This is a genomic window from Amycolatopsis sp. NPDC004378, from assembly GCF_053602455.1.
The window spans coordinates 56,817-171,170 of record NZ_JBSGDR010000009.1 but is presented as its reverse complement, the minus strand read 5'-3'; the positions used below and the strand labels follow the sequence as shown (position 1 = coordinate 171,170).

Here is a 114,354-nt window from a genome sequence, read left to right as displayed (position 1 = left end):
GCAGGTCCAGGCCGCCGTCGCGGCCGGCGAGGTCGACGTCCTGCTGGTGAGCCCCGAACGGCTGAACAACCCGGACTTCCGCGACAACGTGCTGCCGAAGCTGACCGCGAGCACCGGGCTGCTGGTGGTCGACGAGGCGCACTGCATCTCCGACTGGGGGCACGACTTCCGGCCGGACTACCGGCGCCTGCGCACGCTGCTGGGCGAGCTGCCCGACGGCGTCCCGGTGCTGGCGACCACCGCGACGGCGAACGACCGCGTGGTCACCGACGTCGCCGAGCAGCTCGGCCTCGGCACCGGCGGCGACACGCTGGTGCTGCGCGGCACCCTCGACCGGGAAAGCCTGCGGCTGTCGGTGTGCCGGCTGCCGACGTCGCAGGCCCGGCTCGCGTGGCTGGCGGAGCACCTGGCCGAGCTGCCCGGGTCCGGGATCATCTACTGCCTGACGGTCGCGGCGGCGCACGACGTCGCGGCGCTGCTCAAGGACCGCGGCTACCCGGTGGCGGCCTACACCGGCAAGACCGACCCGGCCGACCGGCAGGCGGCCGAGGACGACCTGCTCGGCAACCGGGTCAAGGCGCTGGTCGCGACGTCCGCGCTGGGCATGGGGTTCGACAAGCCGGACCTCGGGTTCGTCGTGCACCTCGGGGCACCGTCGTCGCCGATCGCGTACTACCAGCAGGTCGGCCGCGCCGGGCGCGGCGTGGAACGCGCCGAGGTCGTGCTGCTGCCCGGCGAAGAGGACCGGGCGATCTGGGCGTACTTCGGCTCGCTCGCCTTCCCCGACGAGCTGCGGGTGACGCAGGTGCTGAACACGCTCGCCTACGCCGACCGTCCACTGTCGACGGCCGCGCTCGAGCCGTCGGTGGAGCTTTCCCGGTCACGGCTGGAAATGGTGCTCAAGGTGCTGGACGTCGACGGCGCGGTGCGGCGCGTCAAGGGCGGCTGGACGAGCACGGGCGAGAACTGGGAGTACGACCGCGGGCGGTACAAGCGGGTCGCCGAAGCCCGCGACCGCGAGCAGGAAGCGATGCTCGGCTACCTGGCGGCCGACGGCTGCCGGATGGAATACCTGCGGCGCCAGCTGGACGACCCCGAGGCCGCGCCGTGCGGGCGGTGCGACAACTGCACCGGGAACCACTGGGACACCACGGTGGCCGAAGACGTCGCCGAGGCGACCCGCGAACGGCTGCAGCGGCCCGGCGTCGAGGTCGCGCCGCGGAAGCAGTGGCCCACGGGGATGTCCTCTTTGGACGTTCCGGTCTCGGGCCGGATCGGCGCGGACGACCAGGCCGAGCCGGGCCAGGTGCTCGGCCGGCTCACCGACGTCGGCTGGGGCAACCGGCTGCGCGAGCTGGTGGGTCCCCAGGCCCAGGACACCGAGGTGCCCGATTCCGTGTTCAAGGCCTGCGTCCAGGTGCTGGCCGGGTGGCAGTGGTCCGAACGGCCGGTCGCGGTGGTGGCGGTGCCGTCGGAGACGCGGCCGCAGCTCGTGTACAGCCTCGCGACCCGGCTGGCCGAGGTCGGCAGGCTGGACTTCCTGGGCGCGCTCGACGCCGAGGGCCCGCCGCCGCGTCAGGCGAACAGCGCGCAGCGGCTGGCCGACCTGTGGCGGCGGATGAGCATGCCGGCCGACCTGGCGGCGAGCCTGCCGGGCGGACCGATCCTCCTGGTCGACGACGTCATCGACACGGGCTGGACCATGACACTGGCGACGCGCTTGCTGCGGAAGGCCGGGGCACCGGCGGTCCTGCCGTTCGCGTTGGCGAGCACGGCTTAGGAGACGGTAAAAAAACGGGGATCCGGACGAGTGAGAACCTTTCGCACAGCGAAGCACTGTGGCAAAGTCCCGTGACACCTTCGGGTGACGTGGAGGCCGCCATGACCGAGTCCACCGTGCAGGCGTCGCAGCGGCACAAGCTGCCGGTGCGCAAGCTGTTCGCGGCGAGCGCGGGCAACGCGCTGGAATGGTTCGACTGGACGATCTACGCGACGTTCAGCATCTACTTCGCCAATGCGTTCTTCCCACCGGGGAACGACACCCTGGCCCTGATCAACACGTTCGCCACCTACGCGCTCGCGTTCTTCTTCCGCCCGCTCGGCGGGGTGCTGCTCGGGCGGTTCGCGGACACGCGCGGCCGGAAGCCGGCGATGATCCTGACCATCCTGCTGATGGCGGGCGGGTCGGTCGCGATCGGGCTGCTGCCGACGTTCTCGCTGGTCGGCTGGCTGGCGCCGATCCTGCTGCTGCTCGCCCGCGTCGCGCAGGGGCTGTCGCTCGGCGGGGAGGTGTCGAACGCGTCGGCGTACCTCGGCGAGATCGCGCCGCGCGAGCGTCGCGGCCGGTACTCGGCGTTCTTCTACATCTCGACCGGGTCGGCCGTGCTGGTCGCGACCGTGCTCGGGTTCGTCCTGGCCCGGGCGCTGGACAAGGCGCAGCTCGCGTCCTGGGGCTGGCGGCTGCCGTTCCTGCTCGGCGGCGTCTTCGGCCTGATCGGGCTGTGGCTGCGCCGGAGCATCGCCGAGACCGAACTGTTCGAGCAGACGAAGACCAAGGCGCGGAAGCTCGAGCGGCCGCTGCTGACGACGTTGACGCACCACCCGAAGGCCGTCGGCCGGCTCGTCGGCTTCACGATGCTCTCGACCCTCTGCTACTACACGTTCTTCAGCGCGCTCACGTCGTTCGCGGTGAAGAGCCGGCACGCCGACGCCGACGCCGTCTTCCTCGCGCTTTCGGTCGGCACGGCCCTGTTCATCGCGTTGCAGTACCCGCTCGGCGCGCTGGCGGACCGGGTCGGGCGGAAGCCGCAGCTGCTCGTCTGGTCGGGCGCGACCGCCGTGGTCATCGTGCCGCTGTCCACTTTGATCGGCCCGAACATCGGCGGCCTGCTCGTCGTGTTCTGCGTCGGGCTGGGGCTGTACAGCGCGATGACGTCGATCGCGCCGGCCATCATGAGCGAGCTCTTCCCCACCGAGCTGCGCGGGCTGGGCATCGGTGCCTGGTACAACCTGACCGTCGCGATCTTCGGTGGCACCGCACCCCTGCTGATCACGCTCTTCGGCGCTGTCTCGCCGACGCTCTACTTCTGGTACGTGGCCGTCGGCGCCGCGATCGCGTTCGCCGTGATCCTCACGCTGCCGGAAACCAAGGGCAGCGAGCTGCGGTAAACCCTTCGTCACCGGCCGGTCACGCTCGCTACGCTGCGGGCTCCGTGACCGAGCCGAAGGAGGGACACCGTGCCGCAGACCGCCGACGTTACCGAGGAGCTGGCGCGCCGCGTGGTGGCCGCCGCCGGCCGGGCACTCGACGTCGGCCTGACGCCGGAGCAGGCGCTGATCCAGGCGTCGCCGCGCGAAGGCGTCGACTACCAGGGCAACCTCGCGATGAGCCTGGGCAAGCGGCTCGGGCGCCCACCTCGTGAAGTAGCCGAGGCGATCGCCGGGGCCCTGGAGCTCGACGGCATCGCCGGGCCGCCCGAAATCGCCGGGCCGGGCTTCCTCAACTTCGTGCTGCGCGGGGAATGGCTCGAAGAGCGCACTGCCGGGCTGCTCGCCGATCCCCGCCTCGGCGTGCCGGAAACCGCGGCGCCCCGGCGGATCGCGCTGGACTACAGCAGCCCGAACGTCGCGAAGGAGATGCACGTCGGGCACCTGCGCACGACGGTGATCGGCGACGCGCTGGCGCGTCTGCTGCGCTTCGCGGGGCACGAAGTGCTGCCGCACAACCACCTCGGCGACTGGGGCACGCCGTTCGGGATGCTCATCGAGCACCTCCTCGACGTCTCGGCCGGGCAGAGCGGGATCGCCGACCTCGACGCGTTCTACCGCGAAGCACGGCAGAAGTTCGACAACGACGAGGCCTTTGCGATGCGGGCGCGCGAGCGGGTCGTGCTGTTGCAAGGCGGGGACGAAGAGACGCTCGCCGTCTGGCGGGAGCTGATCGCCGAGTCGACCCGGCACTTCCACGAGGTTTACGCACTGCTCGGCATTTCCTTGACGGACAAGGACATCTACGGCGAGAGCTTCTACAACCCGTACCTCGCTGCCGTGGTCGAGGACCTCGAGAAGGCCGGGCTGACCGAAGTCAGCGACGGCGCGATCTGCGTGTTCCCCGACGGGTTCCGCAACCGCGAAGGCGACCGGCTGCCGCTGATCGTCCGCAAGCGCGACGGCGGCTTCGGCTACGCGGCCACCGACCTGGCCACGGTCCGGTACTGGACGGCCGAACGCGGCGCGACCGACCTGCTCTACGTCGTCGGAGCGCCTCAGGCCCAGCACTTCGCGATGCTGTTCGCCGTCTGCCGCGAGGCGGGCTGGTTGCCCGCGCACGCCGAGCACATCGGGTTCGGCACGGTGCTGGGCGCGGACGGCAAGACCATGCGGACCCGCGCCGGCGGCACGGTGAAGCTGGCCGACCTGCTCGCCGAAGCCGTGACGCAGGCCGCCGCGGTCGTCGCCGAACGCAGTGAGCTCGACGCGGCGGGCCAGGCCGAGGTCGCCCGCGCGGTGGGCATCGGTGCGGTCAAGTACGCGGACCTGTCGGGTGACCGCGAGCGTGACTACGTCTTCGCCTGGGACCGGATGCTCGCCAAGGAGGGCAACACCTCGGTGTACCTCCAGTACGCGCACGCGCGGACGCAGTCGATCCTGCGCAAGGCCGGCGGCGTGCCGGACGGACGGGAAATCACGCTCGAAGGGGCGGCGGAGCGGGCTCTGGCGCTGAAGCTGCTTAGGTTCGGCGAAGCACTGAAGGCCGCGACAGACGGCTACGCGCCACACAAGCTCTGTACGTACCTGTACGAGACGGCGGTCGCGTTCTCCCGGTTCTTCGAGGAATGTCCGGTCCTGAAGGCGTCTTCGCCGTCGCTGCGCGCTTCGCGGCTCAGGTTGACTACGCTGACGTCGACCACGCTCGCGCTCGGGCTCTCCCTGCTCGGCATCGAAGCGCCCGACCGGCTCTAGCGGGAGACCACTGTGGAACTGCCCGGCGACCTGCTCGCGTTGCTCCGCGAGCCCAGCCTCTGCTTCCTGTCGACGGTGATGCCGGACGGCTCGCCGCAGCTCACCCAGACCTGGGTGGACACCGACGGCACGCACATCCTCGTCAACACCGTGCTGGGCCACCAGAAGCAGCGCAACATCGAGCGTGACCCGCGAGTGGCGCTCAACGTCGCCGACCGCGACCGGCCGTCGCGGTACTACGCGATCCGCGGGCAAGTTCTGGAGATGACCGAGGACGGCGCCGTCGACCACATCGAAAAGCTGTCGCAGCGCTACCTCGGCGGCCCGTACCCGTGGTGGGGCGGGCGCGACCAGACGCGGCTGCTGCTCACGATCAAGCCGGACCGGATCAACCCGACGTGATCATCATCGCCGGCTGGCTCGCGGTCGCCCCCGAAACCCGCGACACATACCTCGAAAGCTGCGTCGAAGCGATCCGGCTGGCACGGGAGGCGCCCGGCTGCCTGGACTACGCGCTGGGCGCCGACCTGCTCGACCCCGGCCGGATCACGGTGTACGAGCGCTGGGAGTCCGATGAGGACCTCGAGCGCTTCCGCGGGTCCGGGCCGTCGGACGAGCAGACGGCGCAGATCCTCGACGCCTCCGTCGCGCGCTACCGGATTTCCGCGGTCGAAGCGCCGTGATCGGCCAGTAGCGCCACCAGTTCGTCGGCCAGGCCGCGGCCGACCGGCTCCCGCGTCGCGAGGAGCCGGTACCAGAGCGTGCCGAACACGACGTCGACGACCGTGCCCGGCCGGACACCCGCGGGCAGTTCGCCGCGCTCGCGGGCGCGGTCGACGATCACGCCGAGCGCCTCGCGGCGGCGGTTGAGGAAGTCCTCGCGGAACCTTTTGCCGAATTCCGGGTCGATCTGCGCCTGCGCCATCAGCGCGCGCAGGGTGTCCGCGACCTGCGCTTTGTCGCCGAGCTCGAACGTACTGCCCAGGAAGTGCGCGAGGTCGGCGCGGAACGTCCCCTCGTCGGGGATGGGCACGTACAGGTCCGCCTTCGTCGCGAGTGCGTCGAGCAGGACGTCGGCCTTCGAGGGCCACCAGCGGTAGATCGTCTGCTTGCCGACGCCGGAGCGCGCGGCGATGCCTTCGACGGTCAGTGCGCCGTAACCCGCCTCCGCGACCAGGTCGAGCGTGGCGGCGAGGATCGCCAGCCGGCTCTGTTCGCTGCGCCTGCGTCCGGGACGGGACTGGTCGGTCATGGGATCCGATGGTAGCGTCGAATTCGAAACGAGACGTACCGGTTCGAAATGGGGAACAAGCATGAGCATCGCTCTCGTCGCCGGCGGCACTTCGGGCATCGGCCTGGCGACCGCGCGCCGGCTACGCGAGCAGGGTTACGACGTCCACGTGACCGGGCGCGGCAAGGAGCGCCTCGACGACGTCGCTTCGAGTGATCCGGAGCTGACCGGCCACCAAGCGGACGGCGGCGACGCCACGGCGATGGGTGCCCTGGCGGCGTCGCTCGGGACGGTCGACGTGCTGGTGGTGAGCCTGTCCGGGGCAGAAGGCATGGGGCCGGTCGACGCGCTGGACCTCGAGATGCTGCGGCGGGCGTTCGACGCGAAGTTCTGGGCGCACCTGACGACGATCCAGGCGGTGCTGCCGCACCTGGCGTCGGACGGGTCGATCACGCTGCTGGGCGCGATCAGCGCGCGGGCGGCCATGCCGGGGACGGCGGGGATCGCCGCGCTCAACGCGGCGGTGGAAGCGCTGGTCAAGCCGCTGGCCGTCGAGCTGGCGCCGCGGCGGGTGAACGCGGTCTCGCCGGGCGTCGTCGACACGGCCTGGTGGAGCGGCTTCCCGGCGGAGATGCGGGAGGGGTTCTTCGCGCAGACGGCGGCTTCGATCCCTTCCCGCCGCGTGGCGACGGCGGACGACGTCGCGGAGGTGGTGGCCTTGGCGGCCACGAACCGCAACCTGACCGGCACGGTCCTGGAGGCCGACGGCGGCGCCCGCCTGGTCTCCCTCGGCTGACGACCGCCACTTTCCCGTGAAGCGACGGCCGGACACCGTGATTGAGCGGGCATCACGCGTGATTGAAGGGGCGACACGCGTGATTGGAGAGGCATCACGCGTGATTGGAGGGACGACGCGGGTGATGCCCTGCGGGGCACGGGGGTTAGCGGCGGAGGGGGACCAGGTCGTCGGCGTGGACTACTTCGCGGCGTTGTTCCGGGGGGAGTTCGTGCGTTGAGCGGCCGATGAGGTCCGGGAGTTCCGGTGCGTCGAACGCCACTACGCCGCGGGCTACCGCGCGGTCCTTCGCGTCGACCAGGTCGACCACGTCGCCGGCCTGGAACTCGCCCTCGACGCCCGTGATGCCTGCCGCCAAGAGGGAGCGGCGGCGGCGGACCACCGCCGTCACCGCGCCGTCGTCGAGACGGAGCTTGCCCGTCGAGTCCGCCGCGTAGCCCAGCCAGAAGCGGCGGGCCGACAGGCGGGTGTCCGCCGGGGCGAATGCCGTGCCCGGAGACGCCGTGGTCAGTGCGGCGGAGGCTTCCGACGCCGCGGCCAGCAGGACCGGGATGCCCGCGCCCGCCGCCGTGCGGGCGGCCGCCAGCTTCGAGACCATGCCGCCCGTGCCGAGGCCGGAGCTCGACATGCCGACCGAGATCCCGTCCACGTCGGACTCCGAGAGGACCTCGGTCAGCTTGCGGGTCGCGCCGTCGCGGGGGTCGCCGTCGTAGAGACCGTCCACATCGGACAGCAGCACCAGTGCGTCGGCACCGATCAGGTGGGCCACCAGCGCCGCCAGGCGGTCGTTGTCGCCGAAGCGGATTTCCTCCGTGGCCACCGTGTCGTTCTCGTTGACCACCGGGACCGCGCCGAGCGCCAGCAGCCGCGAGAACGTCCGCTGCGCGTTCCGGTAGTGCGAACGGCGGACGACGTCGTCGGAGGTCATGAGCACCTGGCCGACCGTCAGCGAGTACCGCCCGAACGACTCGGCGTACGCGTGCGCGAGCGCCAGCTGGCCGACGCTCGCCGCCGCCTGCTGGGTCGCGAGGTCGCGCGGGCGCTTGCCCAGCGAGAGCGGCGCGAGACCCGCGCCGATCGCCCCGGACGAGACCAGCACGATCTGCGTCTCCCGCGCGACGCGGTCCGCGATCGCGTCGACCAGCGCGTCCAGGCGCGCCGCGTCGAGCCCGCTGCCCGCCGTCGTCAGGGCCGATGAGCCGACCTTGACCACCAGGCGACGCGCGGAAGCGATGGCTTCCCGGGTGCCGCTCACGCGTCCAGGTCCAGGTCGTCGTCCTCGTCCGTCCCGTCGCGCCGGATCCGCCGGGCTTCCTTGCGCTCGGCCGCGCCGACGCGCTCGGTGCGCTCCAGCCGGACGTCCGTACCGCGCCCGGACAGGTGCACCGCCACCGAAGGCGTCGACGGCTCCCACTCGAACTGGACGTCGCCGATCGTGACCGGGCTGCCCGGCGTCGCGCCGAGCTTCGCCAGCTGGTCCTCGACGCCCAGGCGGTTCAGCCGGTCGGCCAGGTAGCCGACGGCCTCGTCGTTGCCGAAGTTCGTCTGGCGGATCCACCGCTCGGGGCGGGCGCCGCGCACGATGAACGCGCCCTCCTCCTCGGGGTCGACCTCGACCGTGAACCCGCTGTCGTCGACCGCGAGCGGCCGCAGCACGATCTTCTCCGGCTCCAGCACCGGCTGCGCCTCGCGGTACTCCTCGACGACCGCCGCGAGCGCGTACGTGAGCTCCCGCAGGCCCTTGCGGGACGCCGTCGAGACCTCGAACACGCGCAGGCCACGGGCTTCCAGCTCGGGCCGGACGAACTCGGCGAGCTCGGCCGCCTCCGGGATGTCGATCTTGTTGAGCACGACCACGCGCGGCCGTTCCTCGAGCTTGCCGCCGAGACCCGGCGTGTACTTGGAAAGTTCCTCTTCGAGTGCGTCCACATCGGACAGCGGGTCGCGGCCCGGCTCCAGCGTGGCGCAGTCGACGACGTGGACCAGCACCGCGCACCGCTCGATGTGGCGCAGGAAGTCCAGGCCCAGGCCCTTGCCCTCGGACGCGCCGGGGATCAGGCCGGGCACGTCGGCCATCGTGAACACCGTCTCGCCGCCGGTGATGACGCCGAGGTTCGGCACCAGCGTGGTGAACGGGTAGTCGGCGATCTTCGGCTTGGCCGCGGACAGCACCGAGATCAGCGACGACTTGCCGGCGGACGGGAAGCCGAGCAGGCCGACGTCGGCGACCGAGCGCAGCTCCAGCGTCAGGTCGCGGCTCTCCCCCGGCTCGCCGAGCAGCGCGAACCCGGGCGCCTTGCGGGCCTTCGACGCCAGCGCGGCGTTGCCGAGGCCGCCGCGGCCGCCCTGCGCCGCGACGAACGTGGTGCCGGGGCCGATCAGGTCGGCGACCAGCTCGCCGTCCTCGGTGAAGACGACGGTGCCCGACGGCACCTTCATCACCAGGGTCTCCCCCGCCGCGCCCGCGCGGTTGCCGCCCTGGCCCATCTTGCCGCTGCCGGCCTTGGCGTGCGGGCGGAAGTGGAAGTCGAGCAGGGTGTGCACGTTCGGGTCGACGACCAGCAGGACGTCGCCGCCGTTGCCGCCGTTGCCGCCGTCCGGGCCGCCGAGCGGCTTGAACTTCTCGCGGTGCACCGAGGCGCAGCCGTTGCCACCGTCACCGGCCGTCAGGTGGATCACCGCGCGGTCCACGAACCGGGACGCCATGACTTGCCTCTTTCACTCGCGAGAAGGGGATATACAAAACAAACGAGGGGTGGCACCGGATATTCCGGTCCCACCCCTCGTCAGAGGTCTAACGACGACCGAAGGCTCAGGCCTCGGCCGGCACGATGTTGACCGTCTTGCGGCCACGCTTCTCGCCGAACTGGACCGCACCGGCGGCCAGGGCGAACAGCGTGTCGTCGCCGCCACGGCCGACGTTCACGCCGGGGTGGAACTTGGTGCCGCGCTGACGGATCAGGATCTCGCCGGCGTTGACTTCCTGGCCGCCGAAGCGCTTGACGCCGAGGCGCTGCGCGTTCGAGTCACGACCGTTGCGGGAGCTGGACGCACCCTTCTTGTGAGCCATAGCTCAGTCCTCTTTCAGTCTTCGAAGATCCGGAGAAAGTTCTTACTTGGAGATGGCGGTGACCTCGACGCGGGTCAGCTTCTGCCGGTGACCCTGGCGCTTGTGGTAGCCCGTCTTGTTCTTGAACTTGTGGATCCGGATCTTCGGACCCTTGGTCTGCTCGACGACCTTGCCGGTGACCGAGACCTTCGCCAACGCGTCGGCGTCCGTGGTGACCTCGCCACCGTCCACGAACAGCACGGCGGGGAGGATGTGCTCGGTGCCCGGCTCGCCCTCGAGCTTCTCGACCTCGACGACGTCGCCGACGGCCACCTTGTACTGCTTGCCGCCGGTCTTGACGATCGCGTACGCCGACACGGAAGTCTCCTGCATTACTCGACAATGGGTGGGGGCCCGCGCGATCGGCCCGCCTCCGGGAAGGCGGTCCTGTTCTCGCGCAGCGACCTACTCTGGTGGCAGGCCGTACTACAGGTTACGTGGGGTGCCCCGGTGCGTTACCACCGGGGTCCCCAAGTCGTTCAGTTGCTCTGGTCCGAGGCGTGCACCGGCGGGCCCGCCGGGCGCGACGCGGCCCGGCGCGGACGGCGCCGGGTGGAGCGCACGGCCGGTTCGGGCACGCTGACCTCGGGTTCCTCGACCGGCTGAGCCGGTTCCGGCGCCTCGGTCACGGACGCTTCCGCCTCCGGAGCCGCCGACTGCTCGACGGCGGGCTCCTCCTGCGGCACCGGGGCCTCGTCCGCCTCGGTCGTCACCGGGACACCGGCGACCTCCTGGGCGGGCTCGGCGGGCGGCTCGGCCGCCACCGGCGTCTCGTCGGCCTCGGTGGTCGCCGGGATGTCCGCGACCTCCTTGCCCGGCTCCGGGGCGGGCCCGTTGCCGTTCAGGGCGCCGTGGTCGTGCTCCTTGGCGGCCTTCGAGGCGTTCGCCATCGCCGCCACCGCGGACGCGATCGACTCGCGCTGCTCCGGCGTCGGGACGGCGTGGACCTCGGCCTTGGCGGCTTCGGGCTCCTTGGCGGGCTCCTCGCCCTTGCCGCGGCCCCGCGACCGGCGGGAACTCTTCTCCCCGCCGCCGCCGTTGTTGCCGCCGCCGTTGCCGTTCCCGCCGTGGGTGTGCCCACCGCCGCCACCCGAGCGCTGCGGCTCGGTCGAGACGATCACGCCCCGGCCCTTGCAGTGCTCGCACGGCGTCGAGAACGCCTCCAGCAGGCCGGTGCCGATCTTCTTGCGCGTCATCTGCACCAGGCCCAGCGACGTGACCTCGGCGACCTGGTGGCGCGTGCGGTCGCGGCCGAGGCACTCGGTGAGGCGGCGCAGCACCAGCTCGCGGTTGGACTCGAGCACCATGTCGATGAAGTCGATCACGATGATGCCGCCGATGTCCCGCAGCCGGAGCTGGCGGACGATCTCCTCCGCCGACTCCAGGTTGTTGCGGGTCACCGTCTCCTCGAGGTTGCCGCCCGATCCGGTGAACTTGCCGGTGTTGACGTCGATGACCGTCATCGCCTCGGTGCGGTCGATGACCAGGTACCCGCCGCTGGGCAGCCAGACCTTGCGGTCGAGGGCCTTGGTGATCTGCTCGTCGATCCGGTGGTCGGCGAACGCGTCGCCGGTGCCGGTGTAGCGCTTGAGCCGCTCGGTCAGCTCCGGCGCGACGTGCCGGACGTAGTCGTTGATGGTCTCCCAGGACCGGTTGCCCTGGATCTCCAGCTTGCTGAAGTCCTCGGTGAAGAGGTCACGCACGACCTTGACCAGCAGGTCCGGCTCTTCGTAGAGCATGGTCGGCGCGCCGCCCTTCTTGCCGGAACCGGCGGCGGCCTTCTCCTTGATGACGTCCCACTGCGCCTTCAGGCGGTCGACGTCGCGGCCCAGCTCCTCCTCGCCGATGCCCTCGGAGGCGGTGCGGATGATGACGCCCGCGTCCTCCGGGACGATCCGCTTGAGGATGTCCTTGAGCCGGCGGCGCTCGTTCTCCGGCAGCTTGCGGGAGATGCCGGTGGCGCCGCCCGCGGGCACGTAGACGAGGAAGCGGCCGGGCAGGGAGATCTGCGTGGTCAGCCGGGCGCCCTTGTGCCCGACCGGGTCCTTGGTGACCTGGACCAGCACGGAGTCGCCGGTGGACAGCGCTTGCTCGATCTTGCGGGCCTTGCCCTCCAGGCCGGCGGCGTCCCAGTCGACCTCGCCGGCGTAGAGCACGGCGTTGCGGCCGCGGCCGATGTCGATGAACGCGGCCTCCATGGAGGGCAGCACGTTCTGGACGCGGCCGAGGTAGACGTTGCCGACGATCGAGCCGGAGCCCGACTGCGTCACGAAGTGCTCGACCAGCACGCCGTCCTCGAGCACCGCGATCTGCGTGGAGTCGCCGTGCTCGGCGACGACCATCGTGCGCTCGACCGACTCGCGGCGGGCGAGGAACTCGGCCTCGGACAGGATCGGGGCGCGGCGGCGGCCCGCCTCACGGCCGTCGCGGCGGCGCTGGCGCTTGGCCTCCAGGCGCGTCGAGCCGCGGACGCTGCGGACCTCGTCACGCGCCGGGCGCTCGGCCTGCTCGGCCTTGGCCTGGCGGACGTGCGTGACGGTGTTGGGCGGGTCGTCGGTGCCTTCGGCGTCGTCGCCGTCCGAGCCCTTGCGGCGACGGCGGCGGCGACGGCGCTTGCTGCCGCCTTCGCCCTCGTCGGAGTCGTTTTCGGCCTCTGACGACGCACTGGCCTCTTCGGTCTCTTCGGCGTCCGCTTCGGGCTTTTCGTCCCCGTTGGCGCGGGACCTGCGGCGCGGCTCTTCGGCCTGGCCGTCCTCGTTCTCGGTGGACTCGTCGGCGCCGTCGGCGCCCTTGCCCCGGCCCCGGCCGCGACGGCCGCGGCGGCGCCGGCGGCGGCTGCCGCCGTCCTCGCCGTCGTCATCGCCGGTGTCGGCGGCCGCGGTGGTGTCCTCGGCCTCCTCTTCGGCCTCGGGCTCCGGGCGGGCCTTCGTCTCCGGGCGGGGCTCCGGCTCCGCGAACGGGTCGACCGGCTTGCGGGCCGGGCGCGCCGCGGGTTCGGCCGGCTCCGGCGGCAGGAAGACCGGCGACGGCGCGGCGAACACCGGCAGGTGCGCGCGGGTCTTCTGCCGCGGACGCGGCTTCTCGGCCGGAGCCTCGGCGGCCGGCTGCGCGGCCTCGGCGGGGGCAGCCTGAGCTGCGGCTTCCCGGCCGGAAGCCTGAGCAGCCGCTGCCTCACCGGAAGGCTGAGCAGAGGCTGTCTGGTCAGCAGCCTGAGCAGCCGCTGCACCTTCGGACGGCACCTCAGCTGCACCTTCGGACGGCACCTCAGTCCCGCCCCCGGACAGCACCTCGGCGACCTTCAGCGCCACTTCCCTGGTCACGCTCGACTGCGCGCTGCGCACGCTTTCGCCCAGCTCTTCGAGCTTCGCGAGGACGTCCCGGCTGTGCGACTCGAGCAGCTTGGCCAGCGCGTGCACCCGGATCCGGGCGGGCAGGTCGGCCAGCGGGCCGCTCGTGGGTGTGGCGGGGTTCCCGCCGCTGTGCTCGGCGGGTGTTTCCGCGTTCGACATGTGTCTCCTCCGCCCCCGGGCGCGTCTGCCGGTTCGCACCGGCAGGGACGCGGCCGCGCAGGGGCCCCTTTCTGTTCGTTCCGCCGTGGTGGTCACCAGCGACGGGAATCCTTGCCCGACGACCGGGCGCCGCACCCCCGGTTCCCGGAAGCGCGCAACCCCGTCAAAGGTCTGCTCGGCGACGTGCGTGACGCACTCGCGGCCCCCGGGCCGCCCGCCACGTCGTCCAGCCGCCCGGTTTCCTGGGCGGCGACGCGCGTCGCGGGAGTTCATGCACTCCGCCGGGCCGCAACACCGCAGGCAGCACCTCTCACGTGCGCCCCGCGACCCAGCGGCCACCCCGAGTATCCCACACCGGGTGACCGCACACGCGTACTCGGTACCTCCGCCCACGCCGCCGGGCGCGCCGGGCCACCCCTCCGGGGCCCACCGGCCGGGCGAACTTGGCCGTACCGCTTGTCCGCCGGGCACGGGGTGGCTACCGTGCGGCTCGGGGTGACCGGGTTCTCGCGCGCCGGCACCCGCGGTTCCTGCATCCGGTGGGAGGTCCGGTGTCCCTGCTGGCGCGGCCCCTGCGGGCGGCCGTGTGCACCGTCCTGGTGCTTTCGGGATGCGTCACCGCCGGTCCTGCGGCGGCCGACGCGCCCGCCTGCGGCCACGCCCGGAACCTGCGTTACGTCGTCACCTTCGACCGGGGCACCCCCGACGCGGCGGCCCGTGCCCAGATCACCGGGGCGTGCGGCGCCACCACTGTCTACTACCCGCAGATCGCCGTCGCGGTCGCCACCTCCGCCGACCCGGACTTCGGCGGGCGGATGGGGCTCGACCGGGCGTTCAGCGCGCAGGCCGAGCGGCTGGCCGCCCAGCGCGTCACCGAACCGGTGAAACCGCAGCCCGCACGGGCGACGCTGCCCGCGACCGACCCGGCGCGCGTTCCCACGGCGGACCTGACCGACCGGCAGTGGGACATGAAGATGATCAACGCGGGCGGGGCGCGCGGCGGCCAGGAAGGCAGCCGTGACGTCGTCGTCGGCGTGCTCGACTCCGGGATCGACCCCGACCACCCCGACCTCGGCGCCGCCCTCGACCGCGACGACTCCGCCGGCTGCCTGTCCGGCGCGCCGGACCAGTCCGAATCGGCCTGGAAGCCGACGACGTCGGTGCACGGCACGCACGTGGCGGGGATCATCGCGGCGGCCGACGACGGGCGGGGCGTGACGGGTGTGGCGCCTGGGGTGCGCGTGGCGTCGGTGAAGGTGATCGACGACCGTGGCTACGCCGACCCGGAGGCCGCGGTGTGCGGGCTGATGTGGGCCGCGTCACGGCACATGCGGCTGACGAACAGCAGCTACTTCGTGAACCCGTGGACGCTCTCGTGCATCCGCGGCAACGACCGCGGCGTGGTGCACGAGGCGCTGGCGCGCGCGGTGGAATACAGCACGTCGGCGGGCACGCTGAACGTCGCGGCGGCGACCAACGAGGCCGTCGACCTGACACCGTCGGCGCGGTCGGGTTCGCCCGCGGCGGGGTCCGGCTGCGAAGCCCTCCCGGCGGCGCTGCGGGACGTCGTCGCGGTGTCGGCCGTGGGCCCGGACCGGGTGAAGGCGGGCTACAGCTCGTACGGCCTGGGCGTGATCGACGTCACGGCGCCGGGCGGCGAGACCGGCGAGTGCGTGCTCTCGACCGTGCCCGGCGGGTACGCGCCGCTGTGCGGGACGTCGATGGCGGCGCCGCACGCGACCGGCGTGCTGGCGCTGCTGGCGTCCGCGAACCGCTCGGCCGGGCCGCGGCAGCTGCGGCGGACCCTCGACGCCGAGGCGACGCCGATGGCCTGCCCGGCCGACTACGACCTCACCGGCGACGGCACCCAGGACGCCTACTGCGCCGGGTACGAGGGCTACAACGGGTTCTACGGCCACGGGATGGTGGACGCGCTGGCCGCCGTCGCGCCGACGGGACGGCCCGACCCGGCCCGGTGACCGCTCACGTCAGCAGGAGCTTGGCGATCCTCCTCGTCGACGCCCAGAGGCCGACGCCGCCCAGCACCAGCAGGTAAGCCAGGTTGACCAGCATGCTGCCCGACAGGACGCCCGTCGCGAGGCCGCGCATCAGCTCGATCGCGTGGTAGAGCGGGAGGCAGCGGACCACCCACTGCAGCGGCTCCGAGTACACCGACAGCGGGAAGAACGTCGTCGCGAACAGGAACATCGGGGTCAGCACGAGCTGGATGTAGTCGAACTGGGCGGTCGAGCGCAGGAACGTCACCAGCGCCATGCTGATCGCCGAAAACGCCAGCCCGACCAGGAGCGCCGCCGGGACCATCAGCAGCGCCCACCACGACGCCAGCAGGCCCATCGCCGCCGCGATCGCCAGGAACGCCACCGCGTAGACCCCGCCGCGCGTGATCGCCCAGCCGATTTCGCCCAGTGCCACGTCCAGCGGGCCGATGGGTGTCGCCAGCATCGCGTCGTACAGCTTCGCGTAGCGCAGCTTGAAGAACAGGTTGTACGTGGATTCGAACACCGCGCCGTTCATCGCCGACGTGGCCAGCAGGGCCGGCGCCACGAACGCGACGTAGCTCATCGGCCGGCCGTCGGGCCCGGTCACCTCGGTGACCAGCTTGCCGAAGCCCAGCTGGAACGCCAGCAGGTAGAGGAACGGCTCGACCGCGCCGGAGAGGAAGATCAGCCAGCTGTTCCGGTACACCATGGCCGCGCGCTCGACGAGCATGCGCGCGCGGCCCGCGTACAGCCCGGGCGGGAGGATCCGCAGCAGCAGCCCGCGCCGCCGCGGCGGGGCCTGGACGCTCACCATCAGACCACCAGCCTCCGGTAGAAGGCCCGGTGCGCCACGGCCCACCCGGCCGCGAACAACGCCGCGAGCACGGCGAAGTGACCGAGCACCGCCCAGCCGCCGACCCCGCCGATGCTGACGCCGCGGGCCAGCTGCGTGCCGTGCCACAGCGGGGAAAGCCAGGCCAGCCAGCGGATCGCGCCCGGCAGCTGCGAGATCGGGAAGAACGTGCCGGAGAACAACGTCATCGGGATCACGACGAACCGGAAGATGACGCCGAACCGCTGCCCTTCGTCGAAGGTGTGCGCCGCCAGCGCGGCGACCGGTGTGGTGCAGGCGAGCCCGGTGACCGTGCCGGCGAGGATGACCAGCAGCACCCCGGGCCCGGTCCAGGCGCCGAAGAACAGCGCGACGAAGGCGTAGATCGCGCCGGCGAGGGTCAGGCGCAGGGCCGACCAGATCAGGTGGCCGCCGAAGACCTGGCCCGGGGAGACGGGCGTGGCCGTGACCGCCAGGTAGTCCTTCTGCCACTTGAAGCCGGAAAGCACGGGGTAGCTGGACTCGCCGACGGCCTGCTGCGCGGCCCCGGCGGCGAGCAGCGCGGGCGCGATGTACTGCAGGTAGGAGAGCCCGCCGGTGACGGCGCCGGGCCGCACCTGCGAGCCGAAACCGAGCCCCATGGCGGCGAGGAAGAGCACCGGCTGCAGCCCGGTGGAGTACAAAGTGGACAGCCAGTGGCGGCGGTACCAGGTCCAGTACCCCTCGACGCGCAGCCAGGCGCCGTGCCACTTGCCGACCACCCGGCCGGTGGGCTCGATGGTGGTCATGGCCGCCTCCGCTCGCGGTGGGTGGCTGCCGGTGGAAAACCGCCGCGAACGGCCGGGCAGGCGGCCGCGGACGGCCACGAGAGGTGGCCCAGGGCAGCCCGGCCAGTGGCCGCGGGCGGGAAACCGCCGCAGGTGGCCGCAGACGGCCCCAAAAGGCCACCCAACGCAGCCCGGCCAGTACCCGCGGCCAGGAAACCGCCGCAGGTGGCCGCAGACGGCCCCGAAAGGCCGCCCACGGCAGCCCGGCCGATACCCGCGGCCGGGAAACCGCCACACGCAGCCGCAGACGACCCCAAAAGGCCGCCCAACGCAGCCCGGCCGGTACCCGCGGCCGGGCGAGCAGGTGGGCGCGGGCTGTTGTCTGGGCGAGCCGCCGCGGACCGGGGCCGCGGGCAAGCCAGACCGCCCGTCGCAGGCGGAGGCGGAGAGGTGCGGAGACCGGCGGCGAAGCGAATACCCATCAGTCCACCAGCGTCCGGCCGGTCAGCCTCAAGAACACGTCCTCCAGGGAACTCCGGCGCACCAGACTCGACAGGGGGCGCACTCCGCGCTGGTGCGCGTGCTCCAGCGTCGTCTCGCCGTCGTCGCTGTAGAGCAGCACCCGGTCCGGGAGCACCTCGACGCGCTCGGCCAGCCCCTCCACCTGCTGGGCCGCCGCGACCTGCTGGCCCGTCGGGAAGCGCAGCTCGACCACCTCGCGCGTCGAGTACTTCCTGATCAGCTCCGACGGCGAGCCCTCGGCCGCGATCCGGCCGTGGTCCATCACCACCAGGCGGTCGCACAGCTGCTCCGCCTCGTCCATGTAGTGCGTCGTGACGATCAGCGTCGTTCCCTGCTCCTTGAGCCGGAACAGGCGGTCCCACAGCAGGTGGCGGGCCTGCGGGTCGAGGCCCGTCGTCGGCTCGTCGAGCAGGAGCAGCTCCGGGTCGTTGACCAGGGACCGCGCGATCGTCAGCCGGCGTTTCATGCCGCCCGAGAGCGGGTCGACCTTGTCGTCGGCCCGGTCGCCCAGCTGCGCGAACTCCAGCAGCTCCCCCGCCTTGCGCCGGGCCGCCGCCCGGGACAGGCCGAAGTAGCGGCCGTAGATCAGCAGGTTCTCCCGGACCGTCAGCTCGACGTCCAGGTTGTCCAGCTGCGGCACCACGCCGAGGCGCGCGCGGATCCGCGGCCCGGCGAGCTCCGGGTCCAGCCCGAGCACGCGAAGATCGCCGTCGGTGCGCGGCGACACGCACGCGATCATGCGCATCGTCGACGACTTGCCCGCGCCGTTCGGGCCGAGGAAGCCGAACGCCTCCCCGCGCCGCACCTCGACGTCGATCCCGCGCACGGCCTCGAACTCGCCGAAGCGCTTCACCAGGGCCTTGGCCTGCACCAGGGCCGGTTCCCGGTCCTCCACATCGTCCACACCCCGACCATACGAGCGGGCACCGACAAAAACCGAACGGTTTAGCCGCGCACGGTCACGACCAGCGACTGCGTCACCCCGTTGACCGTGACCGACACCCGCGCGACACCCGGCCGCAGCGCCGTCAGGACCCCGGACGCGGGGTCGAACGCGACGACGCCGCCCCAGGAGGTCGTCCAGTCCGCGCTCACCGGGTACGTCACCGGCACGTCCCGGGTGCCCTGCCGGACCGTGGCCCGGACGACCGCGCGTTCGCCGCGCGCCAGGGAGGACGGCCCGGCCAGGGAAAGCGAGTCGACGTTCGGCCGCGTCTCGAACCGCACCGGCTGGGCGCGGTCGGCCGGGTCGGCGCGCAGCAGCGTCCAGCCGACGAACCCGCCGTCGCCGGGTGCGGCCGCGGGTGCCTTGCCGGAGTTGCCGTTGACCAGGTAGGGCACACCGTCCACCCGGGACAGCGAGAACACCCCGGCGTGCGAAGCCACCGAAGCGGCCGGTTTGCCGGACGCCTGCTCGAACCCGGTGAGCCACCGGGTCAGGAGCGTGGCTTCCTTCCGGTCCCCCAGCTGGGAGTTCCCGGTCGGGCTCGGGTCCTTCACCGGGTGGTGCATCGCGACGACGACCCCGCGGATCGACCGGTCGGCGGCCGCGGAATCCAGTGCCCCGCGCAGCATCCGGATCTGGTCGAACCCGCCCGCCCGCAGCGATCCGCGCGAGGAGTCCATCAGCACCAGGCGGATGCCGTGCACGTCGACGACCTGGTGCGTGACGCCGAAGGCGGCCTGGAAGTTTGCGAGCCCGTTGCCGCCCTCGGCCTCGTGGTTGCCCGGCACGTAGTACCAGGGCACCTTGCCGTCCAGCTCTTCGGTGATGACCTGGCGAGCGAGCACGAAGTCGGGTGCCGTGCCGCGGTCGACGAAGTCGCCGTTGATCAGCACCAGGTCCGGTTTCGCCGCGACGGCTTCGCGGAGGGCCCGCCGGGCCTGCGCCACGAGCGGTCCGGCCGGGTCGTCCGCGGTGAACTGCGCGTCGCTGACGACCGCGACGCGCAGGCCGCCGGTGAGCGTGCCGTCGGTGACCAGCGCCGGGTCGTGCGGCTGCGGGTCGGCGGGCACGGTCGCGGTCGGCGCCACCTCGAACGTCAGGTCGTCGAACACCAGCCGGCCTTCGTACTGCTGGTCCGGCACGTTCTCGACGGCGTAGAAGCGCGCCAGGCGCTGGCCGTCGGGCAGCCCCGCCGGGACCGCGGCGGTGACGTACCGCCAGCCGGTCCAGTCGACGCTCAGCGAAAGGTCCACAATGGACGCGACGTTCGCGGCGTCGCGGAGTTCCGCCCGCAGCCACGCGCCCTTCCCGTCGCCGTTCACCCACAGCCCGATCTTCTGGGTGCCGGACGGCACGGGCAGCGGCGAGGACGGCGTCACGTAGGCGGCGCGCGTCGCGGTCGTGCCGGTCAGCCGGTAGTCGAGCGCGAGGCCCTGGCCGCCGTCCCGCCCGGGGGCCGCGGACAGCGCCGCGCCCACGACTGCCGGGTACACCGTCGCCGTCCAGCCGGCCGGACCGTCCAACGGGGACGCGACCTGCGGCACCGTGCCCACGGACGCGGCCAGGTGGGTGGTCAGCCCGGCGGCCGACGCGGTGATCGCGGAAGCGCCGGACGCCGTCAGCGCAGTCACCCGGTAGCCGTCACCGGACGGCTCGACCCGCACGACGGCGTGGTCGTAGTCCAGCTTGACGTCGTCGGGCTCCAGCCAGGTGCCGTAGCCGTCCGCGTCGTAGCCGTAGACCTTGAACGTGCTCGTGGCGCCCGCGCCGGACAGCGCGACCTGCTCGGTGCTCGTGCCGAGCCGGACCGGCTTGCCCAGCACCGAAAGCGTCGTCTTCCCCGTCGCGCGGCCCGAGCGCGCGAGGACGTCGACGTCTCCCACGCCGTGCCCGGTGACGACCCCGCGGGTCGCGGTGGCCCGCCGGAGGTCGGACGTCGTCCAACGCGGGTCGGCGGCGACCGCGGCGCCGGTCTCGTCGTGGCCGTCGGCGACCAGGTGGCGGGTCAGGCCGGTCAGCACCCGCTTCGCGTCGTCGGTCGCCACGGCGGGCGCCGGCGCGAAGCCGGTGAGCTTGCCGCTGCCCGGCACCGTCGCGAAGCCGATCCCGTTGGGCACCAGGCGTTCCCCGCCGTCGGACGGCGAGTTCCGGACGCTCGGCGCCGCTTCGCCCTCGTTGCGTGCGAGCAGCGTCGAGGAACCGCCGCCGTCGAGGTTGATCGCGTCGTCGGCGCCCAGGCTCTTCATGTGCCGGGCCAGCTCCAGCTCGGTCATCCCGCGGCTGTCGGCCTGGCGGCCGTCCACCGTGGCCAGCCACATCTTCCGGCCGTCGGCGGAGAAGCCGACCGCGGTCCGCGGGTGCATGGCCACGTTGTCGACGGGCTGCACGACGCCGTCGTGGAGCAGGACTTCGTTGCCGCCCACGGCGACCGCGATCTTGCCCGCGTCCGTGCGCGGCGCGTACGTGACACCCACCGGGTCGCCGGGCTTCAGCGCGGCGAGCGCGTCCGCCCCGGCTTCGCGAGCCAGCAGGAGCGTCGTGCCGGCCGCGATCGGACCGGCCGCGGGCTGGTCGCGCACCGCGGTCACGACGCCGTCGCGGAGCTCGACTTCGCGCACCCGGGACGCGCCGGCCACCGAGGTCGCGCGACCCGAGGCACCCCACAACGGCGTGTAGACGCCGATCGCGTTCGCGTCGAGGACCGGGCTGTTGAAGTTCGTCGCCTCCACCGCGCCACCGGGGAGCGTCACGGTGGCTTCGAGGAAGATCGACGCGAGCCGCGCCTTGCCTTCGTCGGTGATCGCGGCCGTGTAGTTGTGGCCGGCGGCGGGCGCGGTCTGCAGCTGCCCGCCGTCGATGCCGACGCCGATCGGCGCGCCGGTGGCGTTGATGTCGAAGAAGTCGCCGTTCACGCCGGCGACCGCGCCCGTGCGCGCGACCTGCTGCGAAAGCGGCGAGCGCGCGGAAACCGTGCCGGGGCTGAGGTAGGTCGGCTTCAGGACCTTGCTGCCGAGGTCGACGGCGAGGGTGTCGCCGCGGATCCAGCCGGCCGGGTCGAAGCGGTCGAACTGGGTGAGGTCCAGGCCGGGCGCGACCTCGGTGGTCGCACTGCCGGTGACGAGCCCGCCGTCGGGGTCCGCGGCGGCGAAGGCGGACGGGCCCTCGTGGGCGGACGACGCGGCGGGCGCGGCCTCGACCGGCGCGGTGCCGAGCGGCGCCGCGAGCGGGTCGGCGTGGGCCGGAACGACGAACACCGTCGCGAACAAAGCGGCAAGCGGCAGCGCTGCGCTGTGACGACCGGGGCTTCGCCCCGAGCCGGGGGCCCCGCCACCCGGACCCCCAAACAGAAAAGGTGACTTCTTCACCAGATACCCCAGGAGCTAGTGAGAGTGAGCCGGACCAGCACAGCGCAGTGGCACGGCCGGGGGAAGACTTCCCGGTGAACCCCGCCTGAATGGTCTAGAACACCCTCAGGGCGTCAGCGGCGATCGGAGCAACGCGGCCGCGGCCGCGCCTTCGGCGCGCGGGGCCGGGCCGGTGCGCTTCCACAGCCGCAGCAGCAGATCGCGGGCCGGCGCTTCGACGGTCGCGCCGTCGGCGGCCGGGCCGAGCGCGGGCGGCTCACCGGGGTGGACCGTCCAGACGTCGCCGGTGTCGGTGGCCCGCAGGGAAACCGGCCCGGGCAGTTCGGGGACGGCGTGCCAGCGCGTCACGCGCGGCAGGAGGGTGCCGAGGACCTCGTCGACGCCGTCGGCGGCCACGGCCGCGTCGAGCACGTGGTCGCTGCCCGAATCGGCGAGGTGGACGGCCGTTTCGTGGACCTGGCGGCGGAACCAGAACGCCTTGGTCTTCTCGGTGCCGCCGAAGTGCCAGCACCGGTCTTCGGGGGTGGCCGCTTCGAGCGCGTCGATCAGCAGCCCGGCGCTTTCGGCGTACCAGGACGCCAGGTCGGCGCCGGGACCCTGCGCGAAGTCCTGCTTCTGGACTTCGCCGGTGGCGACGACCGCGGCGGCCCAGCGGTGGACGTTCCCGAGGTGCGTGCCGAGGTCGGCCAGGGTCCAGTCGCCGCAGTCGGGGACCTTCGCGGCCGGGTCGGCCGTCCGCAGCTGCCGGGCGAAGGCACCGGTCAGCTCACGCAGGACCGGCAGGTATTCGCGGGCCGGGAACGGCATCGTCGTCACGGGTGCTCCTGGGGAGAACCGGGGCCACGCGCGGGCGCGGCCCCGGCGCCGGTCACAGGTCGGGGAACCAGAGCTTCAGCTCGCGCTCGGCCGACTCCGGCGAGTCCGAGCCGTGGACCAGGTTGTACTGGGTCTCCAGCGCGAAGTCGCCGCGGATGGTGCCCGGGGTGGCCTTCTCGACCGGGTCGGTGCCGCCGGCGAGCTGGCGGAACGCGGCGATGGCGCGCGGTCCCTCGACGGCGAGCGCGACCAGCGGGCCCGACGTGATGAACTCCAGCAGGTCGCCGAAGAACGAACGCTCCTTGTGCTCGGCGTAGTGCTCCTCGGCCAGCGCCTGCGGAACGGTCCGCAGCTCGAGGGCGGCGAGCTTCAGGCCCTTGCGCTCGATGCGCGAGACGACCTCGCCGACGAGGCCGCGCGCGACGCCATCGGGCTTGACGAGGACCAGCGTGCGTTCAGTCACGACGGTGTTTCTCCTTGGTGCGGTTCGGGGTCGGTGCGCGTGAGCGTAGCCGACCGTGTTCAGCGGGCGTGCGGGTGCAGGTTCTTCGACCACAGGGACGTCCCCGCGGGGCGTGCACGAACACCGCCTTCGGGCCGGCGACTCCGCCGTCACGCGGCAGTGGTACTCGGTGCCGGACGGGAGACGGGCGACGCCCACCTGGCCGGTCCCCCGGCGGCCGGGCCGGCGAGCGGGCCCGGAACGACGGGTCGGCGGGAGTGGGGGGCGGTCCGGTCATGTCCGGTTCCTCTCCCGCCGCGGCCAACGCCGGAGTGCGCGAGACGGACGAATCCCCGGGTTTTCCCCCATGCCCGCGCGCTGTCGCCATCGGTAGCGTGGCGATCACGACCAGGGGGGGTCAGATGAGACGATTCACAAAGTCCCTCGCCGTCTTCACGGCGGCGCTCTCGATCACCACGCTGGGGGCCGGCATCGCGGAAGCCGGCGACCCGAAGGCCGTGCTCCGGTACACCGAACACGGCGTCCCGCACATCGTCGCGAAGGACTTCGCCGGGCTCGGCTACGGGTACGGCTACGCCGCGGCGACCGACAACATCTGCGAGCTCGCGAACATCTACCTCACGGTGAGCGCGCAGCGGGCGGAGTACCTCGGCCCGGACGGCGGCGGCTACCCGTCGCTTTCGGAGGCCGGGAGCAACCTCCACAGCGACCTGTTCTTCCAGCGGATCAACGACTCGGGCGTCGTCGACCGGCTCGCCGCGCAGCCCGCGCCGCAGGGCCCGCGGGCCGAGGTCCGGCAGATCGTTTCGGGCTACGTCAAGGGGTTCAACGCCTACCTGGCCCGCACCGGCCGGTCCGGGATCTCCGACCCGGCCTGCCGCGGCGCCGCCTGGGTCCGGCCGATCACCGAGCAGGACTTCTACCGCCACTTCTACGCCATCGCGATCACCGGCGGCCAGGGCTTGGTGGCCGAAAGCCTGTTCGCCGCGCCGCCGTCCGGCGCGACGCCGGCGCCCGGGACGGCCGGGCAGCTCTCCGGCAAGGTCCGGCAGGCCCTCGGCGGGAGCGGGCTGGGCAGCAACGGCCTCGCGATCGGCGCCGACGGGACCGCGGCGGGTCAGGGCAGCGTGCTGCTCGGCAACCCGCACTACCCGTGGCAGGCCGGGCGCCGGTTCTGGCAGAGCCAGCTGACCATCCCCGGCCGGTTCGACGTCGCGGGCGCGAGCCTGCTCGGGATGCCGTTCGTCCAGATCGGGCACACCGCCGACGCCGCCTGGACGCACACGGTGTCCACACCGGTCACCTTCGGCCTCTTCGAGGTGCCGCTGAAGCCCGGCGACCCGACGACCTACCTGGTCGACGGCAAGCCCGAGAAGATGACCCGGGCCGACGTCACGGTCCGGGTGCGCCAGGCCGACGGCTCGCTGAAGCCGGTCCGCCAGACGTTCTGGTCGACGCGGTACGGCTCGGTGCTCGGCGACTTCCAGGGCATTCCGCTGCCGTGGACGGCGAAATCGGCGTACGCGGTGCGGGACGCCAACGCGACGAACCTGCGCGGGCTGAACACGTGGTTCGAGCTCGACCAGGCGCACAGCACGGGTGACGTCGTCCGCGCGCTGAGCCGCACCCAGGGCGTGCCGTGGGTCAACACGATCGCGACCGACCGCGCCGGCAACGCGCTCTACGCCGACATCCAGGTCGTCCCGAACGTCACCGACGAGCACGCGAAGGCCTGCAGCACTCCCTTGGGACAGCAGACGTTCGCCGTGGTCGGACTGGCCATTTTGGACGGATCGAAGTCGTCGTGCCAGTGGGGTTCCGACCCGGGCGCGCTCGAGCCCGGCATCTTCGCGCCGTCGCGGCTGCCGCGGCAGCAACGCCGGGACTACGAGCTGAACACCAACGACAGCGCCTGGCTGGCGAACGCGAAGGCGCCGATCACGGGGTACCCGCACATCGTCGGCGACCTCGGCACCGAACGCTCGCCGCGCACGCGGGAAGCGTTGCTCACGGCCGAAAAGGGCGGGTTCACCCCGGACTCGATGAAGAAGATGCTGTTCGCCGACCACAGCCTGTTCGCCGATCTGACGGCGGCGGACCTGGCGAAGCTGTGCGCGTCGTTCCCGGGCGGGCAGGCGCCGTCGTCGTCCGGGCCGGTGCCGGTCGGGGCCGCGTGCGCCGCGCTCGCGAGCTGGGACCACACGTACTCCCTCGACACGCGGGGATCGCTGTTGTTCCAGCGGTTCGCCGCGCGGCTGGGCACCGTCGACCGCTTCACGGTGCCGTTCGACCCGAAGGCGCCGCTGACCACGCCGAACACGCTCAACGTGGCGAACCCGGACGTCCGGAAGGCGTTCGGGGACGCGCTGGCCGAACTGCGGACGGCCGGGCTGCCGCCGGACGCTCGCCTGCGGGACGGCCAAGCCGTCACGCGCAACGGCGAGCGCATTCCCATCCACGGCGGGCAGGGCTTCCTCGGCGTGCTCGACGTGGTGACGCCGGAGTGGGACCCGGCGCGCGGGAACGTCGAGGTCGTGCACGGGTCCAGCTACGTCCAGGTGGTCGGGTTCCGCGGCAGCGCCTGCCCGGACGTCTCGACGGTGCTGACCTACTCGCAGTCGGCGAACCCGGAGTCGCCGTACTTCAGCGACCAGACGAAGCTCTACAGCCGCGGTGAATGGGTGCAGGGCCGCTTCTGCGAAGCCGACATCCTGCGCTCCCCCGCGCTGCGGATCGTCGTGCTGCGCTGAGGTTCCCGGCGGAGGCGGGCGCTCAGCCGCCCGTCTCCGCCGACAGCCCGCGCAGGTCGGCGAAGGCTTCGTCGAGGTGCTCGTCCAGGCTGCGCGCGGACTCCTCGATCCACGCTCCGGCGGCGTGGTGGAAGGTGAGCCAGCCGATGTGGGCGGCCAGCGCGGCGAGCCGGACCGGGACCCCGCGCTCGCGCAGCGCCGCCGCCAGGGCGTCGGCCATGGCGGCGGCCTTGGCCAGGTCGCGTTCCCGCAGCGCCGGGGTCGCGGCGATGACCGCCAGCCGCGGCTCGGCGAACGACCGGTTGCCTTCGAGGATCCGCCCGGACTTCCGGAAGGCGCCGAGCAGGACCGCGAGCGGCGGCTCACCGGCGGGCGCGCCGGCCACCGACTTCACCAGCTCCGCGCGCAGGGTGGCTTCGCCGTCGAAGAGCACTTCGCGCTTGTCCGGGAAGTGCCGGAAGAAGGTGCGCTCGGTGACGCCGGCCCGCGCGGCGATCTCGGCCGTGGTGGTCCGGTCGAAGCCACGTTCCTGGTACAGCTCCAAGGCCGCCTGCTGGAGGCGGCGGCGGGCTTCATCTCCGCTGCGGGGCACCCGGTCAGCCTACCCGTAGCGACAGTTACTGACACTACGAGGTACAGTTTGTAGCGTCAGTCACTGTCGCTACGCGGAAGAGGGTCCCATGCACGTCTTCGTCACCGGCGGTTCCGGCCTGACCGGCCCCGCCGTCGTCACCGAGCTGATCGCGGGCGGCCACACCGTCACCGGCCTGGCCCGCTCGGACGCCTCCGCAGCCGAGCTCGAGTCCTTGGGCGCCACGCCGCACCGCGGCTCCCTGGCCGACCTCGACAGCCTGCGCCGCGGCGCCGAAGCCGCCGACGGCGTCCTGCACATGGCCTTCGGGGGCGACTTCGCCGACCCCGACGACATGATGCGGCGCGACACGGCCGCGATCGAGGCGCTCGGGCGGGCCCTGGAAAACACCGGGAAGCCGTTCGTCAGCACGTCGGGCACGCTGGTCATGCCCACCGGCCGGGAAAGCACCGAACAGGACGAACCCGACACCGCCGGGTTGGCCCCGTTCCGGATCGCCGGGGAACGCGCCTGCCTGGGGTTCGCCGGCCGCGGTGTGCGCGCGAGTGTCGTCCGGCTCGCCCCGACCGTCCACGGCCCGGGCGACTACGGCTTCATCGCGATGCTCGTCGACACCGCGCGCAAGACCGGGCAGTCGGCCTACGTCGGCGACGGCGGTAACCGCTGGCCCGCGGTGCACCGGCTCGACGCGGCCGTCCTGTTCCGGCTGGCCCTGGAGAAGGCGCCCGCGGGCACCGTGGTCCACGGCGCCGCGGAAAACGTCGTCTTCCGGGACATCGCCGAGACGATCGCCCGCGGCCTCGGCCTGCCCGCGGTCTCCCTGACGCCGGAGGACGCCGCCGGGCACTACGCCAGCCCGTTCTTCGCGACGGCCTACGGCTTCGACGCGCCCGTCTCCAGCGCCTTCACGCGGGAGCTGCTCGGCTGGTCACCGGTGCACCCGGGCCTGCTCGACGACGTCGCCGAGGGCGACTACCTCTGAAGTTCAGGGCTGCGGCTGCTGGCTCGCGAGGGTGCCGGCCGCCATCCGGCGGGCGACGTCCTTGCGCAGCCACAGCAGCCACAGCCACAGGGCCAGGAACAGCACACCCAGGACGGCCATCGCGGGCAGCCAGAACACCATCGCGATCAGCACCACCTGGAGGCCCAGGATCAGCGGCACCGCCCACGGCCGCTTGACGAACCCGCAGGTCACGAGCAGGACGGCGGCGATCCCGATGCACGTCCAGCCGGTGACCGTGCTGATCCCGCCGCCCAGCTTGTTCACGACCGGAAGCGCGAGCGCGACCGTGATCGCCTCCATGATCAGCGTTCCCGACATCACGCCGCGGAAACCCTTCATCGGGTCCTTGGGCTTGGGCTTCTCCGGGGTCTCGCTCACGCCGGCTCCTTCCCGAACAGCGTGCGCGCCTCGCCCGCGGTGACGACCGAGCCGGTGACGAGCACGCCACCGCCGGACAGCGGCTCCTCCGGGTCGTCGCTGGTCTCGACCAGCGCGATCGCCGTCTCGATCGCCGTCTCCAGGTCCGTCTCCGCGACCACGCGTTCCTCGCCGAACACCGAGATGGCCAGCTGGTTCAGCTCGTCGAGCGGCATCGAGCGCGGCGACGAGTTCCGCGTGACGACGACGTCCGAAACCACCGGCTCGAGCGCCTCGAGGATGCCGAGCGCGTCCTTTTCGGCCATCACACCGACCACCGCGACCAGGCGGCGGAAGGCGAACTCCTCGGCCACGGTCGCCGCGAGCGCGCGGGCGCCGTGCGGGTTGTGGGCCGCGTCGAGCATGACCGCCGGTGCCGCGCGGACCCGCTCCAGGCGGCCGGGCGTCTCGACCTCGGCGAACGCCTCGCGCACGGCCTCGACCACCAGCTGCTTGTCCTTGCCCGCGCCGAAGAACGCCTCCACCGCGGCCAGCGCGAGCGCGGCGTTCGCGGCCTGGTGGGCACCGTGCAGCGGCAGGAAGATGTCGTCGTAGACGCCGCCGAGGCCCTGCAGCTTGAGCAGCTGCCCGCCGACGGCGACCTCCTTCTCGAGCACGCCGAACTCGCTGCCCGCGCGCGCGACCGCGGCGTCGACCTCGACGGCGCGTTCCAGCAGGACCTTCAGCACCTCGGGGTCCTGCTCGCCGATGACCGCGACCGAGCCGGGCTTGATGATGCCCGCCTTTTCGCGCGCCGCGCCGAGGATGTCCGGGCCGAGGTACTCGACGTGGTCGAGGCCGATCGGGGTGATGACCGCGACGTCGGCGTCCGCGACGTTCGTCGCGTCCCAGGCACCGCCCAGGCCCGCTTCGAGCACGGCGGCTTCGACCGGCGCGTCCGCGAACGCGGCGAACGCCATCCCGGTGAGGATCTCGAACTTGCTCATCGCGACGCCGTCCGCGGCGGCACCGTCCACCATGGACACGTACGGCGCGATGTCGTGCCACAGCTCGGCGTAGCGCGCGGCGGAGATCGGGTGACCGTCGAGCGCGATCCGCTCGGTCACCAGCTGCAGGTGCGGGCTGGTGTAGCGGCCGACGCGCAGGCCCATCCGGGTCAGCAGCGCGTCGATCATCCGGGCCGTGGAGCCCTTGCCGTTCGTGCCGGCGACGTGCAGCACCGGGTAGCCCTTGTTCGGCTCGCCCAGCAGCTGCGTCAGCGCCGAAATGCGGGTCAGCGACGGCTCGATCTTCGTCTCCGGCCAGCGCTGGTTCAGCTCGGCCTCGACGGCCATCAGCTCGTGGCGCGCTTCCGGGCCGTCCGGGTCGCCGAACTCCGCCTGCGGGCCCTGGTCGTCGAGCTCATGCAGCTCGGCGTCCTCGGCGGTGACCAGGTCGGGCACCGGGCCGGTGGCGAGGTTGTCGCCCAGCTGCCCGACACCCCCGATCCCGCCGCGGCTGCCGCCGCCCGCCTCGAACGCCGTGTCGCGGACGTCCAGCTCCGGGTCGTGGTCGTCGGACTCCTCGTAGCCCGACGTCCCCAGTTCGTCGACGCCCGCGAAGCTGTCCAGATCCGACAGGTCCGGCTCGCGACCTGTCTCATCCTGCGGCACTGACTCTCCTCCGGCCTGGGGTTTCGCACTTGCCTTCCGAGTCTACGTGCGTGATGAGTGGCACTCTCGACGCATGCCGTTCAACCACAACGACCACTACCACCCGCTGGTGCTGGACCTGCTCCCGCCGGGCCCGGGGATCGCGCTGGACGTCGGCTGCGGCACCGGCCGGTTCGCGCGCCGGCTGGCCGCGACCGGCATGACGGTGGAGGCGGTCGACGTCTCGGCGGCGATGATCGAGGCGGCGTCGGGGCTCGGTTCGCCGGGGCCGGGCAAGATCGTCTACCGGCAGGCCGACGTCGTCACCGACCCGCTGCCCGAGGCGCACTACGACTTCATCTCGTGCCTGGCGTCCCTGCACCACATGCCGTTCGAGACGGTCACCAAGCTGCGCCGCGCGCTGGTGCCGGGCGGGGTGCTCGCGGTGCTCGGGCCGGCCCGGCCGAGCACCCCCGGGGACTGGGCGCGGGCTGTCGCGGCGGTGCCGGTCAACGCGCTCGCGCGGCTGGTCGTCTACGCCGGCGAGCGGCTGAACGGCGGCCCGGAGGACGGCCCGAAGGCACCGGTCTTCGACGACTACCCGACGCTGGCGGAGATCCGCCGCGAGTCGGCGCGGCTGCTGCCCGGCAGCACGGTCCGGCCGTTGCTGTTCTGGCGCACCCTGATCACTTACCGTGAGCACGGCGACGGTGACCCGACTGGCGGGTGAAGACCGTCCCCTCGGTGTCCGGGGCTCGCTAGATGTGGAAGGAGCGTTTCCGGAAACCAGAACGGGGTCTTCATGCGCATCGCCCGGCTGCTCATCGCCGTCGTCTCGGCAGCCACTCTGCTCACCACCACCGCGGCCGCCGCTTCGGCGACGACCATCGGCAGCTACGTCGCCCTCGGCGACTCCTACACCTCCGGGCCGTTCATCCCGGTCCAGCGGCTCGACCCGCTGGGCTGCGGGCGGTCCACCGCGAACTACCCGTCGGTGCTGGCGGCGGCCCTGCACACCGGCCGGTTCACCGACGTCAGCTGCGCGGGCGCCGACACGGGGTCGATGACGCGGCCGCAGAGCGTGCCCTTCAACGGCACGAACGCCCCGCAGCTGGGCGCCCTGCGGATCGACACCGACCTGGTGACGCTCGGCATCGGCGGCAACGACTACGACGTGTTCGGCAGCCTGACCTCGACGTGCCCGGGCCTACGCGCGAGCGACCCGACGGGCAACCCGTGCGAGGAGCACTTCGGCGGTTCCGTGCTGTCGGTGATCGACAACATCGGCCCCCGGGTCGAGACGGTGCTCGCGGCGATCCACGAACGGTCACCGAGCGCGCGGGTGCTGGTGGTCGGCTACCCGCGGATCGCCCCGGCATCCGGCTACTGCCCGGACGTCCTCCCCTTCGCCGACGGCGACTACGCGTGGCTGAACAGCATCGAGGAGGCGCTGAACAAGACCCTGGCCGACGCGGCGGACGCGGACGGCAAAGCGGAGTACGTCGACACGTACGGCCCCTCCCGCGGCCACGACGCCTGCGCCCGCGGCGGCGCGGCGTGGATCAACGGCAAGGACCAGAACGTCTTCGAGGCCGCCGCCTACCACCCGCTGAAGACCGGGATGGCGGGCATCGCGGCGGTGGTGTTGAAGGCACTGCGCTGAGAGACGGCGAAGCCCGGCACTTTCACGTGAAAGTGCCGGGCTTCGCCGTCAAGCCTCAGGAAGCGGGCAACGCAGCCAAGCGGGCCGTGATGCGGTCGATGTCCGCCACCGCGGTTTCCTTGCGCACCTTGATCTTCTCGACCACGTGCTCCGGGGCCTTCGCGATGAACGCCTCGTTGCCCAGCTTGGCTTCGGTCTGGGACAGCTCCTTCTCGGCCGCCGTCAGGTCCTTCTGCAGGCGCTTGCGCTCGGCTGCCACGTCGACCGTGCCCGAGAGGTCCAGCTCCACCGTCACCACGCCGTCGGCCAGGGCCACCTCGAGGGACGCGCTGGCGGCGAAGTCTTCGGCCGCGGGGGTCAGGCGGACCAGGGAACGGATCGCCTCCTCGTGGCCGCCCGCGTAGCCCGCGAGCCGGGCCGCCACCTTCTGGCCCGGCTTCAGGCCCTGGTCGGCGCGGAAGCGGCGGATCTCCGTCACCAGCTTCTGGACGTCCGCGATCCGGGCGTCCGCGACCGGGTCGGCGTACGACGTGGAAGCCGCCGGCCAGGCCGCGATCACCAGCGACTCGCCGCCGGTCAGGGCCGTCCACAGCTTCTCCGTGATGAACGGGATGAACGGGTGCAGCAGCCGCAGCACCGTGTCCAGCACGTGGCCCAGGACCGCGCGCGTGGCGGCGACCCGCGCGGTGTCTCCTTGGTACAGCTGGACCTTCGCCAGCTCCAGGTACCAGTCGCACAGCTCGTTCCAGGTGAACTGGTAGAGCGCGCCCGCCACCTTCGCGAACTGGAAGTCCTCGAACAGGCCGTCCACTTCGGACACCAGCGCGCCGAGACGGCCGAGGATCCAGCGGTCGGATTCCGTCAAGTCAGCGGCAGCGGGCAACGGCGAAGCGACCGAGGCGCCGTTCATCATCGCGAACTTCGTCGCGTTCCACAGCTTCGTGCAGAAGTTGCGGGAGCCGGCCGCCCACTCGTCGGCCAGGGCCATGTCCGCGCCCGGGTTCGCGCCGCGGGCCAGGGTGAAGCGGGTGGCGTCCGCGCCGTAGGCGTCCATCCACTCCAGCGGGTCGATCACGTTGCCGCGCGACTTCGACATCTTCTTGCCCTGGGCGTCGCGGATCAGGCCGTGCAGGTACACGTGGTCGAACGGCTGCTTGCCGTCCATCTGGTGCACGCCGAACATCATCATCCGGACGACCCAGAAGAACAGGATGTCGTAGCCGGTCGACAGCACGCTGGTCGGGTAGAACTTGGCCAGGTCCTCGGAGCCGGACGGCCAGCCCAGCGTCGACATCGGCCACAGGCCCGACGAGAACCACGTGTCCAGCACGTCCGGGTCCTGCGTCCAGCCCTCACCCGACGGCGGCTGCTCGTCCGGGCCGACGCACACGACTTCGCCGTCCGGGCCGTAGTAGACCGGGATGCGGTGGCCCCACCACAGCTGGCGCGAGATCGTCCAGTCGTGCATGTTGTCGACCCAGTCGAAGTACCGCTTGCCCAGCTCCGCGGGGTGGATCTTGGTGCGGCCGTCGCGGACCGCGTCGCCGGCCAGCTTGGCCAGTTCCTCGACCTTGACCCACCACTGCAGCGACAGCCGCGGCTCGACGACCGTGTCGCAGCGCGAGCAGTGCCCGACCGCGTGCACGTACGGCCGCTTCTCGGCCACGATCCGGCCGGCCTCGCGCAGCGCCGCGACGACCGCCGGGCGAGCCTCGAACCGGTCCAGGCCCTCGAACGGCCCCGGCGCGGTGATTTCGGCGCGCTCGTTCATGATCGTCAGCATCGGCAGGTCGTGCCGGCGGCCGATCTCGAAGTCGTTCGGGTCGTGCGCCGGGGTCACCTTGACCGCGCCGGTGCCGAACTCGGGGTCGACGTGCTTGTCGGCCACGATCGGGATGCGGCGGCCGGTCAGCGGCAGCTCGACCTCGGTGCCGACCAGGTGCGCGTACCGCTCGTCGTCCGGGTGGACGGCGACCGCGGTGTCGCCCAGCATCGTCTCCGCGCGGGTGGTGGCCACGACGATCGCGTTGGCACCGTCGCCGTAGCGGATCGAGACGAGCTCGCCGTCGTCGTCGTTGTGGTCGACCTCGATGTCCGACAGCGCCGTCTGGCAGCGCGGGCACCAGTTGATGATCCGCTCGGCGCGGTAGATCAGGCCCTGGTCGTAGAAGTTCTTGAACACCGTCTGGACGGCCTTGGACAGGTTCTCGTCCATGGTGAAGCGCTCACGCGACCAGTCGACGCCGTCGCCGAGGCGCTTCATCTGGCCGAGGATCCGGCCGCCGTACTCGGCCTTCCACTCCCAGACCCGCTCGACGAACTTCTCCCGGCCCAGGTCGTGGCGCGAAAGGCCCTCGCCGGCCAGCTGGCGCTCGACGACGTTCTGCGTCGCGATGCCCGCGTGGTCCATGCCCGGCAGCCACAGCACCTCGTAGCCCTGCATGCGACGGCGGCGGCTCATCGCGTCCATCAGGGTGTGGTTGAGCGCGTGGCCCATGTGCAGCGAACCGGTGACGTTCGGCGGCGGCAGTACGATCGAGAACGGCGGCTTCCCCGACGAGGCGTCGGCCGTGAAGTACCCGGCCGCTACCCAGCGGTCGTACATCGGTGCTTCCTCGGCGGCCGGGTCCCAGGCACCCGGAAGGTCGGTGGTCTGCTGCGGAGCGTTCTCGGTCACAATGGACAAGTCTACGAACCCGTCACGGCGGGTCACCCAGGGGGAAGGCACTCGGGATGGCACAGCCTCAGCAGCCACAGGATCCGGACGACCGGCGCCTGGAGACGCACCCGGACCTGATGAACCCCGACTGGCAGAAGTACGCCGAGCGGGACGCCTGGCTGGGCGCCAAGAAGGACCTCAAGAAGCGCCGCAAGCGCGAGCGCCGCGCGGGCGGGGTGCAGCGGCCCGGGCAGAGCCGCTGGCCCGGTGTTCTGGCGCTGCTGCTGGTCGCCGCCCTGGTCGCCGCGGCGATCATCGTGCACCAGGTCCAGGGCGTCGGCGTCAACGAGGCCTCGCTGCTGTTCTTCGGTCAGTAACGCTCGTCCGCCCCTGTCGATGATCTGTCGTCGACCTTGGGGGAAAGCACGTGGACGAGGACAACCTGCTCGAATCGCACCCGGACCTGGCGGACCCGGAGTGGCGCAAGCACGCGCGGACGGACGCCTGGCTGGGTTCGAAGAAGGACCGCAAGCAGTTCCGCAAGCAGCAGCGACGCGCCTCGCGGGGCCCGCGGCGCCGCTGGTGGATCTTCGCCGTGCTCGTGGCGATCCTCGCCGTGACGACGGCCGCGATCGTGTACGTCGGCCGCCGGCCCGCGCCGGTGGCCGGGCCGCCGAACCCGACGTCGGTGCCGGAGGTCGCCCCGGTCGACCTGGCCCGGCCGTACGCGCGCACCCCCGCCGACGTCTGGCCGAAGGGCATCGGCGGCATCACCTCGCCCGCCGCCGCCCCGGTGGGCAAGTTCACGGCCGAAGCGGTCGCGGACGCCTACGCGAAGTCACGGCAGGCCATCACCGCCGCCCACCTCGACCCGGCGGTGCTGTCCGCGCACGACCCGAAGGCCTACCTCGCGCTCTTCGCCCCGGACCAGCGCGAGCAGATGACGCCGTGGCTGACCGCGAAACCGGCGAAGGACAAGCCCGGCTTGGACTCCTACCTGACCGAGATCGCCGACGGCTACCACCTCCTCGACGCGGGACCGCGCACGTTCGGCACGCTCACCGCGCGGGCCGGCGACAAGCCCGGCGAACTGGCCGTGGACGCCAAGTACGTCGTCGCGTACGCCTTCGACAACGTCCACCCGGAGACGCTGACCAGCCCGAACGAGATCGTCAGCTTCCTGCGCGTCGACGAGACCTACGTCGTCGCCACGAGCGCCGGCCTGGCGAAGAACAGCCGGGGGCTGTGGCTCGACGGCGGGCGGAGCGCGGTCTCGTCGGTCGGCTGCGCGGCGGCGCGGGAGGGCTTCCTGGCCCCCGGCTACGCGAACCCGCCGGCGGCCGCGCCGCCCACGGGTGACCGGGAGGCGCCCGGCTACTACGACCCGAAGTACCCCGTGCCGACCCTCGACGACTGCGACGGCTAGGAGTTCGTCACATCGAGATGCACAGGCTGGACTGTACAGTTAACCTGTGTGCATGGGCGAAGTACCAGCGCACGTCGCCGAGAGCGCCGGGTGGATCCGGGCCGTCGTGGGGCAGCTGCACCGCAGGCTGCGCCAGGTCGACAACGCCGGGATCCTGACGCCGTCGCAGTCCGCCGTGCTCAACCGGCTCCACCGCGAAGGCCCCGCCACGCAGGGCGAGCTGGCCGCCGCCGAGCACGTCCGGCAGCAGTCGATGGCCGCCACCCTCGGCGTGCTCGACGAGCTCGGCTACCTCGCCCGCACCCCCGACCCGGCCGACCGGCGCCGCGTGGTGATCAGCCTGTCCGAGGCCGGCACCGACACCGTGCGCGGCATCCAGCAGCACCGCGACGAGTGGCTGGCCCAGGCGCTGGCGGACGAGCTGTCCCCCGCCGAGCTCGACGCCGTCACCCTTGCCCTGCCGCTGCTGCAGCGCGTTGCGCAACACTGAAGGAGTTCTCACGAGCACCGTCACCGCTCCCGCGAAGTTCGGCGCGCGCCTGGTCACCCCGCTGGTGGCCGGCGCCGTGCTCAACCCGATCAACTCCACGCTCATCGCCGTCGCGCTCGTGCCGATCGGGCAGAGCTTCGGTGCCGGACCCGGCCAGACGGCCTGGCTGATCTCCGCGCTCTACCTGGCCACCGCGGTCGGGCAGCCGGTGGTCGGCCTGCTGGTCGACCGCTACGGCGCCCGGCGCGTCCTGCTCGGCGGCGCCACCCTCGTGATCATCGCCGGGGTCGCCGGGATGATCCCGCTGTCGGTCGGCTGGCTGACCGGCGTGCGGGTCGTGCTCGGCCTCGGCACGTGCGCCGGCTTCCCGGCCGCGATGGCCGTGCTGCGCCACCACGCCGAGGCCACCGGCCAGGGCGTGCCCGCCCGTGTGCTGTCCGTGCTGTCGATGTCCGCGCAGACCGTCATGGTGATCGGCCCGACGCTCGGCGGTGTCCTGATCGGCCTCTTCGGCTGGCCGGCGATCTTCGCCGTGAACATCCCGCTCGCCGGTCTGTCGCTGGTGCTGGCGCTGCTGTGGGTGCCGAGGGACGACCGCGGCGCCCGCACCGCCACCCCGATCGACGTCGTGGGCATCGCGTTGTTCTCGGCGACCCTGCTCGCGCTGCTGTTCTTCCTGATGGACCCGGGTGCCGACGCCTGGCTGCTCGCCGTCGTCGCCGCCCTCGGTGCCGCGTTCACGCTGGTCGAGCTGCGCCGCGCGCACCCGTTCCTCGACCTGCGGATGCTCGCGGCCAACCGCGCGATCCTGCGCACCTACCTGCGGCAGGCGCTGAGCTTCATGGCCATCTACGCGATCATGTTCGGCTACGTCCAGTGGCTGGAGACGACGCGGCAGCTGTCCGAAGAGGCCGCCGGGCTGATGCTGCTGCCGATGTCGGGCACGGCGGTGTGTGCCGCGGCGTTTTCGGGGCGCGCGTCGGGCATCAAGGCGCGGCTGGTCACCGTCGCGGTGGCACTGCTCGGCGGTTCGGCGCTGCTGCTGCTCGTCCACGACGGCACGTGGGCCGGCGCGCTGCTCGCGCTGGCCGCGTTGTTCGGCCTGGCGCAGGGCCTGACGAGCGTCGCGAACCAGACGACGCTCTACCGCGAGGCCCCGGCCGAGCAGATGGGCACGGCGAGCGGCCTGTTCCGCACCGCCCAGTACCTCGGCGCGATCGTGGCCTCGACGCTCATTGCGCTTTGTTATGGCCCGCACGCGGATTCGGCGGGCCTGCACCGGCTGGCGATCGCGTTGCTGGTGATCAGCGGGGTGCTGCTCGTCGTCACCGTCGTGGACCGGGGGCTGCGCACCGCGGAGGTGTGACGCACCCCCTGTTCGCGCGGACGATCACCAGGGCGCACGATGAACGCATGACCCGTGAAGCGCCGGCGCAGGACGTTGACGAGACCCGCCTCGAGGTGGGCAAGCCGAAGGGCTGGGCCGCCGGGATACCCGGCGTGGCCGTGTCACTGATGCGCAGCGTCGAGCAGATGGGCACCGGGCGGACGGTCAAGGCGCTGCGGCTGCTGAACCAGCGCGCGGGGTTCGACTGCCCCGGCTGCGCGTGGCCGGAGCCCCGCGAGGTCGACGGCGAGAAGCGCAAGCTGGCCGAGTTCTGCGAAAACGGCGCCAAGGCCGTCGCCGAGGAGGCCACCAAGCGCCGGGTGGACCGGGAGTTCTTCGCGAAGCACCCGATCGAGGACCTCCGCACCAAGACCGACTACTGGCTCGGCCAGCAGGGGCGGATCACCGAGCCGTTCGTGCTGCGCGAGGGCGCGACGCACTACGAGCCGATCACCTGGGACGACGCGTTCGAGCTCGTCGCGGGCGAGCTCAAGGCGCTGACCGACCCGAACGAGGCGATCTTCTACACCTCCGGCCGCACCAGCAACGAGGCCGCGTTCCTCTACCAGCTGCTCGTGCGTTCCTTCGGCACCAACAACCTGCCGGACTGCTCCAACATGTGCCACGAGTCCTCCGGCGCGGCCCTGCAGGCGACCACCGGCATCGGCAAGGGCTCGGTGAGCCTGGCCGACATCCACCAGGCCGACCTGATCGTCGTCGTCGGGCAGAACCCGGGCACCAACCACCCGCGGATGCTTTCGGCGCTCGAGGAGGCAAAGAACCACGGCGCGAAGGTCATCGCCGTGAACCCGCTGCCCGAGGCCGGGCTGATGCGGTTCAAGAACCCGCAGAACGTCCGCGGTGTCGTCGGCAAGGGCACGCCGCTGGCCGACGAGTTCGCCCAGATCCGCCTCGGCGGCGACCTCGCGCTGTTCCAGGCCGTCGGGCACCTGCTGCTGGCCTGGGACGAGGAGGCGCCCGGCGCGATCGTCGACCGCGAGTTCGTCGAGGCGGCCACCGAAGGCTTCGAGGACTACGCGAAGCACCTGCGGGAGATCGACTGGCCGGAGGTCGAGCTCGCGACCGGCCTGCCCCGCGAGCAGATCGAGCGCGTCGCGCGGATGATCGCGTCGTCGGACCGCACGATCTACTGCTGGGCGATGGGCCTGACGCAGCACAAGCACGCCGTCCCGACGATCTCCGAGATCGCCAACCTCGCCCTGATGCGCGGGATGATCGGCAAGCCGGGCGCGGGCCTGTGCCCGGTGCGCGGGCACTCGAACGTCCAGGGCGACCGGACCATGGGCATCTGGGAGAAGATGCCGGAGTCCTTCATGGACGCGCTCGACGCCGAGTTCGGCATCGAGGTCCCGCGCGAGCACGGCCTGGACACCGTCGACGCGATCCGGGCGATGCGCGACGGCCGCGGCAAGGTCTTCTTCGCCGTCGGCGGCAACTTCGCGTCGGCGACGCCGGACACGGAGCTGACCGAGAAGGCGCTGCGCTCGTGCGCCCTGACCGTGCACGTCTCGACGAAGCTCAACCGGTCGCACGTCGTGCACGGCCGCACCGCCCTGATCCTGCCGACGCTCGGCCGCACCGAGCGCGACGTGCAGGCGAGCGGCGAGCAGTTCGTCACGGTCGAGGACTCGATGTCGCAGGTGCACCCGTCCCGCGGCCGCCTGAAGCCGGCGAGCGAGCACCTGCTGTCCGAGGTCGCGATCGTCTGCCGGCTGGCCGAAACGCTGTTCGGCGCGGCGCACGCCGTGCCGTGGCGGACGTTCGAGGCCGACTACGACCTGGTCCGCGACCGCATCTCCCGCGTCGTGCCGGGCTGCCAGGACTACAACCGCCGCGTCCGCGAGCCGGACGGGTTCGTGCTGCCGCACGCGCCGCGCGACTCCCGCCAGTTCAGCGGCACCACGAACGGCAAGGGCAACTTCACGGTGTCGGGCCTGGAGTACCCGAAGGCGCCCGAAGGCCGGCTGCTGCTGCAGACGATGCGCAGCCACGACCAGTACAACACCACGATCTACGGGCTCTCCGACCGCTACCGCGGGATCGAGAACGCCCGCCGGGTCGTGCTGGTCAACCCGGCCGACCTCGCGGAGCTGGGCCTGGCCGACGGGGCGATGGTGGACCTCGTCTCGGAGTGGCGGGACGGCGACCGCCGGGCGCCGTCGTTCCGTGTGGTCGCCTACCCGACGGCCCGCGGCTGCGCGGCGGCGTACTTCCCGGAGGCCAACGCGCTCGTGCCGCTGGACTCGGTCGCGGAGAAGTCGAACACGCCGGTGTCGAAGGCGATCGTGGTGCGGCTCGAGGCGCTCGATCAGCCCTTGTAGTCGCGCTGCAGGGTGTTCGTCATGTCGGTGACCACGGCCTGGACGCTGTCGAGGGTCGCCGGCGGGATCAGCGCGGCCTCCGTGCCCCCGTCGGCGATCGCCAGGCCGAGCACGACGTTCCCGCTGCGGACCGCGGCCCACTGCTCGGAAAAGCCGGCCTCGTCGCCGATTCCGGTGGCGAGGCGGACGCCCGAGTGGTCGGCGAGCGCGTCGGTGAGCAACTGGCTCGCTTTGCCCGCGCCCTGTTCGGCGTCGGAGTCGGTGAACCGCACGACGGCGATCGTCACCACCCGGTAGTCCTGCATGTTGGGCTTCCCGCCGCCGAGGTCGCGGGCGAACAGGCGCTTGCAGGTGGTGAGGTCGTTGCCCTCGGCGGAGCGGTCCTGCGGCACGACCGGGGTGTCGGCCGTCTTCACCGCGCCGGAAGGCACTTCGACGGTCCCGGGAGCGAGCTTGTCACGCGTGTTCGCGCCGGGCAGCTTGCAGGCGTCGATCGACTCGGAGTAGTGCGCCGCGGCGGACGAAGATTGGCAGGCCGTGCAGAGAACGGCCGAAGCGAGCACCGGAAGGAGCCACCCTCCGCGGGCAACGCTGCTACGCATAGGTTCCGGACTTTCCGTATTTCTCGAAATTGTTTTTCCGGCTCCCCACCGGTCCGGTGATCTTTTCCGGTCCCGCCGCGCGTACTGCCGCCCGACGGTTCCCGCACACTGCCTCACCAGGGAGGCAGCGTCAAGACCAGTCACCCGCGTGGTCCGCCGTGGTCCGGTCGGCGGAAACGTTCTTGCGGGACTTTGCGGAAATTACTGGCGCAATTCTGTGGAAACCGGCGAAACAGCGCTTCGCCACGGCCGGTCAGTTCACGCAGGCGACCCCGCCGGAGGTGATCGGCTCGTCGCCGGCCGCCGGGGCGCCCCCGCCGCCGTTCGCGCCCGGGCCGGAGTACACCGTGCCGAGCACGACCTCGATGTGGCCGGCCGGCACGGCCGGGGACTCCTGCGTCGTCAGCCCGCCGAGCAGCTTCGCGACCTCGGCGCCGCGCTCGGCGAGGCCGGGCCCGAAGCGCACCAGGGACGTCCGGCGCGCGTCGGTGCTCCCGCTCGTGCCCTCGGGGAAGCCGTGCTCGCCGAGGAACCCCGCCACACGCGCGGCGAGGCCGCTCTTCGGGCTCGCGTTGGAGACGTCGACGGTGACCGGCGCGGCATCCCGCGACGCGGGCGTCGCCGGCGCGACCGGGCCGACCAGGCCGGCCGCGAACTTCTTCACGGCTGCCGGGTCGACCTGCACGGCCGTGGCACGTGGGTTGGCCGGGTCGTACCGGTAGTCGCGGTTGACGACCGGGATCGTTTCGAACTGGATCCCGCCGCCGGTGACGCCGCGCATCTGCGCCACGAAGTCGAGCAGGTTCCACGAGCTGTCGAGCACGACCGAGTGCTTGACGGCGTCGATCAGGTCGCCCAGTTTCCCGGGGTCGGCCAGCGTCCCGGCCGAGAGCACCTGCCGCGCGAGACTGGCGAGGAACACCTGCTGGCGCCGCACCCGGTCGAAGTCGCCGCCGACGAGGTTGTCGCGCTGGCGGACGAAGGCCAGCGCGTCCGCGCCGGAGATCCGCTGCGGGCCGGCCGGGAAGTCCGCGCCGGAGTTGCGGTCCTGGGTGGCCTGCTTGAGGCAGACGTCGACGCCGCCGACGGCTTGGCTGATCTCGTAGAAGCTCAGCAGGTTGACCTCGGCGAAGTGGTCGATCTTGACGCCGGTGAGGTCTTCGACGGCCTGCCGCGTCGCGCGCCGCCCGGCGGTGAGGGCGGCTTGGTCGATCTTCGCCTTGTCGGTCTCCCCGGCGTCGCGGCGCCGCTTGGCTTCGGCGGCCTTGGCGCGGCCGAACGCGGCGTTGATCTTGCCCTTCCCGCCGGGCATCGACACGTAGCTGTCGCGCGGGATGGAAAACGCTTTCACCGCCTTCGTGCCGTTCGGGATCCGCAGCACGATGAGGGTGTCGGTGAGGTCGTCGCCGTTGGCGCCGGCGCGCAGCTCGCGCAGGACGTCGGCGGAAAGCGGGTTCCCCTGGTCGTCGGTGCGCGAGTCCCGGCCGACGAACAGGATGTCGAGCGAGCCGTCGGCCGGCTGCTCACCCGGCGGGGTGCCACCGTCCGCGTCGATCACGCTGTCGCGCGTCACCTCGTCGAGCGAGCGGAGGTTCGAGTAGCCGTAGGCGGTCCCGCACAGGACGACGAAGGCGAGCCCGGCGACGGCGATCTTCCCCAGTAGGTGCACGTCCTACCGACGCCGCCGGGCCCGCCTCCGCTGCACGGGTGACTCAGGTTACAGCGCTATCCGAAGAGCTGCACCAGCTTCAGGAACAGCTGGTACACGCCGTAGGCGAAGGGCAGCACGACCCACGCCCAGGCCAGCACGATCAGCGGGACCCGGTTCGTCGTCCCGGCTTCGCGGGGTTGCTCGCTCATCACGCCTCACTCCTCGCCGCCGCGGCGACCGGCTCGTGGAACTTCTCCTTCACCGGCCGCACCAGCTCGTTGGCCACGAACCCGACGACCAGCAGGCCGATCATGATGTAGAAGGACAGCTGGTAGAGCGCCGGCCCGGACTTGCCCGCCGACTTCTCGCTGTCCGCGATCCGGTTGACGATCAGCGGGCCGAGCACGCCGGCCACCGACCACGCGGTGAGCAGCCGGCCGTGGATCGCCCCGACCTGGTAGGTGCCGAACAGGTCCTTCAGGTACGCCGGGACCGTCGCGAACCCGCCGCCGTAGAACGACAGGATCACCATCGCGCACAGGATGAACACGAGCTTCGACGAGTTCTGCGTCAGCGCGATCACCAGGTACAGCACGGCTCCGACACCGAGGTAGGTGCGGTAGATGTTCTTGCGCCCCACCAGGTCCGAAGTGGACGACCAGACGAACCGGCCGAGCATGTTGCACAGCGACAGCAGCGCCACGAACCCGGCCGCCGCGGCCGTGCCGACCGGGGTCGAGGTGTTCTTGAAGAAGTCCACGATCATCGGGGAGGCCTTCTCCAGGATCCCGATGCCCGCTGTGACGTTGAAGCACAGCACGACCCACAGGCACCAGAACTGCGGCGTCTTGATGGCGTTGGCCGCCGAGACGTTCGCCGTCGTGATCATCGCGGCGCCGTGGTCGGTCTTGGGCTCCCAGCCGGCCGGCTTCCAGTCGTCGGCGGGCACCCGGACCAGCAGCCAGCCCATGGACATGAACACCGCGTAGACGATGCCGTGCACGAGGAACGCCGTCGCGATCGTGCCGGCGGTCGGCGCGGTGCCGAGCATCGACGACGACCACGGCGACGCGATCAGCGCGCCGCCGCCGAAGCCCATGATCGCGATCCCGGTGGCCATGCCCGGCCGGTCCGGGAACCACTTGATGAGCGTCGACACCGGCGAGATGTAGCCGATGCCGAGCCCGACGCCGCCGATCCCGCCGTAGCCGAGCACGACCAGCCAGAACTGCCCGGTCGCCACGCCCAGCGCGGAAACGAGGAATCCGCTGGCGAAACAGCACATCGACACGAACATCGCCCAGCGCGGGCCGTTGCGCTCGACCAGCGTGCCGCCGAACGCGGCGGACAGGCCGAGCATCACGATGCCGAGCTGGAACGGCAGCGAGCTCTGCGTGCCGTTGAGGTCCATCGTCTTCTCGAGCGGGGTCTTGAAGACGCTCCACGCGTACGCCTGCCCGATGGACAGGTGTACCGAAAGGGCCGCCGGCGGCACCAGCCAGCGCGTCCAGCCGGGCGGTGCCACGATCCGGGAACGGTCCAGGAAGCCGAGAGCCATCCGGTTCCCTCCGTACTCTGGGGGATGATGGAGGGAATGTATTACTAAATACCCGGTGTTGCACCATGCGGGTGTCAAACTTACCGGTGCGGCCAAAAGGAGGCCGGTCCCTCGAGCGGTGGGCGACCGTTGCCGGGGAGCCGTCCGGCCGTGACTGTGGCCGCATCGGTAACGACCGGCACAGCCGGGCAGCGAAAGGTGTGGAGGATGGGCAGGGTGACCGTGCGCAGGCCGGTGCGGAAGATCTCCGCGGCCGGCGACCGGCGCCGGCCGGACGCGTTGGCCGCCGAAGAGCCGCTCGAGCTGCGGGTCGGCGGCAAGGCGCTGGCGGTCACCATGCGGACGCCCGGGCACGACGTCGAGCTGGCCCACGGCTTCCTGCTGTCCGAAGGCGTGATCGGCGGCCGCGAGGACGTCGCGGTCGCCCGCTACTGCGACGGCGTCGACGACCAGGGCCGCAACACCTACAACGTCCTGGACGTCGCCCTGGCCGACGGCGTCCCGCCCCCCGAGACCGGCGTCGAGCGCAACTTCTACACGACGTCGTCCTGCGGTGTCTGCGGCAAGGCCGCGCTCGACGCGGTCAAGCTCCGCACCCGGTTTTCGCCGGCCGGCGCGGCGTTCGCGGTGAAGAGCCGGACGCTCGCCACGCTGCCGGACGCGTTGCGCGAGCGGCAGAAGGTGTTCTCCAGCACGGGCGGCCTGCACGCGGCGGCCCTGTTCACACCCGATGGCGGGCTGGCCGTCGTCCGCGAAGACGTCGGCCGGCACAACGCGGTCGACAAGGTGCTGGGCTGGGCCGTCCTCGAGAACCGGATCCCGGCGCCCGGCCACGGCCTGCTGGTGTCCGGGCGCGCGTCGTTCGAACTGGTCCAGAAGGCGGCGATGGCCGGGATCGGCCTGCTGGCCGCGGTGTCGGCCCCGTCGTCACTGGCGGTGGAGCTGGCGGAAGAGAACGGGATGACCCTGATCGGCTTCCTGCGCGGCGACTCGATGAACCTCTACACCGGCGACCACCGGGTGCTCACCTAGGCCGACTCGACCCAGTTGCCGTGGAAGCCGTGGGGGACGCGGTCGGGCAGGTGGATCGCCGCGACCGTCTCCAGCGTGCCCGCGTCCAGCAGGGTCAGGTCGCTGCGCCGGGTCGACGGGTCGAAGACGAAGCCCATCAGCACGCCGTCGTCCTCCGCCGCGTCCTCGTGGCACGGCACGAAGACGAACTCGCCCGGCTGCCGCCCGCCGCCGAACGCGCGCTCCTCCCGTGAGCCGGTGTGGAGGTCGTGCTTGAACAGCGAACCGCCCGGTTCCGCGCCGCCCTCGGCCGACATCGCGTAGCCGTAGCGGTGCCTGCGGCCGACCAGGCGCTCGTCGACGCGCGGGAACTCCTGGGCGCGGTCGTCCAGCCGCTCCTCCAGGACCTTGCCCGCGGTGAGGTCGACCGTCCAGCGGTCCAGCGTCGGGCCGCCCTCGTCCGGGCCGTGCAGCTCGCGGTCGAACATCTTCGGGTGGCGCACGACGTCCAGCACGATGCTGTCGCCGTCGTCGTAGGCGTTGAGCGGGTGGAAGACGTAGCACGGCTCGACCTCGAACCACTGGACGTCGCCGTTGCCGCCCTCGCGCGGCATGACGCCGATGCGCGCCGGGTACTTCTCGTCCCAGCGGTAGGGCAGGCCGCCGTTCGCGCCGATCTTGCGCGCCATCATCGCGGTGACCGGGTCCGGCACGCGGACCTTGCCGACCATCGCCGACAGGACCAGCTTCGCGGGCGTCCGCAGCGCGCCCGGCACGGTGGCCGCCACCGCCATCTCGGCGTTGAACGTCACCGGCAGGTCGTAGAACACGACGTGCCGTTCGGTCAGCGAGAAGTCGTGCATCATCGGCGACCCGGTCACCTCGACGTCCACCGTGCGGCGCGCGCGGCCCGCCGCGTCGATCACCGAGTACTGGACCTTGTTGCCGTTGCCGAAGAAGTACGAAACGGCGTGCAGTTCGCCGGTGCGCGGGTCGCGCTTGGGGTGGGCGGTGTAGCCGCCGGGGAGGGTGCCGTCGAAGTCGCACCGGCCGACGGTGTCGAGCTCGTCGGTCAGCTCGTAGATCGGCGCGCCCGCCTCGACCAGGGCGAAGGTCCGGCCGGCGTGGCCGATGACGTTGGTGTTGGCGCCCAGCGCGTCCAGCCCGCAGAAGGGGCTCGCGTCCTCGCCGTTCAAGGTCGCCGTGACGGCCGGGTTGCGCACCCAGCGGTTGCGGTACCACTCGGCCTTCCCGTCGCGCAGGCGCACGCCGTGCACCATGCCGTCGCCCATGAACCAGTGGTAGGCCGCCGGGTCCACTTCGGACAGCGGGTTCGGCCCGTTGCGCAGGTAGCGGCCATCGAGGAAGTCGGGGATCCGCCCCGTGACGGCCAGCTCGGTGATCGTGTGCTCCCGGCTCACCGGGGCGAAGTTGCCTTCGAGGAACTTGTTGCCCATGCCCGACCCCTCTCATCGTGTCATAACGTGGTTATGACACCTTTTATAACAGGGTTATGAGACACTGGCAAGCATGAGCCCGAAGCCCCGCGCGAACGACGTCAAGGACCGGCTCGTCGAGGCCGCCATCCGGCTGCTCGACGACGGCGGACCGGAATCGCTGCAAGCCCGCAAGCTGGCCGCGGAGGTCGGCGTCTCGACGATGGCCGTGTACACCCACTTCGGGGGCATGGCCGCACTGGTCGACGAGGTGGCGCGGGCCGGGTTCCGCAAGCTCAGCGCGTGGCTGGCCGGGGTTGGCGAGACCGGCGACCCGGTGGCGGACATCTTCAGCATGGCCCGCACCTACCGGCAGGCCGTCGCCGAGCAGCCACAGCTGTTCGCGGTGACCTTCGGCCAGTCGGCCCCCGGCGGCAAGCGCGCGACGCTGTCGGACCTGACCACCGAAGAGGGCCGCGAAACCGCGCAGGAGGGCCTGGAGGCCTTCGAGCACATCGTCCGGGCGACCGAGCGGGCCATCGAGGCCGGCCGGTTCCGGCCCGCGGACAAGTACCAGGCCGCCGCGCAGCTGTGGAGCGCCCTGCACGGCTTCGTCACCCTGGAGGCGTCCGGCCACTTCGGGCCCGACGAACAGGGCATCGACCACATTTTGATACCCCTGGGGATCACCCTCGCGGTGGGTCTCGGGGACACTGTGGACAGGGCGGAACGCTCGACGGAGGCCGCGAAGGCCACTTGGCGAGCGAGAACCCGAAACGCCGGGCAGGGTGGGAACGACTAACCCGGCGGAGAGGGACGTGAGGGGAACGCGGAGCGGGTGCGCGGCGTCCTTTGAGAGTGGCAGGCGGGGGACGGAGACAGGTGAACGAGCAAGACGGGGACCGCGAGGAGGTCCGGCCACCGGGGCCGGGCGAGCCCTTGATCCCGGAGACGGTCGGGGCGGCCAAGGTCCGGGACGCGCGGCGCTGGCTGTCGCGCCGGTCCGTGCTGGTCGCGGGCGCCTCCGGGCTGGCCGTGACCGGCCTGGCCGTCGGCACGGCCACCGGCAAGCTGCCCTTCAGCCAGGCCCTGCAGCGCACGCTGGGCGTGACGTCGTCGAACCCGACGACGCAGCTCGGCAGCACCCGCGTCGAGCGCGTGTACTCCCAGGCCCGCGGCCGGATGGTCGACCTGGTGTTCATCCTGCCGTCGAAGACCCCGCCCAAGGGGCTCCCGATGTCGCTGATGCTGCACGGCCTGCACGGCAACGCCCGCAACGCGGCCCCGACCGGCACGCTCAAGCAGCTCGCCAGCGACGTCGCCCGCAAGGCGGTCCCGGCGTACGGCCTGGTGGCCGTCGACGGCGGTGACAACTACTGGCACGAGGTCCACCGGGGCGACGACCCGATGGCGATGCTGCTGGAAGAGGTCCCCCAGTGGCTGAAGGCCCGCGGGTTCGCCGGCGACACCGGGCAGCCGTTCGCCTGCACGGGCGTGTCGATGGGCGGGTTCGGGGCGCTGGTGTACACGCGCCGCCGGGTGGAGCGCCGCCAGCCGCCGGCCGCGGTCGCGACCCTGGCCCCGGCGCTGATCCTGTCCTGGCAGGAGATGGCCAAGCGGCACATCTTCACCGGCCTGAACGACTGGACGGCGCTGGACCCGCTGCGCCACATCGACGAGACGAAGAGCGTGGCCAACGCGATCTACTGCGGCACGGAGGACCCGTTCATCACGGGCGTCCGCCGCTACATCGACGCCGCGCACCCGGCGGTCGCCCACACCGCGCACGGCAAGCACGGCGACCCGTTCAACCGGACGGTGGTGCCGAGCCTGGTCAGCTTCCTGGGCAAGCACGTGCCCCGCAAGGACTGACGAGGTCCGGCGCGGCTCAGCGGCTGAAGTGGACCCGGGTCGTGGTGCGGCCCGGGACCCAGTACGTGCGCACCAGGTCCGCCAGCCGGTTCACCAGCAGCAGCCCGCGGCCGCCGAGGGTGGCCGCCGACGGCGGGATCCGGCCGGCCAGCGGCTCCGAGATCGTGCCCGCGTCCGTCACCTCGCCGACCACCTGCCGGTCGTCGGCCCACAGCCGGAGCACGCCGGTGCCGCCGCCGTAGAGCACGCTGTTCGTCGTCAGCTCGGCGATCGCCAGCGCGAAGTCGTCACGCCGGGGGCGGCGCAGGCCGTGGCGGGCGGCCCAGATCTCCGCGAACCCGCGCAGCGACGCCAGCTGCGCGATGTCGAACCCCCGCTCGACCGCGGCCGGTGGCGGCACCAGCGGCCGCGTGACGTCCGCGCGGGCGCCTTCCGGGTCGAAGCGGGGGCTGACGAACGGCCCGGCCGGGCCCCACACCTCGGGATGGGTGCGCTCGGCGTCGGCCAGCACGTCCGGGGCGAGCACCGCGACGTCGTAGGGGCAGAGCACCGTCAGGTCGCGGCCCGCGAAAGCGGCGTTGACGAGGGCCTCGTGCAGCACGCACGCCGGGTACTCGGCCTCACTGCGGCCCGCCCAGACCGGCTGGACCACGACCCGCACCGGGCCCTCGTGCTCGCCGGCGAACGCGAACACCGCCGACGGCAGGATCGCTCCGGGGTTGCGGCCCACGCGGGCCATGTCGAACAGCCGGACTTCGCCGACCCGGTCTTCAAGGGCCTTCTCGACGAGCCGCAGGTCCCGCCCGGGGACGCCGACCGCCACGGGCTGGCCCAGGTCGAGGCCGGCCAGGATGAACGGAATGACACCGTCGAGATACTCGGAGTCACCGCAGTAGAACAACGCGGGATGCCGGAACGGACCGAGGGCATTCACCACGGGGTTCTCTTACCCAGGGGCGTCCACGCGCAAACAGGCCGAACGGCGGGTGCTACTCCACCCAGCGCCCGACGACGGAGATCAGCCAGAAGCCGACCATCGTCGCGATGGCGAACAGCAGCACCCAGTTGAACAGCGGCCGCCGCTCGGAGACACCGCGGGCCCGCCACAAGGAGTAGCCCGCGAGGAGGAACAGGGGCACCGGGATCAGCGGCAACGGCGACAGCCGGGCCACGACGGCCACGACGCACGTCCCGGTGCACACCGCCAGCACGCCCATCAGCACCCGGTTCAGCCACGGGTACCGGTCGAACACGGACGCGATGACGCGTTCGCTCAGCTCGCGGAACCCGAGGACCGGGCCGACCTGCACCAGCGCCGGTTCCGGTGGCGGCGGAGCCTGCACGCCACCGGCGGGGGCGGCGCCCCCGGAACCCGGGATAGAGTCAGCAGTCATTCAGCTTTCCTGTCGGGTCTCCGGGCCCGGGGTGGCCCGGAGACGACCCGGATCAGGCCGACTTCTCGCCGCGCTCGCTGCGCGTGCGCCGCGTCGGCTGCCGGGCGACGATCGTCGGGTTCACGTTCTCCCGGACCGTCTGCTCGGTGATGACGACCTTCGCCACGTCGTCGCGGCTCGGGATGTCGTACATCACCGGCTGGAGCACTTCTTCCATGATGGCGCGCAGCCCGCGAGCGCCGGTGCCGCGCAGGACCGCCTGGTCCGCGATGGCCTCGAGCGCGGTCTTGGTGAACTCGAGCTCGACGTTGTCCATCTCGAAGAGCTTCTTGTACTGCTTCACCAGGGCGTTGCGGGGCTGGGTCAGGATGTTGACCAGCGAGTCCTTGTCCAGGTGGTTCACCGTCGCCACGACCGGGAGCCGGCCGATGAACTCCGGGATCAGCCCGAACTTGATCAGGTCCTCGGGCATGGTGTCGGAGAAGACGTCGCTCTCCTCGATCTCGGACTTCGTGCGGATCTCCGCGCCGAAGCCGAGGCCGCGCTTGCCGACCCGCTCGTTGATGATCTTCTCCAGCCCGGCGAACGCGCCGGCCACGATGAACAGCACGTTCGTCGTGTCGATCTGGATGAACTCCTGGTGCGGGTGCTTGCGGCCGCCCTGCGGCGGGACCGAAGCGGTGGTGCCCTCGAGGATCTTCAGCAGCGCCTGCTGCACGCCCTCACCCGACACGTCGCGGGTGATCGACGGGTTCTCACTCTTCCGGGCGATCTTGTCGACCTCGTCGATGTAGATGATCCCGGTCTCGGCCCGCTTGACGTCGTAGTCCGCCGCCTGGATGAGCTTGAGCAGGATGTTCTCGACGTCTTCGCCGACGTACCCGGCCTCGGTCAGCGCCGTGGCGTCCGCGATCGCGAAGGGGACGTTCAGCAGCTTCGCCAGCGTCTGCGCGAGGTAGGTCTTGCCGCACCCGGTGGGGCCGAGCATCAGGATGTTCGACTTGGCGAGCTCGACCGACTCCTCCTTGGAGTCCTTCGGCCCGGCCTTGTCGTCCGCCTGGATCCGCTTGTAGTGGTTGTAGACCGCTACCGCGAGGGTCCGCTTGGCGTCGTCCTGGCCGATGATGTACTGCTCGAGGAACTCGTGGATGTCGGCGGGCTTGGGCAGCTCGTCGAGCTTGACGTCGCCGGCCTCGGCCAGCTCCTCCTCGATGATCTCATTGCAGAGGTCGATGCACTCATCGCAGATGTAGACCCCGGGGCCGGCAATGAGCTTCTTCACCTGCTTCTGGCTCTTCCCGCAGAAAGAACACTTCAGCAGGTCTCCGCCGTCACCGATCCGTGCCATGGCCGTTGACCTCGTCCCCTCCGGCGCGGGTTTTCCGCGCCTGACGTGTGTTGCGACGGTGCGACCCCCGGCCGCGGACGGCCGAGCGGAGCCTCACACATTGCCACTGACGGTACCCGTCCGATGCCGTGGGCGGGAACACCCACAGGCGCCGGGAGCACGTCAGAGGACGACCCTAAACCAGAGTGCCGGTGTATGTCGTCTCCTCGACACACACCGGCCTGGCGGATCTAAAGAGCCGATGCCTTCCGGTAGGGCAGCACCTCGTCGATGATGCCGTACGCCTTGGCCTCCTCGGCGGTCAGGATCTTGTCCCGCTCGATGTCGGCCCGGATCTGGTCGGGGTCCTTGTTCGTGTGCTTGGCCAGGATGACCTCCATCTGGCGCCGCACCCGCTGGATCTCGTTGGCCTGGATCTCCAGGTCGGAGACCTGGCCGTAGGTGCCCTCGGTGGCGGGCTGGTGGATCAGCACGCGCGAGTTGGGCAGCGCGTAGCGCTTGCCCGGCGTGCCGGCCGACAGCAGCACCGCGGCGGCCGAGGCGGCCTGGCCGAGGCAGTACGTCTGGATGTCCGGGCGGACGAACTGCATGGTGTCGTAGATCGCCATCAGCGAGGTGAACGAGCCGCCCGGCGAGTTGATGTAGACCAGGATGTCGCGGTCCGGGTCCTCGTGCTCGAGGTGCAGCAGCTGGGCCATCACGTCGTTGGCCGACGCGTCGTCCACCTGCACGCCGAGGAAGATGACCCGCTCTTCGTACAGCTTGTTGTACGGGTTCGACTCCTTGACGCCGTAGCTGGTCCGCTCCACGTACGACGGCAGGATGTACCGCGACTGGGGGGTGCTCGGGGCCTGGAAGTCACCCGGGAGCCTGAAGTTGCTCATGATCGAGTCTCCTGTGTGCTTCGCGCTCAGTTCGAGCCCGGACGGGCGATGTCGGCGGTGAGGACGTGGTCGACGAACCCGTAGTCCTTCGCTTCCTGAGCGGTGAACCAGCGGTCGCGGTCGCCGTCCTTGATGATCTGCTCGACCGTCTGGCCGGTCTGGTCCGCGGTGATCCGGGCCAGCTCCTGCTTCCACTTGTTGAACAGGTCCGCCTGGATCGCGATGTCCGACGCCGTGCCGCCGACACCGGCCGACGGCTGGTGCATCAGGATGCGCGCGTGCGGCAGCGCGTAGCGCTTGCCCGGCGTGCCCGAGGAGAGCAGGAACTGCCCCATCGAGGCCGCCATGCCCATCGCGTAGGTCGCGACGTCCGGGCGGATCAGCTGCATGGTGTCGTAGATCGCGAACCCGGCGGTGACCGAGCCACCCGGCGAGTTGATGTAGAAGCGGATGTCGGACTCGGCGTCGTCCGCGTCGAGCAGCAACAGCTGCGCGGTGATCCGGTTGGCGACCTCGTCGTTGACCTCGGAACCGAGGACGACGATGCGCTCCTGGAGCAACCGCTCGAACACCGAGTCGGTGAGGTTGAGCCCTGCGGTGCCGGTCCGCGCCTCGGGCGTGTGCTGCGTCACGTCTGCCTGCCTTTTCGCCGGCGGCGACCCGGTGCTGACGGCCGCCGCTGTCGTTTCAGATGCTTGAGATCTTGTATCCGACCCTAACGAACTCGGGCGGTGCGGAATGCCCGACACCGCCCAAGTTCGCTCACAGCTTCACTCCGCCGGAGTCTTCGCCGTCTCGTCGGTGACCTGCGTCTCCTGGGTTGCGTCGTCGCCGGCCGGCTCGTCGCCGCCGAAGAGCTCGGAGAGGTCGACCTCGGCACCCGAGCCGTCGGTGACGGTGGCCTTGCGGACCACGGAGGCGAGCGCCTTGCCGCGGCGCACGTCGGCGTAGATCGCGGTCAGCTGGCCGGACTGCTGGGCGCGCTGGACGTACTCGTCCGGGCTGATCCCGAAGCGCTGGGCCTGGTAGATGATCCGCTCGGTCAGCTCGCCGTCGTTGACCGACACCTCTTCCTTGTCGGCGATGGTGTCCAGCAGCAGCTGCGTGCGGACGGCCTTCTCCGACTCGGTGCGGGTCTCGGCGTCGAACTCCTCGACCGTGCGGCCTTCGGCCTCGAGGGCCTGCGCGAACTGGGCCTCGTCGTGGTCGAACGGGTGGATCGCGTCGTGCTTGCGGTTCTCGATCTCGGCGTCGAGGACCTTCTCCGGGATCGGCACCTCGGTGCGCTCCAGGAGCTCGTCGAGCACCTTGTCGCGGGCCTGGACGCCCTGCTGCATCTTCTTGACGCGGCCGAGGCGCTCGCGAAGGTCGCCCTTCAGCTCTTCGATCGTGTCGAACTCGCTCGCCATCTGGGCGAACTCGTCGTCCGCCTCGGGCAGCTCGCGCTGCTTGACCGACTGGACGGTCACCGTCACCTCGGCGTCCTTGCCGGCGTGCTCACCGGCGACGAGCTGGGTGGTGAACGTCTTGGTCTCGCCCGCGTTCGCGCCGACGATCGCCTCGTCGATGCCGTCGACGAGCTGGCCGGAGCCGATCTCGTAGGACAGCCCGGTGGTGCTCGCCTCCTCGACGGCCTCGCCGTCGACGGTGGCCGAGAGGTCGATCGAGACGAAGTCGCCGGTCTCGGCCGGGCGCTCGACGCCGGTCAGCGTGCCGAACCGGGCGCGCAGCTCGTCGAGCTGCTCGTCGACCTCGGCGTCGGTCAGCTCGACGTCGTCGACCGTGACCGTGAAGCCGTCCAGGTCGGGCAGCTCGATCTCCGGGCGCACGTCCACCTCGGCGGTGAACTCGAGGACGTCGCGGTCTTCGAGCTTCGTGACGTCGAACTCCGGGTTGCCGAGGGTGCGGACCTCGTTCTCGCGGACCGCCTCGATGTACTTGGCCGGGATGGCCTCGTTGACGACCTCGTCGAGCACCGGGCCGCGGCCGATGCGGCTTTCCAGGACGCGAGCGGGCGCCTTGCCGGGCCGGAAGCCCGGGATGCGCACCTGCTGGGCGATCTTGCGGTAGGCGCGGTCGAAGTTCGGCTTGAGCTCGTCGAACGGCACCTCGACATTGATCTTGACTCGCGTCGGGCTCAGCTGCTCGACGGTGCTCTTCAAGGTCTTCTCCTCGAGCGGTAACGATTGTGTAGGACAATCCTGCGGAAATTACCCCTGGTCACCTGCAGACCGGGACGTCCGAGTCTAGGCCAGTGGCCTCCGCCGCCGGGGCGGGGGCCACCTGCGGCGTCACGACCCGAGCATCCGGCCGATCACCCAGCGCATCTGGCCGCTCGCGTGCTCGGCCGAGCCGCTGGGCTGCACCAGGTGCGAGAGCAGCAGGCGCACCCACGCCTCGACCGCCACGGCCCACTCCGACGGGGTCAGCGGGACGGCGGGGTAGCTGCGCGCGAACACCGCCGCGACGGCCTCGACGGCCCGGCCGAGCACGGCTTCGGGCTGCGAGGTCAGCAGCGGGAGGAAGTCCTCGCGGCCGCCCTGCGCACCGCCGAGCGCGAGCTCGACCAGCGGGTTGGCGTGCGCGGCTTCGAGGGTGTGCCGGAACGCGGCGGTGACGCCGTCGACGGGGCTGCCGGGGTGCGCCGCGACGTCCGCGCTCACCCGCTCGACGAAGCGGTCGGTCTCGCGCAGCATCAGGGCCTTGGCCAGCGCGGCCTTGGAGCCCAGTTCGTTGTAGACGGTCTGCCTGCTCACGCCGACCTGCGCGGCCAGCTTGCCCATCGTCACGGCGGCCCAGCCGTCCGCCTGGATGACGTCGGCCGCCGCGGCCAGCAGCTTCTCCCGGGTCCGCGCCGGGACCGGGTGGGTGACGGCCTTCACACCGCGAGCTTACCCGCGGGTTCTGTTCCGCTGGCCGACACCTTTTTTCGAAGCCTGCCGTAACGTTTACAAACCCCGCTGAGTTGTCTACGGTGACTCCCGCTTGGCCAGGAGCTTCTCGACCGAGGAGACCGCTCGATGCCCGTCGTCGATACCCCGCCGCGCGGCTCCGGGAACGCCCCGACGCCCGCGACCGGCGTGCCGACCTCCCGTCCGGTGCCCTCGCCCCGCATCCCGCTCCCCCGCGCGTCGGTGCCGACGCTGCTGCTGTTCACGGGCGGCGTCGCGGTGTGGGGCACCGCGACCTGGCTGCTGCTGGCCGGGATCGCGTCGCCGGTGTTCACCGTGCCGCTGCACGCGCTCGTCACGTTCACGATGTTCACGGTCGTGCACGAATCGGTGCACCACGCCGCCGGGAAGCTCACCTGGGTCAACGAGGTGCTCGGCCGGCTGGCGATGCCGTTCGTTGCCGCCTACGCGTCCTTCCCGCTGCTGCGGTTCGTCCACAGCGAACACCACCGCCACACCAACGCCGACTCGCACACCGACCCGGACGCCTGGACGTCGCAGGGGTCGTGGTGGCAGCTGCCGTTCCGCTGGCTGACCATCGACTTCTGGTACGCGCGGTTCTACACCGCGCACGTCCGCGGCCGGCCGCCGCAGGAGCGCGCGGAGACGATCCTGGCGCTGTCGCTGGCGTTCGCCGCGGCCGCCGCGCTCGTCGCGAGCGGCCACGGGTGGGAGCTGCTGGTCGGGTACGTGCTCCCGCAGCGGCTCGGGCTGGCCCTGCTGGCCTGGTGGTTCGACTGGCTGCCGCACCACGACCTGCCGGCCGCGCAGCCGCGCGACAAGTACGGCACCACGCGGGTGCGCGTGGGGCTGGAGTGGCTGATGACGCCGATCATGCTGTTCCAGAACTACCACCTGGTCCACCACCTCCACCCCGCCGTGCCGTTCTACCGCTACCTGCGCGCGTGGAAGGACAACCGCGAGGCCTACCTCGCCCGAGACGTCCCGATCATCACGGCGTGGGGCCGCGAGCTGACGGCGAGCGAGTACCGCGCGTGGCGGCGGCTGGCCGACGACCTCGGCGACGCCGAGCCCGCGCCCGAGCCGCCCCCGCTCGGGCCGAGCCGGTTCCACCGCCTGCGGGTGCGGGAGATCCGGCCACTGACCGCGGACGCCGTCGCGATCACCTTCTACGTCCCGCCGCAGCTGACGGCGGAGTTCCGGTTCACGCCGGGCCAGCACGTGGCGGTCCGCGCGGTGCTCGACGGGCAGCCGGTGCGCCGCACGTACTCGATCTGCGCGCCGGCGGACGCGGGCGACCTGCGGATCGCGGTGAAGCGACGGCCGGGCGGCGCGTTCTCCGGCTTCGCGACCACGACGCTGGCCGAAGGCGACTTCCTCGACGTGCTCCCGCCCTCCGGGGGGTTCACGCTCACACCGGACCCGGCGCGGACGGCCCACTACGTCGCGCTCGCCGCCGGCAGCGGCATCACGCCGGTGCTGTCCATCCTGGTCAGCGCGCTGGACGCGGAACCGCACAGCCGGGCGACGCTGTTGTACGTGAACACCTCCGGCGCGACGACGTTGTTCGCGCGCGAGCTGAGCGCGCTGGCCGAACGGTTCGGCGGCCGGCTGCACGTCGTCCACTACCGGACCGACGAGCGCGACCCGGACCTGCACACCCACCGGCCCCGGCAGTTCGACACGCTCGGCGAGGCGCTCGCGATCTCCCACGAGCGGTACCAGCGCGGCCGGCTCGACGGGACGCGGCTGCGCGCCCTGCTGCAGAACCGCCTGCACCCGGCGAAGGTCGACGAGTGGTTCCTGTGCGGGCCGCGCGGCCTGATGGACCTGGTCCGCCGCACCCTGGCCGACGCGGACGTCCCGGAGGAGAACGTCCACTTCGAACTCTTCCGTGGCGCGGCACCCCTGCGCGACCCGGCGGGCCTGCCGGCGCGGCTGGCCGTGACGCTCGGCGGGACGACGTCGGGCCTGGCGGCGCGGGCGGGCGAGACGGTGCTGGACGCGGCCCTGCGCGCGGGACTCGAGGTGCCCTACTCCTGCACGGGCGGCGCGTGCGGCACCTGCCGGGCGACGCTGCTGCACGGCCAGGTCGACATGGACGTCCGGTACGCGCTCACCGAGGACGACGTGGCGGCGTGCCGCATCCTGACGTGCCGCGCCCGCGCGACGACCCCGGAGGTCGCGGTCGACTACGACCGCCGTTGACCTCCAGGACCGCGCCGGGGTCAGCCGGTCTGGGCGGGCGCACCCGGCGGCCTGCCCTGTCCCGCGCCGGCTTCGCCGTCCGTCACGGAGGTCGCCGTCGCCGTGGCGTCCGACTCCGTCGCCACCACCGTGACCGTGTCGCCCGTGGCCAGGCCGGTGGCCTGCGCCGAGGTGATCGTGTACGTCTTCGAGAAGCCGTCGTCGCTCTTCGCGGTCAGCGACGTCGCGCTCAGGGCCGTGACCTGGCCCGTCTGCATGATCTTCGTGACGTAGCCGCCGTTCCCGTCGGAGGACACGTACTCGCCGTGCAACGCGGAGGCCGGCGCCGCGCCGCCCTGCCCGCCCGGGCCGCCCTGCATGCCACCCGGCCCGGCCTGGGCACCGGTCGAAGACGAGGACGACGAAGCGGCCCAGACCGCCGCGCCCCCACCGGCCACGATCACCAGCGCGACGGCGCCGGCCGCGATCTTCTTGCCCGGCGACCGGGCCGGCCGCGGCGGCGTGCCCGGGGCGGGCGCCGCACCCCACGTCTGGTCCGGAGTGGACGGTGCCTGCGGTGTGGTCATGGTGGTGCTCCTTAACGAGGTCCTTCGGTGGGATCCACCGTGGAGCCGCCGACTGTGCGCGGACTGTGCCTGCCGTCAGCCGTTCCTGTGACCCGGAGGAACCGGACATCAGGCGACGGGCCGGTCACCGCACAGCCGCCTCACAGGCAGCACACAACCCGCACACACGGCCGGCACGGACGCTTTGGTCATGGCCGCGCGAACCGTTGCACCGCACCCCCGCCGGGGGCGCCTTTCGCTGCGCGCGAAGCTGACCGGCTCGATGGTCGTCCTGCTCACCGTGGTGTGCCTGATCGTCGGGGTGGTCAGCGAGTTCGCGCTCGATCTGTTCCTCACCCGCCAGGTCGACCAGCAGCTGTCCGCGGCGGCGAGCCGCTCCCAGGCCTTCGCGAGCAACGCCGGCCAGCAGCGCGGCCCGCAGCCGCAACCGGACGGCCAGGCGGGCGAGCACCCGCTCGGGCAGAACGTCGGCACGGTGAGCGGCACCTTCGACGGGCCGGACCTCGTCCACGACGACAGCATCTCCGAGCACGGCGAACGCCTGCAGCTCACCGCGGCCCAGCAGGCCGTCATGCTCTCGGTGCCGGCCGACGGCAAGCCGCACACCGTTTCGTTCGCCGACCTCGGCGAATACCGGCTGATGGCGCTGCCGGTCACCGGGTCGTCCGACGTCGTCGTCACCGGCCTGCCGATGAAGCCGGTCAACGACACCCTCCTCACCGTCGGGCTGATCCTCTTCGGCGTGGCCGCCACGGGCGTGCTCGGCACCGCGTTCCTCGGCGCGTTCGCGGTCCGCCGGACGCTGCGGCCGCTCGACCGCGTCGCGGCCACCGCCGGGCGCGTCACCGAACTGCCGCTCGACCGCGGCCAGGTGGCGCTGTCGATCCGCGTCCCGGAGTCCGACACGGACCCGCGGACCGAGGTCGGCCAGGTCGGCTCGGCCCTGAACCTGATGCTCGGGCACGTCGCGAAGGCGCTGGCCGCGCGGCACGAGAGCGAACTGCGCGTCCGCCAGTTCGTCGCGGACGCCAGCCACGAGCTGCGGACCCCCCTGGCCGCGATCCGCGGGTACGCCGAGCTGGCCGCCCGCGGCAGCGCCCTGGTGCCGCCGGACGTCGCGCACTCGATGGGCCGGATCCAGTCCGAGGCCGTCCGGATGAGCGCGCTCGTCGAAGACCTCCTGCTCCTCGCCCGGCTCGACGCGGGCCGTCCGCTGGACGTGCGCGAAGTCGACCTGACCCGGCTGGTCGCCGACGCCGTCGGCGACGCCCAGGTCGCCGGGCGCGAGCACCGGTGGCTCCTGGAACTGCCCCCGGAACCGGTGCTGGTGCTCGGCGACGTCCAGCGGCTGCACCAGGTGCTGGCGAACCTGCTGGCCAACGCCCGCACGCACACGCCGCCGGGCACCGCGGTGGTGACGTCGCTGGCCCGGTCGGCCGACGGCAGCGCCGTGCTCACGGTGACGGACAACGGCCCCGGCATCGCCCCCGACCTGCTGCCGGACGTCTTCGAACGGTTCGCCCGCGGCGACTCGTCCCGCTCCCGCACGGCGGGCAGCACCGGGCTCGGGCTGGCGATCGCGTGCGCGGTCGTCGTCGCCCACCACGGCACGATCGAGGTGCACAGCCGACCCGGCCGCACGGAGTTCGCGGTGCGCCTGCCCGTGGCCGTGCCCGCACAGCGCGTGCACAGCATCGGCACAACCCGGCCCCAGCTCGGCACCGGAAGCTGAGCACATGACCGCTCTCGCGTCCCGCGAAACCGTTGCTCCTCCCGCAGTTCCCGCCCGCCGCACCTGGCACGGTCCCGCGCTCGCCGTCCTGCTGCTCGGGACCGCCGTCCTCTACCTGGGGGACCTCGGCGCGTCCGGCTGGGCGAACGCGTTCTACTCCGCGGCCGCGCAGGCGGGTTCGGAAAGCTGGAAGGCGCTGTTCTTCGGCTCGAGCGACGCGGCCAACGCGATCACAGTGGACAAGACCCCGGCGGCGCTGTGGGTGATGAGCCTTTCGGCGCGGCTGTTCGGCGTCAACGCGTGGAGCATCCTGGTCCCGCAGGCGCTGATGGGCGTCGGCTCGGTGTGGTTGCTGCACGCGACGGTCAAGCGGACGTCCGGCCCGGCCGCCGGGCTCGTCGCGGGCCTGGTGCTGGCCCTGACGCCCGCCGCGGCCCTGATGTTCCGGTTCAACAACCCGGACGCGCTGCTCGTGCTGCTGCTGGTCGCCGGTGCGTACTGCGTGGTCCGGTCGCTGGAGAAGGCGAGCCCGCGCTGGCTCGCGCTGGCCGGCGTCGCCGTCGGGTTCGGCTTCCTGGCCAAGATGCTGCAGGCCTTCCTCGTGCTGCCCGCGTTCGCGCTCGCCTACCTGGTCGCCGCGCCGGTGTCGCTCGGCAAGCGGCTGCTGCACCTGCTCGGCGCGTTGGCGGCGACGGTCGTCGCCGCGGGCTGGTACCTCGTGGTCGTCGCGCTGTGGCCGGTGGCTTCACGCCCCTACATCGGCGGGTCGCAGACGAACTCGTTGTGGGAGCTGGTGTTCGGCTACAACGGCTTCGGCCGCATCACCGGCGACGAGGTCGGCAGCGTGGGCGGCGGCGGTGGCCGCGGCTGGGGTTCGACGGGTCTCACGCGGTTGTTCGGCAGCGAGATGGCGGGCGGCATCGCCTGGCTGCTGCCCGCGGCGTTCCTCGCGCTCTGCGCGGGCCTCTGGTTCACCCGCCGCGCACCGCGCACGGACCGCTCCCGCGCGGCGCTGCTCCTGTGGGGCGGGTGGCTGCTGGTGACGGCGCTGGTGTTCAGCTACATGGGCGGCATCATCCACCCGTACTACACGGTCGCCCTCGCACCGGCAGTAGGTGCGCTGGTCGGCACGGCGGCGGTCCAGCTGTGGCGCCTGCGTTCGCGCCCCTCGGCGTCCGGCTTGCTGAGCGGTGGCGTCGCCCTCACGGCACTGACGACGTACCTGGTGCTCTCGGGCTCGACGTGGCAGCCGTGGCTGGCCCCGACGGTCCTCATCGGCGGCCTCATGGCGGCGGTGGGCCTGTTCTTCGCGTCGCACCTGACCCGCTGGGCGGCCACTTCGATCGCGGCCTTGGCCCTGGTCGCCCTGCTGACGGGCACGGGCGCGTACACCCTGGCCACGGCGGCAACGACCCACGAGGGCGCGATCCCGTCGGCGGGGCCCACATCGGGCTTCGGCGGCGGCCGTTTCGGCGGCGGCTTCGGCGGCCGTGGCGGCCCGGGTTCACTGCTTTCGACGACCCTGCCGGGCGCCCAGCTCACTTCGCTGCTTTCACAAGACGCGTCCAAGTACACGTGGACGGCGGCAACGGTCCTGTCGAACGCGGCAGCGGGCTACCAGCTGGCAAGCGGCGCCCCGGTGATGGCGGTGGGCGGCTTCAACGGCACGGACCCGTACCCGACGCTGGAGCAGTTCCAGCAGTACGTGGCGGCCGGCAAGATCCACTACTTCCTCGGCGACGGCATGACGATGCAGGGCAGCACGGGCTCGGACGCGGCCCAGCAGATCGCCGACTGGGTGGCGTCGCACCACCGGTCGTCCACAGTGGACGGTGTGACGGTCTACGACCTCACCGCGGCAGCTTGACGCACGCCCGACGAAAGGCGGGAGCGGGCCTGGTTGCCTGGTCAGGCCCGCTCGCCTCAGGCACACTGGAGGTGCCCGCGGCGAACAGGAGTTTCTGCAGATGACCGAGCCAGATGTCCGGCCGGCCCGCTCCGCAGATTTGAAATCGTTCGCCGGAACGCTCGGTGACCACGGTTTCCTCGCCGACCGCCACGCCCGCCAGCTGGATGGCCGCGGTGTGCTGTTCCTGGCCTGGCTGGGCTACCGCCCGGCGGGCGACGTCTACCTGTGGCTCGAAGACGCCGAAGAACGGCCGATCCGCCGTCACCTGCCCGGAGTAGCCCTGATCACCCATCTGGAAGTGGACCGCGACCTGCGGAACCAGGGCATCGGCCAGGCCCTGGTCGACGCGGCCGAGCAGTACCTGGCCGAAGAGGGCCACGACCGCGTCGCATTGGCGGTCCGCACGGACAACACGGACGCGGCCCGGCTGTACCGGCGTCTCGGCTACCGGGACTGGGGCCACGGCGACGTCACCTGCTACGCACAGCGAACCCTCCCGGACGGCAGCGTCCTGGAAGAACCGGAACGCTGTCACGTCCTGGTCAAGACCTTGACGCCGACCCCACCTTCACCTCGCGACGAGGCGAGACCGGTCGAGGCCGCGAATTCGTCTTGATGCCGATCCCCGGCTGCGCCAGGTGCTCGATGCCCAGCGTGGTGAGCGCACCGTCGATGCCCAGCCGGCCGCGGTGCTCACGGCGCAGTTCACGGATGTGCTCGCGCCAGACCACGCAGTCGTCCTGCCAGGCCCGCAGGTAGCGGACGCACAGGTCCGGCGCGATGTGGTGGCTGCGCCCGATGGACGCCTTGAGCGCGGCGACCATCCTGGCCCGCAGCGCCGGCTCGCTCACCGACTTCTCCACCTTGGCGATGGTGTCCCGGATGATGTCCCGGCGCGAACGCAGGAAGTCGTGCCAGTACCGTTCGTCGGCGTCCGCCAGGCCCTTGCCGTTGTCCAGCAGGCCGAAGACCCCCTCGGCCAGGGTGTCCCCCAGCTCTTCGCCCCGCGCGCGCCGCGGATCGTTGTACGGGTCGTAGTCGTACTGGAACGCGGTCCCCGTGACGGCTGACGGCCGCAGCCGCAGGCCGTCGAGGAGGAAGAACCAGTCCTCGTTGTAGATGTTGGGGAAGAACGAGCCGAACGCGGCGTCGCCGACCACCAGCGCGCCGCCGCCGATGAACACGTCCTGGGCGGCGCCGACGTCGCGCAGCGCGTGGCAGACGACCGAGTTGTCCGGCATCCCCGCGTTCGCTAGCCCCACTACCGAGTGCCCGGCGAGCATGCCCGCCGCCGCGGAGAGGTCCTCCGGGCACGGCAACCCGATGTCGTCGTCGAGGAAGACGATCCGCTTCCAGCCCGCGAGACTCGCGGCCAGGAGGCCGAGATTCCGTTTGAGACTCGTGTCGACGTTCCGGCGGAACCGGGTGAACCGCAGCAGGTTGTCCGTGGCGAACTCCGGCACGACCCGCTCGGGCAAGTCATCCACGTCGATGGCCGTCACGCGGACGCCGGCCTGCTTCGCCGCGAGAGACGCACTCGAAGCCGTGGCCCGCTTGCTGCACAACAGCAGCAAGTGGGCGTCTAGCCGCTTCGCCGCCGAGATGGCCTGCGCCAGGTAAGCCGCCGGGCGCCCGTTGGGCACGATGATCGCGTCCAGGGGCGCCCGGGGGGCCGCTTCGGCGGGGACGTGGGTCAGCAGGTCCTGGTGGGACTCGTGCTGCCGCGCGCTCACGCGGCGGCCTCGGGCCACTCGTGCAACCGGTTCTCCTCGAGCGTCCAGTCGGGGGTCAGTGGCTGTCCACCGACGACAGGCACCCGGCTGATGATGCTGAAGGATTCCACGTCGCCGAACCGCTCCCGGAGGTACTCCCCGTTGCGGTCCAGGAAGCGGGGGTCTGTCAGCGCCCTGACCGCGCCGAGCGTTCCTCGTCCGTACATACCAATGCATACGGTCACAGTGCGTTTTCGGTTGAACGGAGATACCCCGCGGTAGAAGTGCGCGACGTCTTCGACCAGGCGACCGTCTGCGTCGAGTTGCGGCTCGATCAGCTTCGACCGGCCGTCGTTCTGGACCCGGAACCCGCCGTGCTCGACCTCGTCATCCCGCCCCACCTGCGTCACCGGCAGGTCGACGCGCTCGATGACATCCCTCGTCACCGTGTTCCAGTCGACGCCGCCCAGCAAGACCAGATGGCTCGTGTAGTCGTTCGTGGTCAGCTCCTCACTCGTGTGGAAGCTGACCTTGTTGTCCGGGTTGCGCGCACGGATGTGCCCGAACAGCTCGATCAGCGCGTCCGGGTCGGCGTAGGTGTACAGCGAGACGAAGTCGGGGCTTTCCGGGTCCGCGTAGCTCAGGTGCTCCCGGAGGTACTCGGGGAGCTCTGCGCAGACGATGGTGACATCCTGGCCACGAGGAAATGTCCAGATGTCGTCGATCGCGGCCGGTGCCCGCGTGAGCGCCTTGCCTTCGCGCAGCCACAGCAGCTCGTCCAGCAGCTCCTTGCGGTTGTGCCGCTCCTCGTCCGTCAGTTCCTCGACGGGGAGGACATTGAGGACATCGCCGTCGAGGGAACGGCGGGTGGCGAACAGCGTCGCGTAGGCCTCCAGCCGCTTGACCGGCGGCCGGACCGGCTTGTCGATGTTCTCCCAAGACGAGATCAGCGAGATGCTGACCCCGCCGAACGCCTCGGCGAGCTGCGCCTGAGTGAGCCCGGCTTCGGGCCAGAGGCCCTCCCGCAACATCTTGAGACGGCGGGCGAGCGCAGGTCTCGGCGTGACTGGGGGCACGACTCCGACCTTTCAGTAAATTTCAGTACCCGGGTCGAGGGCTCCGATACTACTCCACGTGACTGAAGCCGTAACGGGCGACCCGCCGAAGTCAGGACTGAAACGTTACGTCTGGTCGAACTTCCTCGCACCAAACAGGTAACGCCGATTCATCTCTGTTGTTCCAGGGTACTCCAAGTCATACAGTCAACTTGACTGAACTTCAGTTCAAACCTGAAGGCAGGAGCAGGCCATGGACACCACAGCTGACATACCACGGCACCGGGCCATCGTGGCGGTCGACATCGAGGACTCGACCAGCCGGACGAACTCGGTGCGCTCCCAGCTCCGGACCGTCCTCTTCGAGCTGCTCGACGAAGCCCTGGGCGCCGGCGGGATCGGCAAGAAGCACCGCGACCCGTTCGTCGACCGCGGCGACGGGGCGCTGTGCCTGATCCGGCCGCACGACCAGCTCCCCAAGACGCTCCTGCTGACCACCGTCATCCCCAAGATGGCCGACCTGCTCGTCAAGCACGCCGAGAGCCGGCCCGAGCTGGCCTTCCGGCTGCGCGTCGCCGTGCACGCCGGCGAGGTGCACCGCGACTCCCGCGCCTCCTACGGCGAAGACGTCGACATCGCCTGCCGGCTCGTGGACGCGCCCGAGCTGAAGCGGTGGCTGCGCACCACCGCCGAGCCGCTGGCGCTGGCCGTCTCGCAGGAGATCCACCGGGCGGTCGTGCGGCACGGCTACCCCGGCATCGACCGGACGGCCTTCACCCAGGCCGTCCACATCAAGCTCGGCTCGGAACGGCTTCGCGGCTGGCTCTACACACCCGGCGCCGGCGAGCCGGAGGAGGGGCTGACCGCGTAAGGACCGGAAGCGAGGTGGGGACATGGAACCGACGGGATTCTGGGCCGACCTGGCCCCGGCCGATCGCGCCGAGCTCACGCGGGCGGCCCGCCGCTCGCGGTACCCGCGTGGCGAAACCCTTTGCCGGGAAGGCGAACGCTCCAGCGCCGTGCTCGTCCTCCTGAGCGGGCACGTGCGGATCGTCCACAGCACACCGGACGGGCGCGAAGTCGTCGTGGGCGTGCGCAGCCGCGGAGACGTGATCGGCGAGCTCGCCGCGATCGACGCGCAGCCGCGGTCCGCGACCGTCGAGGCATTGGACGACGTGGAGGTCCTCGAGGTTCCCGGGGACCGCTTCGCCGCCCTGTGCCGCAGCCGGTCGCGGATCTCCTGGGCGCTGCTCGTCGTGCTGTCCACGCGGTTGCGGTCCGTCGGCCGGCAGTGGCTGGAGCTCGGCGGTGGCGCCGCGGCGCGGCGGGTGGCCGCGCAGCTGATGCAACTCGCCGTCCAGCACGGGGTTCCGCGGGGGCAGGACATCGACATCGCCGTCCCCGCCACGCAGGCGGAGCTCGCGATGACCGCGGCGCTGTCCCGCGAATCCTGGGCGAGAGCCACGCGGCAACTGCGGGAGGCCGGCGTGATCAGCACCGGCAGAAGGCAGGTCACCATCCACCGCCTGGCTGAACTTCGACGACTGGCGAGCTGAATCCCGGCTTCTGTGTCAGCTGACACAGACGTCGTGGCGAGCCGGAGGTTTGCTGGATCCACCGAGGAGGAGGGCACTCATGGACCCCTATACCACCGCACCGGGCCGCAGCCGCTGGCGCCGGGGCGTCTACGCGGCCGGACTCGTCATCCCCTTCACCGCTTCGCAGGTGTGGGCGCTGCTGGTGCTGCTGCGGCTCGCACCGCTCGACGGGCTCGTCGGGCAGGCCTTCGTCCTGGTCCTGCTGGGGTCCGTCGTCGCGATCTGGGCGGGGTGGCGCTGGACCTGGCAGCTCGGCAAGGACCGCGACCGCCGGCCCGAGCAGGCCCCCAAGACCCGGATCCCGACATGACCTCCGGGACGGTGATCGTCGCGGCCCTCGTGCTCGGCATCGCCGCCGGACGTCTCTCGCGCCACCTCGGCGGCCTCCTCCGTCGCCGGTTCACCGGAAGGAGCACGGAAATGAGCAGCAGGCAAGCGTCGTTCCCGGTCCGGATCTACCACTGGCGGTGGGAGATCCTGGCGGTGACGCTGCTCCCCTACGCCCTGGTGACGTTCGCGCTGTGGGCCGGCGCGGCCTGGGCGTCGGCGGTCTTCGCGGGCGCACTCGCCCTGGCGGCCCTGCGACGCCGCCAGGTACGGGCGCGGCTCCAGGCGATCCGCCTGCAGCACCGCCTGCGGGCGGCCTTCCCGCTGCTGCGCCTGCCCGGCGGCCGCCGCCCGGCGATCCTGTGGTCCCGCCCCCGTGGCGGCGACATCGTGGTGTCCCTGTTCGGCCGCGAAGCGTTCGATCACCTGCACCGCAACCGCGCGGTCCTGGCGTCGGCGTGTTCGGTCCCGCAGGTGTACGTCGACCGTCACCCGAAGTACGCGAGCCTGGTGACGCTGACGATCAGCCCGACCGAGGCCCCGCGTGAGCGCGCGGTGCTGCCCAGCAACGTCGTGCCACTGCGGGTGCACAGCTGAGTCCCGGCCCGGCGTCCACCCGGTGGGCGCCGGGTCCGGCGCACAGCAACCGCACAGGGCGATCACACGGTCACCAAAGCGGGGGCCGCGACCGTGGTACTCATGACAGCCACCGCCTCCGCCGCACGGCCTGGGACCGTTCCCGTCGATCTGGCCGGTCCGCAGCCCGTTCTCGACGTCGTCATCCCGGTCTACAACGAAGAGGCCGACCTCGAACCGTGCATCCGGCGGCTGCACGCGCACCTGGCCGAGCACGTCTCCTACCCGTACCGGATCACCGTCGCCGACAACGCCAGCACCGACGCGACGCTGCGGGTGGCCGAAAGACTCGCCCGGGAGTTCCCGGAGGTGGCCGTCCACCACCTCGACGAGAAGGGCCGCGGCCGCGCGCTCAACGCCGTCTGGCAAGCCTCCGACGCCGCCGTCCTCGCCTACATGGACGTCGACCTCTCCACCGATCTGGCCGCGCTCGGACCGCTCGTCGCACCGCTCCTGTCGGGGCATTCCGATCTCGCCATCGGCAGCAGGCTCGCCCGGGGGGCGCGAGTGGTGCGGGGCCCGAAGCGCGAGTTCATCTCCCGCGCCTACAACCTGATCCTGCGCTCGACGCTCGCCGCGAAGTTCAGCGACGCGCAGTGCGGCTTCAAGGCCATCCGCGCCGACGTCGCGCGTGAGCTGCTGCCGCACGTGGAGGACACCGGCTGGTTCTTCGACACCGAACTGCTGGTCCTCGCCCAACGCGCCGGGCTGCGGATCCACGAGGTGCCCGTCGACTGGGTCGACGACCCCAACTCCTCGGTCAACATCGTCAAGACCGCCACCGCGGACCTCAAGGGCATCGCCCGCGTCACGAAGGCCACGTTCACCGGCGAGATCCCGATCAGCAGGCTGCGTGAACAGCTCGGCCGGCAGCCGATCGGCGTCGACGCGCCGGGCGTGCCGCCGCGGCTGGTGACCCAGCTCGTGCGGTTCGCCGCCATCGGGGTCAGCAGCACGCTCGCCTACCTCGTGCTGTTCCTGCTGCTGCGCAGCGTCGTCGGCGCGCAGGCCGCGAACTTCAGCGCGCTGCTGGTGACGGCGATCGGCAACACCGCGCTCAACCGGCGGCTCACCTTCGGCATCCGCGGGCGCTCCGGCGCCGGGCGCCACCAGTTCGAAGGGCTGATCGTCTTCGGCCTCGGGCTCGCGCTGACGAGTGGTTCGCTGGCCCTGCTCAACGGGTCCACCACCCCCGGCCTCGTCCTGGAGACCACCGTGCTCGTGCTGGCGAACCTCGCTGCCACGGTGCTCCGCTTCCTGCTCCTGCGCGGCTGGGTGTTCAACCCGCGCCGCCAGGCCGCCACCCAGAAGGAGTTCTGATGACCGCCGTCCTGTCCGAGCCGGCGACGCGCGAACCGCGTCACCGCAGGGAATCCGTGGCGCACGCGCCGCCGCGCTGGCTCCGCCCGAGCGTGTTCGGGCTGCTGGCCGCGACCGCCGTGCTGTACTTCTGGAACCTCACCGCCTCCGGCTACGGCAACTCGTTCTACGCCGCCGCCGTGCAGTCCGGGACGCAGGACTGGAAGGCGTGGCTGTTCGGGTCGCTCGACTCGGGCAACGTGATCACCGTCGACAAGCCGCCCGCCGCCCTCTGGGTGGGCACGGCGTTCGCGCGGATCTTCGGGTTCTCCGGCTTCACCGTGCTGGCCCCGCAGGCGCTGATGGGCGTCGCGTCCGTCGGGATCCTGTACCTGGCGGTGAAGCGGACGTCCGGCCCGGTCGCCGGGCTGCTGGCCGGCGCGGTGCTGGCGGTGACACCGGTCGCGGCGCTGATGTTCAAGTTCAACAACCCGGACGCGCTGCTCGTGCTGCTCATGGTCGCGGGTGCGTACTTCGTCGTGCGGGCAACGGAAAAAGCGAGCCCCGGCTGGCTGGCACTCGCGGGTGTCGCGATCGGCTTCGGGTTCCTGACGAAGATGATGCAGGCGTTCCTGGTGCTGCCGGCGTTCGGGCTGGTGTACCTGATCGCGGCACCGACCTCGCTGGGCAAGCGCTTGCTGCACCTCGGCGGCGCGGTCGTCGCGCTGGTCGTCTCGGCGGGCTGGTACATCGCGCTGGTGGACCTGTGGCCGACGGCGTCGCGGCCGTACATCGGCGGGTCCGAAGGGGACAGTCTGCTCGAACTCGCCCTGGGGTACAACGGGTTGTCCCGCATCTTCGGCGGCGAAGGCGGTGGCGGCGGAGGCGGCTTCGGCGGAGGCGGGAACACCGGCTTCGGGGGCGCGTCGGGCCTGTTCCGGATGTTCGGGTCCAGCTTCGGCACGGAGATCTCGTGGCTGCTGCCCGCCGCGCTGATCGGGCTGGTCGCCGGGCTGTGGTTCACCCGCCGCGCGCCGCGCACCGACCGGACGCGCCTCGCGCTGGTGCTGTGGGGCGGCTGGCTGGTCGTCACCGCGCTGGTGTTCAGCTACATGAGCGGCATCGTGCACCCGTACTACTCGGTCGCGCTCGCTCCGGCGATCGCCGCGCTGGTCGCGATTTCGGGCCGCGCGCTCTGGCAGGGCCGGGCGAACCCGGCGCCGCGGGCGGTGCTGGCCGGGATGGTCGTGGTGACCGCGGTGTGGTCGTTCATCCTCCTCGACCGGACGCCGGACTGGTTCCCGGCACTGCGCTGGGTCGTCGCGGTGCTCGGCGTGCTGGTCGGCACCGTGCTGGTGGTGGGCTTGCCGACGGCGCGCCGGCTGGTCGCGGTCGTCGCGGCGGGGGTGGTGCTGACACTGGGCGTCTCGACCGCGGCGTACGGCGTCGAGACGGCTTCGGTGGCGCACAGCGGCTCGATCCCGACCTCGGGACCGACGTCGAGCCGGATGGGCGGGTTCGGCGGCGGTGGCCCGGGTGAGGAGTCGTCCTCGAGCGCGGTCGGCGCGCTGCTGGCGAAGACGACCACCAAGTGGGCCGCGGCGACGACGGGTTCCCAGAGCGCGGCCTCGCTGGAACTGGCGAGCGGCAAGGCGGTGATCGGCATCGGCGGCTGGAGCGGCTCCGACCCGGCCCCCACGCTCGACGAGTTCAAGGCGTACGTCGCGGCGGGCGAAGTGAAGTACTACATCGACGGCGGCCGCGGCGGCGGACCGGGCGGCGGCTCGTCGGAGATCACGTCGTGGGTCACGGCGAACTTCACCGCCACCACGGTCGACGGCCAGACGGTCTACGACCTGCAGAGTTGATTCCGGCGTGCGGCCCGGGCTCCTTCCAGGGGTCCGGGCCTCACGCGATTTCGCGGGCGATGCGGACCGACGTGTCGCCGTGCGCACCTTCGACGACCGTCGTCTCGACGAGGGCCTCGAAGTGCTGGTGGCGGCCGAAGGGCCCGGTCTCGCGCAGGGTCTCGGCGGCCGCCGCGGTGCCGTACCCCCAGCACCCCGCGACGAGCACGACCTCCGCGGTCTCCGGGGCGAACGGGTTCGCCGTGCGGATGACCAGGCCGTAGTCCGTGCGCGGCTCGCCGGACTCGTCGTAGCGAGGCGACGCCACCAGGCCGGACTTCCGGTCGAACACCGCGCAGCCGTTGCCGGGATCGGCGGCGAACCCGATCGAAATCACGCCGTCCAGGCGCGAAAGCACGCCCGCGGTCACGGGATTGCCGTCCGGGCCGCCGATCAGGATGAGGTCCGACCGGACTTCCGGCAGTGTGAGCGCGCCGGCCGCGAGGAGCCTGGCGGGGCTGCCGAGCTGGGCCTGGAGCTCGACGACGGCGAGCATGTCGCCTTTGCCGACCAGCCCCGACCATTCCCAGCCGCGGAGTTGCTCGTGCTCGCCGAAGACGATGAGCGGCCGGGCGCGCCGGAGGTCGTGCAGCACTCCGCCCATGGCCGGCTCCTTCGGTCGTTCGTGCCCCGAAGTCGTCGCCGGCCGGTGGCTCGTTACGGCCGCGGCCGCAGGTGGTGGCGCACGTCGCCGACGAGGTCCACCGTCGCCCGGCGCTCGGTGAAAACCCAACCGCCGGCCGCACGGGTGAAGGTGTCCGCGTACCGTCCCGCGGCGATCGTCTGCAACGGCAGCCCCGGAACCGCTTGCAGCACGGTGAAGTAGGCCGTTCCCGTGGCTTGCGTTCCGTCGGCCGTGAGGGTGATGTTCGTCGTGACGTGCTTGGTGCGCGGGGTTCCGTCCTCGTACACGATCACCGTGTCGCGCAGCATCCGCGTGACCTCGGCCGCACCGCGCACCGCACCACCGCTTCCGACGAACGCCCCCGAGGCGAACAACGCGCCGACGCCTTCGAAGTCACCCGCGTCGACCAGGGACGCGTAGGAAACGATCAGGTTCTCGAGCGCCCGGTAGTCGTCCACGGAAAACGATCTTACCGATCCACGGCACAGGAAAGTCTCAGACCGCCCACAGGTTGGGCGCGGATCATGGGGTGCAGAGGGGATGAGGAGGCCGCGATGATCACGACACGTCCGGGGTACCCACGCTGGCACACCGCGAGCGCCCAGGGGCCGCGCTCGCTCAACGCCGATGCCGTCGGGGCCTACGCCGCCGCCGGCGGGCCCGGCATCGTGTTCGCGCTCGCCGACGGTGTCGGGGATGATCCCGCCGCCGCGCGGGCCGCCCGCATCGCGGCCGCGGCCGCCGCTCGCACCCCTGTCCACAAAGGACCTGTCGAGGCCGTTCTCGCCGCGCAGCAGGCGGTTCGCGAACAGACGTACGGGGACGCGGTGCTCGTCGTCGCGATGCCGGCGGCGCACGGCGGGTACCGCATCGCCTGGGTGGGCGACGCCCGCGCGTACGCCTGGGACGGCGCGACGCTTGCCCGGCTGACCACCGACCACACGCTCGCCGAGTACTTCCGCGCGCGCCACCAGCCGGTGACCCCGCGGATGGAGCACGTGGTCACCACGAGCGTCCGCACGACGAAGCCGCACGAGATCGGCACGGCGGACACGAGGAGCACCGGCCTGCTGCTGACCAGTGACGGCGTCCACAAGCCGCTGACCGGCAGCGGGATTCGCGCGGTGCTGGCCCAGCCGGGCACGGGCGCCACGGAGCTCGTCGACGCGGCCCTCGCCCGCGGCGGCTCGGACAACGCGACCGCCGTCTACGTCGAACCCCTGGAGGCCGACGTCACGACGGTGCGATTTCCCGTCGCCGCCTGACTAGCCCCGCTTCAGCTGCCGGTACTCACGCAGGATGAGGACGATGATCACGACGTCGAGCGCGGCGAAGAACGGCAGCGCGATCGAGTGCGTGTGCACCGCCCGGAAGATCTCGTAGACGACGAAGGCCGCGAGGATCAGCGCGGCGACCGGGTACGCGCGCACGATCTTGCGGGCCAGCGCCCAGACCAGGCCGAGCTTGATGAGGCCGTGGGCGAGCAGGTAGGCGACGGCGAAGGTCTTCGTGTCGCCGTGGAGGAAGTTCTCCGTCGCCGACTCGAGGTGCCGCGCGAGGGTGCCGGACGGATCGCCGAGCAGGTCTCGCGTGATGACGGCGTGGGTGAACCCGCTGACGGTCGACGCGGGGATGAACGCGAGGATCAGGGCCCCGACGACCTGCAGTGCGCCGTCGAGGCCCTTGATCGCGATGGCGACCCGGAAGAACTTCTCGGTCGCGGTCGTCTTCGTCTCCGACATGCCTCCAGCTCAGCACGAACCCGGCGTCAGCGCACGTGGACACCCCTTTTCACACCGTTCGTCCGGGTCGGTGCCGGATGGCACCGGCTCGTCCACACCGCCGCGCACTCCACGCAGGTGGGATCGAACCAATGGCCACCGAGCTGCGGCACATCACGTACCGCGACCGTCACCTCTTCCCCGCACAAGGTCCGGAACCGTTCATCGGGGCGAGGTGGGAACGGCCCCTCGAGCGCGTGCCGCTTCCCCTCCGCCTGCTGCCACCTCAACATGGCTCCAGTGAAGCCGTCACATCGGGTGAACACCAAGGCGTTGACCGGGTGGTACGACGTCCTCGAGCAGGCCGGCCGTCACACGTCACATCGCCGGTGGCGCCGACTTCGTCCCCCAGCTCGTCGGGGTGTCGCTCAACCGGAACTCGATCTTCCCGGCCCGCAGGAGATCCGCATGGGAAATCCACGAACGGTCGTACGCACGGTGTCCGATCTGGACGTCCTTTGTGTACTGCAGGTTCGACGCGCTCGCGCCCGGGGCGTCGATCTCCAGCCGGTGGCCGCCGGCCGGGTGGATCTCCACCTTTTCGAACATCGGCGTGCTGAGCAGGTACGTTCCGGAGCCGGGCTGGGCTTCGAAGATGCCGGTCATGCTGAAGACCAGCCACGACGAGATCGTGCCCAGGTCGTCGTTGCCCGGCATGCCGTACGGCGTGTCCGTGAAGAGCGTTCGCGCCGCTCGCAGCACCGCCGATGTCTTCCACGGTGCGCCCGTCCAGGTGTACATCCAGGGGGCGTGCAGGTCGGGCTCGTTGTTCGGGTTGAAGGCGAAGTTGTTGTGGTAGTCGTAGGCGCCGTGGACCCAGGAGTCCTTGGCGGCCTTCGCCGGGTCCGTGAGCAGCAGCGGCATGTCGAAGAACGTGTCGAGCCGCTTCTCCGCCTGACCCGCGCCGCCCATCAGGCCGAACAGCTTCGCCGGGTCCTGCTGGGCGAGCCACTGGTACTGCCACGGCGTGCCCTCGTGGAAGCCGGTCGACTGGGCCGGGTCCGGGTCGCCGACGCCCGTGCCGTCCGCCGCGCGGGTGCGCGGGAAGCCCGTGAAGCCGTGGGATTCGACGCTCGTGTCCCACAACTTGGCGAAGTTGCCGCAGCGGGCGGACAGCGTCTTCGCCTTGTCGCGGTACCCCAAGCCGGTCGCCATCGTGGAGAGGGCGCAGTCGGCGAGGGCGTACTCGAGGGTCGCCGAACCGGCCTGGCGGGTGTCGCCGTAGGTGTAGCCGGGCAGGTCCTGGTAGCCGATCCAGCCGTTTTTCACGTACGTCGGGTTGCCGTCGCGGCCGCGGAAGATCGACTGGTCCGCGGGCACTTCGTTGGCGTTGCGCCACAGCGCGTCGAAGAGCTGGCGCGCGGTCTTGTCGTCGAGGAGGCCGCGGCGGTAGTTGTCGACGACCCACGGCGTCACGGGGTCGCCGCTCATCACGTTCGTCTCGCCGCCGGCCAGCGCCCAGCGCGGCACCCAGCCGCCGTCCTGGTAGATCTTGAGGACGGACTTGGTCATGTCCGCCGCCTTGTCCGGGTGCAGCAGCGCGACCAGCTGGTTCTGCGAGCGATAGGTGTCCCACAGCGAGAACATCTGGTAATAGGTGTCCCGGCTGCGGTGCACGGCGTCGTCGAAGCCGCGGTAGGCACCGTCCACATCGGACCCGACCGACGGGTGCAGCAGCGACCGGTACAGCGCGCTGTAGTACGTCCGCTGGTCGGCGGGCGTCCCGCCGGCGACGCGCATGCGGTTCAGCTCGTCGCGCCAGGTGTCGTGGGCCGCGGTCCGCGCCTTGTCGAAAGACTTCGGCTGCTCGGCGCCGCGGTTCAGCCGGGCGCCGTCGATCGACGTGTACGACAGGCCGACGGACGCGCCGACCTGGCTCTTGTCGGTGCCGAAGCTGAGCCACGCACCGGCGCGCTGGCTGCCGAGGGCGGCGTCGCGCCGGTTCGCCGTGAGCTTGGTGTCGGTCCACGTGCCGAAGCTCGTGAACTTGCGGTCGAACTTGGCGCTGAAGAAGACCCTGTACCGCTCCTTCTGCGTCTCCCAGCAGAAGTTGCCGCCCTGGAGCCAGCCTTCGACGGTGTCGTCGCCGACGACGTGGACGTCCCCGGCGTAGGTGTAGCCGTTGCTCTCGCCGACCTCGATCAGCACGTTCTCGCTCGCGCCGGCGGGGAACGTGTAGCGGTGCTGGCCGGTGCGCTGGGTGGCGGTCAGCTCGGCTTCGATGCCGTTGTCGAGCTTGACGCCGTAGTACCCGGGTTGGCGGGTTTCGTTGGCGTGGCTGAACTTCGCGCCGTACTGCGCGGGGTCGCTGCTGGTGACGGCGCCGGTGGTCGGCATGAACCGGAAGTTGCCCATGGTCTGGCAACCGACGCCGGAGAGGTGCGTGTGGCTGAAGCCGAGGGTGGTGTCCTGCGCGTAGTCGTAGGACGCGTACTTCTTGAGCTGGGTGTCCGGGCTCAGCTGCACCATCCCGAAGGGCGTGGTCGCGCCCGGGAAGGTGGTGCCGTCCCCGTTGTTGCCGATCGAGGTGTCGACGAGGGTCGTGGGGTCGTCGGCGAACCGGGTTCCGGCTTCGGCGGGGGTCGCGAGGCTGAAGGCGGTGGCCCCGGCGAGCAAGGTGGCAAGGACGCGTGTCCCCGGCTTCATCCGTGTCCTCCTGACAACGTTGTCAACTGCACGGTGGGATCTTTTCCGTTGTCCACCGGACAAATCAACCCCCGGAGGTGGGTCAGATCTGATGCGTGACGTGGCCGCCGAGGATCGTCGCCGTCACCGGGAGCGTGCGCAGATCTGCGGCCGAGAGCACCGACGGGTCCGCCGCCGTCACCATCAGGTCCGCCACGTCCCCCACCGCGACCCCGCGACGTCCGCCCGAGGCCGCCGCCAGCGCGTCCGGCAGGGTGATCGACTGCTCCGGGTGCCATGGCGGGCGGTCGTCGTCGGTGCGGAAGACCGCCGCGGCGATCCCGTCCCAGGGGTCCAGCGGGGCGACCGGCGCGTCCGACCCGAACTCCAGCCGCGCCCCGGACTCCAGCAGCGAACGGTAGGGGAACGCCCGCGAAGTCCGGCCGTGCCAGTGCCGGTCGGCGACGTCGCGGTCGTCGGGCTGGTGGGCCGGCTGGACCGAAGCCACCAGGCCCAGCTCCGCGAACCGCGGGACGTCCGAAGCCGAGAGCAGCTGCGCGTGCTCGATCCGGCCCGGACAGCCGACCTGCGCGAACGCGTCCAGTGCGATCGTGTTGGCCTGGTCGCCGATCGCGTGGACCGCCGGGAGCAGGCCGTGCGCGAAAGCCCGGTCCAGCAACGGAACCAGGTCCTCGGGCGGGAGTTCGAGGAGCCCCGGCGAATCACTGCCCGGGTACGGGTCGTGGCAATAGGCCGTGCGCGTGTTGAGCGAGCCGTCGACGAACAGCTTGAACGGGCCCACCGTCAGCAGCCCGCCGGAGTCCGGCAGGACGTCGCCCGTGCGGTGGCCGCGTTCGATGGTCTGGTCCAGCAGGTACCGCGCGATCACGCAGGAGATCCGCGTCGACGGCGCACCGCGGCGCGTCCAGTCCGCCACGGTGTCCGCGTACTCGTAGTCGACGATCTGCGTCACGCCGCGCGCGGCCGCCGCGGCGACCGCCTCCAGCACCCACTGGTCCTGGACGTCGATCGCGGCGCTCGGCAGCTGGGCCGTCGCGCTCATGCAGTCGCTCTCCAGCAGCACACCCGTCGGGTGCTCGCGGCCGATCAGCTTCAGCGCCGCCGGGCTCAGCCACAGCGTGTGCAGGTCCGCGCTGAACAACGCCACCGCACGCCCGGGCAGCGCCCGCTGCAGCAGCTCCTTGTGCGGCCTGTCCGGCCAGAGCCCGTCGCGGAAACCCGCGCCCACCACCAGCTCCGACTGCGGCGCCGGCGTCGCCAGCAGGTGCGCCAGCAGCAGTTCGACCGCCTGCCCCGCTGACCGCGCCGCTCCGAGCGGGATCCGGCGGCGGAACGTCGCCCACTGCACGAGGTGGACGTGCGCATCGACCAGCCCCGGCAGCAGCGTCCCGCCGTGGCCGTCGACGACCCGCGCCGCGAACCCGGGCGAGCCCGGTTCGGTGATCGCCGTGACGCGGCCGTCGTTCACCCGGACGTCCGAGAGCACCCCGCCGAGCCCCGGCCGCACGCGGCGCAGGAGGAGATCATCCATGCGGACCACCATGCCAGGAGGACCCGTCCGGGTGAAGCCGCGCTTCAAAGTGAAATATCCGGGGTATTCCCCCCGTTGTAAGAGATGGCAGCCGTCGCCCGCCGAAGGGTCAGGGCCGGTCCATGGGCGCCGCCTTCACAAGCCGCGCAGGGTTCGACTCCCTCGGTTGCCGCGCGTTTCTCGGGGCGAGCCCTGTGCGCGGAATGCGCGCACCGGTCTCGCCCCGCGGTGTTCCCGGGGGTCGAACCCCCGGACCCCCGCCAGGGGCAAGCCCCCTGGACCCCCGCCGTGGTCGCGTTTCGCTGTCAGCCCACCGGGATGTCACGCCTCCGCAACGCCGCCAGGCCGCCGACGCCCGCCACCAGCGCGATCGCGACCAGCCAAGCCACCGGCGCCACCGAGAACGTCCCGCCGGGCAGGCGCGGCAGGTGCTGGAACGGTGAAATGCCCAGCACGACGTCGTTCCACAGCAGCGCCGATCCCACCAGTGACAACAGCAGGAACGCGCCCAGCAGTCCCCACGCCGCCGCCGCGAAGCGGGGGGCCAAGCCGATCAGCAATGCCGACAGGCCCGCCAGTACCCACACCGCCGGCAGCTGGGCCAGTGCCGCCGGGACCAGGGAAGCGCCGTACGCCAGGCTCGTCGCCAGACCGGTGACTGCCAGCAGGGCCGCCGAGCCCAGCAGCGCGAACGTCAGGTGTGCCAGAGCCCAGCCGGTTCGGCCGACCGCCGTCGCCAGCACCGGTTCCGCACGGCCCGCCGCCTCTTCCGCACGCAGCTTCAGCGTCGCCTGCACCGCGTAGCCCGCCGCCGCGAGGCCGAACAACATCATCGTGCCGGCCAGGTACGCGTCCAGCACCGCGCCTCCGCCGCCCAGGCGCGAAAACACGTCCGCGACCGCCTTGTTGTCCCGCAGCAGGTCCGCGACGTTCTGCGCGACCCCGCCCATCAGCAGCCCGACCAGGGCCAGGCAGACGGTCCAGACCAGCAGCGTTCCCCGCTGCAGCCGCCAGGCCAGCGCCAACGGCGACCGCAGCGACGCCTTCGCCGTCGCTCGCCCCAGCCGGGCCGGCAGCAGCGCCGCGCCGAGGTCGCGACGCGCCGACAGCGCGACGGCCAAGACCACCAGGAGGCCGGTGCAAGCCAAGGCCAGGCCGAGCACCCACCACTGCTCCCCCGCGAACGGCCGCATCCGGTGCGCCCAGCCGATCGGCGACAGCCACGAGAGCCACCCCGCCGGGACGCTGTCCCCCGCGGCCCGCAGCAGGAACGCCGGCACGAGCACGCCGATCCCGATCCCCCGCGCGCCACCGGCGCCCCACGTGAGCTGCGCGGCGACCGCGCCGACCCCGGCGAAAACCCAGCCCGCCAGCGAGAACTCGAGTCCCAGCGCGAACGCCCCCGCGACCGGAACCCCTTGGGCGGCAACGCCGGCCCCGACCAGGATCCCGAACACCAGACACGCGCCGCAGGCGGCGAGCACCGCGGCCGCCAGCCCGGCGTGCCGCCCGACGACGGTCGCCCCGGTCAGCTCCCGGCGTCCCGCCTCCTCCTCGGTCCGCGTGTGCCGGACGACGGTGAGCAGCGCGATCAGCCCGACGACCACGGGAACGAACCCGCACTGCCAGGCCAGCAGGTTCCCGGCCGACGAGCCGTAGAGCGGCCCGTTGCGGACGACGAAGGTCGCGCTGGAAGCGTTGACGTCGTAGAAGTGCTGCCGCGACGCCGCGTCCGGGTAGGCCGCCTTGATCGACGCCAGGTACCCCATCGGCGCGACCGCCAGGCAGACGATCCACAGCGGCATCAGCAGCCGGTCGCGGCGCAGCACCAGCCGCAGCAACGCCCCGGTCCCGGTCATCGCACCGCTCCGGCCGGCTCGTCGTGCCGGTAGTGGCGCAGGAACAGCTCCTCGAGCGTCGGCGGCCGGCTCACCAGGCTCCGCAGCCCGGCCTCGGCGAGGTGCCGCATGACGTCGTCGAGCGAAGACTGGTCGACGGACAGGTGGACGTGCGAGCCGTACGAGCTCAGGTCGTGGACGCCCGGCAGCGAAGCCAGGCCGGCCGGCACGTGCGCGAGCGACGCGTCGATCGTGATCCGGCCGAGGTGCCGCAGTTCGTCCAGGGTCCCGGACTCGACGGTCCGCCCGGCCCGGATGATCGTGACGCGGTCGCACAGCGCCTCGACCTCGGACAGGATGTGCGAGGACAGCAGCACCGTGCGGTCGCCGCGTTCGCGTTCTTCCGCGACGACCTGCCGGAAGACCTCTTCCATCAGCGGGTCGAGCCCGGACGTCGGCTCGTCGAAGACCAGCAGCTCCACATCGGACGCCAGCGCCGCGACGAGCGCGACCTTCTGCCGGTTGCCCTTCGAGTACGTCCGGCCCTTCTTGCGCGGGTCGAGGTCGAAGCGCTCGATCAGCTCGGCGCGCCGCCCGTGGTCGAGCCCGCCGCGCAGCCGGCCGAGCAGGTCGATGACCTCGCCGCCGGTGAGGTTGGGCCAGAGCGTGACGTCGCCCGGGACGTAGGCGAGCCGCCGGTGCAACCGGGTGGCGTCGGTCCAGGGGTCGCCGCCGAGCAGGGTGGCGCGGCCGCCGTCGGCCCGCATCAGCCCGAGCAGGACGCGGATCGTGGTGGTCTTGCCGGCGCCGTTGGGCCCGAGGAACCCGTGCACCTCGCCGGTGTGGACGGTCAGGTCGAGACCGTCGAGGGCCTTCGTCCGGCCGAACGCCTTGGTGAGGCCGTCGGCAGTGATCGCTTCGGCCATCGTCATCCCTTCCTCCGGTGGGCGGCCAGCGCTTCGCGGGCCTTGTCGAGGACTTCGGAGTCGCCGAACGGGTTCAGGAACAGGTGCCCGGCGGCCATCGACATCCGCAGCATCGCTTCGTTCGTGCCCGGCTCCTCGCCGAGCGCGCGGGCGACGTGGTCCTGCAGGATCATCAGCCCGCCGGTCATGGCGGCGAGCGCGGCGGCGACGCCCCGCGGGTCGGGCAGGTCCATGCCCTGCTCCCGGAAGTAGGCCTCGGTGCCGTCGACGATCTCGGTGAACTGCGCGGCGGCGGCTTCGGAGCCGTCGACCATCCCGCGGCCCAGGTACCGGCGGTAGAGCAGCTGGCGGGCGTCGAACATCGGGAGGAAACCCGGGTCCGCCGCGCCCTTCGCCAGCACCTCCTCCTTGAACTTCAGCAGTTCGTCGAAGACGTAGGTGTCGCACGCCTCGCGCAGGCCGTCCTTGGAGCCGAAGTGGTGGCGGATCAGGCCACCCGAGACGCCGGCCTCCTCGGCGATGTCGAGGATCGATGTCTTTTCCATGCCGCGCTCGGTGAACAGGCGGATGGCGGCGTCCCGGATCCGGGCCCGTGCGGTGAAGTCTTCGGTGCTCATGACTGGTCCTATACGTACATGTAGTCGACTACACGAGAATATAATCCGCTACACGCACGTATAGCAAGGCGCCACTTTCACCGGAAAGCGGCGCTTCGGGTTGCCGCCCAACCCGGGCAGCCGGTTGGGCCATTCGGCCCGCAACCAAGTGCGGTCGATGGGCTAACTGTCTGATTGCTGCCGAAGATCTCCCGATGTGTACTTCACGGACGCATCACTTCACGAAGGGTCGTTCTCAGTGACACAGCACAGATCGCGCTGGAGACGGCGGGCCGGGATCACCGTCCTCGCCACCGCACTCGGCGCCTCCGTCCTCGGCGTCGCCGTCCCCGTGGCGGCCGCCCAGCAAGCCCCGCCCACCTCGGGCGCGGCCGACGGCAAGACCCTCGACGAGCACGACCGCGCGCTGGTCGCCGAAGCCGAGAAGGCCGGGAAGCCCGACGTCACGCTGCTGATCGCGGCGGAGAAGGGCCAGACCGGCGCCGCCGTGAACGAGCTCAAGGCCCTCGGCGGAGTCGTCCAGTCCACCGACACCAAGCTCGACTACGTCAAGGTCAGCGTCCCGACGGACAAGGCCGAGAAGGCCGCGAAGCTCAAGTCCGTCAACGCCGTCGACGTCGACGGCCTCATCATGCGCGACGACCCGAAGCCCGACGGCGCGACCACCCCGCTGCCGCAGCCGGCCCCGGGCAAGAACACCCCGCGCGTCAACCCGTACCTCCCCACCGGCGACACCTACGCGGCGCAGTTCGGCCAGGTCCTGCCCAACTGGGACGGCAAGGACACCACCGTCGCCGTGCTCGACTCCGGCGTCGACCTCGACTCCCCCGCGCTGGCCACCACCAGCCACGGCGAACGCAAGATCGTCGACTGGTACAACGCCAACGCCACCAACTCCGGCGACGGCACCTGGGTCAAGCAGTCCACCCAGACCTACACCGGCACCTTCACCGCGAACGGCAGGACCTGGACGGCCCCGGCCGGCGGCCCGTACACGTTCGGCGTGTTCGGCGAGACCGCGGGCGACCTGGGCGCCGCGGACAGCGAGACCGGCGGTGACATCAACCGCGACGGCGACCGCGCCGACTCCTGGGGCGTGCTGCTCGACCCCGCGACCAAGGAGGTCCGGGTCGACCTCAACGGCAACGGCGACTTCACCGACGAAAAGCCGATGACCGACTACAACAAGAAGTTCGACGTCGGCTACTTCGGCACCGACAACCCGGCGACCGACATCGCCGAGCGGATGGCCTTCGTGGTCCAGACCGACAAGCCGGGCTACGTAGGCATCGGCATCGCCGGCGCCGAACACGGCTCGCACGTCGCGGGCATCGCCACCGGCAACGACCTGTTCGGCGGCAAGATGGACGGCGCGGCCCCGGGTGCGAAGGTCCTGGCCGTCAAGGTCTGCCTCACCGGCAGTGCCTGCACGTCGTCCGGCCTGATCGACGGTGTCGTCTACGCGGCCAGCCACGGCGCCGACGTCATCAACATCTCCATCGGCGGCCTGCCCGCGCTCAACGACGGCAACAACGCCCGCGCGGAGCTCTACAACCGCACGATCGCCGAGTACAACGTCCAGATCTTCATCTCGGCCGGCAACAGCGGCGCCGGGGCGAACACCGTCGGCGACCCGTCGGTGGCCACGGACGCGATCTCGGTCGGCTCGTACATCACCAAGGAGACCTGGCTCTCGAACTACGGCTCGAAGACCGCGTCGCCCGAGTCGATGCACCCGTTCTCCTCGCGCGGCCCGCGTGAGGACGGCGGCTTCAAGCCGGACATCATCGCGCCCGGCGCGGCGATCTCGACGGTGCCGCGGTGGGAGCAGCCGAGCCCGGTGCCCGGCACGTACACCCTGCCGGCCGGTTACTCGATGCTGCAGGGCACGTCGATGGCGGCGCCGCAGGCGACCGGCGCGGCGGCGCTGCTGGTGAGCGCGTACAAGGCGACGCACAACGGCCGGCGGCCGCCGGTGGCGCAGCTGCGTTCGGCGATCAAGTCGACCGCGCGGTTCGTGCCGGGCATCGGCGCGTACGCCCAGGGCGCGGGCCTGTTCAACGTCCCCGCCGCGTTCGTCGCGCTTTCGCTCAACCCGAAGCCGGACACCGTTTCGACGGCGGTCGAGGTGCACACCGTCCAATCCGGACAGCTGGCCACCCCGAACACCGGTGTGGGCATCCACGACCGCGAGGGCGTGACCACCGGCAAGGCGTACACCCGCACGTACACGGTCACCCGGACCACGGGCTCGGCGAAGCCGGTGCCGTACTTCGCGCGGTGGGTCGGCGACGACGGGACGTTCTCCTCGGGGTCCACCCTGGTCCTGCCGCTCAACACCCCGGTGAAGTTCGACGTCAAGGTGACCCCGAAGAACGCGGGCGTCCACTCGGCCCTGCTGTACCTGGACAACCCGCTGACCGTCGGCATCGACGTGCAGACCCTCAACACGGTCTTCGCGCCGCAGGAGTTCACCGCCGACAAGGGGTACCGGGTCGACGTCTCCGGCAAGATCGCCCGCAACCAGGCGACCAGCTACTTCGTGCGGGTGCCGCAGGGCGCCAGCGCGCTGAAGGTGGACCTGGACGCCGGCGCCGGCGCCCCGGGCAAGGGCCAGGTGCGGTTCCTGCGCTACGACCCGACCGGCGTGCCGGCCGAGGCGAGCACGTCGACGACGTACTGCTACCTCCCCGACGCGGGTGCGGGCTGCCCCGGCGGCACGCCGACCAGCCGGACCTTCGCCAACCCGCTGCCGGGTGTGTGGGAGATCGTCGTCGAGGCGCGCCGGACGTCCGATGTGGACAACGCGGCGTACAAGCTGAGCGCTTCGGTGCTGGGCACGGCGATCACGCCGAACCCGGACACCATCGCCTCGGCCACGCTGAACACGCCGATCGCGCGGTCCTACACGGTGAAGAACTCGCTCGGCGGGTTCACCGGCAAGCTGTCCGGCGCCACGCTGGGCAGCGCGAAGGTCTCGCGGCCGTCGATCGCCGAAGGTGCGCAGCAGCAGTACCAGATCGCGGTGACGCCGGGTTCGACGTCGCTGACCGCCACGATCGGCAACACCTCGGTCGCGGGCACCGACCTCGACCTGGTGTTGTACAACTGCACGACCGGCACGTGCGTGCAGGCCGGGATCAGCGCGGACGGTGACGCCGAGGAGTCGGTGACCATCGCCAACCCGGCCGCCGGGATCTGGGTCGCGCTGGTCGACGGGTTCGCGGTGCCGGGCGGCACCACCGACTACGACTACCTCGACGTGTTCACCAACCCGGCGTTCGGCTCGGTCGCGGTGACCGACGCCAACGCCGAGCGCGCGACGGGCAGCTCGTGGACGGTCCCGGCGACGGTGACGGCCACGGCCGCCCCCGCGGCCGGCCGGAGCCTGCGCGGTCAGCTGACCGTGCAGACCGACACCGGCGTCACGGTCGGCACCTCACTGGTGCAGATCAACGCCGTGAGCTAGTTGTGGTCCGTGAAGGCCGCCCCGGGGAACTCCCCCGGGGCGGCCTTCACGCTTCCTGGGCCCGGGTGAGGAACGGTGCCGGGTCGGCGAGCACGCGGTGCACCACCCGGCCCGCCGCGCCGAGGGTCGCTGCGTCGCCACCCAGCCGTGACGCCGACAGCACCGGTGGTGCGCCGCGGAGGCCGCCGAGGCGGGTGGACAGGACGTCGGACACCGGGCCGGACAACCACGGGTACAGCTGCGTGAACACGCCGCCGAGCACGATGCGGTCCAGGTCGAGGAGGTTGACCGCCGACGTCAGGGCGATGCCGAGGGCTCGCCCGGCGGCCGTGCACGCCTCACGTGCCGCGCGGTCGCCCCCTTCGAGGGCGGTCAGGAACGCCGGGAGCGCGGGTGCGTTTCCGGCCGCCAGCAACGCTTCCTGGCCCGCGAAGGTCTCCAGGCAGCCGCTGCCACCGCAGCGGCAGAGCGGGCCCCGGGGTGCGACGACGACGTGCCCCAGCTCGCCGGCCAGCCCGCGGGCGCCGGCGAACAGCGTGCCGTTCACCACCAGGCCCGCGCCGATGCCGATCTCGCCCGAGACGTAGAGGAAGTCGCGCTCGCCGTCGCCGTACCAGAGCTCGCCGAGGGCCGCGAGGTTCGCTTCGTTGTCCAGCTCGACCGGGATCGGCAGGTGCAGCAGGTCGGCCGGCCGGACGTCCTGCCAGCCGAGGTTGGGGGCGCTGAACAGGACGCCGTCGCCGACCGGGCCGGACACCGCGAGCACCGCGCCCGCCACCTCGAGGCCGAGCCGGTGGGTTTCGGTGAGCGCGTCTTCAGCCAGCTGCTGCAGCTCGGCGAGGACCTTCTTCGGCCGCGAGCCGCGGTTGTCGCGTTCGCGGCGCGCGGCGAACCGGACGTCGCCGGTGAGGTCGAGCACGCGGACTGCGAGGTAGTCGACGTTGATCTCCAGCCCCAGCGACGCCACGCGCGCGCCGCTGAGCACGACCGCCACCCCCGGCCGGCCGCGTTCGCCCGCGCGGGCGGGCCCGGTCTCGGCGAGCAGCCCGGCGTCGACGAGGTCGCCGACGAGCTTGCTGACCGTCGACTTGGTCAGGCCCGTGCGCTCGGCGAGCGCCGCCCGGGTGAGCGGGCCGCCGCGGCTGACCGCGCCCAGCACGACCTCAAGGTTGCGGGCGCGCATCTCCTCGTGCCGCACGGCCTGGGTCATCGTGTCCTCCTGACCAGTACCTTAACCGGCCTCTTGACGCCCGGGACCACCACGGCGCATATTTAGTCTACAACGTGAACTAAATGAAGGGACAGTCATGAGCGACTACGCTCCCCAGCCGGCCGACAAGTTCACCTTCGGCCTCTGGACCGTGGGCTGGCCCGCGAACGACCCGTTCGGAGTCGGGACGCGGCCGCCGCTCGACCCGGTGGAGAGCGTGCACCGGCTGGCCGAGCTGGGCGCGTACGGCGTGACCTTCCACGACGACGACCTGCTCGCCACCGAGCCGGACCGCGACAAGGCGATCGAGGCCTTCCGCAAGGCGCTGGCCGAGACCGGCCTGAAGGTGCCCATGGCGACGACGAACCTGTTCACCCACCCGGTGTTCAAGGACGGCGGCCTGACGAGCAACGACCGCGACGTCCGGCGCTACGCGCTGCGCAAGGTGCGCCGCAACCTCGACCTCGCGGCCGAGCTGGGCGCGGAGACCTACGTCGTCTGGGGCGGCCGCGAAGGCGCCGAGTCCGACGCGGCGAAGGACGTCCGCGCGGCGCTGGCCCGCTACAAGGAGGGCCTGGACCTGCTGGCGGACTACGTCGTCGAGAAGGGCTACTCGCTGCGGTTCGCGCTGGAGCCCAAGCCGAACGAGCCCCGCGGCGACATCCTGCTGCCGACGATCGGGCACGCGCTGGGCTTCATCTCACAGCTGGCACGGCCGGAGCTGTTCGGGCTGAACCCGGAGGTCGGGCACGAGCAGATGGCCGGGCTGAACTTCGTGCACGGCATTTCGCAGGCGCTGTGGCAGGGCAAGCTGTTCCACATCGACCTGAACGGCCAGCACGGCCCCAAGTACGACCAGGACCTGATCTTCGGCCACGGCGACCTGAAGAGCGCGTTCTTCCTCGTCGACCTGCTGGAGAACGGCGGCTACGAGGGCCCGCGCCACTTCGACTACAAGCCGCTGCGCACCGAGGACCCCTCGGACGTCTGGGTCTCGGCGGCGGCGAACATGCGGACCTACCTGATCCTCAAGGAGAAGTCGGCCAGGTTCCGCTCGGACCCGGAGGTCGCGGAGGCCCTGGCGGCTTCGCGGGTGCCGGACCTCGCGACGCCGACGCTGGCGCCGGGCGAGTCGTTCGACGACCTGCTGAAGGACGACTTCGACCTGGACGCGGCGGCCGCCCGCGGCTACCACTTCACCCGCCTCAACCAGCTGGCCCTGGAGCACCTGCTCGGCGTCCGCTGACAAGCCGTGAATGGCACATCGAGGGACTTGAAGTCCCTCGATGTGCCATTCACGGATCTACGAGACGGTGAGAGTGTCGACGTCGAACAGGGAACCCGCGCCGCCCCGGAAGACGAGGTGGAGCGGGCCCGAGCCGGACGTCACCGTCGTCGAGACCGTCCGGAACGTCTCCCAGCTTCCGGTGACCGGCACCGTGACGGTACCCAGGAGGGTGCCGGCCGGGGAGCCGTCGCGGATCTCGATCGTGCCGCCCGCGCCCGCCGAGGAGACGACGGCGCTGAACCGCGTGATGCCCGACGTGCTCACCGGCGCGTACCCGGCCCAGTCGCCGTTTTCGATGTAGCCCAGGGTGTTACCGCCACTCGCCGGGGCGTGCGGGGCCACCTGGACGCCCGAACCCGACGTGAACGACTCACCCTCCACAGTGGACGACGACGAGCCGCACGAGCCCGGGACGACCCCGGCCGCGTACCGGATCGCGCCGACCAGCGAGGTCCGGAACAGCGGGTCGGAGTACGACTCGATCGTGTGGCCGAGGCCGGTGTAGAACGCGCGGCCGCTCCCCTGCGGGTGGCACCACGTGATCGGGTGGTCCGCCCCCATCTCGCCGCCCGTGTAGCTCGACTCGTCGAGCGTCTGCACCACGTGCACCGCGCCGCGCGGGTTCGTCCGGTAGTTGTACAGCTCGTCCGTGCGGGTCCACGTCGAGGGCAGGGAGGACGTCGCCGGGTGGGTGGCGTCCTCCGTCACGAACCGCGCCTGCTGGATCGCCGGGTGGCTCTTGAACCACGCCCCGACGAGCGTGCCGTACCACGGCCAGTCGTACTCGGTGTCGGCCGCCGCGTGGATGCCCAGGTAGCCGCCGCCTCCCTCCACATAGGACCGGAACGCCGCCTGCTGCGTGTCGTCCAGGACGTCGCCGGTGGTCGACAGGAACACCACCGCCCGGAAGCGGGCCAGCGACGCGGCCGTGAACACCGACGCGTCCTCGGTCGCTGTCACGCCGAAGCCGTTGGCCGCGCCCAGCTCCCGGATCGCCTGGATCCCCGCCGGGATCGAGTCGTGCCGGAAGCCGGCCGTCTTGGAGAACACCAGCACGTCGTACGGCGGATCGGCCTGGGTCGGCACACCACTCAGGCCAAAGGTGTCGATGTCGAAGAGGGAACCGGAACCACCGTGGAACACCAGGAACAGCGGCCCGGACCCGCTCGACACCGCGGTCGTCACGGTCCGGAACGTCTCCCAGCTCCCGGTCGAGGGCACCGCGACCGTGCCCAGCAGCGTGCCGGTGGGCGAGCCCGACCGGATCTCGATCGTGCCGCCCGCGCCCGCGGACGACACCGAAGCCGTGAACCACGTGGCACCCGACGTGCTCACCGACGCGTAGCCGGCCCAGTCGCCGTCCTCGATGTAGCCCAGGGTGTTGCCGCCGCTCGCCGGGGCGTGCGGCGCGATCTGCACGCCCGAACCCGAGGTGAACGACTCGCCCTCGACGAGCGTCGACGCGGTGGTGAACGTGAACGCGTCCAGGTCGAAGAGGTTCCCCTGCCCGGTCACGCCCTTGAACACCAGGTACAACGTCGTCGTTCCGGCGGGCTGGGCAGCCAGGTTCGCGGAGACGTTCCGGAACGTCTCCCAGTCCCCGGTGTTCGCCACGGCCACGGACCCGAGCAGCGTGCCGGTCGGCGAGCCCGCGCGGACCTCCAGGGTGCCACCCGGCCCGGCCGAGGACACCCGCGCGCTGATCGACGTCGCGTTGCCCAGGGCGTACGGCGTGAAGGAGATCCAGTCGCCGTCGTCGGTGTAGCCGACCGTCCGGCCGCCCTCCGCCGCGCCGTGGTCGGCGAGCTGGACCCCGGACTGCGCCGAGAAGTGCTCGGCCTGCCGGTGCCGCGGCTGCAGCTTGTGGACGCTGTGCGACGTCAACCCGCCGCTGTCGGTGTACTCCGCGTCGAAGACGCCGAAGATGTTGGCCGCGGCGTCGTGTTCACCGTCGACCGGGACGGCGATCGACCCGCCGCACCCGGTCTGCTGCGTGATCTGGTGCTGGTGGCTGTCGTGGCCCAGCAGGTAGGTGACCTTGACCTTCGAGCAGTCGAGCGCGCCGTCCTCGGGGTCGCTGCCGGTCACCTGGAACGGCACCGTGTCCCCGAAGGAGAACAACTGGCCGTCTCCCGGGACAGCCAGGGAAACCGAAGGCGCGGTGTTCCCGACCGTGACGACCAGGCTCGCCGTGCCGGTCAGGCCCTCCGGATCGGCCACCGTGAGTGTCGGCGAGTAGGTCCCGTTGGTGGTGTAGGTGTGCGCCGGGTTCGCCGATGCCGACGTCGCGCCGTCGCCGAAGTCCCAGCGGTAGCTCAGTGCGCCGCCTTCGGGGTCGTTGCTGCCCGCCGAGGAGAAGTTCACGGTCAACGGATTCGGCCCGGACGTCCTGTCCGAAGCTGCTTTCGCGACCGGGTTGCGGTTCGTGCCCGCGAGGTACTCGATCCGGTACAGCGCCTGGTTGTCGTCGCCGGTGCCGTAGTCGAGGACGTACAACGCGCCGTCCGGGCCGAACGCCATGTCCATGACCTGCGTGCCGGACCACGGGAAGTCTTCGATGGCGCCCCGGCTGCCGTCGGAGTCGACGGTCACCGCCTTGATCCACTTGCGCCCGTACTCCCCCGCGAAGAACTTGCCGTCCAGGGACTGCGGGAACTTGATCGTGGACGTCGAAGCGGCGTCGTAGCGGTAGACCGGGCCGCCCATCGGCGACTCCGAGCCGCTGCCGAACTCCGGCGGCGAGCCCTCGTCGCCCGCGTACTTGATCCACGCGGCCTTCGGCACCGGCAGCTTCGCGAGCCCGGTGTTGCGGAACGAGGAGTTCGTCGGCCCGCCCGCGCAGTCGTACTTCGCGCCCGAAGGACCGCTCGGGAACGTGTAGTGGTTGTACGTCTCGGTCGTCGTGTTCGAGCCGGTGCAGTACGGCCAGCCGAAGTTGCCCGGCCCGGTGATCCGGTCGAACTCGACCTGGCCCTGCGGCCCGCGGTTCGGGTCGGTGGTGCCGGCGTCCGGGCCGTAGTCGCCGAGGTAGACGACGCCGGTCGGCTTGTCGACACTCATCCGGAACGGGTTGCGGAAGCCCATCGCGTAGATCTCCGGCCGCGTGCCCGCGGTGCCCGGCGCGAAGAGGTTGCCGGCCGGGACCGTGTACGTCCCGTCGGCCTGCGGGTGGATCCGCAGCAGCTTGCCGCGCAGGTCGTTGGTGTTGCCCGACGACCGCTGCGCGTCGAACTGCGGGTTGCGCGTGGTCCGCTCGTCGATCGGCGAATAGCTGTCGGAGGAGAACGGGTTGGTGTCGTCGCCGGTGGTGAGGTACAGGTTGCCCGCGGCGTCGAAGTCGATGTCACCGCCGACGTGACAGCACTGGCCGCGGTCGTTCGGGACCGCCATGACGACTTTCTCGCTGGCCAGGTCCAGGGTGTTGTCGGTCTTCAGGACGAACCGCGAGAGGTGCAGCTCGCCCTTGAACGGCGCGAAGTCCGCCTCGGTGCCGTCGGCCGGTGCGTCACCGTCCGGTGTGGACAGTCGCGGTGAGTGGTACAGCCAGATGTGGCGGTTCGTCGCGAAACCGGGATCGGCCGCGACGCCCTGGAGGCCCTCCTCGTCGTGGGTGTAGACGTTCAGCTTCGCCGCGACGGACGTCGCCCCCGCCGCGGTGGTGACGCGCACGGTGCCGTCGCGGGAGGTGTGCACGACCGAGCGGTCGGGCAGCACGGCGAGCGACATCGCTTCGCCGAGCTCGGCCGCGCCCGTGGCGAGCGCGACCTGCTGGTAGTCCGCGGGCGGGATGTCCGCGCGGGCCGGGTTGTCGACGGTGAGCAGGAGGCCGGCGCCGAGTACCGCGGCGCCGAACAGCCTCGCCCACTTCGGTGGGGACGGAGACATGCCGGTTCCTTCCTGATTTTGAGCGTGCTTCGCCCCGGAGTGGCGCGAAGCCGGTTTCGATCACCTTCCGACGGGGCCGGCGGTCACCCGTTGAGCAGCGTCAACGGTCGTGCCATCTCTGACCTCCTACTCGGTTCGGACAGCCGCCAGCAACAGGTCCTTGACCTCGGTGGCGTGGACCTTTTCGCGCGCGAGCGCGGGGTCCGAGCACAGCAGCACCGGCCCGTCCCCGGGCGCGTCGGGCAGCCGCCCGTGGCTCCCGCGGACCGGCGCCGGGTCGAGCGGGACGACCTGCATCGAGTACCGCAGGCCGAGCTTCTTGCGGGCCAGCGCGGACGCCGCCTTCAGCTTCACGACCGGGTCGTCCGGGTCGAGGAACAGCTCGGCCGGGTCGTAGCCGGGCTTGCGGTGGATCTCGACCGTCTTCGCGAAGTCCGGTGCGCGGTCGTCGCTCAGCCAGTAGTAGTAGGTGAACCAGGCGTCCGGCTCGGCGATCGCGACGAGTTCGCCGGCCCGCTCGTGGTCGATCCCGAACCCGGCCTGCGCGGAACGGTCGAGCACGACGTCCACACCGGACAGCCCGGCCACGGTGTCCCGCACGCGCGGGACGTCCGCCGGGTCGGCGACGTAGACGTGCGCGACCTGGTGGTCGGCGACGGCGAACGCCCGCGACGTCCACGGGTCCAGGTACTCCATGCCCGCCTGGACGTACACGTTGAGCAGGCCCTCGCGGCGCAGCGCACGGTTGACGTCGACCGGCCGGCTCGCGTTCGTGATGCCGTACTCCGACAACGCGACGACGGTGTGCCCGCCCGCGGCCGCTTGGTCGAGCAACGGCTTCAGCGCGGTGTCGAGCTCGCGCGCGGCGGCCGCGGCCTGCGGCGCGTCCGGGCCGAAGCGCTGCAGGTCGTAGTCGAGGTGCGGGAGGTAGACGAGCGTGGTGTCCGGCCTGTCCTGGGTCATGATCTGCCGCGCGGCGGCGATGATCCACTTCGACGACGTGATCGACGCCGTCGGGCCCCAGTAGGTGAACAGCGGGAACTCGCCGAGGTTCCCGACCAGCCGGTCGTGCAGCTGCGGCGGGTGGGTGTAGCAGTCAGAGGACTTCTTGCCGTCGGCGTGGTAGATCGGCCGCGGCGTCACGGTCAGGTCGACGTCCATGCCCATCGCGTACCACCAGCAGACGTTCGCGACCTTGTGCCCCGGCTGCGCGCGGCGGGCGGCGTCCCAGAACTTGTCGCCCCGCACGAGCTTGTTGTGCTGGCGCCACAGGAAGATCTCGCCGAGGTCGCGGAAGTACCAGCCGTTGCCGACGATGCCGTGTCCGGCCGGCTGCAGCCCGGTGAGGAACGTCGACTGCACCGAGCAGGTGACGGCCGGGAACACGGTGTCCAGCTGCGCGGTGAAGCCGGGCTCGGCCATCTTGCGCAGGTTCGGCATGTGCGGGAGCAGCCGCGGCGTCAGCCCGACCACGTCGAGAACCAGCAAACTCATCGTGAAACCTCTTCCAAGCCCAGTTCGATCAAGGAACGCCGGGTCCAGTCCAGCTCGGCCGCGATGCCCGCGACCAGCCCGGCGTCGTCGGCGGGTGCGTCCGGGAGCACCTGCCAGGTGTAGGTCTCGACCTCGACGTGGTCGGTGCGCGCCTGCTCGCCGCCGAACAGCTCGGCGAGCGTGCCGGCGAGCACCGGCCGGGTCGATGTCAGCGGCGGCGCCGGGTCGGCGTGCAGTGGCACGTGGAAGTGCACGCGCCACGGCGCCTCCCCCGGCAGGCCCCCGGCGAGTGCTTCGTCGAGGTCGTCGGCACCCGGCGGGGCGCCTTCGGTGCTCTGGTGCAGGAACCGGGGTTCCACAAAGGACTCCAACGCCCGGCGAGTCGCGGGATCCTTCGGCGAAGCCGCCTCCAGCGCCGCCGACGCCTGCAGCTTGACGACGTCCAGACCGGCCGCTTCGAGCCGCCGCAAAGCGGCCGCCGGGTCCTCGAAGCCGACGGCGAGGTGGCACGTGTCGAGGCAGACGCCGAGCCGGTCCTTGTCCACATCGGACAGCAGCGACGCGGCCTGCGCGGTGGTCTCGATGACGCACCCGGGTTCCGGCTCGAACGCCACGCGCACGGGCCGGTCCAGCTCGGCCAGCCCCTTCGCGAGCAGCTCCAGCTGCCCGCGGTCGTCCCGCCATTCGGTGCGCCAGCCGAGCGGCAACGTCGAGACGCTGCCCCGCGCGGCGTCCTCGGGCATGAGTTCGGCGAGCAGCCGGGCCAGGTCGAGGGTGTACCGCGTCCGTTCGGGCGTCGACCAGTCCGGCCGGTACACCCTGTGCTTGACGACCGGGTCGTGGAAGCCCTGGTACGGGAAGCCGTTGAAGGTGACGACCTCCAGGCCACGCGCGGCCAGCTCGTCACGCAGGCGAGCCACCGCGGCCGGGTCCGCGGTCAGCTCGGACGCCACCGGCCGGGCCAGCCACAGGCCGAGCCCGAGGCGGTCCGCACCGAGGCGTTCCCGGACCGGCTCGCCGAAGCGGGCCAGCTGGGCGAGCACGCCGTCGAGGTCCTCGGCTTGGTGCACGTTGGTGCAGTAGGCGAGGTGGACGAGCGCGCCGTCGGGGTGCCGGAACCTCACTTGCGCGCACCCCGCAGGATCGAGTTGCCCGCGAACTCGGCGTCCGCCGGCTCCGGCTCCAGGACCAGCCGCCCGCTCTGGCCGTAGAACTCGACGGGGTTGCGCCACAGCACGCGGTCCACGTCGTCCTCGGTGAACCCGGCGGCCAGCATCGCGTCGCCGGTCTTCCGCGTCTTGAGCGGGTCGCTCTTGCCCCAGTCCGCGGCCGAGTTCACCAGCACCCGTTCGGTGCCGTGTTCACGAAGGATCGCGACCATCCGGTCTTCGTCCATCTTGGTGTCCGGGTAGATCGAAAACCCCATCCAGGAGCCGGACTCCTTGACCATCGCGACGGTCACCTCGTTGAGGTGGTCGAGCACGACGCGCCCGGGCGCGATCCCCGACTCGCGGACGACGGCGATGCTGCGTTCGGTGCCGGCCGCCTTGTCGCGGTGCGGGGTGTGGACCATCGCCGGGAGGTCGTGGGCGATCGCCAGCGCGAGCTGCGCCGCGAACGCCTTGTCCTCCTCGGCGGTCATCGAGTCGTAGCCGATCTCGCCGACCGCGACCACGCCGTCCTTCTCCAGGTAGCGGGGCAGCAGGTCGAGCACCGGGGCGCAGCGCGGGTCGTTGGCCTCCTTGGGGTTCAGCCCGATGGTGCAGTGGTGCGCGATGCCGAACTGGCTCGCGCGGAACGGTTCCCAGCCGACCAGTGCGTCGAAGTAGTCGGTGAAGCTGCCGACGTTCGTGCGCGGCTGGCCCAGCCAGAAGGCCGGTTCGACGAGCGCCCGGACGCCGGCGGCGTGCATGGCCGCGTAGTCGTCGGTGGTGCGGGAGCTCATGTGGATGTGGGGGTCGAAGATGCGCATCAGGCGTCCTGTTCGTCGAGCAGCGGGAGGAGGTCGGCGGGCACGGCGCGGCCCGCGGCGGTGCGCTCGGCGGCGAACGACCGCAGCATGCGCAGCAGCTCCTCGTCGGTCCGGCGGTCCAGGCCGGCCACTTCGGCCAGCGGGATGCCCATGAAGACGCACTTGAGCACGCCGTGGCGGTAGGCGGAGTCGTCCAGGTGCGCGGCGGCGTACTCCCCCATCGCGGCGGTGACGAGCCGGGGGTCGTTGGTGCGCAGGGCGTCCGCGACCAGCTCCAGCCCGGCGGCTCCGATGTCCACAACGGACAGTCCACGGAGGACGGCCCGCTTCTCGGCCGCGTCGCCGTAGCGGTAGAGATCGGGCATCTCACCCGCCGCACCGTGAGCCGCCTTCAGCAGCTCCACCCGGGCCAGGTCGTCGACCGTCCACCCCGGGACGTCCGACGGACCCCGGCCGACCCGGCGGCCGACGCCCGGGAACACCGTGCGCAACGCCGTCGCGTCGGCGGCCACCTTCGTCATGGCTTCGTCGAGCCAGGCGTTCACGCGGGCACCGCCTTCCGCAGGAACTCCAGGGACTCCCGGGCGATCCGCGGGGCCGCGTGGCTGTCGCGCGGCAGTTCGACGGCGACGAGCCCGGAGTACGGCGACAGCGCTTCCAGGACCGGCGGGAAGTCGATCTCGCCCGTCCCGAACTCCAGGTGCTCGTGCGTGCCGCGGCGCATGTCGTCGATCTGGACGTTCACCAGCCGCGGCAGCGCCCGCCGGACGCAGTCGGGCACCGACGCCGTCTCGTTGCACCGGCAATGCCCGATGTCCAGCGTGAGCCCGAACCGCTCCGGGTCACCCAGGCGCCGGGCCAGCTCGAAGTAGCCGTCGAGGTCTTCGACGAGCATCCCCGGCTCCGGTTCGAAGCCGAGCCGGACGTCGTGCTCGTCGGCGGCCTTGAGCACCTCGGCACAGCCGTCGGACAGATGTGTCCACGCGTCTTCGGCCGCGAGACCGGCCGGCTTGTTCCCGCTCCAGAACGACACCGCCTCGGCGTCGAGATCGGCGGCGATCTCGACGGCCCGCGTCAGGAACTCGACGCGGCGCGCACGGTCCGGGTCGAGGAACGTCGGCGAGTGCTTGCGCCACGGGTCCAGCAGGAACCGGGCGCCCGTCTCGATCACGACGGCCAGCCCGAGCCGGTCCAGGTCCGCGGCCAGCGAGGCGACGCGGCGGGCGAGGTCCGGCCCGAACGGGTCGAGGTGCTGGTGGTCCAGCGTCAGCGCGACGCCGTCGTAGCCCAGGTCCGCGAGGACGCGCAGGGCGTCGCCGAGGCGGTGGTTGGCGAAGCCGTTGGTGCCGTACCCGAACCTCATGTCGGCGACACCTTCCGGCTCAGCGCCCGCGCGATCGGGAACGCGGCGGCCACGGCCAGCGCCGAGCGCCACGCGCCGGTCCGCGCGATCAGCCCGGCCTGCAGCGGGATCATGCCGTGGATCCCGGCGCCGACCGCGCGGCGGATCTTCGGCGCGGCCGGGTCGCGGACGGCGTCGTACTGCGCCCGTCCGGTCGTCGCCAGGTACGTCCCGAGCAGCGCCGAAGCCAGCGGCCCGACGCGGCCCGCGGCGACGCGCACCCCGGCCGTGGCCGCGAGCGTCGCGGCCGGCAGGGCGGGCTTGGCGCCGTGCACCTCGGACCGCGACAACGTCGTCACGGCGAAGGTGTGCGCCCCGACGGTCAGCGCGGCCGGTGCCGCCGCCCGCGCGCCCCCGGCGCCGAGCAGGACGTCGAGCGTGCGGGCGGCGGCCATCGCGGCCGGCCCGAACACGGTCTCCTTGAGCAGGAAGTCGTACGTCCAGACCGTCGCGGCCAGCGGCAGTGCCACGCGCAGCGCCCGTTTCCCGCCGGCGGCCGCGGCGATGCCGAGGCCGCCCGCGGTGAGGCCGGTGGCGACCCCGAGCGCGGTGCCCGGCGACACCCGGCCCGACGGGATCGGCCGCTCGGGCCGTTCCATCGCGTCGAGGTGGCGGTCGGCGTAGTCGTTGAGCGCCATGCCCGCCCAGTAGATGCAGACGGACGCGCCGGTCAGCGCCAGCGTGCGGCGCCCGAACGGCCAGCCCGAAGCGGCGGCCCCGGCGACGGCGTCCCCGGGCACGGTCAGCGCGGCGGGCGCGCGGACGAGTTCGACGAGCGCCTTCACCGGTTCGCCCACTCACGCAGGGCCGCGTACTGCGACGCGAGGTCGTGCGGGCCGTCGCCGACGGGATCCTTGAAGAAGAACCCGAACTCGGCCACCGGCCCGGCGACGCCGTCGCGGCACGCCTTGCCGGTCAGCCGGGCCAGGTCGAGCACGAGCGGCGCGGCGAGCGCGGAGTCGCAGCCCTGCCAGGTGAGCTGCAGCGTCATGCGCGCGCAGAGGAACCCTTCGAACAGCACGTGGTCCCAGGCGGTCTTCCAGTCGCCGAGCGCCGGGACGTTGTCGATGTGGACCTCGCCTTCGACGTCCCGGCCGAGGTTCCGCGAGAGCACCTGCTGCTTCGACGCGTTCTTGCTCGACGCCGCGCCGGGGTCGGCGAGCGTGGCGCCGTCGCCGCCGCCGAGCAGGTTCGTGCCCGACCAGGCCAGCACGTTCAGGCCGCGCTGGGCGAACATCGGGGCGAGCACCGACCGCAGCAGCGTCTCACCGGTCTTGCCGTCGCGGCCCGCGTACGGCTGCCCGCTCGTGCGGGCGAGTTCGTCGAGGGCGGGCAGCCGCGCGCCGGTCGACGGGGTGAAGTCGACAAAGCCACAGCCGGCGCGGAACGCGGCGTAGGCGTACAACGCGCTGGGCGGCAGCACGTCCAGGTCCGCTTCCAGCGCGGCCGGCGACGCGTGGGCCGGGTGCGGCACGCACGGCGGTTCGGTCGAGGCCACGTTGACCACGACGACGTGGTCCAGACCCTCCCGGAACTCCGCCAGATCCGCGATGATCCGGTCGGCGCCGGCTCGTCCACCCTCGGTCGGCGCGGGACGCAGCCGCGCTTCGGCCGCCTCGAGCTCGGCCGTGACCGGGCCGGGCAGCGCGGCCGGCAGCACCCCGGCCGCCGCCAGCTGCTCGGCGCGCTTGACCAGCGGCGTGTCGACGACGTCGTGTCCCCCGAAGACCAGATCCCCCAAGCCGGGCACCGCCGCCCCGGCGAAGTCCGGTAGCTCGGTGACGCACCCGGTGCGCGCGGCGAGTCCGGCCCGCATCGCGGCCGCTCCGGCGATCGCCGTCGTCGCCACCGATCCGCGGGCACCGATCAGCCAGACGCCGATCTTCCCCATGTTTCCTCCCTGGTTCAGCCCAACCCCACCCGATCTCTATCGCCCGAGTGGATCAAGCGTTTCCCGCGCGTCATCCGCTGTCCCTTTCCGCACGCGGCGGCACGAGTGCCGGATCGTCGAACACCGCCTGCAGCGCGACGTGCGCGCCCCCGCGCGAAGCCGCGGAGAACCCGAGCCACGACAGCTCGACGCGGCAGCCCCCGATGGCCGGGGCGATCACCCGCGCCGTCAGCTCGGTCATCATCGGGGTGAGCAGGTACGGCCCCAGCTGCGCGAAGTAGCCGCCCAGCAGGACCACGCGCGGGTTGAAGACGTTGACCAGCACGGCCGCGCCGACACCGAGCCCGGTGCCGACCTGCGCGAGCGCGTCGAGCGTGCGCCGGTCCTTGAGCTCGGCGCGGCGGCGGATCATGTCGAGCCGCTGTTCGAGGTCGAGCGACGGGTCGTGCACCGGGTCGCCCGGCGACGCGGCGAGCCGCAGCATCCCGGCCAGCCCGACGAGCGTCTCCCAGCAGCCGCGGCGCCCGCAGCCGCAGAGCCGGCCCGCCGGGTCGAGCTGGATGTGCCCGATCTCACCGGAAAAACCCTCCGCGCCCCCGAGCAGCCGGCCCCCGGAGATCACCCCGCCGCCGACGCCGATCTCGCCGGTCAGGTACACGAGGTCGGCGGTGCCGGCGACGCTGCCCATCGCGTACTCGCCGAGCGCGCCGAGGTTCGCGTCGTTGGCCGTGCGGACCGGGAACGCCAGGGGGCCGATCCGCCGGGTCAGCCGGTCGGTGACGCCGGCCGCGACCGGGACGTCGGTCCAGTGCAGGTTCGGCGCGAAGGCGACGGTGCCGCTCGCGACGTCGACCAGCGCCGGGATCCCGACGGTCACCCCGGCCGGCAGCACGCCGAGCCGGCGGCACTCGCGCAGGGCCCGTGCGGTCAGCTCGGCGCCGGCGTCGAGCACCTTCGCCACGGGCAGGGCTTGGACGTCGAGCGCCACGCGCTGCTCGAAGAGGACGGCACCGGTGAGGTCGAGGGCGAGCGCGGTCACGTAGTCGACGTTGATCTCGACGCCGATCCCGCCGACGCCCCGCCCGTCCAGCTCGACGATCGTGCCCGGCCGCCCGACGGCACCGGCGCGTTCCCGCTCGCCTTCGCGGACGAGCCCGCGCGCGGCGAGCTCCGCGACGAGGCTCGACACGGTTCCCTTGTTCAGCCCGGTGTCCGCGGCGATCCCCGCCCGCGACCGCGACCCCGCGTCGCGCAGGTGCCGCAACACCAGCGAAAGGTTGCTCCGGCGGACGGCGGCCTGGTCGGCCGGGCGCACCGGTCTGAGCGAAAAGGAGGAGTCCACGCCGACACCGCCCCGGTTCGTCTGGTGGACCAACAAATTAGGGCGGGCGAAACGATCCGGTCAACGCGCACTTCTGCGGACAAAAGCCGGACAACCGGTGCTGACCAGCGCAACTATCGAACGATGGATGCGAAAGTGTCCCACGGATGGAGCACAGGTTCGGGAAATCGCCGACTTAATCCTCCCGCCGAACGGGCCGTACCGCTCAGCGGGAGTGCCGGGCCGGCTTGCGCAAGGTTTCGTCAGGCGGACGGCACGGCCGGGAAGGAAAGCGTGCCCAGCGCGGCGACCAGCGGCGAAAGTTCCGGCAACCGCCCGGCGTCGGCGAGGGCCTCCGCCAGCGCGGCGTCGTGGGTCGGACGGGCCGCCGTCAGCAGGGCCTGGCCCGCCGGAGTGACCTCCGTGTAGATGCCGCGGCGGTCGTCCGCGCAGAGGTAACGGGCCAGCAGGCCGCGGCCCTCGAGCCGCGTGACGAGCCTCGTCGTCGCCGACTGGCTGAGCACCACCGCGTTGGCGAGCTGGTTCATCCGGAGGTGGAAGCCGTCCTGGCGGGCCAGGGCGTCGAGCACGCTGTACTCGCTCACCGAAAGCTCGTGGTCGCGCTCGAGCGCGCGCTGCAGCCTGTCCTCGATCCGCGCGTGCAGCGCGGCCAGCGTGCGCCAGCCCTGCGCTCTCGCTTCCACGGCGTCGTCGTCCAGTGACACGGTTCACCTCTCCCCGGCTTGCGCGTGCTCCCTTGCACGCTGCACTATCAAGCCTGTGCAATATACGGCGCGTGCAACTATCTCGGACGCTCGTAGTTGCCGACGCCAGTAACCACTCTACCTCCGGAAGAAGGAAGTCCATGCCCGCCGCTCTGCTCGCACTGGCGATCAGCGCTTTCGGGATCGGCACCACCGAGTTCGTGATCATGGGCCTGCTGCCCGAGGTCGCGGGCGACTTCGGCGTCTCGATCCCGTCCGCAGGCCTGCTCATCTCGGGCTACGCGCTCGGCGTCGTCGTCGGTGCCCCGCTGCTCACCGCCCTCGCTTCGCGGGTGCCCCGCAAGACCGTGCTGGTCGCCCTGATGGGCCTGTTCATCGCGGGCAACGTGCTCTCGGCGCTCGCCCCGGGCTACGGCCTGCTGATGACCGGCCGGGTCGTCGCCGCGCTGAGCCACGGCGCGTTCTTCGGTGTCGGCTCGGTCGTCGCCGCGTCGCTGGTCGCCCCGGCCAAGCAGGCCAGCGCGATCGCGCTGATGTTCACCGGGCTGACCGTCGCGAACGTGCTCGGCGTGCCCGCCGGCACCGCGCTCGGCCAGGCCTTCGGCTGGCGGTCGACGTTCTGGGTGGTCAGCGCCCTCGGCGTGGTCGGCGCGATCGGCATCCTCGCGCTCGTGCCGCACCAGGAACCCGGCCCGGACGCGGGCCTGCGCGGCGAACTCGCCGTGTTCCGCCGCCCGCAGGTGTGGCTCGCGCTGGCCATGACGGCGCTCGGCTTCGCCGGCGTGTTCGCGTCCTTCACCTACATCGCGCCGATGATGACCGAGGTCGCCGGGTTCTCGAGCGGGGCCGTCACCTGGCTGCTCGTGCTCTTCGGCGCCGGCCTGTTCGCCGGCAACCTGCTGGGCGGGCGCGCCGCGGACCGCCGGCTGATGCCCAGCCTGTACGTCATCCTCGCCGCGCTGGCCCTCGTGCTGGTGGCGTTCGTCTTCACCGCGCACGCGAAGGTGCCGGCGGCGATCACGATCGCGCTGTTCGGCGCGGCCGGGTTCGCGACCGTCCCGCCGCTGCAGGCCCGCGTGATGGCCAAGGCCGAAGGCGCCCCGGCGCTGGCTTCGGCGGCGAACATCGCCGCGTTCAACCTCGGCAACGCCGGCGGCGCGTGGCTCGGCGGCCAGGCCATCGGCGCCGGGCTCGGCTACACCGCGCCCAACTGGATCGGCGCGCTCCTCGCCGCGGCGGGCCTCGCCGTGGCCCTCGTCTCCGGCCTGCTCGACCGCCGGACTCCGGTTAGTTTCGTGCCGGAGGAACGGGTACTCACCCGATGAACCACCCAATGAAAGGAAATCCCGTGACCAGCGTGCCCGCGATCGAACTCACCAACGGCGTGCGCATGCCGCAGCTCGGCTACGGCGTGTTCCAGGTCCCCGACGAGGAGACCACCGCCGCCGTCAAGGCCGCTCTCGAAGCGGGCTACCGCAGCATCGACACCGCCGCCGTCTACGGCAACGAAAAGGGCGTCGGCCAGGCGATCGCCGAATCCGGCCTCGCCCGCGACGAACTGTTCGTCACCACCAAGCTGTGGAACTCCGCCCAGGGCTACGACTCGACGCTCAAGGCGTTCGACGAGAGCATGGCGAAGCTCGGCCTGGAACAGCTGGACCTCTACCTGATCCACTGGCCGACGCCGAAGCGCGACAAGTACCTCGACACCTGGAAGGCGTTCGAGAAGCTGTACAAGGACGGCCGGATCCGCGCGATCGGCGTGTCCAACTTCCAGCCCGCGCACCTGGAGCGCCTGCTCGACGCCGCCGAGATCGCCCCGGCGGTCAACCAGATCGAGCTCCACCCGTACCTGCAGCAGCTGGAAGTCCGCGAGTTCGACGCGAAGAACGGGATCGCGACCGAAGCGTGGAGCCCGCTGGCCAAGGGCGGCAGCCTGCTCGGCGACCCGGTGATCGCGGAGCTGGCGGTGAAGCACAGCCGGACACCGGCGCAGATCGTGCTGCGCTGGCACCTCCAGCTGGGCAACGTGGTGATCCCGAAGTCCGTGACGCCGTCGCGGATCGCGGAAAACTTCGACCTGTTCGGGTTCACCCTTTCGGAGGAGGAAATGGAGTCGCTCACGCCGCTCGACCGCGGTGAGCGCACCGGCCCCGACCCCGACCGCTTCAACGCCGCCTGACCCCTCGTGAGTGTTCAGGGCGGTGGGTCCTGCCCTGAACACTCACGACGAGCTGCGGCAGACCGTCACTGCTTGCGGGCGACTCCGCCCAGCGTGAGGAAGTTCAGCTCGCTCAGCGGGTGCAGCCGCGGGCCGTCCGGCCACCATTCGTGCAGGTAGACCAGCCCCGGCCGCAACAGTTCGGTGCCCTCGAAGAACGACGCGATCTGCTCGCGCGTGCGGTACACGCTGCCCAGCCCGGTGCCCTGGAAGCTCGTCTCCAGCAGCCGCGCCAGTTCCTGGCGCGGGGAGTCCTCTTCCGGGTCGAAGTGGTGCGTGAGCAGCAGGTACGAGCCGGGCGCGAGCGCGGCCACGTACTCCGAGACGACCGATTTCGCGCGCTCGTAGTCGTCGATGTGGTGGATGATCGACGTCAGGATCAGCGCCACCGGCCGGGTGAAGTCCAGGTATTCCTTGACGACGTCGTCGGCGAGCGTCTCCGCCGGCCGGGTCAGGTCGGCGCCCGTCACGTGCGTCAGGTAGTTCTCTTCCAGCAACGCCCGGCCGTGCACCTGCACGACCGGGTCGTTGTCGACGTACACCACCTGCGCGTCCGGGTTGTACCGCTGGGCCACCTCGTGGGTGTTCTCCGCGGTCGGCATGCCCGAGCCCAGGTCCAGGAACTGGTCGATGTCGCGTTTCCCGGCGAGGAACCGGACCGCGCGCACCAGCCAGTCGCGGTGTTCCTTGGCCATCGTGCGCGCCCCGGGGGCGATCGCCAGCAGCCGCCGCATCGCTTCGCGGTCGACCTCGTAGTGGTCGTGCCCGCCGAGCAGCGCGTCGGACAGCCGGGCCAGGCTCGCCTTGGAGAAATCGAGGGAAGCCGAGCCGCCCTCGGTTCCGGACCGCAGGTCGCCAGGCGTCATCGGCTGTTCTCCCTCGTCATCCGGCGCCGGCCCCTGCCCCGGGCCCGGCCACCTGTGTCCGGCAACGGACGGTGCTCAGACTACGACATGGCGTTCACCAAGTGAACCGGGCCGAAGGGCCTTGGCTGCCAGGGACTATGACCCGAACCGCACTTCGCGCCAGATGTGTCCGCCGTCCGTGGTCCGGTACACGGCGGAGCCGTCTGCGGCATCCGGCTGACCGTCGACGACCACCCCGGTGCCGCCGCCGGGGAAGTCGAGATCGGACAGCTCGAGCCCGCGGTCGGAAAGGACGGTCGTCGTCCAGGTGCGGCCGCCGTCGGCCGTGCTGTGCAGGAACCCCGTGCCGCCGCCCACCGCCGCGACCGTCGCGGCCGCGGGGGTCGCGGCGGCGAAGCCCTGGGTGATGCCCGCGAACGGCGCGGCCTCGTCGCCGCTGAACGTGCCGCCGAGCTCCGGCGCGTGCCGCAGCTCCCGCTCGGTCGAACCGGGCTGCGGCGTACCGGGGCTGCTGCTGCACAACGCCACGACCTGCCGGTCACGCACCCCGGCGAGCGAAGCGACCGAACCCGGCGGGCACGGCGGCGCGGCCGGGGTGAAGCGGACGCCGTCGCGCGACGTCCAGTACTTCTCCGAGCCGTAGTCCGAGCCGAGCGCGACCTGCAGGCCGCCGCCGACGGCCAGGTCGCCGTAGGTGATGCCGCCGGTGACCGCGAAGCCGGGCACGGGAACCAGCACCGGCGAACCGGCGACGCCCGAGTACAGCCGGGTCGAGCCGCGGCCGCTGAGGATCGCGAAGACCCGGCCGGCGGTTTCGGTGATCTTCGAGACGTAGTAAGGCTCCCGCGCGCCGGCGAGGCCGACCGGGTGCCAGCTCGCCCCGCCGTCCCGGGTCGCGCGCACGTGGACGCCGTCACTGACGTACGCGACGCGATCGCTCGTGACGGTCAGGGCGACGTGGTTGTGGTTGTCCGGCAGCGGCAGTGCCGGCGCGTCCAGCCGCCGCCAGTGCGTGCCACCGTCGGTGGTGCCCAGCAGCGCCGGGCACCACGTCTTCCCGCAGGGCGAGTACCCCAGGACGTACCCGCGATCGGCGCTGGTCCAGCTGGTCGAGGCGGGACGGAACCCGTGCGGGACAACGGTTTCCGCCACCGCGGGCGGGGCCAGCCCGGCCAGGAGGGCGAGCAGGGGCACCAGCAGCGCGCTTCTCATGATCACCTGGACGTGCCGCGCGGGACGGGGTTGCCCGTCCCGCGCCAGGTTCCGCCGCGCGGCTCAGCGCGCCGCGGCCAGCCGCGCGTCGAGCTCCGCCAAGTCGGCCACGAACCAGACGTCCTTGCCGCGGTTCGACTCCCGCACGACGTCCCGGAAGGCGCCGCTCGCCTCGAGGTGCGGCCGGACGTCGCCGAGCAGCACAAGCCGGAAGCCGTACTGGACGACCTTCGAGAAGAAGTGCCCGATGAGCTTGGCGTGCATGTCGAAGAACCGGGCGGGGAACCGCTCGACCGGGACGACGAGGACTTCGGCGCCGAGGCCGTAGGTGGCCCCGACGAGGTCGACGGCGTCCTGCTCGGTGCTCAGCGGCGGGCCGTCGGACGGCGCGTGCCACACCGCGACGCCGTGTCGCGTGTCGATCATTTCGTTGTTCCGTTCAGGAATTCGGTGACGGCTTCGGCCCAGCCGGGCAGGAAGTGCCCGGCGTCCTCGACCAACCGGACGTCGGCGCCGGGCAGGGCATCCCGCAGCTTCGCCGCCGCGTCGCGCTGGTCCAGGAGGACGTCACGGGCGCCGAAGTGGGCCTGCACCGGCACGGCCAGCTCGCGCAGCCGCCCGGCCGGGACCACCGGGATCGCCTCCAGCCGCGGTTTGAAGTGCTCGAACGTCGCGAGCGTGAACTCGCCGACCGCGCGCCGGCGCGGATCGGCGGGACCGCCTCGGGCGACCATCGCCAGCGAGCGGCGCCGGCCCCAGTCGCCGAACAGGCGGTACGCGCCGAACTTCAGGAGCGGCGCGATCCGGCGGCGGCCGATCCCGGCCGGGTTCACCAGGGCCAGCGCCGACACTCTCCCGGGCTGCCGCACCGCGTGGTCGAGCGCCCAGAAACCGCCCAGGGACGTGCCGAGGAAGGCGGCGCGGGACAGGCCGAGCGCGTCGAGGACGTCGTCGAGCCACTCCGTGTAGGCGGCCGACCCGAGCGGCGGCCGGGCTTCGACGGTCCGCCCCGGCTCCCCGGGTGCGTCCACCGCGTACACCCGCAGCCGCGCGGCGAGCGTGGCGATGTCGGGCAGCCAGTGCGCGGCCGTGCCGCCGGAGCCCTGCAGGGCCACGACCGCCGGCGCGTCGACCGGACCGGACACGACGGCGAAGGTCTCGCCGAGCCGCGTCCCGAGGGTGCGCGGCTCGTGCGGCACCGGCCAGCCGCCGAGGAGGGCGTCGTAGCGCTCCCGGACCGCCCGGCCGCCTTCGGCCGAGCGGTAGATCGTGCTCACGTCAGGTTCTCGGTGATCGACGCGACCCAGCGCAGCAGGTCGGCACCGGCGGCGAGGTCGCCGAACACGAGGATCTTCATGGTGGCGCGCTCCTTGTCGTAGATGGTCTCGACGCGCAGGGGCCGCTCACCCTCCTCCCGCGGTCCGTTCACCGAGGCCATGACCATGGTGGCGATGCGGTCGGCCCCCGCCCGGTCGACGCCGTCGATCTCGGCGACGCCCGACAGCTCGGCGACGGGCCGGTCCGGCTTCGCGCCGGCCACCGGCAGGCCGGTGAAGGCTTCGAGGTCCGCCGCGGTGATCCGGTACTGCTTGCCGATCCGGACCGCCTTCAGCCGCCCGTCGCGCACGTAGTTCCGGACCGTCCGGACGTGCAGGCCGAGCTTCGCGGCGACCTGTTCGACGGAGAAGACCTCCTGCGACACGGTCTTCTTCATGCTCCAGTCCTCCTCATGTTCCGCAAACAACCCTATCATGTCCACGCTCAGGGAAGTTTAGGGAAGGCATGATTCGCTCACCCAGGTGACGGGTACTCCACGGACCTGCGAGCACACGCCCAGATACGTCCACATCGGACAGTCGAAAGGACGGCGCCGACGATGCCGTATCCCCCGCCCCCGGAGCCGTACGAACCGCGGTACGAGCCCGAGCCCGCCGAAGAAGTCGTGGAGCGCACGCACCCGCGCATCCGGGTCGTGCGCACGGTCAACGCGCTGATCCACCTCGTGTGCGCGGTGTTCGCGCTGGTCCTCGCCGTGCACATCGTGCTGGTGCTGGGCGAGGCCAACTCGGCGAACGGCTTCGCGCACCTGATCAACGAGTGGTCGTCGAGCGTCTCGCTCGGCCTGCGCAACCTCTTCACCCCGGACTCCGAGAAGCTGCGGACCTTCCTCAACGACGGTCTCGCGGCGGTGATCTGGCTGGTCATCGGCGCGATCCTGACCGACGTCATCGCCCGCATCGGTGTGCCCGGCCCCCGGCGGGTCTGGTACCGCCGCGGCTACCGCTACCACTGACGGACCCACGAAGAAGGCCTCCCCGGACCGGGGAGGCCTTCTTCGTCGTTCGGGTCAGAGCCGCGGCGGCTCGGCACCGGGCTGGAGAGGCTCCGGTTCGGGCTCGGGCCGGGCTTCGCGCTCGGCCGGCTCGCCGGCACGGGGTGCCGGAACGCCCTCGGCGGCGATCGCGTCGAAGTGCTCACGGCACCAGCGGCCGTAGCGTCTGGCGTGCACAGTCATCGCGTCCACCTCCTCTCCACGGGCGATCCAGGTCACACGTTCAGCGTGCTCCGCCGCGATGCCGAATGCCAACACATTTAAGCGGGACTTAACACACGGCCGGGTGAACGTCCACAAAGGACGTCAGCCCGCGAACTCCTGCACGACCGCACGGGAGAACGCCGGAAGGTCGTCCGGGTTGCGGCTGGACACCAGGCCGTTGTCGACCACGACCTCTTCGTCGACGACGGTGGCGCCGGCGTTGCGCAGGTCGGTGCGGACGCTCGGGTACGACGTCAGCGTGCGGCCACGCACGACATCGGCTTCGACGAGCGTCCACGGACCGTGGCAGATGACACCGACCGGCTTGCCGGAGCGCACGAAGTCGCCCGCGAAGCGGACGGCGTCCGGGTTCGTGCGCAGGTTGTCGGGGTTCATCGTGCCGCCCGGCAGCAGCAGCGCGTCGTAGTCGCCGACCTGGACGTCGGCCACCTTCCGGTCGACCGCGAACCGGTCGCCCTTGTCGATGTCGCCGTTCATCGCCTGGATCTCGCCGGTGTCGAGCGAGACCAGCTCGACCGTCGCACCTTCGTCGAGAACGGCCTGGCGCGGCTGCTCCAGCTCGACCTGTTCGACACCGTCGGCGGCCAGGATCGCGACCCGGCGCCCCTGCAGTGAGTTCACCATGAGACTCCCTTCGTCGAGATCAATGCACGAAGGAATTACCCCCTGCGGGAGGGGCCAAACACGGTCTACAAAGGACTTAGTCGGCACACTCGATCGCCAAGACAGCGATGTCATCGTGGGCGGAACTGCCGAGCCAGTCGCGCACGGCCTGGCGCAGCCGCCGCACCACCTCGCGGGCCGGCTCGCCCGCCGCGGCCGCCAGTACCCCGCGCAGCCGGTCGTCGCCGAAGAGCTCCGACTGGTCGTGGCGGTTGCGGGCCTCGGTGATGCCGTCGGTGTAGAGCAGCAGGACGTCGCCGCGCTCCAGGCGGACCTCCGCCTCGGCGAAGCGCGCCTGCGGCGAGATGCCGACCAGCGTCCCCGGGACCGTGACCTCTTCGACCTCGCCCGCCCCGCGCACGATGAGCGGCGCCGGGTGCCCGCCGGAGGCCAGCGTCAGGCCGACGCCCCCGTCCGACGGCCGCGCCGTGCCGAGCACCAGCGTCGCGAACCGGCTGCTGCCGCCCGCGATGAGCAGCTCGTTGAGCAGCCGCAGCAGCGTCCGGCCGTCGCGCTCGACCATGGCGAGCGCGGTCAGCGCGTGCCGGACCCGCCCGGTCAGCGCCGCGGCCTCGGCGCCCTTGCCGCAGATGTCGCCGAGCACCAGGAACGCGCTGCCGTCGTCGTGGGCGAGGACGTCGAAGAAGTCGCCGCCGACGGCGAGCACCCCGGCGGCCGGCTCGTACCAGGTCTCGAAGCGGGCGCCGTCCAGCTCGGGCGGGTCGACCGGGCGCAGCGTCGTCTCCAGGCCGCGCGTGGCCTCCTCTTGGCGGGCGTAGCGCTGCGCGTTGGCCAGCGCGGTCCCGGCCGCCTTCGCGAACTCGACGACCGCGCGGTCCTGCTCGGTACCGAACTCCGGGTCCGCGCGGCGGCCCAGTAGCAGGGCCCCAGTGACACCGGCGCCGGCGCTCGGGCCCAGCGAGACGACCGTCACCTCCGCGTGCCCGGCGAACCGATCGGCGACGACCGAAGGCAGCGTGGCGACCTCGGGCGCGGGAACGGGGGCCGGCTGCGGCGTCCCGACCGCGGCGAACGTCGCCGCCAGCACCGGCGCGACCTGCGGCGGGACCCGCCGGATCCGGCCGTGGCCGTGCGCCTGCGGGCGCTCGCAGCTCCACCACTCCCACCGGCCGCGGGTGGTCGGCAGCAGCACGAAGACCGTCTCGACCAGCGCGGACGCGGCGAGCTCGGCGATCACCCGCGCGGTCCCGTGGCGCCCGCGGGCCCCGGCCAGCCGCGGCCCGGCCTCCGCCAGGAAGTCCCCGACGTGCGACTGGGCGACGTCCTCCGCGGGCACGGTCCAGGAGTGCCAGCCGCCGGGCAGCGCGCGGACCCGTGCCGGACGCCGGTGGCCCGCTACTTCGACGTGACCGGAGCTTTCGGCGACCGGGAGCAGCCGTGGCTCGGCGCCGTCGGCCAGCGCCCGCGCCGACGGGTTCGCCCAGCGCAACGCCCCTTCGGCGTCCTGCAGGAAGACCGCGTCACGCACGTCCTCGAGGACCGCTCGCCCGAAGGCGTCGAAGCCCGGCGGCGCGTCCTCCGCGGTCATCGGCGGCAGGGCCGCCGACGCCGGAGCCGGACGTGACACCATGCACGGACCTCCTGCCTCCGGACTGCTGTCGCACGGTTACCGCGTGAGCGGGCGGACTGGCTCGAAGTGTAGGGCGAATCATGACACGCTGGGTCGGAGACCATGGCTGGCGCATGCGTGGTGGAGAGGGTCGGCACACATGACAACGGAATCCCAGAGCGAGGCGGCGGCGCTGGAGCGGCTGCTCGTGGCGGTGCGGGATCTCGGGGACGGCAACTTCCGCCGGCGGCTCGTCCCGCACGGCGACGGCATCTCGGCCCAGCTCGCGGTCGCGTTCAACGACATCGCCGAGCGCAACCAGCGGCTGGTCAGCGAGCTGCTGCGGGTCCGCGCGGCCGTCGGCCAGGACGGCAGGCTGAGCGAGCGGCTGGAGGCCGAGGTCGGCCCCGGCGGCTGGAACACCGCAGTCGAGGCCGTCAACGGCCTGGTCGAGGACCTCACCCGGCCCACCATCGAGCTGGACCGGGTGCTCGGCGCGGTCGCCGAGGGCGACCTCTCCCAGCCGATGACCATGACGCTGGACGGCCGTCCCCTGCAGGGCGCGTACGCGGCCCTGGCGAAGACGGTCAACGGCCTCATCGCGCAGCTGTCGCGCTTCGCTGCCGAAGTGACGAGGCTCTCCGGCGAGATCGCGGGTGAGGGACGTCTCGGCGGCCAAGCGGTCGTGCCGGGCGTGTCCGGCACCTGGCGCGACCTGACCGACTCCGTCAACGGGATGGCCGACAACCTCACCGACCAGGTCCGCAACATCGCGCAGGTCACCACGGCCGTCGCGCGCGGGGACCTGACCCAGAAGATCACCGTCGACGCCCGCGGCGAGATCCTCGAGCTCAAGAACACGATCAACACCATGGTCGACCAGCTGTCGTCGTTCGCCGACGAGGTCACCCGGGTTTCGCGCGAGGTCGGCTCCGACGGCAAGCTCGGCGGCCAGGCCCAGGTCGCCGGCGTCGCCGGGACCTGGCGCGACCTCACCGACTCGGTCAACCAGATGGCCGACAACCTCACCGACCAGGTCCGCGCGATCTCGCTGGTGGCGACCGCGGTGGCCAACGGCGACCTGACGAAGAAGATCGACGTCGACGCCCGCGGCGAGATCCTGCAGCTGAAGAACACCCTCAACACCATGGTCGACCAGCTCTCCGCCTTCGCCGGCGAAGTCACGCGCGTGGCGCGCGAGGTCGGCTCGGAGGGCAAGCTGGGCGGCCAGGCCGAGGTGGCGGGCGCGGCCGGGACGTGGCGCAGCCTCACCGACTCGGTCAACGGCATGGCCGACAACCTCACCGACCAGGTCCGCAACATCTCGCACGTGACCACGGCCGTGGCGAAGGGCGACCTGACCCAGAAGATCACGGTCGACGCGCGCGGCGAGATCCTCGAGCTCAAGACGACCATGAACACGATGGTCGACCAGCTCTCGGCGTTCGCCGACGAGGTCACCCGCGTCGCCCGCGAGGTCGGCACCGAAGGTCAGCTGGGCGGGCAGGCGCAGGTCCCGGGCGTCGCCGGCACGTGGCGCGACCTCACCGGGTCCGTGAACTTCATGGCGAACAACCTGACCACCCAGGTCCGCAACATCGCCCAGGTCGCGACGGCCGTCGCGCGCGGCGACCTGACGCAGAAGATCGCGGTCGACGCGCGCGGCGAGATCCTCGAGCTCAAGACCACCCTCAACACCATGGTCGACCAGCTCTCCGCCTTCGCCGACGAAGTCACCCGCGTCGCCCGCGAAGTCGGCACCGAAGGCAAGCTCGGCGGCCAGGCCACCGTGCCCGGCGTCGCCGGGACCTGGAAGGACCTCACCGACAACGTCAACTTCATGGCGAACAACCTGACCGAGCAGGTCCGGAACATCGCCACGGTGACGTCGGCGGTCGCGAAGGGCGACCTGACGCAGAAGATCTCCGTCGACGCCCGCGGCGAGATCCTCGAGCTCAAGACCACCCTCAACACCATGGTCGACCAGCTCTCCGCCTTCGCCGACGAAGTCACCCGCGTCGCCCGCGAAGTCGGCACCGAAGGCAAGCTCGGCGGCCAGGCCACCGTCCGCGGCGTCGCGGGCACGTGGAAGGACCTGACCGACAACGTCAACGTCATGGCGACGAACCTGACCGACCAGGTCCGCAGCATCGCCACGGTCGCGACCGGCGTCGCGAACGGCGACCTGTCGAAGAAGATCTCGATCGACGCCCAGGGCGAGGTCGCGGCGCTGGCCGAGACGCTGAACGGCATGGTCGAGACGCTGCGCGCGTTCGCCGACGAGGTCACCCGCGTCGCCCGCGAGGTCGGCACCGAAGGCATCCTCGGCGGCCAGGCCCGCGTCCCGGGCGTCGCCGGGACCTGGAAGGACCTGACCGAGAACGTCAACTTCATGGCGCACAACCTGACCAGCCAGGTGCGCAACATCTCGCAGGTGACCACCGCGGTCGCGAAGGGCGACCTGACGAAGAAGATCGACGTCGACGCGCGCGGCGAGATCCTCGAGCTCAAGACCACGATGAACACGATGGTCGACCAGCTCTCGGCGTTCGCCTCGGAGGTCACGCGCGTGGCGCGCGAGGTCGGCACCGAAGGCAAGCTGGGCGGCCAGGCCGAGGTCGGCGGCGTGTCCGGTACCTGGCAGCGGCTCACCGAGAGCGTCAACCAGCTGGCCGGGAACCTGACCACGCAGGTCCGGGCGATCGCGCAGGTCGCCACCGCCGTGACGGCGGGCGACCTGACCCGGCACATCACGGTCGACGCGTCCGGCGAGGTCGCCGACCTCAAGGACAACATCAACCAGATGATCGCGAACCTCAAGGAGACGACGAGGACCAACCGCGAGCAGGACTGGCTGAAGACGAACCTCGCGCAGCTGTCGGGCCGGATGCAGGGGCACCGCGACCTGGCGTCGGTCGCCGCGCTGATCCTGTCCGAGCTGGCGCCGCTGGTCCGGGCGCAGCAGGGCGCGTTCTTCCTGGCCCGCGACGACGACCGCGACGGCACGGTGCTGGAGTGCATCGCCGCGTACGGGCTCGCCCAGTCCCGCGCCGGCCTGCGGTTCGCGCTCGGCGAGTCGCTGATCGGGCAGGCCGCGGTCGACCACCGCACGATCCTGGTCCACAACGCACCGCCGGAGTACGCGCTGGTGTCGTCCGGGCTCGGCTCGGCCGCGCCGGTCAACCTGATCGTGCTGCCGGTGCTGTTCCAGGGCGAGGTGCTCGGCGTGCTGGAACTGGCCTCGGTCAACGAGTTCAGCACCGTGCACCAGGACCTGCTGGAGCAGCTGCGGCACACGATCGGCGTCAACGTGAACACGATCCTGTCGAACTCGCGCACCGAGGCGCTGCTGACCGAGTCGCAGCGCCTGGCGCAGGAGCTGCGGGCGCGCTCGGAGCAGCTGCAGGCCCAGCAGGGCGAGCTGCGGCGGTCCAACACCGAGCTGGCCGAGAAGGCGGCGCTGCTGGCCCAGCAGAACCGCGACATCGAGGTCAAGAACAGCGAGATCGAGCAGGCGCGCCAGGAGCTGGAGGAGCGCGCCGGGCAGCTGACGGTGGCGTCGCAGTACAAGACCGAGTTCATGGCGAACATGTCGCACGAGCTGCGGACGCCGTTGAACAGCGCGTTGATCCTCGCGAAGCTGCTGTCGGAGAACCCGGAAGGGAACCTGACGGAGAAGCAGATCCAGTTCGCGAAGACGATCTACGCGGCCGGTTCGGACCTGCAGCAGCTGATCAACGACATCCTCGACCTGGCGAAGGTCGAGGCGGGCCGGCTCGACCTGCAGATGACCGACATCACGCTGCCGGAGCTGGTGGACTACGTCGAGTCGCTGTGCCGCCCGCTGACCGCGGACAAGGGCCTGGAGTTCGCCGTCCACATCGACCCGCCGGTGCCGGGCAGCGTCCACACCGACGAGCACCGGCTGCAGCAGATCCTCCGGAACCTGCTGTCCAACGCGGCGAAGTTCACGGACGAGGGCGGCGTCCGGCTCCACATCCGCGCGGCAGACCCGGCGGAGGTCGAGCAGGAGAGCCTCAAGGGCGCGCCGGGCATCATCGCGTTCGCGGTGGAGGACACCGGGATCGGCATCCCGGAGGAGAAGCTGGCGGTCATCTTCGAGGCGTTCCGCCAGGCGGACGGCACGACCAGCCGCAAGTACGGCGGCACCGGGCTGGGCCTGAACATCAGCCAGCAGCTGACCGAGCTGCTGGGCGGCGAGCTGCGGGTCGTGAGCGAGCCGAACGTCGGTTCGACGTTCACGCTGTACCTCCCGGTGGCCGCGGCCAACCTGGTCGACCCGGCCGTGACGGCGCTGTCCTCGCCCCGGCTGCCCCCGGTCCCGAGCACGGTCCTGGTGGCGGCCCCCGACGTCACGCCGAAGCGCTTCCACGGCGAGAAGGTCCTGATCGTCGACGACGACCTCCGCAACGTCTTCGCGCTGGCGGCCGTCCTGGAGCAGGCGGGCCTGGAAGTGGTCTACGCGGAAACGGGCGTCGACGGCATCCGCGCCCTGGAGCGCAACGAGGACACGGCCCTGGTGCTGATGGACGTGATGATGCCGGAGCTGGACGGGAACGCGACGATCGCGGCGATCCGCGCCGAGGCGGCCAACGCCGACCTCCCGGTGATCGCGGTCACCGCCAAGGCCACCCCGGAGGACCGCGCCAGGACCTTGGCGAGCGGCGCGGACGAATACATCACGAAGCCGGTCGACACGGACAAGCTGCTGGACGTGATCGCGACCAAACTCGAAGCGGACGCGGCATCGGCTCGCGACGCCGCCTCCCTGAACGGAGCGGGTGACGGGAATCGAACCCGCGTAGCTAGTTTGGAAGACTAGGGCTCTACCATTGAGCTACACCCGCGTGCCCCCGAGGGACCCGGGTGCGTGGCCAGGATAGCGTGACCCGCTAGTCTGATCACACACCCCCCTGGGGGTGTCACGGGATGTGGCGCAGCTTGGTAGCGCATTCGCTTTGGGAGCGAAGGGTCGCAGGTTCAAATCCTGTCATCCCGACCACTTGTCCACCCGGTTCAGGCTGCTTGCTTCTCGCGGGCGAGGTCCAGGCCCGGCCCCGTCAGGCGGGCGTAGGCCGCCGGGCGGTTGGTCAGCAGGAGCAGGAACGCCGAGGCCTTGCCCCGGACTTCGGGGCCGGTTCCGACCGCCCACTCCGCGTCTTCGGCCACCAGGCGCAGGCCGGCCAGCTGCTTGCGCGGGTTGAACGGGAAGCGCAGCTTCCACAGGCTGCCCAGGCCCGCCACCGCGTCCTCCGGCGGGATCTCCGGCTCGCGGCCCAGCGCCAGGGCGACGTCCTGGGTGTGCGTCAGGACGTCCATGATCGTCGAGTCCGCGCCCGCGCCGGGGGCCGGCGGGACCTTGCGGGACGCGGCGAACTCGCGCAGCCGGGCGACGGTCTCGCTCGTCGGCTCCGCGCCCAGGCGGCGGCCCGAGTCCAGGATCATGCGGTTGAAGCTGCCCCGCGCCCGCACTGCCTCGCGCAGCCAGTCCCCCACGCCGAACCGCGCGTTGCCGGCCACGTGCGCCACGACGTCGCGGACCCGCCACCCCTCGCACAGCGAAGGCCGTTCCCAGTCCTCCGCGGGAAGCCCGTCGACGAGATCCGCCAGCCGCAGCCGGGCCTGCTCGATCCCTGCCCACATCCGTGCTTCGTCCATGCGGAGTCCTTGCCTCGGAGGAACCGGCCGACGTCGAGGATACGAGCGCGCCCGGCCGCGGAGTTGTCCCAGATTGCGCGCCGCCGCGCTCAGGCGGACAGCCACTTCGCCAGCGTCTCCGCGAGCAGGTGCGGCTGCTCCTCCGGGGTGTGGTGCCCCGCCACCACCGGGTGGTGCACGACCTCCAGCCCCGCGAACGTCTCCGCGCACCAGTCGAGCATCGGCCGCGTCAGCATCGTGTCGAAGCCGGGCTTGAACGTGATGAGCAGCTTCGGGATTTCCGGCGTCGACGCGAGCCAGGCGTCGAACGCCTCGATCCGGGCCACCACGTCGGCCGGCTCGCCACCCAGCGGCATCGAACGGGCCCAGCGCACCAACGGGACGCGGGACTCCGGGGTCGGGTACATCCGCGCGTACTCGCGCGGGAGCGAGGCGAGGAAGTCCGCGATCACCGGCTCGGGCGCCGCTCCCTTGACCGCGCGGAACACCTCCGCGCCCACGGGCGGGAACTCTTCCCACGTCATCGGTTTCAAAACGGCTTCGGTGAACGCCAGGGCCCGGGCCCGCCCGGGGTGGCGCGCCGCCCAGTCCGCCGCCAGCGCGCCACCCCAGTCGTGGCCGACCAGGACCACGTCCGTCAGGTCCAGGGCGTCGAACCAGGCGTCGAGGTGCCGCGCGTGGTCGTCGAACGTGTACTCGATGGCCGGCCTGGGCGAGTCACCCATGCCGATCAGGTCCGGCGCCAGGCGGCGCCCGGGCACGCCGGGCAGCACGTCGCGCCAAAGGTGCGACGACGTCGGGTTGCCGTGCAGGAAAACCACCGGCGCGCCGGAGCCTTCTTCGCGGTGGGCCAGGACGTTCACTTGAACGCCGCCGCGTTGCGCGCCGCCCAGTCGGCGAACGGCCGCGGTGGCCGGCCCAGCACCCGTTCGACGTCCGGGCTCACCCGCTGTTCCGCTTCCGTGGGCGACCCCAGGATGTCCAGGGTCGCCTCGGCGACTTCGGCGGGCATGAAGCCCAGCATCACGGAACGCGCTTCCTCCCGCGTCCGCGGGACGAACCGCACCGGCTCGCCCAGTGCCGTGCCGATCGCCGCCGCCTGCTCGCGCGGGGTCACCGCCGCCGGGCCCGTCAGTTCGTACGTGCGCCCGTGGTGCGAAGGGTCCCGCAGCGCGGCGGCCGCCACCTCCGCGATGTCCGCGGGGTCGATCACCGGCAGGGCCACGTCCGCGAACGGGGCCGCCACCTCACGGGACGCGCGAACGCTTTCCGCCCACTGGAAGGCGTTCGAGGCGAACCCGCTCGGGCGCAGCACCGTCCACTCCGGACTCGAACCGCGCACGGCGTCTTCGAAGAACGAAGGGTGCCGGCCCGTTCCGACGCCCTGCGAAGACAGCAACACCACCCGCGCCCCGGCGGCGTGTTCCAGCACCGGCTCCAGGTCACCCCGGAAATCGGGCGGCAGCAACAGAAACACTGCCGACGCACCCTCGAAGGCCGGGCGCAACGACGCCGCGTCCGCCAAGTCACCCGTTGTCGGTCCGCGACGGGACACCGCCCTGACCTCTTCCCCCGCCGCCGTCAAAGCCTGCACCAGCGGTCGTCCGACGTTTCCCGTCGCTCCGGTCACCACGATCATGCGGACGACGCTACATTCCGACGTATAGTAGGTACCTAGAGGAAAGTATTGGCTGGAGGCCCCGAACGTG

At 71.7% G+C, this 114,354-nt stretch carries 99 protein-coding genes and 2 tRNA genes (2 of these 101 running past the window's edge); 38 read left to right on the top strand and 63 right to left on the bottom strand.

All coding sequences use genetic code 11. From position 1 onward, the window contains the following. From ACWEN0_RS26040 to ACWEN0_RS26020, 5 genes are all read left to right on the top strand, one after another. On the top strand, positions 1–1,780 hold the 3' portion of the coding sequence (locus tag ACWEN0_RS26040; RefSeq protein ID WP_451978561.1) for a RecQ family ATP-dependent DNA helicase. It extends 332 nt beyond the left edge of the window; 1,780 of the gene's 2,112 nt are visible here — the last part of the coding sequence; the start codon falls outside the window, past its left edge; the stop codon is at positions 1,778–1,780. A 101-nt stretch (positions 1,781–1,881) separates the two neighbouring features. Further along, positions 1,882–3,168, top strand: coding sequence for an MFS transporter (locus ACWEN0_RS26035; RefSeq protein ID WP_451978558.1), 1,287 nt, complete (start codon positions 1,882–1,884; stop codon positions 3,166–3,168). A 69-nt stretch (positions 3,169–3,237) separates the two neighbouring features. Continuing rightward, the gene (gene argS, locus ACWEN0_RS26030; RefSeq protein WP_451978555.1) at positions 3,238–4,962 is read left to right on the top strand and encodes an arginine--tRNA ligase; all 1,725 of its coding nucleotides are present in this window, start codon (positions 3,238–3,240) and stop codon (positions 4,960–4,962) included. Between the two features lie 12 nt (positions 4,963–4,974). Beyond that, positions 4,975–5,364 (top strand): PPOX class F420-dependent oxidoreductase, encoded by a 390-nt coding sequence (locus tag ACWEN0_RS26025; protein ID WP_451978552.1) that lies wholly within the window; start codon positions 4,975–4,977, stop codon positions 5,362–5,364. After that, on the top strand, positions 5,361–5,645 hold the full coding sequence (locus ACWEN0_RS26020; protein ID WP_451978549.1) for a putative quinol monooxygenase: 285 nt from the start codon (positions 5,361–5,363) through the stop codon (positions 5,643–5,645). The genes ACWEN0_RS26025 and ACWEN0_RS26020 overlap by 4 nt, the downstream gene beginning before the upstream one ends. Here ACWEN0_RS26020 and ACWEN0_RS26015 read toward each other — a convergent pair. After that, positions 5,615–6,214 (bottom strand): TetR/AcrR family transcriptional regulator, encoded by a 600-nt coding sequence (locus ACWEN0_RS26015; RefSeq protein WP_451978546.1) that lies wholly within the window; start codon positions 6,212–6,214, stop codon positions 5,615–5,617. The genes ACWEN0_RS26020 and ACWEN0_RS26015 overlap by 31 nt on opposite strands. 61 nt (positions 6,215–6,275) lie before the next feature. Between ACWEN0_RS26015 and ACWEN0_RS26010 the strand changes: the two genes are divergently transcribed. Next, positions 6,276–6,989: an SDR family NAD(P)-dependent oxidoreductase gene (locus tag ACWEN0_RS26010; protein ID WP_451978543.1), complete on the top strand. Its 714-nt coding sequence runs from the start codon at positions 6,276–6,278 to the stop codon at positions 6,987–6,989. 145 nt (positions 6,990–7,134) lie between these two features. Here ACWEN0_RS26010 and proB read toward each other — a convergent pair whose 3' ends face one another. From proB to ACWEN0_RS25985, 5 genes are all read right to left on the bottom strand, one after another. Then, on the bottom strand, positions 7,135–8,244 hold the full coding sequence (gene proB, locus ACWEN0_RS26005) for a glutamate 5-kinase (RefSeq protein ID WP_451978540.1): 1,110 nt from the start codon (positions 8,242–8,244) through the stop codon (positions 7,135–7,137). Then, a complete protein-coding gene (obgE, locus tag ACWEN0_RS26000) occupies positions 8,241–9,695 on the bottom strand; it encodes a GTPase ObgE (protein ID WP_451978537.1) in 1,455 nt (484 codons plus the stop codon). The genes proB and obgE overlap by 4 nt, the downstream gene beginning before the upstream one ends. Before the next feature lie 106 nt (positions 9,696–9,801). Continuing rightward, positions 9,802–10,059 (bottom strand): 50S ribosomal protein L27, encoded by a 258-nt coding sequence (gene rpmA / locus ACWEN0_RS25995; RefSeq protein ID WP_160696238.1) that lies wholly within the window; start codon positions 10,057–10,059, stop codon positions 9,802–9,804. 42 nt (positions 10,060–10,101) lie between these two features. Beyond that, the gene (gene rplU, locus ACWEN0_RS25990) at positions 10,102–10,416 is read right to left on the bottom strand and encodes a 50S ribosomal protein L21 (RefSeq protein ID WP_086858022.1); all 315 of its coding nucleotides are present in this window, start codon (positions 10,414–10,416) and stop codon (positions 10,102–10,104) included. Positions 10,417–10,577: 161 nt separating this feature from the next. After that, a complete protein-coding gene (locus tag ACWEN0_RS25985; RefSeq protein ID WP_451978534.1) occupies positions 10,578–13,607 on the bottom strand; it encodes a translation initiation factor IF-2 N-terminal domain-containing protein in 3,030 nt (1,009 codons plus the stop codon). 551 nt (positions 13,608–14,158) lie between these two features. Here ACWEN0_RS25985 and ACWEN0_RS25980 point away from each other — a divergent pair. Then, positions 14,159–15,586, top strand: coding sequence for a S8 family peptidase (locus ACWEN0_RS25980; RefSeq protein ID WP_451978531.1), 1,428 nt, complete (start codon positions 14,159–14,161; stop codon positions 15,584–15,586). Positions 15,587–15,590: 4 nt separating this feature from the next. Here ACWEN0_RS25980 and ACWEN0_RS25975 read toward each other — a convergent pair whose 3' ends face one another. The 6 genes from ACWEN0_RS25975 to ndk form a co-directional block, all read right to left on the bottom strand. After that, positions 15,591–16,421 (bottom strand): ABC transporter permease, encoded by an 831-nt coding sequence (locus tag ACWEN0_RS25975; RefSeq protein WP_451978528.1) that lies wholly within the window; start codon positions 16,419–16,421, stop codon positions 15,591–15,593. Next, positions 16,421–17,227, bottom strand: coding sequence for an ABC transporter permease (locus ACWEN0_RS25970; RefSeq protein ID WP_451978525.1), 807 nt, complete (start codon positions 17,225–17,227; stop codon positions 16,421–16,423). The genes ACWEN0_RS25975 and ACWEN0_RS25970 overlap by 1 nt, the downstream gene beginning before the upstream one ends. A 460-nt stretch (positions 17,228–17,687) precedes the next feature. Next, on the bottom strand, positions 17,688–18,632 hold the full coding sequence (locus ACWEN0_RS25965; RefSeq protein ID WP_451978522.1) for an ABC transporter ATP-binding protein: 945 nt from the start codon (positions 18,630–18,632) through the stop codon (positions 17,688–17,690). Between the two features lie 41 nt (positions 18,633–18,673). Then, positions 18,674–21,955, bottom strand: coding sequence for a phosphodiester glycosidase family protein (locus ACWEN0_RS25960; protein WP_451979037.1), 3,282 nt, complete (start codon positions 21,953–21,955; stop codon positions 18,674–18,676). Positions 21,956–22,144: 189 nt separating this feature from the next. Next, positions 22,145–22,855, bottom strand: a complete 711-nt coding sequence (locus tag ACWEN0_RS25955; protein WP_451978519.1) for a maleylpyruvate isomerase family mycothiol-dependent enzyme — start codon at positions 22,853–22,855, stop codon at positions 22,145–22,147. Positions 22,856–22,907: 52 nt separating this feature from the next. Continuing rightward, positions 22,908–23,318 carry a nucleoside-diphosphate kinase gene (gene ndk / locus ACWEN0_RS25950; RefSeq protein ID WP_176171787.1) on the bottom strand — a complete coding sequence of 137 codons (411 nt, stop codon included), beginning with the start codon at positions 23,316–23,318 and terminating at the stop codon, positions 22,908–22,910. Positions 23,319–23,719: 401 nt separating this feature from the next. Between ndk and ACWEN0_RS25945 the strand changes: the two genes are divergently transcribed. Then, complete coding sequence (locus ACWEN0_RS25945; RefSeq protein WP_451978516.1) at positions 23,720–26,068, top strand: penicillin acylase family protein; 2,349 nt, start codon at positions 23,720–23,722, stop codon at positions 26,066–26,068. A 22-nt stretch (positions 26,069–26,090) separates the two neighbouring features. On the opposite strand, the gene ACWEN0_RS25940 is transcribed toward ACWEN0_RS25945, so the two are convergent. Next, positions 26,091–26,660: a TetR/AcrR family transcriptional regulator gene (locus tag ACWEN0_RS25940; RefSeq protein ID WP_451978513.1), complete on the bottom strand. Its 570-nt coding sequence runs from the start codon at positions 26,658–26,660 to the stop codon at positions 26,091–26,093. Positions 26,661–26,748: 88 nt separating this feature from the next. On the opposite strand from ACWEN0_RS25940, the gene ACWEN0_RS25935 reads away from it, so the two are divergent. After that, positions 26,749–27,642, top strand: a complete 894-nt coding sequence (locus ACWEN0_RS25935) for an SDR family oxidoreductase (protein ID WP_451978510.1) — start codon at positions 26,749–26,751, stop codon at positions 27,640–27,642. Between the two features lie 3 nt (positions 27,643–27,645). On the opposite strand, the gene ACWEN0_RS25930 is transcribed toward ACWEN0_RS25935, so the two are convergent. Continuing rightward, the gene (locus ACWEN0_RS25930) at positions 27,646–28,002 is read right to left on the bottom strand and encodes a DUF4233 domain-containing protein (protein ID WP_451979034.1); all 357 of its coding nucleotides are present in this window, start codon (positions 28,000–28,002) and stop codon (positions 27,646–27,648) included. Between the two features lie 35 nt (positions 28,003–28,037). Next, positions 28,038–29,693, bottom strand: coding sequence for a bifunctional tetrahydrofolate synthase/dihydrofolate synthase (folC, locus tag ACWEN0_RS25925; protein ID WP_451978508.1), 1,656 nt, complete (start codon positions 29,691–29,693; stop codon positions 28,038–28,040). Between the two features lie 73 nt (positions 29,694–29,766). Here folC and ACWEN0_RS25920 point away from each other — a divergent pair, with 73 nt between their 5' ends. Beyond that, positions 29,767–30,402, top strand: coding sequence for a class I SAM-dependent methyltransferase (locus ACWEN0_RS25920; protein WP_451978505.1), 636 nt, complete (start codon positions 29,767–29,769; stop codon positions 30,400–30,402). A 72-nt stretch (positions 30,403–30,474) separates the two neighbouring features. Then, complete coding sequence (locus tag ACWEN0_RS25915) at positions 30,475–31,335, top strand: SGNH/GDSL hydrolase family protein (protein ID WP_451978502.1); 861 nt, start codon at positions 30,475–30,477, stop codon at positions 31,333–31,335. Between the two features lie 55 nt (positions 31,336–31,390). Here ACWEN0_RS25915 and ACWEN0_RS25910 read toward each other — a convergent pair whose 3' ends face one another. Next, positions 31,391–34,012, bottom strand: a complete 2,622-nt coding sequence (locus ACWEN0_RS25910) for a valine--tRNA ligase (RefSeq protein WP_451978499.1) — start codon at positions 34,010–34,012, stop codon at positions 31,391–31,393. A 56-nt stretch (positions 34,013–34,068) separates the two neighbouring features. Between ACWEN0_RS25910 and ACWEN0_RS25905 the strand changes: the two genes are divergently transcribed. The 5 genes from ACWEN0_RS25905 (at position 34,069) to ACWEN0_RS25885 (ending at position 39,639) form a co-directional block, all read left to right on the top strand. After that, entirely contained in the window at positions 34,069–34,371 is a 303-nt protein-coding gene (locus tag ACWEN0_RS25905) for a hypothetical protein (RefSeq protein ID WP_451978496.1), read from the top strand. Positions 34,372–34,421: 50 nt separating this feature from the next. Further along, a complete protein-coding gene (locus ACWEN0_RS25900; protein WP_451978493.1) occupies positions 34,422–35,420 on the top strand; it encodes a hypothetical protein in 999 nt (332 codons plus the stop codon). Between the two features lie 52 nt (positions 35,421–35,472). Next, positions 35,473–35,910: a MarR family winged helix-turn-helix transcriptional regulator gene (locus ACWEN0_RS25895; protein WP_451978490.1), complete on the top strand. Its 438-nt coding sequence runs from the start codon at positions 35,473–35,475 to the stop codon at positions 35,908–35,910. 64 nt (positions 35,911–35,974) lie between these two features. Further along, positions 35,975–37,276 carry an MFS transporter gene (locus ACWEN0_RS25890; protein ID WP_451979031.1) on the top strand — a complete coding sequence of 434 codons (1,302 nt, stop codon included), beginning with the start codon at positions 35,975–35,977 and terminating at the stop codon, positions 37,274–37,276. Positions 37,277–37,323: 47 nt separating this feature from the next. Beyond that, on the top strand, positions 37,324–39,639 hold the full coding sequence (locus ACWEN0_RS25885; protein WP_451978487.1) for an FdhF/YdeP family oxidoreductase: 2,316 nt from the start codon (positions 37,324–37,326) through the stop codon (positions 39,637–39,639). Here ACWEN0_RS25885 and ACWEN0_RS25880 read toward each other — a convergent pair. The 4 genes from ACWEN0_RS25880 to ACWEN0_RS25865 form a co-directional block, all read right to left on the bottom strand. Then, the gene (locus ACWEN0_RS25880; protein WP_451978484.1) at positions 39,627–40,202 is read right to left on the bottom strand and encodes a hypothetical protein; all 576 of its coding nucleotides are present in this window, start codon (positions 40,200–40,202) and stop codon (positions 39,627–39,629) included. The genes ACWEN0_RS25885 and ACWEN0_RS25880 overlap by 13 nt on opposite strands. Before the next feature lie 292 nt (positions 40,203–40,494). After that, the gene (locus ACWEN0_RS25875) at positions 40,495–41,910 is read right to left on the bottom strand and encodes an LCP family protein (RefSeq protein ID WP_451978481.1); all 1,416 of its coding nucleotides are present in this window, start codon (positions 41,908–41,910) and stop codon (positions 40,495–40,497) included. 56 nt (positions 41,911–41,966) lie between these two features. After that, positions 41,967–42,101, bottom strand: coding sequence for an MFS transporter small subunit (locus tag ACWEN0_RS25870; RefSeq protein ID WP_451978478.1), 135 nt, complete (start codon positions 42,099–42,101; stop codon positions 41,967–41,969). After that, positions 42,101–43,450, bottom strand: coding sequence for an L-lactate MFS transporter (locus ACWEN0_RS25865; protein ID WP_451978475.1), 1,350 nt, complete (start codon positions 43,448–43,450; stop codon positions 42,101–42,103). The genes ACWEN0_RS25870 and ACWEN0_RS25865 overlap by 1 nt, the downstream gene beginning before the upstream one ends. Positions 43,451–43,657: 207 nt before the next feature. Between ACWEN0_RS25865 and fdhD the strand changes: the two genes are divergently transcribed. Then, positions 43,658–44,482 carry a formate dehydrogenase accessory sulfurtransferase FdhD gene (fdhD, locus tag ACWEN0_RS25860; protein WP_451978472.1) on the top strand — a complete coding sequence of 275 codons (825 nt, stop codon included), beginning with the start codon at positions 43,658–43,660 and terminating at the stop codon, positions 44,480–44,482. Here fdhD and ACWEN0_RS25855 read toward each other — a convergent pair. Next, positions 44,479–45,918, bottom strand: a complete 1,440-nt coding sequence (locus ACWEN0_RS25855; RefSeq protein ID WP_451978469.1) for a carotenoid oxygenase family protein — start codon at positions 45,916–45,918, stop codon at positions 44,479–44,481. The two genes, fdhD and ACWEN0_RS25855, sit on opposite strands and share 4 nt — an antisense overlap. A gap of 73 nt (positions 45,919–45,991) precedes the next feature. On the opposite strand from ACWEN0_RS25855, the gene ACWEN0_RS25850 reads away from it, so the two are divergent. After that, positions 45,992–46,699, top strand: a complete 708-nt coding sequence (locus ACWEN0_RS25850; protein ID WP_451978466.1) for a TetR/AcrR family transcriptional regulator — start codon at positions 45,992–45,994, stop codon at positions 46,697–46,699. A gap of 137 nt (positions 46,700–46,836) precedes the next feature. Then, complete coding sequence (locus ACWEN0_RS25845; protein ID WP_451979028.1) at positions 46,837–47,769, top strand: alpha/beta hydrolase; 933 nt, start codon at positions 46,837–46,839, stop codon at positions 47,767–47,769. Between the two features lie 16 nt (positions 47,770–47,785). Here the strand turns inward: ACWEN0_RS25845 and ACWEN0_RS25840 are convergent, their stop codons facing one another. From ACWEN0_RS25840 to ACWEN0_RS25810, 7 genes are all read right to left on the bottom strand, one after another. Continuing rightward, positions 47,786–48,706: an anti-sigma factor RsbA family regulatory protein gene (locus ACWEN0_RS25840; RefSeq protein ID WP_451978463.1), complete on the bottom strand. Its 921-nt coding sequence runs from the start codon at positions 48,704–48,706 to the stop codon at positions 47,786–47,788. Between the two features lie 52 nt (positions 48,707–48,758). After that, on the bottom strand, positions 48,759–49,163 hold the full coding sequence (locus ACWEN0_RS25835) for a hypothetical protein (protein WP_451978460.1): 405 nt from the start codon (positions 49,161–49,163) through the stop codon (positions 48,759–48,761). Between the two features lie 52 nt (positions 49,164–49,215). Then, positions 49,216–50,511, bottom strand: coding sequence for an ATP-dependent Clp protease ATP-binding subunit ClpX (gene clpX / locus ACWEN0_RS25830; RefSeq protein ID WP_364455901.1), 1,296 nt, complete (start codon positions 50,509–50,511; stop codon positions 49,216–49,218). A gap of 230 nt (positions 50,512–50,741) precedes the next feature. Beyond that, complete coding sequence (locus ACWEN0_RS25825; protein WP_364455899.1) at positions 50,742–51,395, bottom strand: ATP-dependent Clp protease proteolytic subunit; 654 nt, start codon at positions 51,393–51,395, stop codon at positions 50,742–50,744. A gap of 26 nt (positions 51,396–51,421) precedes the next feature. Next, positions 51,422–52,027 carry a ClpP family protease gene (locus ACWEN0_RS25820; protein WP_364455898.1) on the bottom strand — a complete coding sequence of 202 codons (606 nt, stop codon included), beginning with the start codon at positions 52,025–52,027 and terminating at the stop codon, positions 51,422–51,424. A 138-nt stretch (positions 52,028–52,165) separates the two neighbouring features. Beyond that, positions 52,166–53,557 carry a trigger factor gene (tig, locus tag ACWEN0_RS25815; RefSeq protein WP_451978457.1) on the bottom strand — a complete coding sequence of 464 codons (1,392 nt, stop codon included), beginning with the start codon at positions 53,555–53,557 and terminating at the stop codon, positions 52,166–52,168. A 129-nt stretch (positions 53,558–53,686) separates the two neighbouring features. Next, entirely contained in the window at positions 53,687–54,277 is a 591-nt protein-coding gene (locus ACWEN0_RS25810; protein WP_451978455.1) for a TetR family transcriptional regulator, read from the bottom strand. Positions 54,278–54,415: 138 nt separating this feature from the next. Here ACWEN0_RS25810 and ACWEN0_RS25805 point away from each other — a divergent pair, with 138 nt between their 5' ends. After that, positions 54,416–56,515: a fatty acid desaturase gene (locus tag ACWEN0_RS25805; RefSeq protein WP_451978452.1), complete on the top strand. Its 2,100-nt coding sequence runs from the start codon at positions 54,416–54,418 to the stop codon at positions 56,513–56,515. A 20-nt stretch (positions 56,516–56,535) separates the two neighbouring features. Here ACWEN0_RS25805 and ACWEN0_RS25800 read toward each other — a convergent pair whose 3' ends face one another. Continuing rightward, positions 56,536–57,081, bottom strand: a complete 546-nt coding sequence (locus ACWEN0_RS25800) for a hypothetical protein (protein WP_451978449.1) — start codon at positions 57,079–57,081, stop codon at positions 56,536–56,538. Positions 57,082–57,271: 190 nt separating this feature from the next. Between ACWEN0_RS25800 and ACWEN0_RS25795 the strand changes: the two genes are divergently transcribed. The 3 genes from ACWEN0_RS25795 to ACWEN0_RS25785 all read left to right on the top strand — a co-directional run bounded on the left by ACWEN0_RS25795 (position 57,272) and on the right by ACWEN0_RS25785 (position 61,338). Beyond that, on the top strand, positions 57,272–58,813 hold the full coding sequence (locus tag ACWEN0_RS25795; protein ID WP_451978446.1) for a sensor histidine kinase: 1,542 nt from the start codon (positions 57,272–57,274) through the stop codon (positions 58,811–58,813). Between the two features lie 4 nt (positions 58,814–58,817). Next, entirely contained in the window at positions 58,818–60,680 is a 1,863-nt protein-coding gene (locus tag ACWEN0_RS25790; protein WP_451978443.1) for an ArnT family glycosyltransferase, read from the top strand. A 100-nt stretch (positions 60,681–60,780) separates the two neighbouring features. Next, positions 60,781–61,338: a GNAT family N-acetyltransferase gene (locus tag ACWEN0_RS25785; protein WP_451978440.1), complete on the top strand. Its 558-nt coding sequence runs from the start codon at positions 60,781–60,783 to the stop codon at positions 61,336–61,338. Here the strand turns inward: ACWEN0_RS25785 and ACWEN0_RS25780 are convergent. Together ACWEN0_RS25780 and ACWEN0_RS25775 are read right to left on the bottom strand one after the other, a co-directional pair. Further along, a complete protein-coding gene (locus ACWEN0_RS25780; protein ID WP_451978437.1) occupies positions 61,265–62,455 on the bottom strand; it encodes a hypothetical protein in 1,191 nt (396 codons plus the stop codon). The two genes, ACWEN0_RS25785 and ACWEN0_RS25780, sit on opposite strands and share 74 nt — an antisense overlap. Further along, a complete protein-coding gene (locus ACWEN0_RS25775) occupies positions 62,452–63,510 on the bottom strand; it encodes a helix-turn-helix domain-containing protein (protein WP_451978435.1) in 1,059 nt (352 codons plus the stop codon). The genes ACWEN0_RS25780 and ACWEN0_RS25775 overlap by 4 nt, the downstream gene beginning before the upstream one ends. A 232-nt stretch (positions 63,511–63,742) precedes the next feature. On the opposite strand from ACWEN0_RS25775, the gene ACWEN0_RS25770 reads away from it, so the two are divergent. The 6 genes from ACWEN0_RS25770 to ACWEN0_RS25745 all read left to right on the top strand — a co-directional run bounded on the left by ACWEN0_RS25770 (position 63,743) and on the right by ACWEN0_RS25745 (position 69,217). After that, complete coding sequence (locus tag ACWEN0_RS25770) at positions 63,743–64,360, top strand: hypothetical protein (RefSeq protein ID WP_451978432.1); 618 nt, start codon at positions 63,743–63,745, stop codon at positions 64,358–64,360. A 22-nt stretch (positions 64,361–64,382) separates the two neighbouring features. After that, positions 64,383–65,045 carry a Crp/Fnr family transcriptional regulator gene (locus ACWEN0_RS25765; protein ID WP_451978428.1) on the top strand — a complete coding sequence of 221 codons (663 nt, stop codon included), beginning with the start codon at positions 64,383–64,385 and terminating at the stop codon, positions 65,043–65,045. 79 nt (positions 65,046–65,124) lie between these two features. Further along, entirely contained in the window at positions 65,125–65,397 is a 273-nt protein-coding gene (locus tag ACWEN0_RS25760) for a hypothetical protein (protein WP_451978425.1), read from the top strand. Next, a complete protein-coding gene (locus ACWEN0_RS25755; protein ID WP_451978422.1) occupies positions 65,394–66,011 on the top strand; it encodes a hypothetical protein in 618 nt (205 codons plus the stop codon). The genes ACWEN0_RS25760 and ACWEN0_RS25755 overlap by 4 nt, the downstream gene beginning before the upstream one ends. Before the next feature lie 102 nt (positions 66,012–66,113). After that, positions 66,114–67,370 (top strand): glycosyltransferase, encoded by a 1,257-nt coding sequence (locus tag ACWEN0_RS25750; RefSeq protein WP_451978419.1) that lies wholly within the window; start codon positions 66,114–66,116, stop codon positions 67,368–67,370. Continuing rightward, positions 67,370–69,217 (top strand): ArnT family glycosyltransferase, encoded by a 1,848-nt coding sequence (locus ACWEN0_RS25745; protein ID WP_451978416.1) that lies wholly within the window; start codon positions 67,370–67,372, stop codon positions 69,215–69,217. The genes ACWEN0_RS25750 and ACWEN0_RS25745 overlap by 1 nt, the downstream gene beginning before the upstream one ends. Before the next feature lie 40 nt (positions 69,218–69,257). Here ACWEN0_RS25745 and ACWEN0_RS25740 read toward each other — a convergent pair whose 3' ends face one another. Both ACWEN0_RS25740 and ACWEN0_RS25735 read right to left on the bottom strand, forming a co-directional pair. Beyond that, positions 69,258–69,860 carry a hypothetical protein gene (locus tag ACWEN0_RS25740; protein ID WP_451978413.1) on the bottom strand — a complete coding sequence of 201 codons (603 nt, stop codon included), beginning with the start codon at positions 69,858–69,860 and terminating at the stop codon, positions 69,258–69,260. 53 nt (positions 69,861–69,913) lie between these two features. Next, positions 69,914–70,339: a nuclear transport factor 2 family protein gene (locus ACWEN0_RS25735; RefSeq protein ID WP_451978410.1), complete on the bottom strand. Its 426-nt coding sequence runs from the start codon at positions 70,337–70,339 to the stop codon at positions 69,914–69,916. 96 nt (positions 70,340–70,435) lie between these two features. Between ACWEN0_RS25735 and ACWEN0_RS25730 the strand changes: the two genes are divergently transcribed. Continuing rightward, positions 70,436–71,146, top strand: a complete 711-nt coding sequence (locus tag ACWEN0_RS25730; RefSeq protein ID WP_451978407.1) for a PP2C family protein-serine/threonine phosphatase — start codon at positions 70,436–70,438, stop codon at positions 71,144–71,146. On the opposite strand, the gene ACWEN0_RS25725 is transcribed toward ACWEN0_RS25730, so the two are convergent. From ACWEN0_RS25725 to ACWEN0_RS25695, 7 genes are all read right to left on the bottom strand, one after another. Beyond that, a complete protein-coding gene (locus ACWEN0_RS25725; RefSeq protein ID WP_451978404.1) occupies positions 71,147–71,623 on the bottom strand; it encodes a DUF2127 domain-containing protein in 477 nt (158 codons plus the stop codon). It lies immediately after the preceding gene. A gap of 26 nt (positions 71,624–71,649) precedes the next feature. Beyond that, entirely contained in the window at positions 71,650–71,895 is a 246-nt protein-coding gene (locus ACWEN0_RS25720; protein WP_451978402.1) for a zinc finger protein, read from the bottom strand. Between the two features lie 85 nt (positions 71,896–71,980). Next, positions 71,981–74,308, bottom strand: a complete 2,328-nt coding sequence (locus ACWEN0_RS25715) for a GH92 family glycosyl hydrolase (RefSeq protein ID WP_451978399.1) — start codon at positions 74,306–74,308, stop codon at positions 71,981–71,983. Positions 74,309–74,390: 82 nt separating this feature from the next. Further along, on the bottom strand, positions 74,391–75,839 hold the full coding sequence (locus ACWEN0_RS25710) for an amidohydrolase (protein ID WP_451978396.1): 1,449 nt from the start codon (positions 75,837–75,839) through the stop codon (positions 74,391–74,393). A gap of 305 nt (positions 75,840–76,144) precedes the next feature. Continuing rightward, the gene (locus ACWEN0_RS25705; protein ID WP_451978393.1) at positions 76,145–77,698 is read right to left on the bottom strand and encodes an ABC transporter permease; all 1,554 of its coding nucleotides are present in this window, start codon (positions 77,696–77,698) and stop codon (positions 76,145–76,147) included. Continuing rightward, positions 77,695–78,603 carry an ABC transporter ATP-binding protein gene (locus ACWEN0_RS25700; protein ID WP_451978391.1) on the bottom strand — a complete coding sequence of 303 codons (909 nt, stop codon included), beginning with the start codon at positions 78,601–78,603 and terminating at the stop codon, positions 77,695–77,697. Before ACWEN0_RS25700 ends, ACWEN0_RS25705 begins: the two co-directional genes overlap by 4 nt. 2 nt (positions 78,604–78,605) lie before the next feature. Then, complete coding sequence (locus tag ACWEN0_RS25695) at positions 78,606–79,220, bottom strand: TetR/AcrR family transcriptional regulator (protein WP_451978389.1); 615 nt, start codon at positions 79,218–79,220, stop codon at positions 78,606–78,608. A 238-nt stretch (positions 79,221–79,458) separates the two neighbouring features. Here ACWEN0_RS25695 and ACWEN0_RS25690 point away from each other — a divergent pair, with 238 nt between their 5' ends. Next, positions 79,459–82,689 carry a S8 family serine peptidase gene (locus ACWEN0_RS25690; RefSeq protein WP_451978386.1) on the top strand — a complete coding sequence of 1,077 codons (3,231 nt, stop codon included), beginning with the start codon at positions 79,459–79,461 and terminating at the stop codon, positions 82,687–82,689. A gap of 46 nt (positions 82,690–82,735) precedes the next feature. On the opposite strand, the gene ACWEN0_RS25685 is transcribed toward ACWEN0_RS25690, so the two are convergent. Continuing rightward, positions 82,736–83,899 (bottom strand): ROK family protein, encoded by a 1,164-nt coding sequence (locus ACWEN0_RS25685; RefSeq protein ID WP_451978383.1) that lies wholly within the window; start codon positions 83,897–83,899, stop codon positions 82,736–82,738. A 97-nt stretch (positions 83,900–83,996) separates the two neighbouring features. Between ACWEN0_RS25685 and xylA the strand changes: the two genes are divergently transcribed. Beyond that, positions 83,997–85,145: a xylose isomerase gene (gene xylA / locus ACWEN0_RS25680; RefSeq protein ID WP_451978380.1), complete on the top strand. Its 1,149-nt coding sequence runs from the start codon at positions 83,997–83,999 to the stop codon at positions 85,143–85,145. 57 nt (positions 85,146–85,202) lie between these two features. On the opposite strand, the gene ACWEN0_RS25675 is transcribed toward xylA, so the two are convergent. From ACWEN0_RS25675 to ACWEN0_RS25630, 10 genes are all read right to left on the bottom strand, one after another. Further along, complete coding sequence (locus ACWEN0_RS25675; RefSeq protein ID WP_451978377.1) at positions 85,203–89,072, bottom strand: carbohydrate-binding protein; 3,870 nt, start codon at positions 89,070–89,072, stop codon at positions 85,203–85,205. A gap of 126 nt (positions 89,073–89,198) precedes the next feature. Beyond that, a complete protein-coding gene (locus ACWEN0_RS25670) occupies positions 89,199–90,566 on the bottom strand; it encodes an alkaline phosphatase family protein (protein ID WP_451978374.1) in 1,368 nt (455 codons plus the stop codon). Further along, a complete protein-coding gene (eboE, locus tag ACWEN0_RS25665; RefSeq protein WP_451978371.1) occupies positions 90,563–91,690 on the bottom strand; it encodes a metabolite traffic protein EboE in 1,128 nt (375 codons plus the stop codon). The genes ACWEN0_RS25670 and eboE overlap by 4 nt, the downstream gene beginning before the upstream one ends. After that, on the bottom strand, positions 91,687–92,538 hold the full coding sequence (locus ACWEN0_RS25660) for a TatD family hydrolase (protein WP_451978368.1): 852 nt from the start codon (positions 92,536–92,538) through the stop codon (positions 91,687–91,689). Before ACWEN0_RS25660 ends, eboE begins: the two co-directional genes overlap by 4 nt. Further along, positions 92,538–93,083 carry an EboA domain-containing protein gene (locus tag ACWEN0_RS25655; protein ID WP_451978365.1) on the bottom strand — a complete coding sequence of 182 codons (546 nt, stop codon included), beginning with the start codon at positions 93,081–93,083 and terminating at the stop codon, positions 92,538–92,540. Before ACWEN0_RS25655 ends, ACWEN0_RS25660 begins: the two co-directional genes overlap by 1 nt. Continuing rightward, entirely contained in the window at positions 93,080–93,901 is an 822-nt protein-coding gene (locus ACWEN0_RS25650; RefSeq protein WP_451978362.1) for a sugar phosphate isomerase/epimerase family protein, read from the bottom strand. The genes ACWEN0_RS25655 and ACWEN0_RS25650 overlap by 4 nt, the downstream gene beginning before the upstream one ends. Then, entirely contained in the window at positions 93,898–94,737 is an 840-nt protein-coding gene (locus ACWEN0_RS25645) for an SCO3242 family prenyltransferase (RefSeq protein ID WP_451978359.1), read from the bottom strand. The genes ACWEN0_RS25650 and ACWEN0_RS25645 overlap by 4 nt, the downstream gene beginning before the upstream one ends. Beyond that, positions 94,722–95,831 (bottom strand): inositol-3-phosphate synthase, encoded by a 1,110-nt coding sequence (locus tag ACWEN0_RS25640; protein WP_451978356.1) that lies wholly within the window; start codon positions 95,829–95,831, stop codon positions 94,722–94,724. The genes ACWEN0_RS25645 and ACWEN0_RS25640 overlap by 16 nt, the downstream gene beginning before the upstream one ends. Positions 95,832–95,901: 70 nt before the next feature. Continuing rightward, complete coding sequence (locus ACWEN0_RS25635) at positions 95,902–97,173, bottom strand: ROK family protein (protein WP_451978354.1); 1,272 nt, start codon at positions 97,171–97,173, stop codon at positions 95,902–95,904. Between the two features lie 242 nt (positions 97,174–97,415). Continuing rightward, positions 97,416–97,877 carry a MarR family winged helix-turn-helix transcriptional regulator gene (locus ACWEN0_RS25630; protein WP_451978351.1) on the bottom strand — a complete coding sequence of 154 codons (462 nt, stop codon included), beginning with the start codon at positions 97,875–97,877 and terminating at the stop codon, positions 97,416–97,418. Positions 97,878–98,017: 140 nt separating this feature from the next. Here ACWEN0_RS25630 and ACWEN0_RS25625 point away from each other — a divergent pair, with 140 nt between their 5' ends. Both ACWEN0_RS25625 and ACWEN0_RS25620 read left to right on the top strand, forming a co-directional pair. After that, positions 98,018–99,202, top strand: a complete 1,185-nt coding sequence (locus ACWEN0_RS25625; RefSeq protein ID WP_451978348.1) for an MFS transporter — start codon at positions 98,018–98,020, stop codon at positions 99,200–99,202. Between the two features lie 23 nt (positions 99,203–99,225). Beyond that, on the top strand, positions 99,226–100,059 hold the full coding sequence (locus ACWEN0_RS25620) for an aldo/keto reductase (RefSeq protein ID WP_451978345.1): 834 nt from the start codon (positions 99,226–99,228) through the stop codon (positions 100,057–100,059). A gap of 65 nt (positions 100,060–100,124) precedes the next feature. On the opposite strand, the gene ACWEN0_RS25615 is transcribed toward ACWEN0_RS25620, so the two are convergent. From ACWEN0_RS25615 to ACWEN0_RS25595, 5 genes are all read right to left on the bottom strand, one after another. After that, positions 100,125–100,964, bottom strand: coding sequence for an SAM-dependent methyltransferase (locus tag ACWEN0_RS25615; protein ID WP_451978342.1), 840 nt, complete (start codon positions 100,962–100,964; stop codon positions 100,125–100,127). Between the two features lie 135 nt (positions 100,965–101,099). Continuing rightward, entirely contained in the window at positions 101,100–102,176 is a 1,077-nt protein-coding gene (locus ACWEN0_RS25610) for a hypothetical protein (protein ID WP_451978339.1), read from the bottom strand. Positions 102,177–102,239: 63 nt separating this feature from the next. Continuing rightward, positions 102,240–102,602, bottom strand: a complete 363-nt coding sequence (locus ACWEN0_RS25605) for a DUF4180 domain-containing protein (protein ID WP_451978336.1) — start codon at positions 102,600–102,602, stop codon at positions 102,240–102,242. Next, a complete protein-coding gene (locus tag ACWEN0_RS25600) occupies positions 102,599–103,453 on the bottom strand; it encodes an alpha/beta fold hydrolase (protein ID WP_451978334.1) in 855 nt (284 codons plus the stop codon). Before ACWEN0_RS25600 ends, ACWEN0_RS25605 begins: the two co-directional genes overlap by 4 nt. Further along, complete coding sequence (locus tag ACWEN0_RS25595; RefSeq protein WP_451979025.1) at positions 103,450–103,878, bottom strand: helix-turn-helix domain-containing protein; 429 nt, start codon at positions 103,876–103,878, stop codon at positions 103,450–103,452. Before ACWEN0_RS25595 ends, ACWEN0_RS25600 begins: the two co-directional genes overlap by 4 nt. A gap of 174 nt (positions 103,879–104,052) precedes the next feature. Between ACWEN0_RS25595 and ACWEN0_RS25590 the strand changes: the two genes are divergently transcribed. Further along, a complete protein-coding gene (locus ACWEN0_RS25590; RefSeq protein ID WP_451978331.1) occupies positions 104,053–104,469 on the top strand; it encodes a hypothetical protein in 417 nt (138 codons plus the stop codon). A gap of 54 nt (positions 104,470–104,523) precedes the next feature. On the opposite strand, the gene ACWEN0_RS25585 is transcribed toward ACWEN0_RS25590, so the two are convergent. The 3 genes from ACWEN0_RS25585 to ACWEN0_RS25575 form a co-directional block, all read right to left on the bottom strand. Further along, complete coding sequence (locus tag ACWEN0_RS25585) at positions 104,524–104,691, bottom strand: hypothetical protein (RefSeq protein WP_451978328.1); 168 nt, start codon at positions 104,689–104,691, stop codon at positions 104,524–104,526. A 123-nt stretch (positions 104,692–104,814) separates the two neighbouring features. Beyond that, a complete protein-coding gene (locus ACWEN0_RS25580) occupies positions 104,815–105,357 on the bottom strand; it encodes a type 1 glutamine amidotransferase domain-containing protein (protein WP_451978326.1) in 543 nt (180 codons plus the stop codon). Positions 105,358–105,433: 76 nt separating this feature from the next. Beyond that, positions 105,434–106,987 carry a PP2C family protein-serine/threonine phosphatase gene (locus tag ACWEN0_RS25575; protein WP_451978323.1) on the bottom strand — a complete coding sequence of 518 codons (1,554 nt, stop codon included), beginning with the start codon at positions 106,985–106,987 and terminating at the stop codon, positions 105,434–105,436. Positions 106,988–107,126: 139 nt separating this feature from the next. On the opposite strand from ACWEN0_RS25575, the gene ACWEN0_RS25570 reads away from it, so the two are divergent. Continuing rightward, the gene (locus ACWEN0_RS25570; RefSeq protein WP_451979022.1) at positions 107,127–111,809 is read left to right on the top strand and encodes a HAMP domain-containing protein; all 4,683 of its coding nucleotides are present in this window, start codon (positions 107,127–107,129) and stop codon (positions 111,807–111,809) included. On the opposite strand, the gene ACWEN0_RS25565 is transcribed toward ACWEN0_RS25570, so the two are convergent. Continuing rightward, a tRNA-Gly gene (locus tag ACWEN0_RS25565) sits at positions 111,764–111,834 on the bottom strand. The two genes, ACWEN0_RS25570 and ACWEN0_RS25565, sit on opposite strands and share 46 nt — an antisense overlap. A gap of 78 nt (positions 111,835–111,912) precedes the next feature. Between ACWEN0_RS25565 and ACWEN0_RS25560 the strand changes: the two genes are divergently transcribed. Then, positions 111,913–111,989: transfer RNA gene (locus ACWEN0_RS25560), tRNA-Pro, on the top strand. Between the two features lie 14 nt (positions 111,990–112,003). Here the strand turns inward: ACWEN0_RS25560 and ACWEN0_RS25555 are convergent. The 3 genes from ACWEN0_RS25555 to ACWEN0_RS25545 form a co-directional block, all read right to left on the bottom strand. Continuing rightward, on the bottom strand, positions 112,004–112,645 hold the full coding sequence (locus tag ACWEN0_RS25555; protein WP_451978321.1) for a maleylpyruvate isomerase family mycothiol-dependent enzyme: 642 nt from the start codon (positions 112,643–112,645) through the stop codon (positions 112,004–112,006). An 89-nt stretch (positions 112,646–112,734) separates the two neighbouring features. After that, on the bottom strand, positions 112,735–113,508 hold the full coding sequence (locus tag ACWEN0_RS25550; RefSeq protein ID WP_451978318.1) for a haloalkane dehalogenase: 774 nt from the start codon (positions 113,506–113,508) through the stop codon (positions 112,735–112,737). Continuing rightward, on the bottom strand, positions 113,505–114,284 hold the full coding sequence (locus ACWEN0_RS25545; RefSeq protein ID WP_451978315.1) for an NAD(P)H-binding protein: 780 nt from the start codon (positions 114,282–114,284) through the stop codon (positions 113,505–113,507). Before ACWEN0_RS25545 ends, ACWEN0_RS25550 begins: the two co-directional genes overlap by 4 nt. 67 nt (positions 114,285–114,351) lie before the next feature. Between ACWEN0_RS25545 and ACWEN0_RS25540 the strand changes: the two genes are divergently transcribed. Next, positions 114,352–114,354 carry the 5' end (the start) of a winged helix-turn-helix transcriptional regulator gene (locus ACWEN0_RS25540; protein WP_451978312.1) on the top strand. The gene runs 405 nt beyond the window's last position, so 3 of the gene's 408 nt are visible here — the first part of the coding sequence; the start codon lies at positions 114,352–114,354; its stop codon lies off the right edge, out of view.

Excerpts from the sequence above, each read along its gene's own strand:
- ACWEN0_RS26035 (WP_451978558.1), top strand. The coding sequence starts at position 1,882 with ATGACCGAGTCCACCGTGCAGGCGTCGCAGCGGCACAAGCTGCCGGTG.
- ACWEN0_RS26015 (WP_451978546.1), bottom strand. The coding sequence starts at position 6,214 with ATGACCGACCAGTCCCGTCCCGGACGCAGGCGCAGCGAACAGAGCCGG.
- ACWEN0_RS26010 (WP_451978543.1), top strand. The coding sequence starts at position 6,276 with ATGAGCATCGCTCTCGTCGCCGGCGGCACTTCGGGCATCGGCCTGGCG.
- obgE (WP_451978537.1), bottom strand. The coding sequence starts at position 9,695 with ATGGCGTCCCGGTTCGTGGACCGCGCGGTGATCCACCTGACGGCCGGT.
- rpmA (WP_160696238.1), bottom strand. The coding sequence starts at position 10,059 with ATGGCTCACAAGAAGGGTGCGTCCAGCTCCCGCAACGGTCGTGACTCG.
- ACWEN0_RS25985 (WP_451978534.1), bottom strand. The coding sequence starts at position 13,607 with ATGTCGAACGCGGAAACACCCGCCGAGCACAGCGGCGGGAACCCCGCC.
- ACWEN0_RS25975 (WP_451978528.1), bottom strand. The coding sequence starts at position 16,421 with ATGGTGAGCGTCCAGGCCCCGCCGCGGCGGCGCGGGCTGCTGCTGCGG.
- ACWEN0_RS25970 (WP_451978525.1), bottom strand. The coding sequence starts at position 17,227 with ATGACCACCATCGAGCCCACCGGCCGGGTGGTCGGCAAGTGGCACGGC.
- ACWEN0_RS25945 (WP_451978516.1), top strand. The coding sequence starts at position 23,720 with ATGAGACGATTCACAAAGTCCCTCGCCGTCTTCACGGCGGCGCTCTCG.
- ACWEN0_RS25935 (WP_451978510.1), top strand. The coding sequence starts at position 26,749 with ATGCACGTCTTCGTCACCGGCGGTTCCGGCCTGACCGGCCCCGCCGTC.
- ACWEN0_RS25930 (WP_451979034.1), bottom strand. The coding sequence starts at position 28,002 with ATGAAGGGTTTCCGCGGCGTGATGTCGGGAACGCTGATCATGGAGGCG.
- ACWEN0_RS25920 (WP_451978505.1), top strand. The coding sequence starts at position 29,767 with ATGCCGTTCAACCACAACGACCACTACCACCCGCTGGTGCTGGACCTG.
- ACWEN0_RS25915 (WP_451978502.1), top strand. The coding sequence starts at position 30,475 with ATGCGCATCGCCCGGCTGCTCATCGCCGTCGTCTCGGCAGCCACTCTG.
- ACWEN0_RS25905 (WP_451978496.1), top strand. The coding sequence starts at position 34,069 with ATGGCACAGCCTCAGCAGCCACAGGATCCGGACGACCGGCGCCTGGAG.
- ACWEN0_RS25895 (WP_451978490.1), top strand. The coding sequence starts at position 35,473 with ATGGGCGAAGTACCAGCGCACGTCGCCGAGAGCGCCGGGTGGATCCGG.
- ACWEN0_RS25885 (WP_451978487.1), top strand. The coding sequence starts at position 37,324 with ATGACCCGTGAAGCGCCGGCGCAGGACGTTGACGAGACCCGCCTCGAG.
- ACWEN0_RS25870 (WP_451978478.1), bottom strand. The coding sequence starts at position 42,101 with ATGAGCGAGCAACCCCGCGAAGCCGGGACGACGAACCGGGTCCCGCTG.
- ACWEN0_RS25865 (WP_451978475.1), bottom strand. The coding sequence starts at position 43,450 with ATGGCTCTCGGCTTCCTGGACCGTTCCCGGATCGTGGCACCGCCCGGC.
- fdhD (WP_451978472.1), top strand. The coding sequence starts at position 43,658 with ATGGGCAGGGTGACCGTGCGCAGGCCGGTGCGGAAGATCTCCGCGGCC.
- ACWEN0_RS25855 (WP_451978469.1), bottom strand. The coding sequence starts at position 45,918 with ATGGGCAACAAGTTCCTCGAAGGCAACTTCGCCCCGGTGAGCCGGGAG.
- ACWEN0_RS25850 (WP_451978466.1), top strand. The coding sequence starts at position 45,992 with ATGAGCCCGAAGCCCCGCGCGAACGACGTCAAGGACCGGCTCGTCGAG.
- ACWEN0_RS25835 (WP_451978460.1), bottom strand. The coding sequence starts at position 49,163 with ATGACTGCTGACTCTATCCCGGGTTCCGGGGGCGCCGCCCCCGCCGGT.
- clpX (WP_364455901.1), bottom strand. The coding sequence starts at position 50,511 with ATGGCACGGATCGGTGACGGCGGAGACCTGCTGAAGTGTTCTTTCTGC.
- ACWEN0_RS25825 (WP_364455899.1), bottom strand. The coding sequence starts at position 51,395 with ATGAGCAACTTCAGGCTCCCGGGTGACTTCCAGGCCCCGAGCACCCCC.
- ACWEN0_RS25805 (WP_451978452.1), top strand. The coding sequence starts at position 54,416 with ATGCCCGTCGTCGATACCCCGCCGCGCGGCTCCGGGAACGCCCCGACG.
- ACWEN0_RS25800 (WP_451978449.1), bottom strand. The coding sequence starts at position 57,081 with ATGACCACACCGCAGGCACCGTCCACTCCGGACCAGACGTGGGGTGCG.
- ACWEN0_RS25795 (WP_451978446.1), top strand. The coding sequence starts at position 57,272 with ATGGCCGCGCGAACCGTTGCACCGCACCCCCGCCGGGGGCGCCTTTCG.
- ACWEN0_RS25790 (WP_451978443.1), top strand. The coding sequence starts at position 58,818 with ATGACCGCTCTCGCGTCCCGCGAAACCGTTGCTCCTCCCGCAGTTCCC.
- ACWEN0_RS25785 (WP_451978440.1), top strand. The coding sequence starts at position 60,781 with ATGACCGAGCCAGATGTCCGGCCGGCCCGCTCCGCAGATTTGAAATCG.
- ACWEN0_RS25770 (WP_451978432.1), top strand. The coding sequence starts at position 63,743 with ATGGACACCACAGCTGACATACCACGGCACCGGGCCATCGTGGCGGTC.
- ACWEN0_RS25765 (WP_451978428.1), top strand. The coding sequence starts at position 64,383 with ATGGAACCGACGGGATTCTGGGCCGACCTGGCCCCGGCCGATCGCGCC.
- ACWEN0_RS25760 (WP_451978425.1), top strand. The coding sequence starts at position 65,125 with ATGGACCCCTATACCACCGCACCGGGCCGCAGCCGCTGGCGCCGGGGC.
- ACWEN0_RS25755 (WP_451978422.1), top strand. The coding sequence starts at position 65,394 with ATGACCTCCGGGACGGTGATCGTCGCGGCCCTCGTGCTCGGCATCGCC.
- ACWEN0_RS25750 (WP_451978419.1), top strand. The coding sequence starts at position 66,114 with ATGACAGCCACCGCCTCCGCCGCACGGCCTGGGACCGTTCCCGTCGAT.
- ACWEN0_RS25745 (WP_451978416.1), top strand. The coding sequence starts at position 67,370 with ATGACCGCCGTCCTGTCCGAGCCGGCGACGCGCGAACCGCGTCACCGC.
- ACWEN0_RS25740 (WP_451978413.1), bottom strand. The coding sequence starts at position 69,860 with ATGGGCGGAGTGCTGCACGACCTCCGGCGCGCCCGGCCGCTCATCGTC.
- ACWEN0_RS25730 (WP_451978407.1), top strand. The coding sequence starts at position 70,436 with ATGATCACGACACGTCCGGGGTACCCACGCTGGCACACCGCGAGCGCC.
- ACWEN0_RS25725 (WP_451978404.1), bottom strand. The coding sequence starts at position 71,623 with ATGTCGGAGACGAAGACGACCGCGACCGAGAAGTTCTTCCGGGTCGCC.
- ACWEN0_RS25720 (WP_451978402.1), bottom strand. The coding sequence starts at position 71,895 with ATGTTGAGGTGGCAGCAGGCGGAGGGGAAGCGGCACGCGCTCGAGGGG.
- ACWEN0_RS25715 (WP_451978399.1), bottom strand. The coding sequence starts at position 74,308 with ATGAAGCCGGGGACACGCGTCCTTGCCACCTTGCTCGCCGGGGCCACC.
- ACWEN0_RS25710 (WP_451978396.1), bottom strand. The coding sequence starts at position 75,839 with ATGGATGATCTCCTCCTGCGCCGCGTGCGGCCGGGGCTCGGCGGGGTG.
- ACWEN0_RS25705 (WP_451978393.1), bottom strand. The coding sequence starts at position 77,698 with ATGACCGGGACCGGGGCGTTGCTGCGGCTGGTGCTGCGCCGCGACCGG.
- ACWEN0_RS25700 (WP_451978391.1), bottom strand. The coding sequence starts at position 78,603 with ATGGCCGAAGCGATCACTGCCGACGGCCTCACCAAGGCGTTCGGCCGG.
- ACWEN0_RS25695 (WP_451978389.1), bottom strand. The coding sequence starts at position 79,220 with ATGAGCACCGAAGACTTCACCGCACGGGCCCGGATCCGGGACGCCGCC.
- ACWEN0_RS25685 (WP_451978383.1), bottom strand. The coding sequence starts at position 83,899 with ATGACCCAGGCCGTGCGGCACGAGGAGATGCGCGCCCGCAACCTTGAG.
- xylA (WP_451978380.1), top strand. The coding sequence starts at position 83,997 with ATGAGCGACTACGCTCCCCAGCCGGCCGACAAGTTCACCTTCGGCCTC.
- ACWEN0_RS25675 (WP_451978377.1), bottom strand. The coding sequence starts at position 89,072 with ATGTCTCCGTCCCCACCGAAGTGGGCGAGGCTGTTCGGCGCCGCGGTA.
- ACWEN0_RS25670 (WP_451978374.1), bottom strand. The coding sequence starts at position 90,566 with ATGAGTTTGCTGGTTCTCGACGTGGTCGGGCTGACGCCGCGGCTGCTC.
- ACWEN0_RS25660 (WP_451978368.1), bottom strand. The coding sequence starts at position 92,538 with ATGCGCATCTTCGACCCCCACATCCACATGAGCTCCCGCACCACCGAC.
- ACWEN0_RS25650 (WP_451978362.1), bottom strand. The coding sequence starts at position 93,901 with ATGAGGTTCGGGTACGGCACCAACGGCTTCGCCAACCACCGCCTCGGC.
- ACWEN0_RS25640 (WP_451978356.1), bottom strand. The coding sequence starts at position 95,831 with ATGGGGAAGATCGGCGTCTGGCTGATCGGTGCCCGCGGATCGGTGGCG.
- ACWEN0_RS25625 (WP_451978348.1), top strand. The coding sequence starts at position 98,018 with ATGCCCGCCGCTCTGCTCGCACTGGCGATCAGCGCTTTCGGGATCGGC.
- ACWEN0_RS25615 (WP_451978342.1), bottom strand. The coding sequence starts at position 100,964 with ATGACGCCTGGCGACCTGCGGTCCGGAACCGAGGGCGGCTCGGCTTCC.
- ACWEN0_RS25610 (WP_451978339.1), bottom strand. The coding sequence starts at position 102,176 with ATGAGAAGCGCGCTGCTGGTGCCCCTGCTCGCCCTCCTGGCCGGGCTG.
- ACWEN0_RS25605 (WP_451978336.1), bottom strand. The coding sequence starts at position 102,602 with ATGATCGACACGCGACACGGCGTCGCGGTGTGGCACGCGCCGTCCGAC.
- ACWEN0_RS25590 (WP_451978331.1), top strand. The coding sequence starts at position 104,053 with ATGCCGTATCCCCCGCCCCCGGAGCCGTACGAACCGCGGTACGAGCCC.
- ACWEN0_RS25585 (WP_451978328.1), bottom strand. The coding sequence starts at position 104,691 with ATGACTGTGCACGCCAGACGCTACGGCCGCTGGTGCCGTGAGCACTTC.
- ACWEN0_RS25580 (WP_451978326.1), bottom strand. The coding sequence starts at position 105,357 with ATGGTGAACTCACTGCAGGGGCGCCGGGTCGCGATCCTGGCCGCCGAC.
- ACWEN0_RS25575 (WP_451978323.1), bottom strand. The coding sequence starts at position 106,987 with ATGGTGTCACGTCCGGCTCCGGCGTCGGCGGCCCTGCCGCCGATGACC.
- ACWEN0_RS25570 (WP_451979022.1), top strand. The coding sequence starts at position 107,127 with ATGACAACGGAATCCCAGAGCGAGGCGGCGGCGCTGGAGCGGCTGCTC.
- ACWEN0_RS25555 (WP_451978321.1), bottom strand. The coding sequence starts at position 112,645 with ATGGACGAAGCACGGATGTGGGCAGGGATCGAGCAGGCCCGGCTGCGG.
- ACWEN0_RS25545 (WP_451978315.1), bottom strand. The coding sequence starts at position 114,284 with ATGATCGTGGTGACCGGAGCGACGGGAAACGTCGGACGACCGCTGGTG.